This window comes from Paenibacillus sp. plas6, from assembly GCF_057221655.1.
Window position 1 is genome coordinate 1 of sequence record NZ_CM170151.1, and the last position, 115,343, is coordinate 115,343.

At 39.5% G+C, this 115,343-nt stretch carries 106 protein-coding genes (1 of these 106 running past the window's edge); 12 read left to right on the forward strand and 94 right to left on the reverse strand.

The genetic code is table 11. The annotated features are described in order from the left end of the window. Positions 1-28: 28 nt before the first annotated feature. The 24 genes from AC2TDL_RS00005 to leuC all read right to left on the reverse strand — a co-directional run bounded on the left by AC2TDL_RS00005 (position 29) and on the right by leuC (position 30,021). Positions 29-1,261 (reverse strand): MFS transporter, encoded by a 1,233-nt coding sequence (locus tag AC2TDL_RS00005; protein ID WP_484697856.1) that lies wholly within the window; start codon positions 1,259-1,261, stop codon positions 29-31. Positions 1,262-1,366: 105 nt separating this feature from the next. Continuing rightward, a complete protein-coding gene (locus AC2TDL_RS00010; protein ID WP_484697858.1) occupies positions 1,367-1,819 on the reverse strand; it encodes a MarR family winged helix-turn-helix transcriptional regulator in 453 nt (150 codons plus the stop codon). Between the two features lie 250 nt (positions 1,820-2,069). Beyond that, positions 2,070-4,532, reverse strand: coding sequence for a DNA gyrase subunit A (gyrA, locus tag AC2TDL_RS00015; RefSeq protein ID WP_484697859.1), 2,463 nt, complete (start codon positions 4,530-4,532; stop codon positions 2,070-2,072). A gap of 27 nt (positions 4,533-4,559) precedes the next feature. Then, positions 4,560-6,524, reverse strand: a complete 1,965-nt coding sequence (gene parE / locus AC2TDL_RS00020; RefSeq protein WP_484697860.1) for a DNA topoisomerase IV subunit B — start codon at positions 6,522-6,524, stop codon at positions 4,560-4,562. A 402-nt stretch (positions 6,525-6,926) separates the two neighbouring features. Further along, positions 6,927-8,123: a M14 family metallopeptidase gene (locus tag AC2TDL_RS00025; RefSeq protein WP_484697861.1), complete on the reverse strand. Its 1,197-nt coding sequence runs from the start codon at positions 8,121-8,123 to the stop codon at positions 6,927-6,929. Positions 8,124-8,300: 177 nt separating this feature from the next. After that, a complete protein-coding gene (locus AC2TDL_RS00030) occupies positions 8,301-8,591 on the reverse strand; it encodes a YqkE family protein (RefSeq protein WP_484697863.1) in 291 nt (96 codons plus the stop codon). Between the two features lie 32 nt (positions 8,592-8,623). Beyond that, entirely contained in the window at positions 8,624-9,799 is a 1,176-nt protein-coding gene (gene purT, locus AC2TDL_RS00035) for a phosphoribosylglycinamide formyltransferase 2 (protein WP_484697864.1), read from the reverse strand. 115 nt (positions 9,800-9,914) lie between these two features. After that, on the reverse strand, positions 9,915-11,747 hold the full coding sequence (locus AC2TDL_RS00040; protein WP_484697866.1) for an ABC transporter ATP-binding protein: 1,833 nt from the start codon (positions 11,745-11,747) through the stop codon (positions 9,915-9,917). Between the two features lie 70 nt (positions 11,748-11,817). Continuing rightward, the gene (locus AC2TDL_RS00045) at positions 11,818-13,584 is read right to left on the reverse strand and encodes an ABC transporter ATP-binding protein (RefSeq protein ID WP_484697867.1); all 1,767 of its coding nucleotides are present in this window, start codon (positions 13,582-13,584) and stop codon (positions 11,818-11,820) included. 311 nt (positions 13,585-13,895) lie between these two features. Then, entirely contained in the window at positions 13,896-17,522 is a 3,627-nt protein-coding gene (locus tag AC2TDL_RS00050) for a dynamin family protein (RefSeq protein WP_484697868.1), read from the reverse strand. 22 nt (positions 17,523-17,544) lie between these two features. Continuing rightward, positions 17,545-17,820: an NAD/NADP transhydrogenase alpha subunit gene (locus AC2TDL_RS00055; RefSeq protein ID WP_484697869.1), complete on the reverse strand. Its 276-nt coding sequence runs from the start codon at positions 17,818-17,820 to the stop codon at positions 17,545-17,547. 6 nt (positions 17,821-17,826) lie between these two features. Further along, positions 17,827-18,516, reverse strand: a complete 690-nt coding sequence (gene nth / locus AC2TDL_RS00060) for an endonuclease III (protein ID WP_484697870.1) — start codon at positions 18,514-18,516, stop codon at positions 17,827-17,829. 139 nt (positions 18,517-18,655) lie between these two features. Next, positions 18,656-20,749: an S-layer homology domain-containing protein gene (locus AC2TDL_RS00065; protein WP_484697871.1), complete on the reverse strand. Its 2,094-nt coding sequence runs from the start codon at positions 20,747-20,749 to the stop codon at positions 18,656-18,658. 195 nt (positions 20,750-20,944) lie between these two features. Continuing rightward, complete coding sequence (locus tag AC2TDL_RS00070; protein ID WP_484697873.1) at positions 20,945-22,474, reverse strand: N-acetylmuramoyl-L-alanine amidase; 1,530 nt, start codon at positions 22,472-22,474, stop codon at positions 20,945-20,947. A gap of 295 nt (positions 22,475-22,769) precedes the next feature. Next, a complete protein-coding gene (locus tag AC2TDL_RS00075) occupies positions 22,770-23,573 on the reverse strand; it encodes an HAD family hydrolase (protein WP_484697874.1) in 804 nt (267 codons plus the stop codon). Positions 23,574-23,680: 107 nt separating this feature from the next. Beyond that, on the reverse strand, positions 23,681-24,457 hold the full coding sequence (locus AC2TDL_RS00080) for a sulfite exporter TauE/SafE family protein (RefSeq protein WP_484697875.1): 777 nt from the start codon (positions 24,455-24,457) through the stop codon (positions 23,681-23,683). 28 nt (positions 24,458-24,485) lie between these two features. Next, positions 24,486-25,613, reverse strand: coding sequence for an MBL fold metallo-hydrolase (locus AC2TDL_RS00085; protein WP_484697876.1), 1,128 nt, complete (start codon positions 25,611-25,613; stop codon positions 24,486-24,488). An 87-nt stretch (positions 25,614-25,700) separates the two neighbouring features. Next, complete coding sequence (locus AC2TDL_RS00090; protein ID WP_484697877.1) at positions 25,701-26,096, reverse strand: DsrE/DsrF/DrsH-like family protein; 396 nt, start codon at positions 26,094-26,096, stop codon at positions 25,701-25,703. A gap of 49 nt (positions 26,097-26,145) precedes the next feature. Next, positions 26,146-26,709, reverse strand: coding sequence for a sulfurtransferase TusA family protein (locus AC2TDL_RS00095; protein ID WP_484697879.1), 564 nt, complete (start codon positions 26,707-26,709; stop codon positions 26,146-26,148). A 65-nt stretch (positions 26,710-26,774) separates the two neighbouring features. Then, positions 26,775-27,071 carry a rhodanese-like domain-containing protein gene (locus AC2TDL_RS00100; protein WP_484697881.1) on the reverse strand — a complete coding sequence of 99 codons (297 nt, stop codon included), beginning with the start codon at positions 27,069-27,071 and terminating at the stop codon, positions 26,775-26,777. A 21-nt stretch (positions 27,072-27,092) separates the two neighbouring features. Then, positions 27,093-27,440 carry a rhodanese-like domain-containing protein gene (locus tag AC2TDL_RS00105; protein WP_484697882.1) on the reverse strand — a complete coding sequence of 116 codons (348 nt, stop codon included), beginning with the start codon at positions 27,438-27,440 and terminating at the stop codon, positions 27,093-27,095. A gap of 70 nt (positions 27,441-27,510) precedes the next feature. Next, a complete protein-coding gene (locus AC2TDL_RS00110) occupies positions 27,511-27,774 on the reverse strand; it encodes a metal-sensitive transcriptional regulator (RefSeq protein WP_484697883.1) in 264 nt (87 codons plus the stop codon). A 190-nt stretch (positions 27,775-27,964) separates the two neighbouring features. Next, on the reverse strand, positions 27,965-28,573 hold the full coding sequence (gene leuD, locus AC2TDL_RS00115) for a 3-isopropylmalate dehydratase small subunit (RefSeq protein ID WP_484697885.1): 609 nt from the start codon (positions 28,571-28,573) through the stop codon (positions 27,965-27,967). 29 nt (positions 28,574-28,602) lie between these two features. Next, positions 28,603-30,021 carry a 3-isopropylmalate dehydratase large subunit gene (gene leuC / locus AC2TDL_RS00120; RefSeq protein WP_484697886.1) on the reverse strand — a complete coding sequence of 473 codons (1,419 nt, stop codon included), beginning with the start codon at positions 30,019-30,021 and terminating at the stop codon, positions 28,603-28,605. 233 nt (positions 30,022-30,254) lie between these two features. Between leuC and AC2TDL_RS00125 the strand changes: the two genes are divergently transcribed. Further along, on the forward strand, positions 30,255-31,163 hold the full coding sequence (locus AC2TDL_RS00125) for a LysR family transcriptional regulator (protein ID WP_484697889.1): 909 nt from the start codon (positions 30,255-30,257) through the stop codon (positions 31,161-31,163). A gap of 161 nt (positions 31,164-31,324) precedes the next feature. Here the strand turns inward: AC2TDL_RS00125 and AC2TDL_RS00130 are convergent, their stop codons facing one another. Beyond that, complete coding sequence (locus tag AC2TDL_RS00130) at positions 31,325-32,134, reverse strand: carbon-nitrogen family hydrolase (RefSeq protein WP_484697891.1); 810 nt, start codon at positions 32,132-32,134, stop codon at positions 31,325-31,327. A 172-nt stretch (positions 32,135-32,306) separates the two neighbouring features. On the opposite strand from AC2TDL_RS00130, the gene AC2TDL_RS00135 reads away from it, so the two are divergent. From AC2TDL_RS00135 to mtnB, 8 genes are all read left to right on the forward strand, one after another. Continuing rightward, positions 32,307-32,855: a hypothetical protein gene (locus AC2TDL_RS00135; RefSeq protein WP_484697892.1), complete on the forward strand. Its 549-nt coding sequence runs from the start codon at positions 32,307-32,309 to the stop codon at positions 32,853-32,855. 160 nt (positions 32,856-33,015) lie between these two features. Further along, complete coding sequence (locus tag AC2TDL_RS00140; protein WP_484697893.1) at positions 33,016-34,206, forward strand: aminotransferase class I/II-fold pyridoxal phosphate-dependent enzyme; 1,191 nt, start codon at positions 33,016-33,018, stop codon at positions 34,204-34,206. A 323-nt stretch (positions 34,207-34,529) separates the two neighbouring features. Then, complete coding sequence (gene proB, locus AC2TDL_RS00145; RefSeq protein WP_484697894.1) at positions 34,530-35,633, forward strand: glutamate 5-kinase; 1,104 nt, start codon at positions 34,530-34,532, stop codon at positions 35,631-35,633. A gap of 20 nt (positions 35,634-35,653) precedes the next feature. Then, positions 35,654-36,910 carry a glutamate-5-semialdehyde dehydrogenase gene (locus tag AC2TDL_RS00150; RefSeq protein ID WP_484697895.1) on the forward strand — a complete coding sequence of 419 codons (1,257 nt, stop codon included), beginning with the start codon at positions 35,654-35,656 and terminating at the stop codon, positions 36,908-36,910. A gap of 23 nt (positions 36,911-36,933) precedes the next feature. Then, entirely contained in the window at positions 36,934-37,797 is an 864-nt protein-coding gene (gene proC, locus AC2TDL_RS00155; RefSeq protein ID WP_484697898.1) for a pyrroline-5-carboxylate reductase, read from the forward strand. Between the two features lies 1 nt (position 37,798). Then, positions 37,799-39,025 carry a 2,3-diketo-5-methylthiopentyl-1-phosphate enolase gene (locus AC2TDL_RS00160; RefSeq protein WP_484697899.1) on the forward strand — a complete coding sequence of 409 codons (1,227 nt, stop codon included), beginning with the start codon at positions 37,799-37,801 and terminating at the stop codon, positions 39,023-39,025. Continuing rightward, positions 39,022-39,684 (forward strand): 2-hydroxy-3-keto-5-methylthiopentenyl-1-phosphate phosphatase, encoded by a 663-nt coding sequence (locus AC2TDL_RS00165; RefSeq protein WP_484697900.1) that lies wholly within the window; start codon positions 39,022-39,024, stop codon positions 39,682-39,684. The genes AC2TDL_RS00160 and AC2TDL_RS00165 overlap by 4 nt, the downstream gene beginning before the upstream one ends. A gap of 7 nt (positions 39,685-39,691) precedes the next feature. Then, positions 39,692-40,351 carry a methylthioribulose 1-phosphate dehydratase gene (gene mtnB / locus AC2TDL_RS00170; protein WP_484701320.1) on the forward strand — a complete coding sequence of 220 codons (660 nt, stop codon included), beginning with the start codon at positions 39,692-39,694 and terminating at the stop codon, positions 40,349-40,351. 237 nt (positions 40,352-40,588) lie between these two features. On the opposite strand, the gene lacZ is transcribed toward mtnB, so the two are convergent. The 27 genes from lacZ to AC2TDL_RS00305 all read right to left on the reverse strand — a co-directional run bounded on the left by lacZ (position 40,589) and on the right by AC2TDL_RS00305 (position 77,381). Continuing rightward, on the reverse strand, positions 40,589-43,612 hold the full coding sequence (lacZ, locus tag AC2TDL_RS00175) for a beta-galactosidase, LacZ type (RefSeq protein WP_484697901.1): 3,024 nt from the start codon (positions 43,610-43,612) through the stop codon (positions 40,589-40,591). Positions 43,613-43,757: 145 nt separating this feature from the next. Next, a complete protein-coding gene (locus AC2TDL_RS00180; RefSeq protein ID WP_484697902.1) occupies positions 43,758-44,582 on the reverse strand; it encodes a carbohydrate ABC transporter permease in 825 nt (274 codons plus the stop codon). Further along, positions 44,579-45,451, reverse strand: coding sequence for a carbohydrate ABC transporter permease (locus AC2TDL_RS00185; RefSeq protein WP_484701323.1), 873 nt, complete (start codon positions 45,449-45,451; stop codon positions 44,579-44,581). The genes AC2TDL_RS00180 and AC2TDL_RS00185 overlap by 4 nt, the downstream gene beginning before the upstream one ends. A 109-nt stretch (positions 45,452-45,560) precedes the next feature. Next, positions 45,561-46,871, reverse strand: a complete 1,311-nt coding sequence (locus AC2TDL_RS00190; RefSeq protein WP_484697903.1) for an ABC transporter substrate-binding protein — start codon at positions 46,869-46,871, stop codon at positions 45,561-45,563. Positions 46,872-47,055: 184 nt separating this feature from the next. Continuing rightward, the gene (locus AC2TDL_RS00195) at positions 47,056-48,858 is read right to left on the reverse strand and encodes a cache domain-containing sensor histidine kinase (RefSeq protein WP_484697905.1); all 1,803 of its coding nucleotides are present in this window, start codon (positions 48,856-48,858) and stop codon (positions 47,056-47,058) included. A gap of 21 nt (positions 48,859-48,879) precedes the next feature. Continuing rightward, the gene (locus AC2TDL_RS00200) at positions 48,880-50,433 is read right to left on the reverse strand and encodes a response regulator transcription factor (RefSeq protein WP_484697907.1); all 1,554 of its coding nucleotides are present in this window, start codon (positions 50,431-50,433) and stop codon (positions 48,880-48,882) included. A gap of 1,218 nt (positions 50,434-51,651) precedes the next feature. Then, positions 51,652-57,270 carry an S-layer homology domain-containing protein gene (locus AC2TDL_RS00205; protein ID WP_484697909.1) on the reverse strand — a complete coding sequence of 1,873 codons (5,619 nt, stop codon included), beginning with the start codon at positions 57,268-57,270 and terminating at the stop codon, positions 51,652-51,654. A gap of 247 nt (positions 57,271-57,517) precedes the next feature. Next, positions 57,518-58,198, reverse strand: a complete 681-nt coding sequence (locus AC2TDL_RS00210; protein WP_484697910.1) for a DnaD domain protein — start codon at positions 58,196-58,198, stop codon at positions 57,518-57,520. Positions 58,199-58,224: 26 nt separating this feature from the next. Next, a complete protein-coding gene (locus tag AC2TDL_RS00215; RefSeq protein ID WP_484697912.1) occupies positions 58,225-59,418 on the reverse strand; it encodes an acetate/propionate family kinase in 1,194 nt (397 codons plus the stop codon). Beyond that, positions 59,418-60,284 carry a 3-hydroxyacyl-CoA dehydrogenase family protein gene (locus AC2TDL_RS00220; RefSeq protein WP_484697914.1) on the reverse strand — a complete coding sequence of 289 codons (867 nt, stop codon included), beginning with the start codon at positions 60,282-60,284 and terminating at the stop codon, positions 59,418-59,420. The genes AC2TDL_RS00215 and AC2TDL_RS00220 overlap by 1 nt, the downstream gene beginning before the upstream one ends. 110 nt (positions 60,285-60,394) lie before the next feature. Continuing rightward, a complete protein-coding gene (locus tag AC2TDL_RS00225) occupies positions 60,395-61,882 on the reverse strand; it encodes an AAA family ATPase (protein WP_484697916.1) in 1,488 nt (495 codons plus the stop codon). Beyond that, a complete protein-coding gene (locus AC2TDL_RS00230) occupies positions 61,872-62,423 on the reverse strand; it encodes a hypothetical protein (RefSeq protein ID WP_484697917.1) in 552 nt (183 codons plus the stop codon). The genes AC2TDL_RS00225 and AC2TDL_RS00230 overlap by 11 nt, the downstream gene beginning before the upstream one ends. Positions 62,424-62,741: 318 nt before the next feature. Next, positions 62,742-63,290, reverse strand: a complete 549-nt coding sequence (locus tag AC2TDL_RS00235) for a hypothetical protein (RefSeq protein WP_484697919.1) — start codon at positions 63,288-63,290, stop codon at positions 62,742-62,744. A gap of 1 nt (position 63,291) precedes the next feature. Further along, positions 63,292-64,587: an amidohydrolase gene (locus AC2TDL_RS00240; RefSeq protein WP_484697922.1), complete on the reverse strand. Its 1,296-nt coding sequence runs from the start codon at positions 64,585-64,587 to the stop codon at positions 63,292-63,294. Continuing rightward, on the reverse strand, positions 64,580-65,224 hold the full coding sequence (locus tag AC2TDL_RS00245) for a redox-sensing transcriptional repressor Rex (RefSeq protein ID WP_484697925.1): 645 nt from the start codon (positions 65,222-65,224) through the stop codon (positions 64,580-64,582). Before AC2TDL_RS00245 ends, AC2TDL_RS00240 begins: the two co-directional genes overlap by 8 nt. A gap of 53 nt (positions 65,225-65,277) precedes the next feature. Next, a complete protein-coding gene (dinG, locus tag AC2TDL_RS00250) occupies positions 65,278-68,145 on the reverse strand; it encodes an ATP-dependent DNA helicase DinG (RefSeq protein WP_484697927.1) in 2,868 nt (955 codons plus the stop codon). Between the two features lie 16 nt (positions 68,146-68,161). Next, complete coding sequence (locus AC2TDL_RS00255) at positions 68,162-69,010, reverse strand: hypothetical protein (RefSeq protein WP_484697930.1); 849 nt, start codon at positions 69,008-69,010, stop codon at positions 68,162-68,164. A gap of 108 nt (positions 69,011-69,118) precedes the next feature. Beyond that, positions 69,119-69,502, reverse strand: coding sequence for an aspartate 1-decarboxylase (panD, locus tag AC2TDL_RS00260; RefSeq protein ID WP_484697932.1), 384 nt, complete (start codon positions 69,500-69,502; stop codon positions 69,119-69,121). Next, on the reverse strand, positions 69,495-70,385 hold the full coding sequence (gene panC, locus AC2TDL_RS00265; RefSeq protein WP_484697934.1) for a pantoate--beta-alanine ligase: 891 nt from the start codon (positions 70,383-70,385) through the stop codon (positions 69,495-69,497). The genes panD and panC overlap by 8 nt, the downstream gene beginning before the upstream one ends. Then, complete coding sequence (gene panB, locus AC2TDL_RS00270; RefSeq protein WP_484701324.1) at positions 70,382-71,257, reverse strand: 3-methyl-2-oxobutanoate hydroxymethyltransferase; 876 nt, start codon at positions 71,255-71,257, stop codon at positions 70,382-70,384. The genes panC and panB overlap by 4 nt, the downstream gene beginning before the upstream one ends. 306 nt (positions 71,258-71,563) lie before the next feature. Beyond that, entirely contained in the window at positions 71,564-72,538 is a 975-nt protein-coding gene (locus tag AC2TDL_RS00275) for a biotin--[acetyl-CoA-carboxylase] ligase (RefSeq protein WP_484697937.1), read from the reverse strand. Further along, positions 72,528-73,868 (reverse strand): CCA tRNA nucleotidyltransferase, encoded by a 1,341-nt coding sequence (locus tag AC2TDL_RS00280; RefSeq protein ID WP_484697939.1) that lies wholly within the window; start codon positions 73,866-73,868, stop codon positions 72,528-72,530. Before AC2TDL_RS00280 ends, AC2TDL_RS00275 begins: the two co-directional genes overlap by 11 nt. An 8-nt stretch (positions 73,869-73,876) precedes the next feature. Further along, positions 73,877-75,052, reverse strand: coding sequence for an N-acetyl-alpha-D-glucosaminyl L-malate synthase BshA (gene bshA, locus AC2TDL_RS00285; RefSeq protein ID WP_484701326.1), 1,176 nt, complete (start codon positions 75,050-75,052; stop codon positions 73,877-73,879). A 43-nt stretch (positions 75,053-75,095) separates the two neighbouring features. Further along, on the reverse strand, positions 75,096-75,788 hold the full coding sequence (gene bshB1 / locus AC2TDL_RS00290) for a bacillithiol biosynthesis deacetylase BshB1 (protein WP_484697940.1): 693 nt from the start codon (positions 75,786-75,788) through the stop codon (positions 75,096-75,098). Then, positions 75,788-76,207, reverse strand: coding sequence for a methylglyoxal synthase (gene mgsA, locus AC2TDL_RS00295; protein WP_484697943.1), 420 nt, complete (start codon positions 76,205-76,207; stop codon positions 75,788-75,790). The genes bshB1 and mgsA overlap by 1 nt, the downstream gene beginning before the upstream one ends. Positions 76,208-76,241: 34 nt before the next feature. Continuing rightward, positions 76,242-77,039, reverse strand: a complete 798-nt coding sequence (gene dapB / locus AC2TDL_RS00300; RefSeq protein WP_484697945.1) for a 4-hydroxy-tetrahydrodipicolinate reductase — start codon at positions 77,037-77,039, stop codon at positions 76,242-76,244. 9 nt (positions 77,040-77,048) lie between these two features. Next, the gene (locus tag AC2TDL_RS00305; RefSeq protein ID WP_484697947.1) at positions 77,049-77,381 is read right to left on the reverse strand and encodes a nucleotide pyrophosphohydrolase; all 333 of its coding nucleotides are present in this window, start codon (positions 77,379-77,381) and stop codon (positions 77,049-77,051) included. A gap of 129 nt (positions 77,382-77,510) precedes the next feature. Between AC2TDL_RS00305 and AC2TDL_RS00310 the strand changes: the two genes are divergently transcribed. Next, the gene (locus AC2TDL_RS00310) at positions 77,511-78,383 is read left to right on the forward strand and encodes a YitT family protein (protein ID WP_484697949.1); all 873 of its coding nucleotides are present in this window, start codon (positions 77,511-77,513) and stop codon (positions 78,381-78,383) included. A 26-nt stretch (positions 78,384-78,409) separates the two neighbouring features. Here the strand turns inward: AC2TDL_RS00310 and AC2TDL_RS00315 are convergent, their stop codons facing one another. The 32 genes from AC2TDL_RS00315 to AC2TDL_RS00470 all read right to left on the reverse strand — a co-directional run bounded on the left by AC2TDL_RS00315 (position 78,410) and on the right by AC2TDL_RS00470 (position 106,209). After that, positions 78,410-79,279 carry a sporulation protein YpjB gene (locus AC2TDL_RS00315; protein WP_484697952.1) on the reverse strand — a complete coding sequence of 290 codons (870 nt, stop codon included), beginning with the start codon at positions 79,277-79,279 and terminating at the stop codon, positions 78,410-78,412. Between the two features lie 143 nt (positions 79,280-79,422). Further along, positions 79,423-80,076, reverse strand: coding sequence for a DUF1405 domain-containing protein (locus AC2TDL_RS00320; protein ID WP_484697953.1), 654 nt, complete (start codon positions 80,074-80,076; stop codon positions 79,423-79,425). 69 nt (positions 80,077-80,145) lie between these two features. Next, positions 80,146-81,021 carry a c-type cytochrome gene (locus AC2TDL_RS00325; RefSeq protein WP_484697956.1) on the reverse strand — a complete coding sequence of 292 codons (876 nt, stop codon included), beginning with the start codon at positions 81,019-81,021 and terminating at the stop codon, positions 80,146-80,148. A gap of 19 nt (positions 81,022-81,040) precedes the next feature. Further along, the gene (qcrB, locus tag AC2TDL_RS00330) at positions 81,041-81,712 is read right to left on the reverse strand and encodes a menaquinol-cytochrome c reductase cytochrome b subunit (RefSeq protein WP_484697959.1); all 672 of its coding nucleotides are present in this window, start codon (positions 81,710-81,712) and stop codon (positions 81,041-81,043) included. Between the two features lie 15 nt (positions 81,713-81,727). Next, positions 81,728-82,258 carry a Rieske (2Fe-2S) protein gene (locus AC2TDL_RS00335; RefSeq protein WP_484697960.1) on the reverse strand — a complete coding sequence of 177 codons (531 nt, stop codon included), beginning with the start codon at positions 82,256-82,258 and terminating at the stop codon, positions 81,728-81,730. Between the two features lie 246 nt (positions 82,259-82,504). Then, positions 82,505-82,918 carry a DUF2487 family protein gene (locus AC2TDL_RS00340; protein ID WP_484697962.1) on the reverse strand — a complete coding sequence of 138 codons (414 nt, stop codon included), beginning with the start codon at positions 82,916-82,918 and terminating at the stop codon, positions 82,505-82,507. A 157-nt stretch (positions 82,919-83,075) separates the two neighbouring features. Further along, the gene (locus tag AC2TDL_RS00345; protein WP_484697964.1) at positions 83,076-83,273 is read right to left on the reverse strand and encodes an IDEAL domain-containing protein; all 198 of its coding nucleotides are present in this window, start codon (positions 83,271-83,273) and stop codon (positions 83,076-83,078) included. A 6-nt stretch (positions 83,274-83,279) separates the two neighbouring features. Further along, positions 83,280-83,786, reverse strand: a complete 507-nt coding sequence (locus AC2TDL_RS00350) for a gamma carbonic anhydrase family protein (RefSeq protein ID WP_484697965.1) — start codon at positions 83,784-83,786, stop codon at positions 83,280-83,282. A gap of 54 nt (positions 83,787-83,840) precedes the next feature. Next, on the reverse strand, positions 83,841-85,073 hold the full coding sequence (locus AC2TDL_RS00355) for a hypothetical protein (protein WP_484697966.1): 1,233 nt from the start codon (positions 85,071-85,073) through the stop codon (positions 83,841-83,843). Positions 85,074-85,331: 258 nt separating this feature from the next. Then, complete coding sequence (locus tag AC2TDL_RS00360) at positions 85,332-86,459, reverse strand: SEC-C domain-containing protein (RefSeq protein WP_484697968.1); 1,128 nt, start codon at positions 86,457-86,459, stop codon at positions 85,332-85,334. 78 nt (positions 86,460-86,537) lie between these two features. Then, positions 86,538-87,128, reverse strand: a complete 591-nt coding sequence (locus AC2TDL_RS00365; protein WP_484697969.1) for a histidine phosphatase family protein — start codon at positions 87,126-87,128, stop codon at positions 86,538-86,540. A 91-nt stretch (positions 87,129-87,219) separates the two neighbouring features. Then, positions 87,220-87,834 (reverse strand): anti-sigma factor family protein, encoded by a 615-nt coding sequence (locus AC2TDL_RS00370; RefSeq protein WP_484697970.1) that lies wholly within the window; start codon positions 87,832-87,834, stop codon positions 87,220-87,222. Next, complete coding sequence (locus AC2TDL_RS00375) at positions 87,831-88,427, reverse strand: RNA polymerase sigma factor (protein WP_484697972.1); 597 nt, start codon at positions 88,425-88,427, stop codon at positions 87,831-87,833. The genes AC2TDL_RS00370 and AC2TDL_RS00375 overlap by 4 nt, the downstream gene beginning before the upstream one ends. A 668-nt stretch (positions 88,428-89,095) precedes the next feature. Then, entirely contained in the window at positions 89,096-90,187 is a 1,092-nt protein-coding gene (locus AC2TDL_RS00380; RefSeq protein ID WP_484697974.1) for a prephenate dehydrogenase, read from the reverse strand. A gap of 3 nt (positions 90,188-90,190) precedes the next feature. Continuing rightward, positions 90,191-91,288: a histidinol-phosphate transaminase gene (gene hisC, locus AC2TDL_RS00385; RefSeq protein ID WP_484697975.1), complete on the reverse strand. Its 1,098-nt coding sequence runs from the start codon at positions 91,286-91,288 to the stop codon at positions 90,191-90,193. Between the two features lie 227 nt (positions 91,289-91,515). Then, on the reverse strand, positions 91,516-92,322 hold the full coding sequence (gene trpA, locus AC2TDL_RS00390) for a tryptophan synthase subunit alpha (RefSeq protein ID WP_484697977.1): 807 nt from the start codon (positions 92,320-92,322) through the stop codon (positions 91,516-91,518). Between the two features lies 1 nt (position 92,323). After that, complete coding sequence (gene trpB / locus AC2TDL_RS00395) at positions 92,324-93,514, reverse strand: tryptophan synthase subunit beta (RefSeq protein ID WP_484697978.1); 1,191 nt, start codon at positions 93,512-93,514, stop codon at positions 92,324-92,326. Continuing rightward, a complete protein-coding gene (locus AC2TDL_RS00400) occupies positions 93,511-94,224 on the reverse strand; it encodes a phosphoribosylanthranilate isomerase (RefSeq protein WP_484697979.1) in 714 nt (237 codons plus the stop codon). Before AC2TDL_RS00400 ends, trpB begins: the two co-directional genes overlap by 4 nt. Continuing rightward, positions 94,221-95,015: an indole-3-glycerol phosphate synthase TrpC gene (gene trpC / locus AC2TDL_RS00405; protein WP_484697980.1), complete on the reverse strand. Its 795-nt coding sequence runs from the start codon at positions 95,013-95,015 to the stop codon at positions 94,221-94,223. The genes AC2TDL_RS00400 and trpC overlap by 4 nt, the downstream gene beginning before the upstream one ends. Next, on the reverse strand, positions 95,005-96,048 hold the full coding sequence (trpD, locus tag AC2TDL_RS00410) for an anthranilate phosphoribosyltransferase (protein ID WP_484697983.1): 1,044 nt from the start codon (positions 96,046-96,048) through the stop codon (positions 95,005-95,007). Before trpD ends, trpC begins: the two co-directional genes overlap by 11 nt. A gap of 49 nt (positions 96,049-96,097) precedes the next feature. After that, on the reverse strand, positions 96,098-97,648 hold the full coding sequence (gene trpE / locus AC2TDL_RS00415) for an anthranilate synthase component I (RefSeq protein ID WP_484697985.1): 1,551 nt from the start codon (positions 97,646-97,648) through the stop codon (positions 96,098-96,100). 299 nt (positions 97,649-97,947) lie between these two features. Continuing rightward, positions 97,948-98,313 carry a chorismate mutase gene (aroH, locus tag AC2TDL_RS00420; RefSeq protein WP_484697986.1) on the reverse strand — a complete coding sequence of 122 codons (366 nt, stop codon included), beginning with the start codon at positions 98,311-98,313 and terminating at the stop codon, positions 97,948-97,950. Continuing rightward, positions 98,310-99,410 carry a 3-dehydroquinate synthase gene (gene aroB / locus AC2TDL_RS00425; RefSeq protein ID WP_484697987.1) on the reverse strand — a complete coding sequence of 367 codons (1,101 nt, stop codon included), beginning with the start codon at positions 99,408-99,410 and terminating at the stop codon, positions 98,310-98,312. The genes aroH and aroB overlap by 4 nt, the downstream gene beginning before the upstream one ends. A 1-nt stretch (position 99,411) precedes the next feature. Beyond that, the gene (gene aroC, locus AC2TDL_RS00430) at positions 99,412-100,581 is read right to left on the reverse strand and encodes a chorismate synthase (protein ID WP_484697989.1); all 1,170 of its coding nucleotides are present in this window, start codon (positions 100,579-100,581) and stop codon (positions 99,412-99,414) included. 259 nt (positions 100,582-100,840) lie between these two features. Continuing rightward, positions 100,841-101,620, reverse strand: a complete 780-nt coding sequence (locus tag AC2TDL_RS00435; protein WP_484697990.1) for a CheR family methyltransferase — start codon at positions 101,618-101,620, stop codon at positions 100,841-100,843. A 23-nt stretch (positions 101,621-101,643) separates the two neighbouring features. Continuing rightward, positions 101,644-102,087 (reverse strand): nucleoside-diphosphate kinase, encoded by a 444-nt coding sequence (gene ndk / locus AC2TDL_RS00440; protein ID WP_484697991.1) that lies wholly within the window; start codon positions 102,085-102,087, stop codon positions 101,644-101,646. A 34-nt stretch (positions 102,088-102,121) separates the two neighbouring features. Next, complete coding sequence (locus tag AC2TDL_RS00445; RefSeq protein WP_484701328.1) at positions 102,122-103,096, reverse strand: polyprenyl synthetase family protein; 975 nt, start codon at positions 103,094-103,096, stop codon at positions 102,122-102,124. 39 nt (positions 103,097-103,135) lie between these two features. Continuing rightward, a complete protein-coding gene (locus AC2TDL_RS00450; protein WP_484697993.1) occupies positions 103,136-103,855 on the reverse strand; it encodes a demethylmenaquinone methyltransferase in 720 nt (239 codons plus the stop codon). Next, the gene (locus tag AC2TDL_RS00455; RefSeq protein WP_484697994.1) at positions 103,852-104,709 is read right to left on the reverse strand and encodes a heptaprenyl diphosphate synthase component 1; all 858 of its coding nucleotides are present in this window, start codon (positions 104,707-104,709) and stop codon (positions 103,852-103,854) included. The genes AC2TDL_RS00450 and AC2TDL_RS00455 overlap by 4 nt, the downstream gene beginning before the upstream one ends. Before the next feature lie 110 nt (positions 104,710-104,819). Beyond that, positions 104,820-105,359 carry a hypothetical protein gene (locus AC2TDL_RS00460; protein ID WP_484697995.1) on the reverse strand — a complete coding sequence of 180 codons (540 nt, stop codon included), beginning with the start codon at positions 105,357-105,359 and terminating at the stop codon, positions 104,820-104,822. 233 nt (positions 105,360-105,592) lie between these two features. Then, complete coding sequence (gene mtrB, locus AC2TDL_RS00465; RefSeq protein WP_484697997.1) at positions 105,593-105,817, reverse strand: trp RNA-binding attenuation protein MtrB; 225 nt, start codon at positions 105,815-105,817, stop codon at positions 105,593-105,595. Between the two features lie 107 nt (positions 105,818-105,924). Next, positions 105,925-106,209 (reverse strand): HU family DNA-binding protein, encoded by a 285-nt coding sequence (locus tag AC2TDL_RS00470; RefSeq protein ID WP_484701331.1) that lies wholly within the window; start codon positions 106,207-106,209, stop codon positions 105,925-105,927. A gap of 324 nt (positions 106,210-106,533) precedes the next feature. On the opposite strand from AC2TDL_RS00470, the gene AC2TDL_RS00475 reads away from it, so the two are divergent. Both AC2TDL_RS00475 and AC2TDL_RS00480 read left to right on the forward strand, forming a co-directional pair. After that, positions 106,534-107,535, forward strand: coding sequence for a Gfo/Idh/MocA family protein (locus tag AC2TDL_RS00475; protein ID WP_484701333.1), 1,002 nt, complete (start codon positions 106,534-106,536; stop codon positions 107,533-107,535). Between the two features lie 22 nt (positions 107,536-107,557). After that, positions 107,558-108,487: an aldo/keto reductase gene (locus AC2TDL_RS00480; protein WP_484698000.1), complete on the forward strand. Its 930-nt coding sequence runs from the start codon at positions 107,558-107,560 to the stop codon at positions 108,485-108,487. Between the two features lie 136 nt (positions 108,488-108,623). Here AC2TDL_RS00480 and AC2TDL_RS00485 read toward each other — a convergent pair whose 3' ends face one another. The 10 genes from AC2TDL_RS00485 to der form a co-directional block, all read right to left on the reverse strand. After that, positions 108,624-109,169, reverse strand: coding sequence for a GNAT family N-acetyltransferase (locus AC2TDL_RS00485; RefSeq protein WP_484698002.1), 546 nt, complete (start codon positions 109,167-109,169; stop codon positions 108,624-108,626). 123 nt (positions 109,170-109,292) lie between these two features. After that, positions 109,293-110,771 carry a stage IV sporulation protein A gene (gene spoIVA, locus AC2TDL_RS00490; protein ID WP_484698003.1) on the reverse strand — a complete coding sequence of 493 codons (1,479 nt, stop codon included), beginning with the start codon at positions 110,769-110,771 and terminating at the stop codon, positions 109,293-109,295. Positions 110,772-111,036: 265 nt separating this feature from the next. Beyond that, a complete protein-coding gene (locus tag AC2TDL_RS00495) occupies positions 111,037-111,768 on the reverse strand; it encodes a hypothetical protein (RefSeq protein WP_484698005.1) in 732 nt (243 codons plus the stop codon). A gap of 11 nt (positions 111,769-111,779) precedes the next feature. Beyond that, complete coding sequence (locus AC2TDL_RS00500; RefSeq protein WP_484698007.1) at positions 111,780-112,127, reverse strand: 2Fe-2S iron-sulfur cluster-binding protein; 348 nt, start codon at positions 112,125-112,127, stop codon at positions 111,780-111,782. An 82-nt stretch (positions 112,128-112,209) separates the two neighbouring features. Then, a complete protein-coding gene (locus tag AC2TDL_RS00505) occupies positions 112,210-112,506 on the reverse strand; it encodes a 2Fe-2S iron-sulfur cluster-binding protein (protein WP_484698009.1) in 297 nt (98 codons plus the stop codon). A gap of 37 nt (positions 112,507-112,543) precedes the next feature. Next, positions 112,544-112,723 (reverse strand): DUF2768 family protein, encoded by a 180-nt coding sequence (locus AC2TDL_RS00510; protein WP_484698011.1) that lies wholly within the window; start codon positions 112,721-112,723, stop codon positions 112,544-112,546. Positions 112,724-112,922: 199 nt separating this feature from the next. Then, a complete protein-coding gene (locus tag AC2TDL_RS00515; protein WP_484698013.1) occupies positions 112,923-113,195 on the reverse strand; it encodes a stage VI sporulation protein F in 273 nt (90 codons plus the stop codon). A gap of 101 nt (positions 113,196-113,296) precedes the next feature. Next, positions 113,297-114,319 carry an NAD(P)H-dependent glycerol-3-phosphate dehydrogenase gene (locus tag AC2TDL_RS00520; protein WP_484698014.1) on the reverse strand — a complete coding sequence of 341 codons (1,023 nt, stop codon included), beginning with the start codon at positions 114,317-114,319 and terminating at the stop codon, positions 113,297-113,299. A 3-nt stretch (positions 114,320-114,322) separates the two neighbouring features. Continuing rightward, complete coding sequence (plsY, locus tag AC2TDL_RS00525; protein WP_484698015.1) at positions 114,323-114,919, reverse strand: glycerol-3-phosphate 1-O-acyltransferase PlsY; 597 nt, start codon at positions 114,917-114,919, stop codon at positions 114,323-114,325. A gap of 11 nt (positions 114,920-114,930) precedes the next feature. Then, on the reverse strand, positions 114,931-115,343 hold the 3' end of the coding sequence (gene der / locus AC2TDL_RS00530; RefSeq protein ID WP_484698017.1) for a ribosome biogenesis GTPase Der. It continues 910 nt past the right edge of the window; the window shows 413 of its 1,323 coding nt (coding positions 911-1,323); its start codon lies beyond the right edge, outside the window — the gene reads right to left on this strand; the stop codon is at positions 114,931-114,933.

Genomic DNA, 115,343 nt, shown 5'->3' on the forward strand with positions numbered 1-115,343 from the left:
TTTCATATTAATTTCTTATATTCAATCTCTATACAAGCTGCTTACGTTTTTTAAGATAAATATATAAAATAAGCGACAATCCAGCGCAAATCAGTGCACATAAGCCAATAAATATATATCCCGCTTGATAGCCTCGCATTATCGCAAGCTGGCTTTCTCCGCCGTAAAACTTTTTCCCTAATTCTACAATAAGTCCAATCAGATAGTTTCCGATCACAGTTCCTATTCCCATTACCGTAACAACGACACTAATAACGACATCGCTGTCATTCGCATAACGTTTAGAGATAAATGCCATTACGGTCGGATAAATCGGCGCTACTCCTGCCCCTGCCAGGGCAAAGAAAATCGCAAAATGTTCTCCGCCTAATACGGCAATAAATGTACAAATAGCTGCAAATAGCGATACGACAATAATTGATAGTGTATAGCCAATTCGATCGATAATAGGACCAAGCAATAATCTTGCTAAAGAGAACCCGATGAAAAATGAAGATAGCATACTTGAAGCGGATACCGTGCTCCATTGATATGTTTTCTCTAAATAGTTGACTAGCCAGCCACCTACAGACAGCTCAGAAACAACGCCAAATGTTAAAATTGCAATTAATAGCCATAAGCTTCGATCAGATAGCAGCGTACGAAAGGATTTGCGCTCCTCCTGATTCCCTTCATCTTCAGGAAACTTAGCTAGAAATGTTGGAATCATTGGGATTAAGGAGCCTGCCAGCACGATCATATACATAATTCCCCAATCAATCTGATGTCCAGCGATACTTATACTCATCAATCCCGTGGCTAATAATGGAGCGCCGATTGAGCTTAACCCATAAAAGAAATGAGCTAAATTCATCATCGTTCCTGTATTGCGCGTAAAAATTCGTGCTGCTAATATTGCTAAACCGATCTCTAGTATGCCATTACCAATATAGAGAAGAAAAGTTGAACCTATGAGCTGCGCATAATTGTGAGAAAGCCAAATTAACACGCCTGAAAGCAGCATTGACCCAAAAGCAATATTAGTCGTATGTTTAATCCCTATTTTTCGCACAAGCAGTGCCGTAAATGAACAAGCAAGCAAATAGCCTAATGAATTAAGCGATAGCAATGTTCCAATCTGTGATTCATTCAAATGAAATGAAAGCTGCATACGCGGTATTGCTGGTCCTTTAATATTTTCAGACAGACCAAACAAAATAAAACCCAAATAGACAGTTAGTAATTGCCAAATGTAATTATGCTTTGTACTTTTAGTCGTCATGTTGTTCTATCGTTCCCCTTATCATGTGTGCGAAAGCTGTAACGTAAGCAAAAAAAATGCTGCACGCCAATCAGTTTTGCCGATTAGCAGTCCAGCGGCATTCCGTTAAGCATTAGATATACGATCATTTTCTTTTTTATAAGATGAGGATTCAGGAGGGTTTGCAATTTTACTAAGTAAATATACAAGTAATTGTTGATTATGACTTGAAATGCGGTCAAGCGATTGCTCTATAACTGATTTTCGTATCATCGAGCCTCGAACAGCTTCAGCAAAACCCTTTTCGGTAACATTAATCCATACAACTCGACGATCGTGCTCATCTCGATCACGTGTAATTAATCCATTTCTCTCCATGCGGTCTAGTATCGTTGTAATTGCCGCTGGAGTTGTAGATAGATGTTGGACAAAATCAGAAGGCTTCATTGCGTTAGACTCGAGCAAAAGCTCTAAAATATGTAGTTGACTTTCGGTTAATGGTGCCAGTTCTTGTTCAAGCGCGAGCTTCCAATCTCGAGAAAGCTTATTCCACAATTTTGCGAAATCTTCAACGATCAAATTACCACCAACTTTCCGTCGTAGTCTCTATCTATTATTATACTAATTGAAAATGTCGAAAGAAAGATTAACGCTATTAATAATTTGCGCTAAAAAATGATAGATTGCGTAAACGTTTTTGCTATTCTTACAATCGTTTGTCGAGTTAGCTGCGAAATTTGACATAAAAGAAAACATCCCGCCGATGAACTGAACCTCTAACGTTTCTTAAACGTAAAACTTCAGTACATCAACAGGATGCTTTTATCGTTTAACTTTCGGTGCTTGGTTGATGTATGCGGTCAGTCAACGAAATGACTTGCAGCAATTGCTCATCTTTATCCAAATTAAATAACTGTTTACCAATAGACTTACGTTCCTCAATTGGCGTTTTATCTGTATTTATCGTTTGCTTGTTCCCCTTAGTCGAATATCCAGCAAGATCTAGCGCTTCACGACAATAGAAGGCAGCATATAATCGATCTCCGTTGCTGCGGACACGCTTACCTTCTTTAAATTCAAAGGTCTGCACACCTTTCCCACCGCGAGCTTGGATTGGGTAATCAAGCAGCAGTGTGCGTTTGCCATAGCCTAAATCAGAAACAACAAGCACTTCGCCTTCATCATTATCTACCCAAAGCGCAGCAATCACTTCATCCTCCGCCTTAAGCTGTATTCCTTTTACTCCACCTGCACTTCGTCCCATACTGTTAACTTCATTTTCATAGAAACGTATCGACATTCCTTGTGCAGTAATTAGCATTAATTGCTTAGATTGATCACTAAGTGCCACTTCAACGACCTCATCCCCAGCGGACAGCTTACAAGCTACAATTGCTGTTGATCTTGTCGTTGCATATTCCTTCAACTCGGTACGCTTCACTTGTCCCCGCTTCGTAACGAATACGAGAGACTGATCACGATTAAAGTCCTTCACTGGAATAATCGATACGATGCTATCGTCCTTCGGTAAAGGAATAACGTTAACAATCGCCGTTCCCGTATCCTTCCATTTAAACTCAGGAACCTGATGCACAGGAAGCAGGAAGTATTGACCGTTTTTCGTAAACAATAGTAAATTGTCTAACGTATTAACGGACAAGCAGTGGGTAATTACGTCTCCTTCCTTCACTCCTGCACTATCCAATTCACCGCCAGAACGAGTAAAGGAAAGCATGCTTGTACGTTTTACATATCCTTCATGACTGAACGTTAACAGCACATCCTCAGCATTTACTAGCACCTCAAGGTTCACTTTTAATTCTTCAACTTCAGATTGAATTTCAGAACGGCGCTCAATGCTGTACGTATTTTTAATTTCTGTTAACTCTTGTTCAATGACACTAAGCAGCTTTTTCTCGCTCTCTAAAATTGAGCGTAATTGCTTAATCTTTTTGAGCGTGTCTGCATGCTCTTTTTCTAGACCTGTAATCTCTAAATTGGTTAAGCGATAAAGCTGCAAAGTAAGGATCGCATCAGCTTGACGCTCTGTAAATTCAAATTTATTGATTAAGTTCGCACTAGCATCTGCACGGTTTTTCGAAGCTTTAATAGTAGCGATGACATCATCAAGTATATTTAGCGCCTTAACTAAGCCTTCAAGAACATGAGCGCGATCCTCTGCCTTTTCAAGATCATATTTAGTTCGTTCTGTTACAACTTCTTTTTGATGATCAACATAAGCAGCAATAATTCCAATTAATCCTAACTGCTGCGGCGCTTTATTAACAATCGCTACCATATTAAAGTTATATGTAACTTGCAAGTCAGTTTTTTTCAACAAATATGCAAGAATACCGTTTGCGTCTGCATCTTTTTTAAGCTCTACAACGATTCTTAGACCGTTACGTCCACTTTCATCACGAACTTCTGCAATACCTTCAACCTTTTTCTCAAGGCGAATATTTTCCATTGCTGTAACAAGACGCGACTTCACTACTTGATAAGGAATTTCGGTAATAACAATTTGCTGCTTTCCGCCACGCAATGTTTCGATACTCGTCTTAGAACGGATATAAATACGACCTTTACCTTTTTCATATGCCTCACGAATACCGTCGCCGCCCATAATGATGCCGCCTGTAGGAAAATCTGGTCCCTTTACAATCTGCATCATTTCATCAAGTGTAATGTTAGGATTTTTCATGTAAGCTATGCTCGCATCAATTACCTCTCCCAAATGATGCGGCGGAATCTCTGTAGCAAAGCCAGCGGAAATTCCACTGACACCGTTAACCAATAGGTTAGGGAAACGAGCTGGCAAGACAACTGGTTCCTTCGTTGTATTATCAAAGTTATCTTTAAATAAAACTGTTCGCTTTTCAATGTCGCGCAATAGCTCCATCGCTATTTTTGATAAACGCGCCTCTGTATAGCGCATTGCTGCTGCTGGATCGTCATCCTGTGATCCCCAGTTTCCGTGCCCATCAATTAGCGGATGTCCCATCTTCCATGGTTGAGCCATTCTGACCATCCCCTCGTAAATCGAGGAGTCGCCATGCGGATGATAATTCCCCATTACATCCCCTACCGTTTTAGCAGACTTGCGATATGGCTTGTCAGGGGTATTACCTGCATCATACATTGCATACAATATACGACGCTGTACAGGCTTTAAACCATCGCGTACATCGGGAATTGCACGATCTTGAATAATATATTTTGAATAGCGCCCAAAGCGGTCACCAACGACCTCCTCAAGAAACGCCGGTAAAAACTGTTCTAGTGCATCCATTTGCGTCTCTCCTTACAACAATTATCATTACTCCTCATATTCAGTAAAGTCGACATTTTCAATAATCCAGCGCTTACGCGGATCAACTTTATCGCCCATTAATGTAGATACACGGCGTTCGGCTTTTGCTGCATCTTCAATTTGCACTTGCAGAAGCGTTCTCGTTTCTGGATTCATTGTCGTTTCCCATAGCTGCTCAGGATTCATTTCGCCAAGACCTTTGTAGCGCTGCAATTCATAATTTTTCATTTCCTTAATATAATTTTGCAATTGTTCATCCGTCCAAGCATAGCGAACTGTATTTAGCTTGCCTGATTTTTTCGTAATTTTATATAGCGGCGGTTGAGCAATATATACTCGACCACTATCAATAAGCGGGCGCATATAACGATAGAAAAACGTAAGCAGCAGCACCTGAATATGTGCACCATCCGTATCGGCATCCGTCATAATAATAATTTTACTGTAGTTACTTTCTTCAACTTCAAATTCAGAGCCAACACCTGCGCCTATCGCATTGATAATCGCACGATACTCATCATTTTTCAAAATATCTGCTAGCTTTGCTTTTTCAGGATTCATCGGCTTACCTTTAAGCGGTAAGATCGCTTGATGCTTAGAATCACGGCCTTGCTTAGCTGAACCACCCGCTGAATCACCCTCAACAATAAAAAGCTCATTGCGACTAAAATCCTTTGATTGTGCTGGAGTAAGCTTACCACCTAAATTAGAGCCCTCACTACGTTTTTTGCCTGAACGAATTTCTTCACGCGCTTTTCGTGCAGCTTCGCGTGCTTTAGCCGCCTGTACCGCTTTTTTCAATAAAGCTTGCGCAGTTTGTGGATTTTCCTCCAGAAATACATTCATTCGTTCTGCGACAATTGTATCAACCGCACCACGAGCTGAGGAGCTGCCTAATTGATCTTTCGTTTGCCCAACAAACTCTACCTCTGCCATTTTTATATTAATAACAACAATCATACCTTCGCGCAAATCATTGCCATCAAGATTTTTATCCTTTTCCTTCAAAATTCCTACCTTGCGTGCGTAATCATTCATAACACGAGTATAGGCAGTTTTAAATCCAGTCTCATGCGTACCGCCACCGCGAGTTGGAATAGAGTTAACAAAGGATGCAATCGTCTCTGTATAGCCGTCATTATATTGGAAGGCAACTTCAACCTCAATATCATCTTTTTCGCCTGTAAAATGGATGACATCATGTAATACCGTTTTATTTTCATTAAGAAATTCAACAAATTGACTAGCGCCGCCTTCATAATGAAAAACATCGCTTGAACCTGTTCGCTCATCCTTAAGACTAACTTTTAAGCCTGAGTTTAGAAAGGCGATCTCCTGCAAGCGCTCTGCCAATGTATCATAGTTAAACGAAATTCCATTCTGGAACACTCGAATGTCAGGTTTAAAAGTTACCTTTGTCCCAGTTTTATTCGTATTTCCGATCACTTCTAGTCCTGTGACAGGCTCACCGACATGTTCTTTCCCTTGATCATCGACCCAATATTCAAAGCGTTGTTTAAAGATTTTGCCTTCACGATAAATTTCTACCTCTAAAAACTCGGAAAGCGCATTTGTTACCGATGCACCTACACCATGCAAGCCGCCAGATTTTTTATAGCCGCCACCGCCGAACTTGCCTCCAGCGTGTAGTATTGTAAATACAACCTGTGGTGTTGGAATACCGGATTTATGCATCCCCGTAGGAATACCCCGGCCATTATCGATAATGGTAATTGCGCCATTTTTATGTATCGTAACATCGATCGCAGTACAAAACTTCGCTAAATGCTCGTCCACTGCATTATCGACAATTTCCCATACTAAATGGTGCAAACCTGAATTGCCAGTACTGCCTATATACATACCAGGACGCTTACGTACTGCTGTTAAGCCCTCTAAAATTTGAATATCATCAGCACCGTATTGCTTTTCCTGTTCAGTAATATTAAAAAGATCCAATTGTTCCTTCATGATCTTCCCCCAATCAACAACCACGCTTTGTCATATCTTTTAGTATTTTAGTGTAAATAACGGTTCACGTAAAGCAACAATACTTTCAATATAAAACGAAAACCGATAAGATAGCAAACATTAACCTGCCATGTAATGTAAAAATAGTACTTTTGACCAATAAACCAACTAGCAGAATACGAACATATATTCTAAATTAATAAATCATTTTATGCAAGTAAGACGATTAGACGGATCATGCTTAATCTAAAACCATCGTCTAAAAATTTTCAAGCGTCCTCTTACTATTTACAGCGGATGCTTCCTTCATTATTTTACTTTAGATGTAAGCATCCGCTGCAAAGAAGAGCCCGTGCGTTCGACAGAAAGTTTCATGCACAGATAGCGTTTGGCTACACTGCATTAACTATACGCACTTTTCATCACTTCCAAAATAATACTCGTTGCTGCTTGTGCAATGCTCGGAAATTGTGAAAGCGGCAATGGATTTTGACCTAGCCCGAGCTCAATCGTAAAGCCTGGTCTGCGCCAATCTTGAATAAACCAATCTTTATATCCTGCAGTACTGTCTACTGAACGAACTGCTTTATATCCGCTCGCTGCGGCCATTCGAGCTGCATAAATTTCTGATTCAGGCGGCTCTAAGCCTTGGAAACCCCAATAAATTTCTTGACCTTGTGTATGGAGAGCTACAACTCGATTAAAGCTGCGCTCTCTCGTTAGCTCAGCAACTGCTTGCACCTCAGGTTCAGTTAATGGAGCTTCACCAGAATAATCACGCGGAGCTGGCTGCTGCGGTCCTTTTACCGCATCTACTTCCCATAGTGCAGGAAACTGCTTATTTAAATCGACACCGCGAATATTCGCCTTCCAGCCAGAGAAATCGCTTGATCCTCCGTTAATTTGCAGCACTTGTGAGCGATATGGCTCCTCCCACGGAGCACCATTTATAACAAGATTCACGCCGTCAGGATTTACCATTGGCACAAAGGACATTGTATTCATCGTGTAAAGCGGATAAACGTATTGTCCGCTTAATGGTTGGCTATTTGTAACAGCTAACAGAAAATCACTAATAAACTGCATTAGCGCTCCAGCCGTAATCCATTCATTTGCATGCATAGCAGCATTCACATGTATTTCAGATGGTCCGTTACCGACACGCAGTTCGATAATATCTTTACCCATTACACTTTTTCCGATGCTTCGCATCGTTAAGAATGGATATATTTGACGCAACCGCTCAATATCCTGCAATAATTGCTCATATGTGTAATTTTTGTTGCCACTGATTACACCTTCCGTTATTCGTTGTGGCAACATAATTTTTGTACCAATTTGAAGCTGTTCTGTTTCTAACGTTGGATTGCTTTGCAATAACAGATTTAATGGAATATTATTTCGCCGTGCAATTTGCCATAATGTATCTCCTGCTTGTACGGTGTACTCATGCCAAACGTAGCCGGGAATTTGAACGAGATCACCTACTTGCAAAGTATTTCCGATTGAAGGATTGCTGTCTATAATTAGCTGAAGCGGCACATCGAACATTACACTATAGCCCCAAAGCGTGTCGCCTGGTCGTACAGCAATTTGCATCTCCATCATCCCTCTCAAGTACATTCTTCACTAGCCTATGACAAATGCCTAGAAAGTGTTCCATATCTGCTGTCAAATTTTCATTCTTAAATAAAAAAAGCTGCACCTAATCGCGAGGAACAGCTCCTAGCGACTAGATGCAGCACATGCATGAAAGTCACTGCTTACAACAATTTGCTATTTGTATTTACTCCAGTTTGGATCAGAGTTTTCTAGTAAGTAGCTGAAATCATTTTCTAATCGTTCACGTTCAGCTCGCTCTTCTGCTGCTTTACGCTCAGCTTCAGCTTTTAATCTAGCTGTTTCTGCCTGTTTAACTTGTTCTGCTTGCGCTTTTAGCTTAGCAAGCGTATCACCGTCAAGCAAATCTTTTAAGCTTGCTCCGCTAGACTGAACTTCTTTTTCCTTCGCCTGATTTGAAAATGATCTCGCATGCTGACTGCTTTGTTTTTTTTGCTTCTTGCCCATTGTAATCACCTAGTACATCATAATAAACTTGCTTAGTATTGAATATTTAACGCTGCTGCTGCTTTACTTGCCAGGCTTCTTGCCTCCTTAACAGAATCAGCACTAGAAAGTGCAACCGCCATACGACGACCGACCTTCGTTTCTGGTTTGCCAAATACGCGAACTGAAGTATTTGGAATTGATAAGGCCTCCTCTATTCCGCCAATTTTAAATTCTTTAGCTTCTTCAGTTGCCTTTAATGTATGTGTTGCCGCTGGGGTTAACTGACGTATCGTTGGAATCGGAAAGCCTAAGATCGCCCGTACATGCAAAGCAAACTGTGATAAATCCTGTGAAGCCATCGTAACCATTCCAGTATCATGCGGACGCGGTGAGACCTCGCTGAACAAAACGCCATCCTTTGTTAAAAATAATTCAACACCGTAGATTCCGTAGCCGCCAAGGGCATCTGTAATCGTACGAGCAATTTGCTGTGCTTCATGTATTTGCGCTTCACTCATCGCATGAGGTTGCCACGATTCGATATAGTCACCGTCTCGCTGTACATGACCTATTGGATTACAGAAGCTAGTTCCAGATACTGAACGAACGGTAAGTAACGTAATTTCCGATTCAAATGAAATAAAGCCTTCGACAATTACTCGTCCCTTTTGGGTGCGACCACCTTCCATCGCATACGTCCAACATTGCTCAATCTCTGCTTCGCTGTGGCATACACTTTGTCCTTTACCAGACGAGCTCATTATCGGCTTAATAACACAAGGAAAGCCAAGCTCTAATGCAGCCGCTCTTAACTGCTCAAGTGAATCAGCAAAGCGATAAGGTGCAGTCGGCAGCTTTAGCTCCTCTGCAGCTAAGCGACGAATTCCTTCACGATCCATCGTCAGCTTAGCTGCACGTGCTGTTGGTACTACGTGATAACCTTCTGCCTCTAGCTCAACTAATGTATCTGTAGCAATTGCTTCGATTTCAGAAACAATGTAATCTGGCTTTTCCTTTTCAATAATTTCGCGAATCATAGCTCCGTCTTGCATATTAGTGACATAGTAACGATGTGCGACTTGCATAGCTGGTGCATGCGCATATCGATCTACAGCAATCGTTTCTACTCCTAATCGCTGAGCCTCTATAACAACTTCTTTTCCTAGCTCACCAGAACCTAACAGCAACATTTTTTTAGCCTGTGATGAATAAGGCGCTCCATACATTAACAATATTCCTCCTCAAACTTTCCGATTAATGTCAGTCATGAAAAAACGCTCACTATTTCTTCATTATTGAGGGAATTTGTCAAAAAAGCAACCTTATCAAGGTTAAAAAGTGTTAAACAAAACGATACTGAGCTTGAATAAGTCCATAATAAACGCCTTGTTTTTCCATTAACTGATCATGATTGCCTTGCTCAACAATTTTACCGTGATCAAGCACGATAATCTCATCGGCATTACGTATCGTTGAAAGTCGATGTGCAATCATAAACGAAGTTCTGCCTTTTAGCAATACTTTCAGCGCCTCTTGAATTTTTTGCTCGGTTTCCGTATCAATGCTAGCCGTTGCTTCATCCAAAATTAAAATTTTTGGATTAGACAAAAGTGCTCTTGCAAAGGAAAGCAATTGGCGCTGACCCATTGATAATACATTTCCCCGCTCCTCTACTTGTGTATCATAGCCATCAGGTAAATTCATAATGAAATCATGAGCATTAACCGCCTTAGCAACCTCTACAATTTCTTCATGCGTTGCATCTAATTTGCCGTAGCGAATATTATCGCGAATCGTACCTGAGAAAATAAATGTATCCTGCATAACTAAACCAACCTGCTTGCGCAAGCTTTCAAGGGTTACATCTCGAATGTCAATTCCATCAATTGTAATTCTTCCTTGAACAGGATCATAGAAACGACATAGTAAATTAATAATTGTACTTTTACCTGAGCCAGTGTGACCAACAAGCGCGATCGATTGCCCTGCTTTGACGTCAATTGAAATTCCCTTTAAGGCTGGACGATCAGAATCATACGCAAACACAATGTTTTCAAAGGAAACATTTCCTTTTATTTGCGATAACGGCTTTGCCTCTGCTTTTTCAGGTACATTTGGCTGCTCATCAATTAATTCAAAAATACGTTCAGATGAAGCCATGGCTACAAGCAACTGAGAATAAAGCTGCCCTAAACGGTTAATTGGCTCCCAGAAATGAGACATATACGTCGAATAAGCAACTAATAAGCCGACAGTAAACATATCATTTTTAATTAAATACGTACCGTACCAATAGAGAATACATGCACCAACCGCTGCTGTTATTTCAATAATAGGACCAAAGCTTTGGTTAAGAGCTGAAGCACGATTCCAAGATTTTAGATTTGAATCGTTCATTTGCTTAAAAAATTCAATATTATTCTTTTCCTGGACAAATGCTTGCGTAACTTTCATCCCTTGAATGCTCTCATTCAAATGTGAATTAATACGCGAGTTTTTCATGCGCACTTCTTGCCATGCGTAGCGAATTTTTTTCCGTAGCGATGTTGAAATAAAAAACATGATTGGCACTGTAACCATAACTGCAATGCCTAGTTTAAAGTTCATCACTAGCAAAATAACGATAATGCCGGCAAGCTGAATAATATCCATTAAAAGATTGACTACGCCATTCGTAAATAGATCCTGTAATGAGTTAACGTCGTTGGTCACACGTACTAATACCGAGCCAGCTGGTCTTTTATCAAAAAAGCGAAAGCTAAGCTTTTGAATATGGGTAAAAATATGACTGCGAATATCGTATAGCACCTTTTGACCAATCACATTAGTTTTTATAATGCGATAGCGTGTCGTTATCATTTGAATAATGTACATGCCAAGCATAAGCAATCCAAGCAGCCACAGGTGCACTTTATCTCCTGATCCTGTTTCTGGCAATATAATATGGTCGATTGCATAGTAAATTAAAAGCGGCACGCCTAATCGCGTAAGCGTTCCAATAATCATCATTATAATGACTGGGATAAGCTCAAGCTTATACGGTTTCATGTACGTATACAATCTTCGCATCTGCTCCCAGTTAAAACTTTTTTCAATTTCATTATCATCTGTATATACAAAGCGATCACGTTTAACAGACTCACTCGCATTTGCCTTATTAGCCAAGCTTCTCACCTCAAACCTTTTTTATCGTTCGTTTTCAATTCAAAAACAACTTAATACAAAAAGTTTACTTCCTCGTTAATTACGCCTTAAGATTCAAGGCTGTCTCCAGCTCACTTGGAAAATCTGCGTATTGAATCTGATAAGTATCACGATACGGTCCAGCTTGTTTAACTAGCTGATCATGCGTTCCGCGCTGAACGATTTGTCCTTCATTAAGTACGATAATTTCATCGGCAAAACGCAGTGATGAGATCCGATGTGCAATAATAAATGTTGTTCTGCCAGCCATAAGCTGCTTAAAGCCTGCTTGGATCTCATGCTCAGTTTCCATATCTACTGCACTCGTTGCATCATCTAAGATAAGAATTCTTGGATTTTTAATAAATGCTCGTGCAATCGCAATGCGCTGCTTTTGTCCGCCAGATAAGCCCATACCGCGCTCACCGACAACTGTGTCATAGCCTTCTGGCATCTCCATAATAAAGTCATGAGCTTTTGCAAGCTTCGCAGCCTCTATGATTTGCTCATCCGAAACATTACTTATTCCGTAAGCAATATTGTCACGAATAGTTGCCGAGAATAAAAACGTTTCTTGGAACACAGGCGCTATAATAGTGCGCAATGAAGCAACATCAAGGTCTCGAATATCTATTCCATCTACTGTAATCGAGCCCTTTTTCACATCATAAGCGCGCATTAACAGTTGAATAATCGTTGATTTACCTGAGCCTGTAGGTCCAAGCAAACCAATAACTGAACCAGCCGGTGCGTCGATAGTAATATTTTGAATCGCTGGCTTTTTGTCAGGGTAATTAAAGGTAACGTCATTAAATCTAACATCACCGCGTACTACTTTACCACTTAGCTTGATTGCGTTGTCCTTATTTTTAATTTGAATAGGCTCTCTTAAAAGTGCAAGCACTCGTTCACCAGATGCTTTAAATTGTGTAAAGTTATTAATATGAAAACCTAGTCCCCACATCGGTCCTATAATGTACCATATTAAACTAAAGAAAGCGACAAAGTTTCCTGGAGAAAAGCTTCCGTTAATGACCATAATCCCGCCAACAATAAACAAGATAATAACACACAGGTTAGCTATCCATTCGATGACTGGAAAATAGAATGCCCATTTGGATGAAGCTTCAATTTGATTACTGCGAAACTGCTCGTTGCGATCTGAAAACTTACGTACCTCATAGTCTTCTTGTGCATATGATTTTACAGTACGAACACCTGTAATATTTTCCTGCACTGCTGTAGTTAAGTTACTCATTGCTTTTCGCATTTCACGGAAAATGGGATGAATTTGCAACTCAAAACGAAATGCTAGGAAAAGTAACACAGGCACTGGCAAAAGTGTAATTAATGTCAGCTTCCAGTTAATTGCCAGCATCATTCCTCCGCCAAGTACAACCATAAAAAACACATTCAATAATTGAGCAAGACCAAATCCGATAAAGTTTCGAATTGCTTCTAAATCTGCAGTTAAGCGAGACATTAAATCTCCTGTTTTTGCCTTATCATAATACTGAGAAGATAATGTGTTCAATTTCTCATATAGTCTGTTTCTCATCTTCGTTGCAACACGGTTTCCAAGTCTGCCACCGCAAAAACCATGCAAAAATTGGTTTAGTGCCTTTAAGCAAACGACTCCTACAACAGACAGGGCAATTGGTGCTACCATTTCATAATTCGCTGGAATAATAATAGAGTCAATCAGATAACTTACTAGGTAAGGCTGAATAAGTCCAATACCTGTCGCAAGCACAAGAAAAAGTATTGCCCCAACAATCAGTTTTTTCTCTGCTGCATAGAATTCCTTGAGTTGCCTCAGTATTTCCAAGATGGTCACTCCTCACTTTTATTAAAGTATGAATGATATAGTAACAACTCCCATCTTGATCAGCAAACAGCAAACATCTGCATTAGTTCTCCTGTAGAGTGTTAATTTGGCAAATGTTTGAACATAATTATGATTTACTCTTAAATGATGGCTAACAATTGCTTTTATGTGCAAATTCCTTCATTTTTGCACATTTTCACACAAAAAGACGAAAAAAAAGCTTTCACTTTTCAATATGAAAAATGAAAGCTTCATCACAATATGAGAACAATTGCAATTATGTTTACTAAACACGTATTTTCATGATTTTACTAATGGATTAGCTGCTGCATTTTTTGATCCACTGATTCAAGCTTCGATACAAAGCTCTCATCTTCAAGTAAGCGGATTTGTTGCATTCCATACAAGTCAATGCTGCCTTTTAGACGTTCAAATTGAGCAGCTAATGCACTCTGCCATTCATGCTCATAATGCTCAATCCAAGCAGATTGCACAGTTTTCATCCAACCTTCAATGTTAGGGAAAATATAGGCCTCAAGTTCTCCTCTTAGCTTTGTTTTCCCGTCCCCTTCAAAAAACTGCTTTGCCGATTTTATACGGCTAGAAATCCATTTTGCAGAAATTTCATTTCCGCTCCAGTCGGCAGGTTGAATCGGTTGAGCTAACTCAATTTTTTGCTCACTTTGCATCTGATAACCTGAAAGCAGATTAACTGCATTTGCAGCGATATTACCGACAAGTTTATTGATCTCTAGATTAAGAGCACGTTCTACCCGCAGTGTAGTTGCAAGCAGCTCTTGCTGCAATTCTAATGCAAGAGTGCGCTCCAGCTCCCGCCATGCTGTCCATGCAGATTGCGCCAACGCTCTGCCATCTTCCTTCAGCAATGCTGGATTAAAGGCATAATTATAAAAATCACCAAACCTAAAGCTAATGCGCTGTACAATATAGTACATTAACTCCTCAATTTCTTGCTTCATTAAAGCTGGCAGAGTTGTCTCTTTGTGCATATGAATTTCTTGAGCAAGCTGCTCCAAATGCCGCTCGATATGAATTTTTTGACTTGCCGCATCCTGCTTCGCAGAGCGTGCTCCATCAAGCAGACGCGATACAATATTCGCTGCGCGCTCAAGCTCTTGTTTTGCAGATTGTACCGCAAGTGAACCAAGCTCATCATGAATAAACGAATGAAAAACAGCTTCAAAGCTTTTAATCCCTGATGCTTCTGTCATTGCATTATCATTTGCTAACTTGCCCTCAATTGCACGTAGGCTAGAAATCGGGAACATGCGAGGAGCAATAATTCCATGTCGATTCAAATTCCGCTCAACATGCTCCATCACTTCCTGCAATTCCTTCTCATCACTTGCCAAATCTGCTGCATTGACGATAAAGAACATTTTATCTAATTCAAATTGGTCTTTTACTCGTCCCAGCTGGTCAAGGAACTGACTATCAGCATGAGAGAACGCATGATTGTAATACGTAACAAATAAAATTGCATCCGTACTCTTAATATAATTAAAGGCAACCCCTGTATGACGAGCATTGACTGAATCAGCCCCTGGCGTATCTACCAACACAATGCCAGCTCGGGTCAAGGGGCAATCATAATAAAACTTAATTTCACTAACAAAGCATGAGCGCTGCTCCTCAGCAACATATGCTTGATAAAGCTGGCGATCTACACTTCTTTGCTTTCCGAGCCATTGCTCCTGTTCTGCCCAGCCTTGGGCTGCAGCTTTGACAAAGCTATAATGGGCTCTGCCTCCGCTGTGAACATCCTCTGGTTTAATCGAATGGATTATTTTAAATAAATATTTTTGGTCTCGGCATTGCTCGTCTATTAACTCATATCCAAGCAGCTTTAAAGAATAAGAAATATCATCAAGCATAATATCTAATGATTTCATATAGATCGTTGCCGTATCATGCCGATGCTCAGCATCTGGCGGCAATAAGCTATTAATCGCTGCCGTCGTAGGGTTAGGACTAACAGGCAATAACCGTTCTCCAATTAAAGCATTGGCTAATGATGATTTTCCAGCACTAAATGCACCAAATAAAGAAATCGTAAAGCTGCGCTGCTTCAAACGACGTGCCTTTTCTTGCAGCTCCTCACAAATCGATTCCATGCCGTCAATATCAGCAAGCCACTTAGCTCCTAGCTCTAGCGCTTCAACTAGTTGCTCTCTTTCGCCGTCTTGATTCCCTTTCATTGCTTTAGCATATTTCACTGCTGTTGAAAGTTCAGCTAAATTAAGCTGCTCCTTTTCCTCTACAAAACTAATTCCGTTGCTTACGCCTTCCTCTAGCTTTTCTGGATGAGGCAATTCAGGCATTGGCTGCTTAGGCAATAGCCATTGCTGCAGCTGTGCTGCATAGCGCTCATACTGTCGTTCTAGTTCACGGTACTGTGCAACGAATTTCAGCTTTTCAACATTTGCTGCATATTGCTCTTTTATATCGGCAAGCTGCTGTTCTTGCTTACTGCTTAAAGATTTTGACAACTGTTCTATAATCGACAATGCTGCTCTGCGATAACGACTTTTAATTGCAGCAGATAAATCTTTACTATAAGTCAACGTATATTCATTATTTATCGTCGCTCCAGAATGTATCGTATCGATTAGCATTTGCTCTGTTGGCGCTGCCGCCTGCAATTCACTAAGCAGTTGCTCAAGCTCCGCTTGATCAAACTGAATAGCTTCTGCTTCACGCCGCAGAAGTGCGTTCAAGTGCCAATGAATTCCTGCTTCGGTTAGCTTAATAAGCTCCTCATAAAAGCTTTGCAAGCGCTGAGCTTGGACTGCTGCGGTCTTTTGCTTTGAGGCTAAAAAGCCAGCTTTAAAACCAGATTTGCGACTTTCTAAAAACAACTGTGCAAGATCACGTAATGGCGCAGGAGTAATATTAGCATTATCTAACAGACTTTCGATCTCTTTTCGTTTCTCCATCGGATACTGTTCGATTTTTTCTGAGATAGCAGCAATTTGCTTCTCTACTTCTTGCTGCTGTTGCTCTAAGCTATGTAGCTGCTCCAAGCCACCGATATGCGATAACAACTCCTCTTTTTGCGGTTCAAGCGCTTCCAGTTGTCCTGCAAGATAATCTTGTGTTATATGCTCAAGTGAATTCCATACACTGTACTGGGTTAATTGTTGCTGTTGCTTCTGTAAATCATGAATTAGCTTGATTAAGCTTTCCCATTGATGATGAGGATGATCTGGCTGGCGCAGTGATAAATAGAGTATCCCCGCCGGCTCAAGATGCCAAGCTAAAAAAGCATCATGAACACTTTGTGCATACTGCTCAAAGCTCAGCTCTTCCTCGCGATGCTTATCGATTTGATTGACTATAAAATATAATGGCTTTCCCCACTCACGCAATTCTTTAGCAAATGAGAAATTAATTTCTGACTGAACATGGTTGTAATCCATCACATAAAATACGACATCTGCCATATGTAAAGCGGACTCCGTCGCCAGCTTATGCGCAGCATCTGTGGAATCAATTCCTGGTGTATCTAACAAAACTACACCATTTTTTAATAGCGGACTTGGGTATTGAAGTTGAACAGAAACATAGGTTTCCCCATCCTTGCAATACGTATCCAACTGCTCAATTGCTACTTCATCATATCGTATTTCACCATTGCTTAATACCTTAACAACTGCTTTACTTTCTTCGCCATAGCTAATCGTAACGACATTAGCACTAGTCGGAATCGGGCTAGACGGTAGCAGCTTCGCTCCGCAAAGCGTATTCAGCAGTGTTGATTTACCCGCAGAAAAATGTCCACATAAAGCAATAGTAAGCTGACTCTCGGTCAGCTTACTATTTAGCTCGTGAAGCTTTTGAGCATGGAGCATATCGTTATGTGAGGACATTTCACTGGAGATTTTATCAAGTTTCTCAAGCAAATTGTCAGTCACCATTATCTTATCTCCTCATTTAGAACTATTCGGCTGCCTCATCTTCAACAGAAGGTAAGCATATTTCAAAAACATTTCCATGCTGTAGAATCATAATATTACGAGCTTTCTCCTTCATTACAACAACCTCAGGTTTCTGTCTCATACGATCAATATATTGAACCGGTACATTTCCAGAGCCACAAACTGTAACTCCTTCAATCACGATGTCTTCATTTTCTTGTGGAGCTGCTTCTAATACCTGTTCATAAATATCAGAAAACTGCTCGAAATCATTAGTGTACACGGAAATGCATTTCATTTTTAATCATCCTTTATTTTTTGTTTGTTTTCTTTTTACTTTACCACTACCCGCAGACTTTAAACGTCTTTGCCCTTCTTTGCAAAGATCAATTAATGGACAGACAGGGCACTGTGGATTTTGAGCTTTACAATGATAGCGCCCAAAAAAGATTAATCTGTGATGAGTAATCGTCCACTCATCACGCGGGACAAGCTTCATCAGCTTTTCCTCAACCTCAAGTACACTATCATCTGGCTTAGCGAATGCGAGCCGCTTCGATACACGCTCTACATGCGTATCAACAGCTATAGCTGGAACACCAAATGCATTGGACATGACAACATTCGCTGTCTTTCGGCCAACACCTGGCAATTCCACTAGCCCCTCATGCGTATTAGGGACTTCCCCATTATACTTATCAATAACGATCCGACATAGCTTTTGGATATTTGCCGCTTTACTGCGAAATAGTCCAATTCGTCGAATATCGTTTTCCAATTCCTCTAACGGTACAGATAAATAGTCAGCTGGTGTTCGATACTTTTGAAATAAATTCGCAGTAACCTTGTTGACTGTCTCGTCAGTACATTGTGCAGAAAGCAACACAGCTATCGTTAATTCAAATGGATTACTATGATTTAGTTCACAATGTGCATCTGGAAACATTTCAGCAAGAACATCGAGAACATATCTCATTTTTTGCTTCGCATTCATCCATTAGCCTCCACTTCATTACCATCGTTCAAAGTTTAGCGAAAAACAAGCCAGTAGGCAAGTCACAATTGGATATATCAGAAAAAAAAACTACCCAAATGGGCAGTTTTCACAAAAAATTACTTAAAATCAAGTAAAATTATTGTAAAATAGCACGAACAATCCGTTTTCCATAGAAACTTACTATTACATTTGCATTTGTTTTTAGTTCGTTAAACAATACCTGTTTACCGCTACTATCTACAAACTGAGCTTCGTCATATAACACAGTATAAGTCTCTTTATCTTTCTTTAAAGTAACTGCTTTAGTCACCGTATTAATTGATGAAATGGTCATTTGATAATTTTCATTTACCCTGAAGCCCGTTATAGCTCGCTCATCTTTCGCAAGATCAAGCATAACTGTCACGCCTTCTTTAATATCCATCAATGTTAATTTAGAGTTACTTAAGCTTTCAACTGTTGGACTATTATAATCTAGCTCTGTTACTGTACCATCAGGAAGCTCTACTTTAGCTACCTTTTCATAATAATCTATGGATACTATAGTAGCCTCAATTTCAGAAAGGATGTCCACATATACGATCAGCTTTTTGCCGTTTGACTCAACGTAACGCAATAAAAGCGCACTTGATTCTAAAGGATCTTTTACATATTTTGAATCAACTGGAATACCATCTAACAAGTAACGAGTTGAATCTGTTAAGAAGAAGGTATCTGCCTTTAGTCCAGAAGCATCAAGCACAGTTATCTGATCTTTTTTCACATCATAATTTACGATTGTAGGTAAATAACTCAATTTAAAATCAGTTGACGGTACAACGACTTCCGTAACTTCACCCTTCTTATTTAATGTAAGGGTTACATTGTCCCCATTAATTAGATCTGTAATAGCTGCATTTTTTACATACGGTATTTTTATAATCGGCGTTTTAACAACAATTTTACTGATAAATGCTCCATTTTCATCTTTAAGTGTAATTAAATTTTTACTGCTATCGAAGCTAAAGAACGTCCCTTTTACAGTTGTTGTCTCTGGAATTTCTTCCTTAAACAACACAATTGAAATGATTTGCGGAGTAACTCGGAACGTATCACTTACAATCGTAATATTATCATTTTCCTTTAAGTCGCTAATTGCGATTTGCTTACCAGTTGAATCAACAAGCTTTACATTTTCATCGTACTTAATTTCAACAGGCTTATTATCTTCACGAATATAAATAGTTTTCTCATCACTATTAATTAGCAAAATCGGAGCAGTTGTTTCCTTAACATAACGATCAGATCCATGCGTTTCAATAAATTTAGCTTGTCCATTGACTTCGATAACCGCTACATCAGTATATAATTCAAACTTTGATTTATCTACGGCAAAATCGGAATCACTGCTATAGAACCCAGTAGATTTATCGATGCTGTACGTTTCTTCTTTTCCGTTCTCATAGATCGTAATGTAAGAATCATTTAACGCTGTAATAATCCCATAATGTTGACCATCTACTTTAATAGGAAAATCCTTTTGCGCACGACTTAAAATAGTTGCAAAACTAGCACGATTAATCGCTGCTTTTGGTGCAAATGTCGTTTCCGTATAACCTTTAACTAAACCAAGCTCTACTGCTGCATTAACATAGCCAATGTATTTACTGTCTATTTCATTATTGTCTGTAAAGCTAGTTTTTTGTGTGGAATATTCCTTTGCTTTTTCCTCCACACCTAACGTATTAATAATGAGCTTTGTTACCCACTCACGCGAAGCTGCCTTTGAACCCCATTTCGTATCTGGATCAGCTGCTGCGATACTATATTCCTCTTCTCGATCTAGTATGCCAGCTTCAAACGCAAGTTCTATGTACGGCTTATAGTCTTCCTTTACATAAAAATCTTCTGGGAAAATAATAAGTTGATCCTTTTGCACTTGACTTTCTAAACCTGCAAACCGCAATGCCATAATGACAGCTTCTTCTTGGCTAATCGTATTGTTATATTTAAACGTATATTCACCTGTCGATTTATTTTCATAACCTTTTACAATTTGTTGAAGCGATAAACGATAAATATGCTTTTCTGCATATAACCCTGCAGGAACATCAGTAAATGGAGTAATCCCAGCCTCTGCTGCATGTACAATTGGTGCAGTTTTTGAAAGAACTGGCAATGCAACACCACTAACTAATGTAAATGCAAGTGCCCCAGTCATAATTTTTTTCCAAGTTGTATGATTGAGCATAATTTGCCCCCTGTTCATATTATGAGTTAATTTAAGTTGTTACTTTATACTATAATGGGATACTGATTTTTTCTTAAAGATAAAGACCAGCTCTAAACTGTTATAGTAGATTTATACAATATAAATCTAGCAACTAATTCCATTATAACATTGATTGTTCAATCTGCTAGAGATTGAATATAAAATTCCAGCATCTTATTTACTTTGTAATTGTAAATAAGCGATAATTCCTGCTGCTGTCTGTTTAGCAAAGCTTTGTTGCACACTTTCATCAAAGATAGCTTCTGCATCTGAAGTATTGCTTAAATACCCCACCTCTAACAATACAGCGGGCATTGTTGTCTCACGAATAACTTTATAGGATGCTGTACGAACTTTACGATCTGGTAAGCCTACTCCATTTAAGATATAAGGATGAAGTGTTTCTGCTAGTAACTTACTATTTTCTCGGTAATAGTACGTTTCAGTTCCTCTTACGGCTGGATTTTGCGGAAAACTATTGGCATGAATTGAAATAAATATATCCGCTTTTTTGCCAACCCCAGGAATTTTTTCAGCAAAAGCTACACGCTCAGATAGCTCAGGATATGTATCACCCGAACGTGTTAAGTGAACATTGATGTTAGAATACTTTTCTAATTCGGTCTTCAATTTTAATGCAGCACTTAAAGTAAATGTTTTTTCAAGCAATCCTAAATCTTTATTGCTGGCTCCTGGATCTTTCCCGCCATGACCTGGATCTAAAACAATATGATATACCTTATTTCCAAAGTCTGGTGGCGTTGTTACTACAGGTAAATTGGAATCCGAATTATCGTTGCCTGTTGTTCCATCAGATGGATTTGCTGATTCCTCCGGCAATTCACTAGCATTTCCATTGAAGCTAATGATTACTTCGTTATTACTTTTGGTAACTTGATATGTTACGCCATCGTTTAATAGAATGACAAAACGAGCTGTTAACGGCTCTGTAGAAAATTGACTGTAACGATAGCCTGACATCGTCGCATAGCCGTCAACCGTAATTGAAGTTTGCACACCTTTAAAATTATGAGCCAGCTCAGTTGTATAACCTGTGTTGGATAAGTCTACGACTAGTCTGTCTGTTGCATTGCTTTGATCCTTTGGCAATAACATAACTTTAGGCTCAGCTAACTTGCCTGTATATGAAATATGAAAATTACCATTTTCCTCTAAATATACTGCTGTGACAGTCGCTTCCTGCAATGCTGCTCCTGGCGTAGCTGTTGGCGTCGGCGTTGGCGTCGGCGTCGGTGTTGGTTCTGGCGCAATAACTGGACTTGTTAAAATTACTTCTGACGTTTTTTGGCTCCAATCTACCTTCAAACCTAATACCTCTGAAACAAAACGGACAGGCACCATTGTTCTTTGCTTTTCAAGAACTGGTGCTTGCGGCATATCGTAGCTCGCTTCATTTACTAACGCTTGCTTCTCACCAATGGTGAGCTTAATCGTTACTTTTTTATCAAGTACCGTAACTTGCTTTGCTGTCTGATTCCACTTTACCTCATACCCAAGTCCAGTGGAAATAACCGAAAGTGGCACTAGTGTCGTTCCATTTTTTATAATCGGGTCAACATCAGTAGCAAGCAGCTTTCCATCCAAAATAAGCTTGGGTGTGGTTGAAGCGCTGACAGCGCCAGCAAAGCCTAACAAAACAAATAAACCTGCGATAATTATTAAACTACTTACAATTTTCTTCATAGCCCACCCCGAGTTTCAATTCTATTATACTATCATTAATTGAGACGCAAAATATCGGCAAAAGTTGCTCTTACTCAACATTTTATTATTTTTTTTAGCTTTACCAACAGTTTACCAAATCGAAACTAGTAAGTTCTATAGTAATTTAGATGTAAAAATAAAAGTTATCAATAAAAAAAGCTGCTTCAATTTGAAGCAGCCACATTTTAATCATTATAATGAATGTTTATTAACACACATCTTCTGTTACATTCTACGTGATTGTCTGGCAGCAGCAATTTCATCATTGCTAATATTATTTGCTATTAATCTGCTGTAGACAGTAATCGATCGCCTCAGCGACTGAATCTACGATGTAATTAGCTTGTTCGAGAATAGGCTCATCACTATGACGCATTGCAAAGCTATGTCCAGCTACTTTAAACATTGATAAGTCATTATAAGAATCGCCTATACAAGCTACTTCATGCGCTTCCAGCTTAAGCTGTTCCATTAAAAGCTGAACTGCTTTTCCTTTACTAACTCCTTTAGGCGTTACATCCATACAATCAAAATCAGATATTGCGATTTCAACACTATCTCCTAGTTGCTCATGTAATTGTGCCTTTAATTGCTCAATTAATTTCATATTGCCTAAAAATGTTACTTTACTGCAATGCAGCGCCCCGCTGCTCAGTTGCTCCTCAATATTAGGAAGCTCTTTTATCGCAGCAATGATACGTGGTTCATACTGTTTTGTCCGTTCATTGCGTTCTATAACAAATGAATCATCATAGATTGAATTTACAAAAATAACTAGCTCCTTCATCTGCATACCTAATTGAAATAATAAATGGGCATGCTCTGGCAAGTGCTGATCCGCTTGTAAAAGTTGATGCTCTTTAGAATATACCGTTGCACCATTTTGTCCGATGGCATAGCTGCCTTGTGGAAAATCAGCCATTAGACTGCGAATTTCTGATGACATACGTCCAGAGGCGATAGCAATATGAATATCTTGCTCCATTGCACGAATGATCGCTAACTTATTGTCCATTTCAATATCAATGTTACGACTTAATAATGTTCCATCCAAATCACTTACAAATAGCTTAATCATGCTTGCCTCCTAAATAAATCCACACATTTTCTGTAATAAACTAAAACGTAAACATAGTTTAGTCATTATACAATGTTGATATCATTTAGTAAATTAGAAAAATAAGTTTACAATATATCGAGCCATATTTTTATCGCTGTTCCTAAAATTAATATTGATAATATTCCCTGCAACAACGTTGTACTTATTTTTCTACTAATTTTTGTACCAAGTGGAGCAGCAATCAAGCCAGCAATAATTACGATAACTGCCGATCCATAATCAACTTGTCCTGTTGAAATTTTTCCAATTGAACCTGCTATGGATGAAATAAACGTTATTGCTAAACTCGAGGCAATTGTCATCCGTGTTGGAATCCGCAATACTTTTAGCATGATTGGAATTAATAAAAATCCACCTCCAGCTCCAACAATACCTGAACTAATTCCGATTACTAATGCAAAGCTTGCTGCAAGCGGTTTGTTAAATGTGATTTTTTCTAAAGCAATATCTTCTATTTTCTTTTTAGGAATGAACATCAAGACGGATGCTAGCAACGCTAAAATAGCATATACAACATTAACTTGGGCTTCCGTAAAATATTTCGATCCGAAACTTCCTAATAATGTACCAAACAGGGCGGTTATCCCCATCACCATAATTAATGATTTATTTAAATAGCCAGCTTTACGATAGCTTAATACCCCTGCGAGCGAAACAAATAATACATCTAAGGCACTTATACCGGAAACTTCATGTGCTGTTAGAGCTTGAAATCCAAACAAAGGCGGAATCATTAACAACATAGGATATTTTACAACCGCCCCGCCAATCCCAAACATTCCGGATAAAATTGAGCCTATAAAACCAATCACGAAAATAAGGAGCGTATATGTTATATCCATGTTGTTTCCTTCTTCTTTCTAGGAATGATCATCGAACTGCACAGCGGTTTGGACCGATTTCCATTTCAGTTTGCTCCTCATACTCTGGCGTAATTTTCCCCATATTTACTTGACGAATTTGAACATATGAATTCGGTTGCGGTGGTAAGTTATCCGTTACAGTGCGACGAAACTCTTGTTCGTTTTCAATATTAAGCCCATGGTTTTCTGCAAATAAATCTCCTAAACGTCTTGCTACCGTTCCATTTTCATTTAACTCTTCAATCATCATAAAATGAGCTGGTAAAACAATTAAATCTTCCGCTAATTGTCGGTAACGTCGATATAGCGTTTCGCGCAGATCCCCTACCCAGTCTTCTGCAAGACCTGCTAAATCAGGACGGCCAATTGAATCGATAAATAAAATATCACCTGTTAATAAATATTGCTTATCTATAATAAATGAAGTAGAGCCAATCGTATGTCCCGGCGAATAAAGTGTATCTATTTCAATGCGGGAAGCCCCAATTTTAATCGTTAGTCCGTCTTCAAGAGGAGTATATTCAAATACTACTTCTTCAGCATCTTTTGCTGATAAATAGTACGTTGCCCCTGTTGCTTCTGCAATATGCCGACCACCCGAAATATGATCAGCATGTAAATGGGTATCAAAGACATGTTTAATTTCAGCGTTCTTTTCTTTAGCAAAATTGATAAATCCTTCAGTGAAACGAACAGCATCAATTATTGCGGCTTCTCCTTCAGAGATGATCATATAGGACAGGCAACCTTTACCTAAACGAACAAACTGATATAATTCTCCGCCACCAGTTAAATCTGCTATTTTAATAGGCTCAATATATGAACTCCAAGCTTTCATCCCGCCTTCAAGATAAAATGTATCACGACCTGCATCTGATAACATTTCCGCTATCATGACAGAGGAACCTTCCTTTGCACAAACAACAAGTATATCTTTGTCGATGGGAAGTTTTTCTGCAATTTCATCTACTCCGTCCAGCAATTCAAAATAAGGAATATTTAAGTATTCAAATCTTTTCCCTTCAATTCGCCAATCATGATAAGTCTCTCGGTTACGTACATCTAAAATAAACAGTGGTTCATTTTCAATAACTTTGCGAGCAACTTCCACTGCCTTCATTTTATTAATCGCCATTCTTTTTACCCCCATAGGTATATTTTTGTGCTGATAAAGTGGAAGGAAAATTCCTTCCACTTACAATTGGTAGAGCATATTTTTTACTTAAAATGACAATGTTGGTGCTGCATCTTTTGCGAACTCAAGGAATGTTACTGCTCCCCCTACTTCAATCCCATCAATAAAATCTTCTTTAGATAAATTCATTACATCCATCGTCATTTGACAACCGATAAATTTAACACCTAACTCTTGCGCCATTTCTATAAGTTGCGGAATTGTTGGAACATTAGCTTTAGCAAACCCCTCTGCTAAATGTTCACGACCTTCTGGCATTGGTAGTTGATGCATAGCTTGCTTATGAATTAAATTCAAACCTTCGAATGTAAAGAAGATCGCAACCTCTTTTTCAGTTGCAGCTGCTGCCGTCGCAATATTAAATACTTTATAAGCATCAAATAGACCACCGTTACTTGCGATAATTGCTACTTTGTTAGACATAAAATAACCTCCAGAATGTATAAATTCAGTAATATATAAATTAAATAAATTAAATTTCTTTCGTTAAATTACCACACCAAGCATTTATGCCTGGTAACACGTTAAATACTTTAGTAAAGCCATTGTCCACTAATTTTTGTGCAGCTAAATCACTGCGAGTTCCTGTTCGACAAATGACATAGATCTCTTTCGTTTTATCAAGCTCATCTAAGCGATTATCTAGTTCCCCCATCGGAATAGATTTAGAGCCTTCAATATGACCAAATGCAAATTCTGCTTGTTCACGAACATCTAAAATTATCCCTCCATTATAAGCACGCTCGATAAGCTCATCGATCATCATTGTTTTTTCATATGCTCTTTCTTTAAGATGGTCGTCACTAATTTTACGAATGTAATGTAAAATGACCTCCCCTTCTTGCTTCGTGCCGATATATTGATGCCCAACACTCTCAGACCATGCTTTTAAATCTGCAATTGAACCTTTGTCAGTAGCTTGTACTTCCAATACTTGACCATCTGTTAAGCTACCCATTGCTTTTTTTGCTTTCACAATTGGCATTGGACAAGCTAACCCTTTGGCATCTAGCCGTAAATCCACATAAATTGACATATCTTATAACTCCTTTATACCCAGCAGGGTATTATTATGTTTAAAAAAATAATCGACTTCAACTATTATTCAACTTGCCCTTTCCAAGCAAGCATTCCGCCTGTCATGTTTGTTACATCATAACCTTGGTAGGATAAAAATTCAGTTGCTTTGCCGCTGCGACCTCCAGAGCGACAAACGACAATGTACGGTTTATTTTTATCAAGTTCATGCATGCGAAATTCAAGCAGTCCAAGCGGAATATGAACTATCCCTGGTATGTGACCTTCTTTAACTTCATCCACTTCACGAACATCGATAATGTTTAGTTGTTCGCCGCTTTCTAATCGTTGTTGAACTTGTTCTGGTGTAATTTCTTTCATTTTACTATCTCCTTTTTTAGTTTAATCTCGCCAAGCACTCATTCCTCCACGGACATTTGTTACTTTTTTATAACCCAATTTCTTTAACTGTCTACATGCTTGCACGCTTCGCATACCACTTTGGCAAATGACTACAATTTCTTTGTCTTTCAGTAGCGTAGAAAAATCAGTGCCTAATGGAACATTTTTAAATTGTCGAATATTACGATTTCTATACTCCGTAGGTGTGCGAACATCAATAAAAATTTTATCTGAATCATTTACAATATCCTTTAATGTATCAGTTGAAATCGTGTTTATTCCTTTTAATGGTTTTATGCGCCACAAAATGATTAGAACCAGCAAAATCATAATCATTGGAGTTAGCATTATATCCCTATCCCTCCTCCCATACCTATAGGGGTATATTACAAGACAAAATTAAAAGTCGATTACTTTTTTATCGACTTTTTACAAATAAGTTTACTGCTTCTTGTATTGATGCATTTAATGCTTCTTCATCCCCGTTAGCATTCTGAACGCATTCAAGAAGATTTTGACTTACAATCAAACCAATGGCTCGATCCACGCCAGAGCGAACGGCAGCAAGCTGAGTAACTACTTCTTTACAGTCCTTTCCTTCATCCATCATTTTTATAATTCCGCGAAGTTGGCCTTCCATCCGTCTTACTCGATTTCTTACTTTATCGTCATATGCATTCAAAATTATCAGCTCCTTAGCAAAACGTTCAGGTGTTAAAAGCGATACATATATAATATACCCCGTACGGTATATTGTCAACAACCAAACCATATTTCACATAGTTGTATGCATAATTTATTGTACAAAAAAGAAAGCTAACGACTAGAAATCCTTCTAGTTGTCAGCTTTCATTAAATATCTGCTATTCAAATTAAATAATATTAGTTACTTGAGCATCACGTTTTGCTTCATATGCTGAAATCAAATCTTCATGCTGCAATGTTAAGCCGATATCGTCCAAACCTTGCAATAGAAATTGACGACGATGCTCATCAAGATCAAAGTTGATATTTAAGCCGTAATCATCAGTGATTGTTTTATTTTCCAAATCAACATGAAGTTTATAGCCTTCATTTTTCGCAGTACGTTGGAATAGCTCCTCTACTTGCTCTTCGCTTAGTTTGATTGGCAAAATACCGTTTTTGAAGCAGTTATTATAGAAAATATCTGCAAAAGACGGAGCAATAACTACTTTAAATCCGTAGTCTAGAATTGCCCATGGCGCATGTTCACGAGAAGAACCGCAACCAAAGTTAGCACGAGAAATTAGTACGGATGCACCTTGATAACGAGGCTTGTTAGGCTCGAAATCTGGATTTACATTACCTTCCTCGTCAAAGCGCCATTCATAGAACAAAAATTGTCCGAAACCACTGCGCTCAATACGTTTCAAAAATTGTTTTGGAATAATTGCATCTGTATCTACGTTAACACGGTCGACTGGAGCGACGATGCCTGAATGTTTGATAAAAGCTTCCATTTATACTTACCCCTTCCCATCATTAGCAATTAATTAGCTACTGGTTGTTTAATATCCCATTTACGAACGTCATAGAAATGACCTTTAATCGCTGCTGCTGCTGCCATAGCTGGAGACACTAGATGTGTTCTGCCGCCACGACCTTGACGACCTTCAAAGTTACGGTTTGAAGTTGATGCACAACGTTGACCTGGTTTCAATACGTCTGGGTTCATCGCAAGACACATTGAGCAACCAGCATCGCGCCATTCAAAGCCTGCTTCTTTAAAGATTTTATCCAAACCTTCTTTTTCAGCTTGTAATTTTACGCGACCAGAACCTGGTACGACGATTGCTGTAACGCCCTCTGCAACTTTGTAGCCGCGAGCAATTTCTGCTGCTGCACGAAGGTCTTCGATACGACCGTTTGTACAAGAACCGATAAACACATAGTCGATTTTAATATCAGTCATTGGAGTGCCTGGTTTTAAGTCCATATATTCAAGCGCTTTTTCTGCAGCTTTACGTTCATTTTCAGTAGGGAAATCTGCTGGATTAGGAACGCAAGATTCAATGTCAGTACCCATACCTGGGCTAGTACCCCAAGTTACTTGTGGAATTAGAGAATCAACATCAAATTCTACTACTGCATCGTATGTTGCACCTTCATCAGTAGGCAACTGTTTCCAAACTTCAACTGCTGCATCAAAGTCTTTTGGTGCATATTGACGACCGCGAAGGAATTCAAAAGTAGTTTCGTCTGGAGCGATAAGACCAGCACGAGCACCCGCTTCGATAGACATGTTACAAATAGTCATACGTTCTTCCATAGAAAGAGCGCGGATTGCTTCACCAGTATATTCAAGTACATAACCAGTTGCAAAGTCAGTACCGTATTTTGCAATTAGACCAAGAATCATGTCTTTTGCTGTTACGCCAGGTTTACGTTTACCTACGAAACGAACTTCCATTGTTTTAGGTTTTGCTTGTTGCAAACATTGAGTTGCTAGTACGTGCTCAACTTCAGATGTACCGATACCAAATGCTAGCGCACCAAAAGCACCGTGTGTAGAAGTATGAGAGTCACCGCACACAATTGTTTTACCTGGAGCAGTTAAGCCTAGCTCAGGTCCCATAACGTGAACGACACCTTGGTCAAGTGTATTAAGGTCAAATAATGTTACTCCGAAGTCTTGACAGTTTTTAGTAAGAGTGTCAATTTGTTGTTTGGAAATTGGGTCTTTAATATTGAAACGATCAAACGTTGGAACGTTGTGATCCATTGTTGCAAATGTTAGGTCTGGACGACGAACTTTACGACCTGACATACGAAGTCCTTCAAATGCTTGTGGAGAAGTAACCTCGTGAACTAGATGTAAATCAATGTATAAAATGCTTGGTTTACCTTCTTCAGCATGAATGACGTGATTATCCCAAATTTTTTCGAACATCGTTCTTTTCTTCGCCATTAAACTCACCTCTATGAAAAATATCATTGCGCTGTGCAATGCGTTCTTTTTGTTAATGCTATGATAACATGTCTTTTTTCATAATTCTAAGATATAATAACTATAGGTGTTATAGGAAAAACCTATTAGTATTAAATGCTTTATTGATTTTGATAATCTTTCTCAATGAGTTTATTGATAATCCCCTATTCTTTTGCCGACAAATCTACTTTATATTAAGGAGTAATGACCAAATGGAACTTCGTCAGTTAAACTATGCGATTCAAATCGCTAAAGACAAAAATTTTTCCAGAGCCGCCGAAAAACTGCATATAGCTCAGCCTTCACTTAGTCAGCAGCTCTCTAAACTAGAGCAAGAGCTTAATGTAATGCTGTTCCGTCGCACGACAAACAGTGTCGAGCCTACTGAAGCTGGTGCAATCTTTGTTGAGAAAGCACAGCAAATTTTAGATGCGGTTGAGCAGTTAAAGCAAGAAATGGACGATATGGCGCAAATGCGCAAAGGTAAGCTCGTAGTCGGAACGCTTCCTATTACAGGAGCCCATATTTTACCGCTTGTTCTGCCGCGCTTTGGAGCACAATATCCGCAAATCGAGGTTGTGCTTGTTGAGGAAACTACGGCTAAGTTAGAGCAGCTTACCGCTAACGGGGGAACCGATGTTAGTTTGCTTACACTGCCGTTGATTGATGCCAACTTAAGTTGTGAGCCTTATCTAGAAGAAGAAATTTGTCTTGCTGTGCCGCAAAACCATTATTTAGCTAAGGAAACTGAGCCGATTGACTTAAGCCAACTTAAAAACGAGCCATTTATTGCCTTAAAGCGCGGGCAAGGCTTTCGTAAAATTACAGTTGATATATGCGAAAAAGCTGGCTTTTCTCCAAACATCGTATTTGAAAGCACGAATATTGATACGGTGCAGGCACTCGTTGCTGCTGAAATGGGCATCGCCTTTGTGCCAAAGATGCTGACTCGTTCCTCAATAAGTAATTACACGCCAAAATATTTGCAAATTAAGTCTCAGCCAACACGAACGCTCGTGATTGCTTCTCGTAAAGGAAGATATTTATCGAAGGCAGCACAAGCCTTTATTACAACTTTGAAGGAAACGATACATGAGCATAAATTAGCTGGCGAGCTGTAAAAGACGCTCCTCTATTTGAACCGATTCGATGTAATAAAAAGACCGCTCCCTTAGCCTAACTGCACCTAATTGTTAGATATGTCTAACCTTTTAGGGGCGCTTCGCTTCAGAGGGATGCGGTCTATTTTTCTATAAATCTTTTTATTACTTTTAGTTTTCTGTTACTTAGTCACCGTTGTATAAAAGCTTGGACGGCGATCCTCAAAAATTGGAATCGTTGAACGAACTTTTTGTACAAGTCCAAGATCTATTTGCGCATGCAGGATAGTGTCCTCATCGCCTGCCTCAACAATGATTTCCCCCCAAGGATCAATAATCATCGAATGACCAAAAAATTCGGATTCACCGCTTACCCCCATACGATTGCAAGCAACAACATACATTTGATTTTCAATCGCGCGAGCGGTAAGCAATGTGCGCCAATGATTAAGTCGCGGCTTAGGCCATTGTGCCGGAACAAATATAATTTGCGCTCCTTGAAGTGCTAAGGAACGAGTAAGCTCTGGGAAACGAATATCATAACAAATTAGCATTCCTGCCTGCACGCCGTCTATATTAAGCAAGCCTAGTTTATCGCCAGCTCGCAAATACTTCTCCTCGTCCATTAAACGAAACAGATGCAGCTTAGAATAATCGTTAATCAATTCTCCGTTTCGATTAAAGGCGAAAATCGTATTATATACCCCGTCCTCTTTCTTTTGCGCAACTGAGCCGCCAACAATATTTACTCCATGCTGCTTAGCAAAGCTAGAAAGCAAAGCAATCGTTTGTTTTCCATCTTCATCAGCCAATGTTTCTATTTTCGTTAAGGCATAGCCTGTATTCCACATTTCAGGAAAAATAATAACGTCTGGTTTAGTTTCTGTGGAAATTGCTTCTGTTAATTTTTGCTGCAATATATGTGTATTATGTGCGACATCCCCGACTTTAACATTCATTTGAATAATCGCAATATTTAAAAGTTGAGTCATTATGAATAGCCTCCTAAGCTTATTTGAACAAATTACCATGAAGTTAAACTATTTCCCTAATCATACCTCCTCATGACAACATGTCAAGATGGGTACACTAATTCATGTCAAGTTGCAAAGAGCTTACTCAGCGATAACAAGACGAAACATTTGACATAAAGGAGTGACCATTGTGTATCCAACAAAGAAAACTTATTTATTTTTATGTGCGACTATGTTCATATTTGGGACATTGTTAGCGTATCCACAAAATGTACATGCTGACATAAACAATCATCAGCCTTATTCCGACCAATATCAATTACCAGAAAATTTCGATTGGTCTAGTTTGCCAGCCCAATTTATGGGTGAACAGGATAAGCCAGTAAACAATAAAATTCAAGTGTTTGATGTTAAAAAAGGAAGAGTAGTGCTATCTGTAGAAAATAATGAATCATTTCAAACAGAAGCAAAAAAATGGTTATCAGATATTACTAGCTTAGCTCCTGAAGTTCAACCCGATATGGGTGCAACCTATATTATTCGTGTTCCGCTCACTCCGCCACAAAACGTAAATGTCGGTGATGTTAAGCTAAATGCTAAGGAAGTATTTCTCTTCTATTATAGCGACACGGATGATGAACCGTTATTGCTTGTGTTTGATGAAAATAAAAAGCCGTTTTTCTTCCATATTCATGAGGATGTAACCCCATTCCTAAAAAAACTTGATCTTCCTCATTAATGCAAATTAAACCGGAAACGAACTAATGCTCAGTAAATCAATGCTTAGTAAATTACTCAGATTTTCTTTATCAAATACTTCATTTCTCCTGCCATTCATGCTAAATTAGTTCTATTGATTACATTTCAAGCAATTATATTAGTGTGGATGGTGGAGATAAATGGCAACTGAGCAACAAATTAAAATTGAGCCTGCAGTACGCATGACAGAGCTGCCAACTCAATTTTTTTCGTCGCTTGTCGCTAAAGCTAATAAGCAAATTGCGATGGGCAAAGACATTATCAACTTAGGACAAGGCAATCCCGATCAGCCAACGCCTGCACATATTGTAGAAGCGCTGCAAAAAGCGGCTGCAAATCCGCTTTATCATAAATATCCCCCGTTTAGCGGATACCCTTTTTTGAAAGAAGCTGTAGCTAAACGTTATAAAGAAGATTATGGTGTTGACCTGGATCCAACTACTGAAGTAGCGATTTTGTTTGGCGGTAAAACAGGACTTGTAGAAATTAGCCAATGTTTTTTAAATCCTGGCGATATTTGCCTTGTTCCTGATCCAGGTTATCCTGATTATTGGTCTGGAGTAGCTCTTGCAGGTGCTCAGATGCACTTTATGCCTTTGACCGCACAGCATCAATATTTACCGCAGCTTTCGGCAATTGATTCTGCAGTTGCAGACAAAGCAAAGCTTATGTTTTTAAATTATCCTAATAACCCTACAGGAGCTACTGCAAGCATTGAATTTTACGATGAGGTTATTGCCTTCGCTCGTAAACATAATATTATTGTAACGAGTGATTTTGCATATGGAACGATTGGCTATGATGGGAAACGTCCTGTCAGCTTCCTTGAAGCAAAAGGTGCAAAAGATGTTGGTATTGAGTTTTACACACTTTCAAAAAGCTACAATATGGCTGGCTGGCGTGTAGGCTTTGCACTTGGCAATGCGCAAGTTATTGAGCAGATCAACTTAATTCAAGATCATTATTATTGCTCGCTATTCGGAGGAATCCAAGAAGCTGCAGCTCTTGCTTTAACTGGACCTCAACAATGCGTGGCAGAGTTGACCGCTACGTACGAGCGACGCCGTAATGCCTTATTCCAAGCTTTAGATGAAATTGGCTGGAAAGCTGAAAAGCCAAGCGGCTCCTTCTTCTGCTGGTTACCAGTGCCTGAAGGATTTACTTCTGCTGAATTTGCAGATCTAGTGCTAGAGCAAGCAGGAGTAGTTGTTGCTCCAGGTCATGGTTTTGGTGCAACGGGCGAAGGCTATGTTCGCTTGGGCTTACTTACAAGTGAAGAACGTCTGCAGGAAGCAATTTATCGGATTGGCAAGCTATCCTTATTTAGGTAGATGCTTTCTTTACAGAGGCAGTTAGTTCATGATATTCTATAAATAACTGTATATTAAACGTGTTGAAGAGACCAGTAGGAAGACTCGCTTTGCCCAGAGAGTAAATTCCATAGGCTGTAAGAATTTACCGTAAGCATCTTACCGAATCCTATCTCTAAGCGGCCGAGTAATCGGACAGTGCCCCTGTTATCGGGCTTTGAGTTGGGCATTTTTATGTCAACAAAGGTGGTACCGCGGAGGTTTAACGACTTTCGTCCTTTATTTTAGGGACGGAAGTCGTTTTTATTATTGTTAATCATATATAGAAGAATTAGGTGAGTTAGATGGAACGTATTGTAGTGAAAATAGGCAGCAGCTCGTTAACTTCAGAGCAAGGAGGATTAAATAAAGAGAGAATTCAATTTTTTGCCTCTGAGCTAGCGAAACTGCATCAAGCGAATAAACAGGTGATACTTGTAACCTCTGGTGCTGTTGCTGCAGGCTTTCGCGAAATCGGCTACGAAAGTAAGCCTAAGCTTGTGCACCAGAAGCAAGCTGCGGCTGCCGTCGGTCAAGCGCTGCTTATGCAGGCTTATCAGGAGGCCTTCTCTACGTTCGGTATTGTCACCGCGCAAATTTTGCTTACACGAAATGACTTTTCAAATCGCAAGCGAATTAATAATGCGTTAATGACAATTGAAGAGCTATTATCTCAACGTATTATACCGATTATTAATGAAAATGATACGGTATCAACTGCAGAAATTGTATTGAAGTTCGGCGACAATGATCATTTATCTTCGCTTGTTGCTACGATGACGAAAGCAAATCAGCTTGTTATTATTACAGATATGGATGGGCTATATACAGCCGATCCGCGTAAAGATCCCGATGCAACAAAAATTGATCGCGTAGAAAAGATCTCTGAGGAGTTAGTTCAACTAGCTGGTGATGCCGGCAGTGCAGTAGGTACAGGCGGTATGCGTTCAAAAATAAGCGCTGCACGCATCGCAATGCGCGGCGGCGTTCCGACTTTTATCGGCCGCGTGCAATATGACGGAGAGTTACTACTAGCTGTTGAAGGTAAAGGTCGCGGTACTTATTTTGATACTTCTGAACAATCGTTATCCATGAAAAAGCAATGGCTTGGCTTCCATTCTAACCCAGTTGGTATAATCACTGTAGATAAAGGTGCGGTAACTGCCCTTCTCGAAAATCATAAAAGCTTATTGCCTGCTGGAGTGATAAGCTGTGAAGGCGACTTTCATCCAGGAGATGTAGTTGAGGTCGTTGACCCAGAAGGCAAACTCATCGGTAGAGGTGTTGTAAATTACGCCCACTGGCAATTGCAAGCGACAGCAGGCCTCTCTTCTGAGGAAATAGAACGCCGTGTCGATGTGCCTAGAATTGAAGTTATTCACCGAGATGAATGGATTACACTTGGCTAAAATATTTAGGAGGTAAATGTATGTCTAATGTATCTGAAGTTAAACAAAAGGCTTTATTAGCAAAGCAAGCTGCAGTCATTACAAGTCAGCTTACTACTGAGCAAAAAAATGAAGCTTTACTTGCAATGGCTGATGCACTTATCGCTCAAGCAAGTGACATCATTGCTGCCAATCAAATCGATCTGGACAATGGACGTGCAAATGGAACGAGTGAATCTTTACTTGATCGTCTTGCCTTAAATGAGGCAAGGATTGCTGGAATTGCCGAAGGACTGCGACAAATTGTCGATCTTGAAGATCCGGTTGGCGAGCAAATTACCCAATTTACGCGTCCTAACGGTCTAAACATTATGCAAATTCGCGTACCGCTTGGTGTCATTGGTATGATTTATGAAGCTCGTCCAAATGTTACGGTTGATGCAACAGGACTTTGCTTAAAAACTGGTAATACTGTTGTATTAAGAGGCGGTTCTGCAGCACTTGCTTCTAATCGGAAAATTGTCGAGATTATGCGTCAAGCACTTCAAAAAACAGCCATTCCAGTAGATGCAATTCAATTAATTGAAGACTCTGATCGTGCATCTGTTAACGAAATATTAAAAGGAAAAGGTTTGTTTGATGTTGTTATTCCTCGTGGTGGAGCATCACTCATTCGTACAGTAGTAGAAAATGCAAATGTGCCAGTTATTGAAACTGGAGCAGGCATTTGTCATACGTATGTGGATGAAAGTGCGCAGCTTGAAATGGCAAAGGAAATAGCATTTAATGCAAAGGTTCAACGTCCATCCGTATGTAACGCTATGGAAACATTATTAGTCCATAAAAGCTTTGCTAAGCAGCATCTTGCAGAGCTGCTTGAACCAATGATAAAAGCAAATGTAGAAATTCGTGGCTGTCAACTAACAACAAGTTTAATCGCTTCTGCAGTAGCTGCTACGGAAGAAGATTATGCAACAGAGTACAACGACTATATCTTAAATGTGCGTGTAGTAGATAATGTCCAACAAGCATTAGAGCATATTGCTAAATTCGGTACACAACATTCAGAATGTATCGTAACTGAGGATAAGCAAAATGCTGCGCTATTTTTAAGCAGTGTCGATGCTGCTGCAGTTTATCACAACGCCTCTACCCGCTTCACAGACGGCTTTGAATTTGGCTTTGGAGCGGAAATTGGCATTAGTACACAAAAACTCCATGCTCGTGGACCAATGGGGCTGCCAGCGTTAACAAGTACAAAATATATCATTAGCGGCAACGGTCAAATTCGAAAATAAGTTGCCTTAAGGAGGAATAGCCAATGAGTGCTGACTACAATAGTAATTTGGAAGGAAAACATCTATGTTTTTATGGTGCGGGCTCTATGGCAGAAGCTATCGTAAGAGGACTACTAGATAAAGAGCTTGTAGTCAGTAAGCAGATTGCTATGCTAAACCGTGCAAACAAAGAGCGCCAGCAGCAATTGCATATGCAATATGGTGTTCAAACGACGATGCAAGGAAAAAGCAATGAGCAATATTTGCAAGAAGCCGATATTATTTTTCTTGCTATGAAGCCGAAAGATGCTGTTGCTGCACTTCGTGAGCTAAAGCCATTGCTTAATCCCTCTCAACTCATTATTTCCGTTATTGCGGGTTTAAGCATTTCGGCAATTCAGAAGCTGCTAGGTACTGAAATGGCGATTGTACGCACTATGCCAAATACGTCTAGCACTATTGGTCTTGGTGTTACCGGCATCAGCTACTCTCCTGCAGTAACTGAGCAACAACGCTTTATCACTGAAATGATGTTTGAAGCAGTTGGGGCAAGTGTTGTAGTAGAAGAGAATATGATCGATGCAGTAACGAGTATTTCAGGCAGCGGTCCTGCCTACTTCTATTACATGATGGAGATTATGATCACTGGCGCAATGCAAGCAGGCTTCACACGTGAGCAAGCTGAACTTCTTGTAACGCAAACTGCACTGGGTGCAGCAACAATGGTCCACAAAACGAAGGAAGATCCTGCTGAATTGCGCCGCAAAGTAACTTCTCCGAACGGAACAACACAAGCAGCAATTGAAACAATGCAAGCAGGCGGCTTGCAAGAAATTATCCTTGCTGGCATTAAACGTTGTGAGGAACGCGCTGCTGAAATCGGGAGAGCTATTGAGGAGGACATCTAGTATGAGTATGTGTGTTGCAACCTATCGTGCCTATGATGACAAGGCCGATTTTCATAAAAAAGCAATGTCTATTGCTGTTGGCTTAACGGTCGGCAGCTGGACTGAGCTTCCTGAAGCGCAAAAAGCATCGATGGAAAAGCACCTTGGTAAGGTGCTATCCATTGAAGTTTATGAGCCAGATAACGCTGCACCTGGTGAGCGATACGCTGATATTACGATCGGTTATCCAGATATTAATTTTAGTCGTGATATTCCTGCGTTACTCGTTACTATTTTCGGAAAACTATCGATGGACGGAAAAATTAAGCTAATTGATATAGATTTTTCTGAGCAATTTGCTTCAGCATTCCCTGGTCCTAAATTCGGTTTGCAAGGTGTTCGTGATTTAGTAGGCGTGTATGATCGCCCGCTATTAATGAGTATTTTCAAATCTGTCGTTGGCTACGACCTTCCTGCCTTGCGTGAGCAATTTTATCAGCAAGCTCTTGGTGGAGTCGATCTAATAAAAGATGACGAAATTCTTTTTGAAAATCCTCTTACACCGATTGAGAAACGTGTTGAGGTGTGTATGGAAGCAGCACGCAAGGCGCAAGAGATTACAGGACAAAAGCTTCTATATGCTGTTAACTTAACTGGTCCAACTAGCAAGCTAGCAGAGCAAGCGAAAAAAGCGATTGCTGCAGGAGCAAATGCACTGCTCTTTAACACGCTTTCCTATGGCTTTGATGTTTTACATGAATTAAGCAGCGATCCAGAAATTAATGTTCCAATCGCTTCTCATCCTGCACTGGCTGGAGCAATTTATCCTTCTCCTTATTATGGTATCAGTCCAGCAGTGCTATTAGGTAAACTAAATCGTCTAGCCGGTGCTGATCTTGTCCTCTTCCCTTCTCCTTACGGATCAGTTGTAATGCCGAAGGAAGAGAATTTGGCGATTGATGCTGCATTGAAGCAACCGTTACATCATCTAAAAGCAAGTATGCCTGTGCCTTCTGCTGGCATTCATCCTGGCATTGTCCCATTAATTATAAAAGACTTTGGTATGGATGTTGTCGTAAACGCAGGCGGTGGAATTCATGGTCATCCAATGGGAACAGCTGCTGGTGGACGAGCATTCCATCAAGCAATAACAGCATGTCTAAACGGTACTCCGCTTGCCGAAGCTGCACAGCAAGCTGGCAATGAGGAGCTAGCTAAAGCAATTCAAGCTTGGGGGATCAAGCAATGACAACAGCTAAGAAAAAAATCATCTTTTGTGATTTCGATGGAACAATTACCGTCAACGATAATATTATCGCGATTATTAAACATTTTAAGCCTGAAGGCTGGGAAGAGCTTGTACAAAAAACGTTATCCACTGAAATATCTGTGAGAGAAGGTGTCGGCGCGCTCTTCCGCCTCCTCCCTACCTCCCTTCAAAAAGAAGTAGTGGAGTTTGGGGTTAATAATGCAAAAATTCGTGAAGGTTTTGCCGAGTTTGTTGACTATTGTAAGCGGGAAAATATTGATTTTTACGTAACTAGCGGCGGTATTGACTTTTTTGTTTACCCGATTTTGGAGAAATTCAATATTGATCGAGATCATATTTACTGTAATGGCAGTGATTTTTCTGGTGAACGCATCGAAATTTTATGGCCTAACAGCTGTGATGAGCAATGTCAAAATGATTGCGGCATGTGTAAGCCTACGGTAATGCGTAAATTTAACCCAGAGCAATATGAACGGATTATTATTGGCGATAGTGTTACTGATTTTGAAGGTGCAAAGCTCGCTGATTCGGTCTACTCACGCTCTCACCTAACTACAAAATGTCGTGAGCTCGGAATCGCACATACCGAATTTGAAACCTTTTACGATATTATTGAGGCAATGAAACAGAAAGGATAGTTTAATGATGAGCTTTGAGCAAATTTCACAGCAACAAAAACAAGAAGTTCTTGAGCAGTTACGAGAAATTAAAAATACATTCGCAGCTCGTAATTGGTTTCCTGGAACAGCAGGCAATCTTTCTATTCGTGTTGGTGACTATAAACCGGATGAATTTTATTTTGGAATTACAGCTAGCGGTAAAGATAAATATGTAAATACTCCTGAAGATTTTTTATTTGTCGATCAAACTGGACAACCTGTAGAAGCTTTTAATAACCGCCCTTCTGCTGAAACGTTGATTCATTGTGAAATCTATCGCCTAACAGAAGCAGGCGCAATCTTCCATATTCATTCTGTTTTCAGTAATGTCATTTCAGAATATTTCTGGGAACGCCGCTCTGTGCCTGTTGATGGTGTAGAGCTAATTAAAGGATTAAACATTTGGGACGAGGAATATCATTTAGAAATTCCTATCGTAAGTAACTTTGCCCATATTCCTTCAATCATTCCTGAAATTACAGAGTCGCTTAACCCAATCGTTCCAGGAATTATTTTGCGTAAACACGGCGTATATGCTTGGGGCGCAAATGCCTTTGAAGCTAAACGCCATTTAGAATCATTTGAATTTATTTTCGAGTATGTTTACCGCTTGGAAATGCTCAAAAAAGGGCTTCCGACTGTGTAATATAAAATAGTAAGTATATAACGAATAAGCCAGCTTTCATCAGCTCCTTCTCTTCGGTACACACGCACCAACTATAAGAAAGAGAACCGTTGAAGCTGGCTTTTTACTATTACTTATGCGGAAATTGAATTTTTTTGCAAATAACACTTTAATCGAATAAAAAGTGGTCTCAGCCCTTTATCTTTCCGGACTGAGACCATATAGACCATTTTTTATGAAATCATCAACTTAAGGAAATTAAGCACGCTTAATTGTAAATGTAAAGCTTAGCTGTCCATCACTTGGAATATGATATTCAGGATGAACTGGCGCGCCCCAGCTATCGTCGCCGCCAACACCCATTTGCTTCGCAGCAACTGTAACAACCGTGTAATGAACATTAGGCAGCTCATAATGATGCAAAGCATTTTCTAACTCAAATGCAGTGTACGGTGAAATGCGGCATTCCACTGGATTTTCTGCAGGAGAAGTAATGACAATGCCTTGGTTTAGTACATTTTTAATCGCTACTTCTCTTACACCTGTATGGTTGCCAGATTCTTGCGGCACCACATATGGAGCAACATGATCTTTCGCACGAGTTTGGAATCTAGTAAGGCGAGCACCATGTACGCGATCGATATAATTATCTTCTGGTCCCATCGCATACCAATCCAAATAATCATAATCTGCATCCATTTTAAATGACAGTGCGAAAGTTGGCATTGTCGGTAAGCCCTCAGCACCAAAATACGTAGCATTTACCGTAATTTCTCCGCCTTCAGTAACTTTGTAAGCTACTTTCACTTCAATATCATTGTTAATGCTAAATTTATACGTATAAGTCACTGTTACGCTATATTCATCCTCTTGCAAATCAAAGCCGACGCATTTACGAGCAAGGCTTGCTGCAAACCATAAGCCGCGATCAAAGCCTTGACCAAAACCTTTATCATTATCTGTCATTGCACGCCAGAACTGAACTTGCGGTGATTGTGCAATCATCTCTTTGCCACTGTATTGGACAGACAGCAATGTTCCAGCTTGTTTTGAGAAAATAATGCTAAAGTCTTTACCGTGTACACCGACATTAACATCACCGACTGCAACACGGAATGTTTTTGCAACAGGCGCTATTTCTTGCTTACTAGCAATAAAGATATGCTGACCGAAAGCAATTTCATGTCCTTGTTCTGCCCATAAAGTAGACTCTCTTAGCACGAAGGAAGCTGTTATCGTGTACTCCCCTGCTCCGATTGGACTAGTCCAATCAATTGGCAGCTTCGCTGTTTGTCCAGCAGGAACATTAATAGCCAGCTTTTGACGTTCAATCTCCACACCTTCATGTGCCAGTACAACAATTAAATCATATTGCTCTGTACCAATAAATAAATTCGTATTACGAACTTCTATAGTATCTCTTGAAACATTCAGCTTAATATTTTGATATAAATGCTTCACTTCTTGCATTTTTGACGTTACAGTGCGATCTGCAAATACGATACCGTTACCACAGAAGTTATTATCGTTTGGACGATCATCAAAATCTCCGCCATACGCTAAAAACTCCTTGCCGTAGCGATCCTTTTTCACTAGCATTTGGTCAATATAATCCCAAATAAATCCGCCTTGATACAGTTCATATTTATCTTCAAGCTCTGTATATTTATGAAGTCCGCCAACGGAGTTCCCCATCGCATGCATATATTCGCAGCTAATATACGGCTTAGTAGGATTATCGTTAAGATAAGCTTCAATATCAGCAGGTTTTGCATACATACGAGATTCCATATCCGTACAATCTGAGAAAGTGCGATCGTAAACGCAGCCTTCATAATGGACTAGACGAGATGGATCCGCAGAGCGGAAGTAGTTCGCAACATTTAACAGAACTTCACCAACATACGATTCATTACCTAGTGACCAAATAAGCACTGAAGGATGGTTTTTATCTCGCTCCAACATTGAAATTGCGCGATCTAAAACAATATCCTGCCATTCCTTATGGTGCAACGGAATGTTCCAGGAAGGCTCTACAGCGCCCATTTTTTGCCATGAACCATGAGTTTCCAAGTTCATTTCATCGATTAAGTAAATTCCGTATTCATCACATAGCTCATACCAAAGTGATTGGTTAGGATAATGGGAAGTACGAACAGCATTCATATTGTTTTGCTTAATCGTCTTAATATCCCATAACATATCTTCCTTCGTAATGGCACGGCCGCGACGAGGATTAAATTCATGACGGTTTACACCTTTGAAAATAATACGTTTTCCGTTCAAATGCATTACTTTATTAATCATTTCAAAGCGACGGAAGCCAATACGCTCATGCAGCACCTCTACAACCTTGCCTTCAGCGTTACGCACATAAATATATAGGCTGTATAGATTAGGTGCTTCTGCACTCCATGGCTGCACTTTGCCAGGCTCCACTGTAATCGTTGCGGAACCGTTTACTTGCAGTGACTGGCTTGCAAGCTGTTCACCATTTGCAGATTGTAAGACAAGCTCTAGTTCAGCTTGTGCGTCATTTAGAAGTGCAACATCTACAGAAAGTGTACCGTATGTGTACGTATCATCTAGTCCAGCATGAACGAATAAATCTTGTACATGCAGCTCAGGTACAGTATAAAGATAGACATCACGGAAAATACCTGAAAAACGCCAGAAATCTTGGTCTTCCAGCCAGCTGCCTGTGCTGCGTTGATAAACTTCAACAGCCAGTTTATTTTCCCCAGGTTGAAGATATGGTGTTAAATCAAATTCTGAAGGAGTAAAACTATCTTCACTATAACCTACAAAATTACCGTTCAACCATACATAGAAGGCTGATTCAACCCCTTGGAAGGAGATATATACTGGTCTATTGATCATATTTTGCGGTAAAGTAAAGGTTTTCACATAACTGCCGACTGGATTATCTTCCATATTTACTTGCGGCGGTCTAAGCTCATGAATTCCATCCCATGGATACATTGTGTTCACATATTGCGGTTTGCCAAAGCCCTGTAATTGAATATGTCCAGGAACCTGTATATAATCCCAACTGCTTACATCGTATTGCGTATGATAAAATTCAACGGGACGATCCTCTGGTTTATTGCTATAACGAAACTTCCAGGAGCCATTTAAGCTAAATCTTAGCTTCATATCTCCTCTTGCTTGTGCTTCTTCAACTGTTTCATAATAACGATGATCTGAATGCGCTTTAATGCGATTAACAGCGAAAACTGCAGGGTTCGCTAGCCAATCTAATGTAGGTTGATTACTAGTCATTGAGCTACTACCTCCAATTGAAATTACATTTTTGTAAATCACTAAATTAATACATTACTCTATAAATACTATAAAAGCCAAGCATTGTCCACTACTTTTGCAGCAATGCCTGGCCTTGCAACTAAAACTTTTATAGTACAGAAAATTATTTTACGGAACCTGTCATACCTGCAACGAAATGCTTCTGCATAAAGAAGAACACCAATGCAGTTGGAATTGTTGAGATAACAATCGCAGTCATAATCATACCGTAATCTGGCGTATATGCCGAACCAAGTGTTGAAATTAATAGCGGTACAGTTTGATTTTCAGGCGATTGTAGAACAATTAACGGCCATAAATAATTGTTCCAGCTTGACATAAATGTAATAATCCCTGCTGCCGCATAAGTTGTTTTCATTGTTGGAATGAAAATTCTAAAGAACAAGCCAATCTCTGATAGTCCATCAATACGTCCTGCTTCCAATAAATCTTTCGGAAACATTTTCGCATTTTGACGGAAAAAGAAAATTAGAAATGCTGTTACAACTGTAGGCAATACAACACCTGACAATGTATCAATCCCAACAAATGGAATTACATTAGAAATTTTGCCGAACATTTGGAACAACGGAATCATAATCGCTGCAAAAGGAATCATCATAGAAAGCAACAAAATTGAGAATACTCTGTCTCTTGCTTTGCTGCGATAAATCTCAAAGCCAAATCCAGCAAGCGAAGCGATTAGCAACGACAAAAGTGTTGTTGAGATTGAAACCTTTGCTGAATTTAATAATGCATTAGCAATATCAATTGATTCAAACAAGTTTTTTACATTTTCAAAGAGATGTGTGCCTGGTAAGATTTTCCCTTTTGTAACATCCGCGGATACGTTAGTTGAACTTGTAATCATCCAAAGGAATGGGAAAATCGAGATAAACGCACATACTGCTAAGAACAAATACATCCAAAACTTTTTAACTGTACTCATTTATCATCACCCGCCAATTTAAATTGTAAGAATGAAAGGATAATGATAATGATTACTATCGAATAGGAGACAGTAGCCGCATATCCAAAGTCAGATGAATATTTAAAGGATAGGTTATAAATATATTGAGAAATCGACAAGGTTGCGTTACCTGGTCCACCCTTCGTAATGTTCATTACCTCATCAAATAGTTGCAGTGTACCAATTGTCGATGTTATTGACGTAAATAATATAATCGGCTTAAGCAACGGAATTGTAATTCCAAAAAATTGTCTAGTTGCAGATGCACCGTCAATACGTGCCGCCTCATAGATCGAATGATCGATGTTTTGTAATGAAGATAGATAGAATATCATATTATAGCCAGTCCATCTCCAAGTAATTGCGATAATAATTGTAACTTTAGCCCAGAACGGATCAGTAATCCAGTGAATCGGATTTTGAATTAAATGAATGTTCATAAGTAGCTTATTTACTAAGCCATCAGTTGCAAATAAATATTTGAAAATTACGGAATACGCTACAAGCGAAGTTACCGCTGGCAAGAAAATTGCCGTACGGAAAAAGCCTTTAAATCTTAATTGACTGTTGTTTAATAAGACAGAAATAAATAATGCAAGAATAATCATAATCGGCACTTGAATAATTAAGTAAATAAAAGTATTGCCAAGTGCTGTAATAAATGTTGAATCGCTAAATAAACGTTTATAATTGTCAAAACCAACGTACTGCAAATTCATCCCAGTACCGGATTTGAAGGAAAGCAGTAATGCTTGCAGCATCGGATAAAAATAAAATACAAATATCATGATAACTGCTAAGCTAACAAACAACCATCCAGTCAAGTTAATTTTACGCTGAATACTCATGGCCTTTCTCGCTGTTCCCACTGTTATTGCTCCTTTCTGTACCAACAAAACAGTGGGCTCCAGTTGAGCAGGAGCCCACATTTGTTAGAATGTGACTAGCAAACTGCTATTAACGAATTTGTGTTTCGGCTTGAGTTTGAGCGTTTTGAAGAATTGTTTGAAGATCTGTACCGTTCATATAGTTTTGAACTTCAACAACCATAATATCTTCAATCGCATAAGTGTGCATACCGTAGTTTACGTTAGGAATTTGCTCAGTCCAAGCTGCGAAATCAGAAATCGTTTTTTGACCTCCGAAGAACTCATCAGCCGCAGCATATGCTTCACCAGTTGATGCAGCTTTCAATGTACCGATAGCACCGATGTCTTTTACAAGTGTTTGATAAAGCTCAACGTTAGAACCAAATGTTTCTTTTAAGAACTCAGCTGCCGCTTCTTTACCATCAACATTTAATACATACCAAGAGCTACCGCCAAGGTTAGATGCGTGTACAGAATTTGGTGTGTTAGGCAATGTTGGGAATGGAACTACTGCCCATTTACCAGCTTGGTCTGCTTCTGCTTTTACGGAAGCTGTAATCCAGTTACCTGTTGGGATAGTAGCAACGTCGCCGCTGTTAAATGCACCAACGAATTGGCTCCAGTCAGAAGTAATTTTTACAATGTTAGCATCCATTAGTTTTTTGTAAGTTTGCAAAGCATCTTCAAGTGCCGCGTTTCCTGCTAGGTTAGGAGTTGTACCGTCTTCTTTCAAGTACCAAGAACCAGCAGTTTGAATCATCATACGAATTAAACCTAGATCGTTAGGATCTTGTGTTAGCATATCTTTACCTGTTTTTTCTTTAACAGCTTTACCGATTTCAATGTATTCGTCCCAAGTAATATCTTGAAGATCATCTACTGTGTAACCAGCTTCTTGTAAGTAATCTGTACGAACATAAAGACCTGCTACACCAGAGTCGAATGGTACGCCATATTGCTTACCATCAAAGCTTGTTGGTCCAATTTTGTAATCTGCAAAATCATCTGCATTAATGTAATCGTCTAGAGGGAAAAATGCATCTGGATAAGCTTGCAGGAAGCTTTGTGCACGATAGTCTTCAATTAGCACAATGTTTGGCAAGCTCTTAGTTGTACCAGAGTTAAGACCAGCATTTAGCTTTTGGATAATATCCGCTTGAGCATTTTCTACAAGATTTACAGTTAAATCAGCATTTTTCTCAGCGTAAACTGCTTTTGCTTTTTCCATTGCTGCAATGTTAAACGCTTTGTCCCAAGCCCATACTGTAATTTCTTGTTTTGTGCCTGAAGAATTTGAAGAAGTATCTGTATTTGCTCCTTCCTTGTCAGCACTGTTACCGTTTGAACATGCTGTTAGCAACATAAAGCTCGCTAGTAAAACGGTTAGTAATTTTTTCACATCATTCAGCCCCTTTTCTTTTTTACGCAAATTTGAAAGCTACATTGAAAACGTTTGCTAGCTAACGACTTCATTATAGCAAGGAAAAATTATTGCTCGTTAGCAATATCTTTATCCCGATTGGTGTTTTCTATGCTTTCTCAGGGGGCAAAACTTATTCGGAAAATTATTACTATTACTTTTTTTATATTTTTGTAATTTTATTAGGTATCGTGATCGGTATTTTTAATTTAACTCGTGTCCCTTCTCCTTTTGCACTATGAATTTCAACACCATATCCTTCTCCATAAAGCAGCTCTAATCTATCATTAACGTTACGAATACCAATTCCTGTGAAAAATTGGCTTCGCTTATTACTTTTCGGAATAGGTTCATTCCAGTCGTACTCAAAGCCCACACCATTATCGACAATTTCACAAACCAAATTACTTCCTTCACGAGAAATCATCACGTAAATATAGCCTTCATTGACGCCGTGAAAGCCATGGAAAAAGGCATTTTCAATAAATGGCTGAATAATTAACTTCGGCAATGTATATTTCGAGCACTGCTCGTCAACGAAATAATTGACATTAATATGCTCACCATAGCGCACATGATTAATAAACACATAATTCTTCAAATTAATTAGCTCTTGCTCAACGGTAATCATTTCACTTGCATTGCCTATTGTATTTTGCAATAGCTCGATCATAGCATTAATCGTTGAAGTAGCTTTTTCTTTATTTCCTTGCTGAACCAATATTTTAATTGAGGCCAAGGTATTGTATAGAAAATGAGGATTGATCTGCATTTGCAGAGCTGACAACTCTGCATGCCGCTGCTCTTTTTGCGATTTGATCAGCTCGGCAATATATTCATTTAGCTCGTCCAACATTAAGTTATACGCTTTACTTACCTCTCTTATCTCATAGCTACCTGAAACAGTAATGTAATTGCCAAAATTTCGTTTTGTTACGCGCGAAAGCTGACGCGCTAGCAAGGATAAGGAACGAGTAATACGTCTTGTAACAATAAAAACAATAATTAATGAGACTAACACAATCGCAGCAATTAAAAGAGAAAGCATTTTAAAATCAAGCATTTGTGATAAAGCAACACGCTTGTCAATTGTATTCACCAAATATAGATCGTAGGTAGGCAAATAGGTGGATAAAATTAAATATTGCTTGCCTTGCCATTGTACATTTAGTGATTCTTTTCCTTGTGCTTCGATTTCTTGAGCATATTGAAGCAACTCAAGCTCATCTGTACCTAGCTTATTTGCAATATTTGAAGATACAACTGTACCGCTGCTATTAATAAGCAGCACATCATTGCCTTCACTCGTAAAGCCTACATAATTTTCTTTAAATTCCGTTTCCTTCATTGCGAAATATAATACACCATATTGCATCCCAGTCACTTGATCGTAAAGTGCTTTAGAAGCAACGATTACCGCCTGCTCATTCGTACTGCCATTTAATGTTGCTTTGTCGATATGATAATGTAATTTACGTGGTTGACTAAGTGTCTGAACCGTAATCAAATTCTCTTCTAATCCATCGTAAGTAGGCGGCCAAAATGTCGTATCCGTAGCATGCCGATTGCCATTATTGCCAACAATAATTAATGCTACTGGATAAGATACAAGCGTTGATTGAATTCGCTCAATTTCTTTTGTTACTTTGTAATAATTCGTTAATGCCTCAATCGAATTGTTATATTTATGCGTTAAAAACCGCTTAATTTCCCCGTTAGTCATTGCATCGCTTGCAGTCATTGAGACTGCATAATTCATCGCTTCTGCACTTGTCTGAATTTGGGTCATTATTTTTCCATTGGTAATGCTAAATGTATCAATAAATAATCGTTCTGATATCGAAACCATCACTATCCAGGTAAGCACTGCAACAGTAATAATACTTATTAGCGTAATCGAAAACATTTTGATAAATAAATTATTATACTTAAATGTGTATTTTAGCTTGTCACTAATCCATTTCATCCTGCACTCTCCTCTACTGCATCAAAACATGAAGCTTTTGCGATATTGACTAGGAGACACTCCTTTAAGTTTTTTAAATACTTTTGTAAAGTAGCTATGGTCGGAATAGCCTACTTGAACACTAATATCAGCAATTGCTTGATCGGTTGTCTGCAATAACTCTGCTGCCTTTTCAACTCGCACTCGGTTTAAATATTCATTAAACCCTTCCGCATGATGTGAGGAAAAGAAGCTGGACAAATAAGACGGATTAAAATGAAAATGCTGTGCCACGTCACTTAGCGTAATTGGCTCCATATAATGCTGATGTATATAGTCCACAATCATTGTTAAATTAGCATTATAATACGGTTGTTTAGTTTTATTTACAGCCTCTCTGACTGACTCAATAAAGCTTTGCAACTGCTCAATTACATCGAGGATATGCGACGATTCATTAATGCTGCGGAAGTATTGATATTTATTAGTTTCTAATTCCTTCGTATTCACCTCGAGCTTATTTAACATAACAATCATATTAAAAATCATGTTACCTACAAGCGACTTAAATGCAAATACATCTAACGCATAATATGACTCTGCCGCTGCAACGTATTGATGAATCATATCAATCGCTTCATTTACTTTTCGCTGCTGCAGTAATTCCATATACTGACTCATATTAAAGCTTGGTTCAGCTCCATTTAACTTAGGAAGCTCTTCAACCATAATAAATCTTCGATCTTGCGGTAAGAAATAACGATAAGCAAGTATTTTACTAAATTGTTGATATTGCTCATGTAATTTGCTTATGCTAGAAAAGCTATTCCCTAATGACCATATTAATTTTTCCTCACTCCAGCGTGCAGAATTCGCTAAGGCCCGAATTGCAGGAATAATACTAGCCCAAAATTGCTCATTACTATTCAGCAATACAGCTACAGTATTTGCTTCTGTTGGCAGAACGTAGTAACTCAATTGCTCTTTAAACGGTATAAATATATCCTCTAGCTTCTGCAGCAGTTGCTCCTTTTTTGTTTGATTTAGCCCCCCGCTTCTAATTTCAGTGCCAAAAATGCGAAATCCGGCAAACGGAATTAAGCTCAATGAATCTTTTTCGGCTTCGTTTAATTCATAGCCTGCTAATAAACGATCTAATAACATGCTAATGTTTGGCTGATGGCCGTCATTTTTCCCTTCAAACTGTAATGATGGAATTCGTTTTGCTGTCCGTTTCAAGAGCGCAAGTAATTGATCAGCATCTAATCTAGGTTTTAAGATATAATCTGCTGCACCCTTTTGAAATGTATCTCGAACGTAGTTAAATTCACTAAAACTGCTTAGTACGATAACTTCAATTAAAGGATAATGTTCTTTTATTAAACTAGTTAATTCGATGCCATCCATTTGTGGCATTACGATGTCGGTAATCACGATATGTGGCTGTACTTCTGCAATAAGTTTGAGTGCCTCTTGCCCGTTTGCAGCCTCACCAACAATAGTGAAGCCTTCTTGCTCCCATTGCAGTAAATGCTTAATCCCTTGCCGAACAAGTACTTCATCGTCGACAATGATTACCTTACATACAGTTTCCATTTATATCCTCCTAACTTGAACCATCATTTAGAGAAACTAAAAAAAATATAGTAAACGTTTTCTAGTTATTCGTCAATATCTTCCTTTCTAACGAATTCATTCTAAATCATTTTACTGAAAAATGCGAAAGTTTATATTTTACAGTAGTTTCATTTAATTGAAAACGAGGATGTTCGCTCAGCAAAAAGCTGATCTTTGAACATCCTCGTCGGTTGCGCTACGGATAATTCGCCTTGTTTGACGCGCTTTTGCTGCGCTTCGGAACAGTTTGCTCTTACTTATCGACGCTTTTGCAACGCTCCGGAACAGTTTGCTCTTACGGACGCTTTTGCAGCGCTCCGGAACAGTTTGCTCTTACGGACGCTTTTGCAGCGCTCCGGAACAGTTTGCTCTTACGGACGCTTTTGCAGCGCTCCGGAACAGTTTGCTCTTACGGACGCTTTTGCAACGCTCCGGAACAGTTTGCTCTTACGGACGCTTTTGCAACGCTCCGGAACAGTTTGCTCTTACGGACGCTTTTTAAACCTGATGCTTTTTATGATTAATAAATTGTTAGCATGAGGTTTAAAGGCGTCACACTTCGTTCTCCAGAGCTAACTTTCCTTCGCTGTGGTCATTTCAGTACCGCTCCGTTCTCCAGTGCTAACTTTCCTTCGCTGTAGTCATTTCAGTACCGCTCCGTTCTCCAGTGCTAACTTTCCTTCGCTGTAGTCATTTCAGTTTCAATCCGTTCTCCAGAGCTAACTTTCCTTCGCTGTAGTCATTTCAGTACCGCTCCGTTCTCCAGTGCTAACTTTCCTTCGCTGTGGTCATTTCAGTTCCAATCCGTTCTCCAGTGCTATCTTTCCTTCGCTGTGGTCATTTCAGTACCGCTCCGTTCTCCAGTGCTATCTTTCCTTCGCTGTAGTCATTTCAGTACCGCTCCGTTCTCCAGTGCTAACTTTCCTTCGCTGTAGTCATTTCAGTTTCAATCCGTTCTCCAGAGCTATCTTTCCTTCGCTGTAGTCATTTCAGTACCGCTCCGTTCTCCAGTACTAACTTTCCTACGCTGTGGTCATTTTAGTACCGCTCCGTTCTCCAGTGCTAACTTTCCTTCGCTGTAGTCATTTCAGTACCGCTCCGTTCTCCAGTGCTAACTTTCCTCCGCTGGTAGCAGCTTACTTTTCAAGTTAACATTGTAGTTTTATGCCCGCTGCCTTATTATAGCTATTTCCTAGTTCATTTTAGCAACTCTAGCATACGCAGCAGCATTATTACTGCTTCAGCTCTTGTTGCTGTTGTATTTGGATCAAAGGTGTTGTTTACTTTACCAGTAACGATTCCTTGCTCTGCAGCAAGTTTTATATAGGATTTTGCCCATTTCGGAATGTGTTGATCATCTGAGAAGTTTGTTTGCGCTACTTCTGGAACAGATAGTTTAAGTGCTTTAATGATAAGTGTGACCATTTCCGCACGTGTTATTTCTGCTTTTGGTCTAAAGCTGCCATCTGTATAACCATTCACTATTCCATTTTGCGCTGCAAAAGCTATTGCTTCTTTCGCCCAATTGCTAATTTGCTCTGCATCGGTAAAGTTAAATGTTTCTGCGATTTGCTCCTTAGGCTGTAATACTCGTACTAAGAGCACGATAAATTCTTCACGATTTACAAATGCGTTCGGTCTAAATGTTTGATCTTCATAACCATTAATTATACCTTTAATTGCTGCTTGTTTAATCGCATGTTCTGCCCAATGTCCGCTTATATCGCTAAAGTTAATTACTGGTTGCTCTGTTGGTTCAACTGGACTTGATGTATCTAAATTTTCTTCTGGCTCTGGATTTGCATCAGGTATACTTGGCGCAGTACCCGGTGTTGCTCCAGTATTATCTCCAGCTTGACCATCTCCGCTGCTGCTGCTTAATTGACCATTAATTCTAATTTCTATGCTTGCAGATACACCTGAACCATCTTTGGCAGTCGCTACAACTTTAACGACACCGTTCTTTTCCGCTGCAAGCAAACCGCTTGAACTAATCTTAGCTCTATCGGTCCACTTAACCCCATCTTTTTCATAAACTGCCCATGTCACTTCCTTATTATTTGCATTGTCTGGCAATACTATAGCGCCTAATTGCAGCTTTCCGCCTTTCACATTAATTTCAAAAAGATGACTTTCGCTTGTGATTGTTATTGACTCAACTTTCACAATTTCAGGTTCTGCTTCCTCTTCTGCTTGATTGCTAATCGTAATAAGTCTGCTGCCACTAACGCCAGAGCTATCTGTTGCAGTTGCAACTACTAGAACTTTGCCATCCTTAACAGCAGTTAGCAGGCCTTCTTCATCAATCGTTGCTTTATCTGTTTCTGTAACACCATCTTCTTCATAAACTGCCCATGTCACTGCTTTATTTGTTGCTTGTTCAGGCAGTACATTAGCCTTTAACTGCAATGTTCCGCCTTTTTCCGTAATTTCATAAATATGATTAGCAGACTCTACTTCAATATTTTCAACTAAAACTTCTTCCTCAGCTCCAAATTCTGCTGCGAAAGTCCATTCTTCAGACCAGCTCATACTAATTTGGGCAGTCTCGTTATCTAGATGTAATGGAAGCCAAATATATCTCGAATCTTTTAAATTATTTGGCACCCAGCGATCCGCCATAAAGATAAACTTATCTTTTACTAATTCTCCGTCTCCGTTACGATAAGGCAAAATGAAAGTGCTTTGGCTATCATGGGTAGTTCCATTTACATCATCGATAAATGGATCTCCTTGAGATACCCATGGACCAAACATTGTAGGTGCTGTAAAGTACTCCGCTCGATTAGGATTCCAGCCAGTTAATCCTGAAGTAATCATATAATAAGTACCATCTTGCTTAAATACAGCTGGTGCCTCTCTCCATGCTTTAAACGCTTTAACCCAATGAACTCCCTCAATCGAATTTCCGTTTTCATCAGTTGCAGGTCCAGTATAATCCTCATTCAGCATTAGAATAATCATCGTGCTGTTTTCCTCAGAGGAATAAATTAAATAAGCAGGATCATATGTGCTCGGATCACCATCATCATCAACAAATAATGTCATATCACGCAACATACCGTCATTGTCATCGTTCCAGCCATCATTCGGCAATCTCATTGTACCAATATATTTGAACGGACCATTCGGTGAGTCACTAACTGCTACTCCTCCTTCCGCCGTCCAATAGGATCCAGCTTTAGGTCCATCGTGATGCCACCACATCACATAGTTATCATTTTTCTGATTATAGATAACCTTTGGACGTTCAACGACTTTATCCCAGTTAAAGTTACGATACATCTCCTGCTTCTGCTCATTCGTATATCCTTCGTAAAGCGCATTGAGCTCAGCAATTCTTTCTGGTGAATTATGCTTTATCAATGTATTGTATGGTGATTTCAATGTACCTGTATAGTAACCTTTGCGATCGGTTATTGCAGGCATTGCCTCGTATTTGTCATAACTAAATGATTCACCAAAATTTTGATACTCCTCTGAATCCTCTGATAAATATAATGGTTGATCCTCTTCTGGCAGTTCATCGGCACCAAATCGCACGTTATTGAATACAGGCAATACGATTCCTTCATTTTTCCAATTGTACAAATCTGTCGATGAATATGCATGAATTCCTGTTGCGACGACTGATCCATCTTTAAAGTTATTTTCTGTCTTATCCTCGCCATACCAATAATACGTTTTACTTTTTTCATCGTATAAAATTCCGCCGCCATGTGCTTGAATTGGTACGCCATCTGTATCAACCCAAATTTCGCCATTTCGAATCGATTGAATATTTCCGTAATTTGCATAAGATTCATAAATGCCAGTAATCTTCTTTGCATAGTAATTATACGATTCTCTCGTGATAAGATTAATTTCATTTACTGCTGGCAATTCACTAAGCGCTTCATCAATTAACGATTTTACATAATCGCTTCTTGTATCGCGTAATTGCAGCAGCTTGTTATACGCCTCTGACAAATCAGTTATTTCTGGCTCATTTACTTCCATCTCGTAAACTGCTATTTCTGCAATTGAAAGTGTCGTTGCATTGCCGCCGGTTGTGAACGTTTGCAAAGCAACATATCTTGCGTCCTTAGAAGTAAATGTTGCTGTCTGATCTTCCAAACTATTCTGATCAAAGAATCCTATGCCTGCGAGTTCAAAATATTGATCAAGCTCTTCTTCTGTTCCTGTTAATGCTACATTGCTTAAATCCTCGTTACTTGTATAAATTCTAAATTTACCAATGCGCCCGTTGCTCATATCTTGTCTAGGTGTATATAAAATTCTGCCTATATGTTCTCTAGGTTTTTGCAAATCTAGTACGATAAAATCACCTGGCACATAACGATGACCTACATTAGTCCAATTTGTCTCAAAAAAAGTACTGCGATTGCCATCAAGCATATTTGTCGCCGGCGTTGTTGAATGTTCCAAAGGTGTAAATTTAATGCCAATATCTCTAATTCGAATGCTGTCTTGTTGCAATAAGTTCATTTCTTCTACTATTCTCGCAGTTAAAGAATCGATCGTTTCCTGCGTTACTGTATTGTATGATAATAACTCTTTTGCTTGTTCGATTAAATTGTTAAGCTCTTGTAAGTACTCTGCATCCTTTGTATATTGCTCCATAAATTGCTCTGCATTGCTTATCACCTCTTCAAGCTGAGCTTTGCTGACAACGAATTGTGTGTTACGGAATAACGTAATTTCAGCTGCAGAGCCGAATTGATATCCAGCATCACTTAGCGAAGCTAATGCAGTAAAGCGAATATGCGTTGCATCTACAGCAGTAAAGGAGGCTGTTTTTATTTGCTTGTCAGCAGCCCATGTACCCTCTGCAACTTTCTCATAATTAATGCCATCCTGACTTGCCTCGATCATAAATTCCGTTACAATTCCGTTCCAATCTCTATCTTGTCTTGGCACATATTCCAGTTTATACACTCCTTTATATAGCTGCCCTAAATCATAGGTGAGCGAATGAGGCAATGGTGTATAGTCATTACTCCAGCTTGTGTGCCACATTGTGCTAGTTGATCCGTCAATCGTCATTTCTGGACCTTCGCCTGTATGTGAGCTAGTCGCTGTTGCTATGATTCCTGCTTTAGGAATTTCTCCTGATGAATATTGAGCAAACTGCTTGCTAATAGAAACGAATGCCTCAGTTATTGTAAAATTATCGCCCTGTAAAGCATTATCTGCTTCCGCAATTAATGCTGTAACTTCAGAAAATTCCCCATCACTGTTATCAATTTTCTGTAAATAATTTTCCATATCCGATTTTAATTTCAATAATAATTCTGATGGTTTAGCATCCTTAATAACAAAGGTAGTAATCGAGCGAGCTTCAACCTCTGTCGTTAATTTATTGTTTTCTGTTGTTGCAGTTGAAAGCAATAAATTTTTCGTAGATGAGGTTGTATAGACATCTACTTCTGAGCTAATTCCTGTAAATTGGAACAAATCAAATTCCAGTAATCGAGCAGAGCTGTCCGGATTACGATAAACGATAATAACTTCCTCATCTGCAGGGTTAAATGCGGTTAACGTACGTCCTTCATCATCACTGTTTTCAAAGAAACGTGAGCCTTGCGGAATAAATTTACTGAAATTAGCCATTGCGTAATATTTCTTTGTATACCACCATTGCTCCGTATCAAAATCAGCATGGATAAGTCCCCAGTTCATATTTTCTTGGTCTGGCAGCATATTTTTCTCGCTTTCAATTGCTTGCCATAGTACCCAGGCTTGCGGTTCAAACCATTTAATATCAACCATAATTTGATCTGCTAGTGCCAAGGCAGGGGTAATATTAGAGTGATCGTGGGCAACTCCGCTTGGTCCTAAGTCAACCTCTGACATCCATAGCTTTTTATTTTCTTGTTCAGCAAGCTGTCGAACTTCAACTCGCTTACTCCCTCCATAAGCATGTACATTCATCTGATCAATCGCATTTTTCGTATCTTCTGGATATTGACTCCAGTTTACAAGGAACGTATCAATAACCGACTCTTCCATTGCAGAGATTTTCACTTCATCCCGCAAGTCCAGCCGCTTAAGAGCCTCACTTGTTTCCCAAATAATCCATGCTTGTTTGTCAGGATCCCAATGAGAGCCTTCTTGTCTGCCGCCTGCCCGCCAATAATTCGTATTTGGTTCATTAATCGGTGATAATGTATCGAACGTAATACCATGTACGTCTTTATAATATTTAACAACTTCCGCTAAATAATTAGCAAAATCAGTATAATGCTCATCCTTTAGGTTCGTTTTGTTTGCATCAAAGTGACCAGAGGTGTACCCACTATATGTCATGTAGTATGGAGGTGAGTTAGAAAAAGCTTCAGATATGAATTTATCCCCTCTCTCATCTAATCTCTTTTTTGCTTCTAATAACCACCAGCGCTGATTTGCATCAGGCTCCTCGTCAAAATTAAAAATAATGTTACCGCTTTCATCAAATCCCGAAGAAAAACCTGGCATCGCACCGCCTTGCCGCATATAAGGTTCATGATTTGGATCATCGCCGCCGCCTATGTTGTAACGAACAATGTTATAATTAAGTCCTTCTTCACTGTACAGTGCATCGACTAAACTGCTTTTTGCTTCTTCATTGGACCAGCCGCCTGTTACGTTTCCGAACCAAGCTAGCGCTGTTCCCCAGCCATCCCATTCTTTTTTCATTTTTTCAGCATCAAGTAAAATTACCTTTGGAGCAGAAGCAGCACTTATTGGCTGCGACAAACTAGCAAACATTGACCCTATCAATGATAGAGTAAGACCAGAGATGGTCATCTTTTTCATTATGTTTCGCTTAATCATGTCCTTCCTCCTTATTCGGTAAATTGGTAAAACTTGACTGTGGATAACGCCCTTATTTTATCAGGACTGTAAATTTTACTTCTATAACAATATTTACCTCTATTCGCATTTTTATCACTTTATCAAAATAAGATCCATTGGAAGATATATTCAATATTTGTAAATATTTTTGTTTTGGTAAATTTCTTAGATAAAAAAACCTTTAAGGCTATAGCAGCGTCAATTATAAAAGCTGCTACTATAGTCCTTAAAGGTTTTTGTTGTAAAACTGATTACGATAGTGCTTTAACTCTTCCGCATTTGTAACGCGATGTCTTGCCCAATCAATTAAGATTCGATCTACATAGCGGAAGCTTAGCTTGCCTGCAAAGACCGCTTCCTTTAAGGCAAGCGTAATGATTTCCTCTGAATAGTTATCCTTATAAAACCAAGCATGTATCGTTTCATATTCCATTGGTGAAAGAGGTCTACCAAATTCCTGCTCAAATTTTCGAAATAAGCTAGTAATATCATCCTGCTGCTTGATAGCCTCGAGCTTGCGGCGATCAGCTTGTTTACTTTCTCTACGCTGCTCGGCATACCAAGCAGTCGCTTTAATCATCCAACCAGACCAATTGTAACGTTCGACGATAACTCCATTGACCGTTTCATGATCAATGCTCAAAAAGCCGTTGTTTAACAATTGCTGAAGCCACTCTGTCACTTCATCCAGCTCGGCTCTCATTGAATCTGCAATTTGCTCTGGAGTTGGAAATGGTTGCTGCTCGGCAGTTGAAAATAACATAATTTGCAGCATTAACATCGCTTGAGCATGAGATAAGCCAAGTGCGCGATAGCTTTTTAGCAATAAGGAAGGTACATATATACCACCTTCACTTAGCATCACCTGCATGCCATGAGCATATGCTTTCCAAATATGATCGCTCAATCAAGCCCCCCCTTTTGAAGTTGTCATTACTTCACAAGACGATAGGTATCACGCGCAATAACTAATTCTTCATTTGTAGGTACAACCATAACTGTTACTTTAGAATTGTCTGTAGAGATAATTCTAGGCTCTTTGCTGCGAATTTTGTTACGCTCAGGGTCAAGCTCAATACCGAAGTATGTTAGACCTTCGCAAACTGCTTGACGAAGTACAATAGAGTTTTCGCCAACGCCTGCTGTGAATACAATAACATCTAGTCCATTCATCGCAGCAGCATAGCTACCGATATATTTTCTAATACGATATACATACATATCAAAAGCAAGTTTTGCATTTTCATTGCTATCCATTGCATCAGTAATTTCACGCATATCTGAACTTAAACCAGATACAGCAAGCAAACCACTGTGCTTGTTAAGCATTGAGTTAACCTCATTCAATGTAAGGTCTTCTTTATTCATTACATAAGGAACAATCGCTGGGTCTAAGTCACCAGAGCGTGTACCCATCATTAAACCTTCAAGCGGTGTCATACCCATACTAGTATCAAACGATTTACCGTCTAGAATTGCTGTTAAGCTGCCACCATTACCGATATGACAAGTAATCATTTTTAATGATTTTAGATCCTTACCTAATGTTTTCGCAGCTGTTTCACTTACATAAGCATGAGATGTGCCGTGGAAACCATAGCGACGAACTTTATGTTTGTTATATAGTGTTTTAGGAATTGCATATAGGTAAGAAGTTTTTGGCATTGTTTGATGGAACGCAGTATCAAACGTAACGACTTGCGGTACATTTGGCAAATTGGCTTCTACCGCTAAAATCCCCATCATATGAGCTGGGTTATGCAATGGTGCAAGGTCAAACAAACGACGAATTTCATTTTTTACTTCGTTAGTGACGATTGCTGAACCTTTGAATGACTCACCACCATGGACAATACGATGACCAACCGCTTCAATTTCATCCATTGATTTAACAACACCATATTGCTCATGTGTCAGCTTTTCGATAACGACTTTAACACCAGCAACATGATCCAAAATTTCTTTAACCTCTACAATTTCGTCCATACCTTTTGGCTCATGTACGATGATTGAAGAATCCATTCCAATACGTTCTACACGGCCGCTAGCTAGTACACTCTCATCAGTCATATCAAAAAGCTGGTATTTAATCGAAGAGCTACCAGCATTAATAACAAGTATTTTCATTAAATTCGATCTCCATCCGTATCATATTTGAAAAAGCCTTGTCCTGTTTTCACACCTAGATGTCCTGCACGGACCATTTTCTTAAGGACAAAAGAAGGACGATATTTCAATTCGCCATACTCACGGAACATATTTTCCAATGCAGATTGAACAGAATCTAAGCCAAAATGATCTGCCATTTGGAAAGGTCCATATTTAAAGGAATATCCGTTACGCATCGCCAAATCAATATCCTCTACAGTTGCTACCCCTTCTTCTAATACATGGAGTGCTTCATTAATGAATAGACAAATCAGTCTAGTTGTAACAAAGCCTGGTGATTCAAACACCATAACAGCTTTTTTCTGAATGGCATCAGCAAACTCTTTCATTGCTTCAACAGTTGCTTCAGAAGTTTTCAATCCGCGAACAACTTCAACAATGTTAATTGTTGCAACTGGATGAACAAAGTGCATTCCAATTACACGTTCAGGAGAACGTGTTGCACTTGCAATTTCAGTTAAGCTTAAAGATGAGGTATTACTTGCCAAAATCGTTTCAGCGGAAGTAATTTGATCCAATTGCTTGAAAAGCTCTTTTTTCGCTTCAAGATCTTCAGAAATGGATTCAATAATTAATTCACACTGAGATAACTGTTCAAGTTCAGTTACTGCATGGATACGAGAAAGTATCAATTTTTTTTCAGAAGTAGTAATAGCCCATTTTTCTATTTGTTTATCTAGGCTTACTTCGATCATATGCTGTGCATGTTCAAGACGATCAGCAGATTTCTCCATAATGTAGACATCAAGACTATTTTTTGCAAGCATTTCTGCTATGCCTTGACCCATTGTGCCTACTCCAACAACTCCAACTTTCTTTATCATAGGTATTAGTTTCTCCTTAGTGTTTTGTCAATATTATTATACCTGTTTTAAAGATATTTTGTAGTGAAAGTAAGCGCTATTCTGCAAATTGTTACAAAAATATCTTATTTTCAAACGTTTTCTTGCATAAGATTTCGAAATTTGTCACCATTTATGAATTCTTCTTCTAACAATATTGGTAACGTTTGTTCAAAAACATTCGCATGCTTGATAAGGTATTGTTTTGTTTTTTCTAAGCATTCATTTAGTACTTTGTTACTAATAGCACTCCAGCGATCAGCGGTCATCATTTCCGCATTAATGATCCCTTCATCTGTTAATCCGCATTCAACCATCGTTTTCACAATGTTTAACGCTTGATCAAAATCTCCCTTTGATCCAGTGCTGCGTTCACCGTAATAAATTTCCTCTGCAACCGCTCCACCAAGTGTGACCATTATTTTATGCTCAAGCTCTGTCTTTGTATACAGATATTTATCCGCAAGCGGCGTATGCCTAACAAAGCCTAGTGCTCCTCCACGTGGAGAAAGTACGACTTGTGCTACCGATCCGGGAGTCGTTACTTCTGCCATAATCGCATGACCAAGTTCATGACGAGCAACTCGAATTTTATCTTCAGTTGTTGCTTCACGATTATTTTTCTCACCTAACAGCACTTTATCAATTGCATTTTGAATATGCTCCTGCAAGATGGCTTCATCGCCCGCTCGCATCGCATATATTGCCGCTTCATTCATTACTGCTTCTAATTGTGCTCCAGAGAATTGGTACGTATCTTTTGCTAATTCATCAAAATCGATGTTATCAGCTAGTGTTTTGTTGGCAGCATGAAGTTGTAAAATATGCTTTCTTGACCGCTTATCAGGCAATGCTACTTCAATATGGCGATCGAATCGCCCTGGACGAAGTAAAGCATCATCAAGCATATCTTTACGGTTTGTCGCTGCGATTAATAAAATATGAACTTCAGCGTCATGATAAATCCCATCTAACTCCGTTAATAGCTGATTGAGCGTCTGATCGTACTCACGCAGCTGTCCACCGTCACGTTTACCGCCAATCACATCGATTTCATCAATAAAGATAATTGCACTTTTTTTCCCCATTGCTCTAGCCTGCTTGCGTGCCTTCGTAAATAATTCACGTACGCGATTGGCGCCTGTACCTACGTACTTTTCGACAAATTCACTGCCTGATGCTGCGACAAACGCACTGTCTGTATAATTTGCTGCTGCCTTCGCTAACAATGTCTTACCTGTTCCAGGAGGACCCGTTAAAAGTATCCCTTTTAAAATTCGTATGCCTCGTTTAGCAATTTGCTCACGATTAACAAGAAAATCAAGCGCTTCTTGAAGCTCATGCTTTACATGCTCTTGCCCGCCAACATGATCAAATGTAATAGGCGGAATAACTTGCTCCTTTTTATTTTTTAAGCTCGCTAAACCTAGAGAGCCTTTACTATTAAATTGCATGACATATAAGAAAGCAATAAGCAGCAATATTAATACCGCTGCACCAAAATGTACGAAATAACCTATCGCAAACACGAGCAGAGCTAGTGCAGTTCCGATCAAGATTTCTAATATATTATTTCGCATTATTCCATACCTCCATTTTACCGCCATCAAGTGGAAGCAATTGATCTAAACGCAGTCCATCCTTAAGCAATGTAATGTAAACATATTGCTCGTCCATATCGGCTATTGCCTCTACACCTTCATTTTGCTGTTCAATCAATTGCATAAGCTCAGGTAATTTTGAATATTGCCCGTTAGCCATTATCTCTGCTATTGCAAACAACTGCTTCTGCCAAATGGCTTTTAGCTCTGCACTTTCAGTATCATTGTGAACTAATGAAAGGGTGTAGTCAGTTTCATTTAACTTTTGCTTAGCCATCACTTCTTTAAGCTCATCGAATGCTTGCTGAAGCTTGTAGTTCTCTTCTACTTGCATGGAGATATTATATTTCCCATCTTGCTTTTTAAGCGGTAATGTAATCTGTGAATATTGCATGCTTGCAAGCTGTTCTTGCAACGGTTTTTCCTGTGCAATATAACGATATCCAAGACTTCCTGCTGCTAATAGCAGAACAACAACTAGGAATGAAACAATAACTGGTTTAAACTTCAAATCTTTCATAGCAGCATCTCCTCTATCTAATAAAATTTTATATAATAAAACATAATAATTAGTATATATAAATGTATATAACTAGAGTATATCAATAAGTATATCACTTATTTACACTTGATGTATTATATAAATAAAGGAAGCTTTTTTTAATGAGGAGATTATGCATGAAATTGATTAAAAAGTTGAAATATACAAATCGATAGCAAAAAAACCTTTAAGGAAAATTAACAGCAATAAAATTAGTTATTCTAATCTTGCAGTTATAATCCTTAAAGGTTTTAATTGATTTATACAATTATTTAATTTTCATGTTGCCTTATTCAGTTACGAATCGCTAATCGGCATACTGCCCTTAGGAATCGTATATTCATCAATTAAGGCTCCAGTGGTCATATTATAGAAAGCAATTTTCATATGCGAAGTATCGCGATCACGATATTTAACTTCCCATACAAATTGATTAAATGCATAACCCGCTTGCAAGCTGATGTTCGTCGCATTACTTTTGCTTTTTGTAACGATATTCTGCATATCCTCTTTCGTTATTGCCACGTTATAATTAAGCTCAGCAATGAAATTTGTATTATCCCACACTGAATATGTTAATGCACCGTTCTCAACCTTGTTAGCCAGCAATATCCAATAAGCAGATTCCCATACATATTTTTCTAAGCTCTCGATGCTTTCTAAATCATAGGCTGCTCTCTGCTCGATTATTTTTTTAATATCGCTTTCTTGCTGCCAAACCTCGCTCTGAATGGAACGGTAAAAAAGTGCAATCAATGTAATGATTGCGACAAGCAACAACAAGATTAAAATAGTCCAGCGTCGTTTGGTCATTAACGGCGGTCGTTTTTTTTCAATTGCTCTCATTTTATTTCAATAGGCGCTGATAAGCTGCCTCTGCCTCATAACGAATTTTTTCCTCATCAAGTGTAAGCAGCTGTCTGTTTTTCACAAGTTGTTTACCAGCTACCCAAACATGCTGAACATCTCGTCCATTTGCAGCATATACAAGATGCGAAACAAGATCGGTACGCGGGAAGAAATGAGGCTGATCAATATTAATCGCAATAAAGTCAGCAGCTTTTCCAGCCTCTAAAATACCGATATGATTATGCCATATCGCTTGCGCACCAAGCGATGTGCCAAGTTGCAATGCTGTGTATGCAGGCACCGCAGTTGGATCACCATATACTCCTTTATGCAATAATGCAACTGCACGAATTTCCTGGAACAAATCTAAATTGTTATTACTTGCCACGCTATCTGTACCTAAAGACAGCTTTACCCCTTTTGCTAATAAGTCAGGCACACGAGCAACACCGCTGGCTAGCTTAAGATTGCTAATCGGATTATGAGATATGGAAGCGCCGCGAGTTGCTAATAAATCAATTTCTTCATCAGTCAAATGCACAGCATGAGCCAGCAATGCAGGACGACTAAAAAAGCCAAGCGCATCTAAGTGTGCTACAGGACGTTTTCCGTACTGATCAACATTTTGCTGAACTTCTGCTTTTGTTTCTGACATATGCGTATGTAGCGGCAAATCAAGCTCATGTGCAGCGGCAATAATACGCTCAATATAGTCAGGCGGGCAAGTATATGGGCTATGCGGAGATAGCATTGTTCGAATTCGTCCATCCCCCGCTCCGTTCCATTGCTTTGCAAAGCTAATCGCATCTTCAAGCTTAGCTGTTTGCTCCTCAGGAGAACATAAACCGATAACACCGCGAGTTAAAAACGCACGAATACCAGCTTCCACTGCGGCTCCTGCTACTTGATCCATACGATCATACATATCAACAAACGTTGTTGTTCCGCTTAATAGCATTTCCGCAATCGCCAAGTTGCTGCCGGCTCTTGTGTCCGCATCAACATATTTAGCCTCCATTGGCCACATTTTTTCTTGAAGCCATACTTGCAGTTGCTGATCATCTGAATAACCGCGCAGCAACGACATCGCAGCATGTCCATGCGTATTTACAAGTCCAGGCATAAACAATAAGCCTTTGCCATCAACTACTTCTGCCCCTTCGCAAGCAGCAGGCTCTTGTTCACCAACATATGAAATAACTCCGTTTTCTACTAACATATGTCCATGAAACACCTGCGGCTTGTCAGTTGCCATTGTAATGAAGGCACCATTTTTTACCCATATTTTACTCATTATTTTCCTCCTCTTTATGATTTAAGTAGTAGGCAAGACTTAATAATTCCTTTGTAAAATCAGCGTGTTGTACCCGTACCTCCTCAGGAGCACGTAAAATAGTTGGAGCGAAATTAAGAATCCCTTCAATTCCCCCTTCAATTAACTGATTGGCAACTGTTTGTGCTTCCTGAGCAGGAACGGTAATAATTCCGATGCGGATATTCATTTTCTTAATCGTTTCTGAAAGCTCTGACATCGGTTGAACAATTAAATTATTTATTTTTGTCCCGATTTTACCTTCGTATGAGTCAAATACCGCAACGATTTGCATATTATCCTTGCTATACTTATTATAGTTGCATAAAGCATGCCCCAAATTTCCTGCACCGATAAGTGCTACATTAATCGTTTGATTAATCTTTAGAATTTGCCGAATTTTATCAATTAAATAATCAACTTCATAGCCAATGCCCTTGCGACCAAAATCACCAAAGTATGCTAAATCCTTGCGTATTTGCGCAGGATTAAAATCTAATAAATGTCCAAGCTCTTGTGAAGATACTGTCTTAACCTCACGAACCTTTAACTCATTTAATACTTGCAAATACAAGGGTAATCGCTTGACGACAGCATCAGATATTTTTTCTTGTTTCAATTGATGCCCCTCCCTTTCTTTTACAACCAATCTTTCCTAGTACTATGAAGGATCTATGAAGGATTAAGCCATTGATCCATTCGTTGTACCATCTGGTCTGCAAACATTGTCTCAATTTTCGGACCTGGCAATGAATATAGAAAATGTTTGCCATAATAAGCTTCGATTACGCGTGTATCATAAATGATAACAATTCCTTTATCGGTTGCTGTGCGTACTAAACGCCCAAAACCTTGCTTAAAGCGAATAACCGCCTGCGGAATAGAAAGCTTCATAAACGGATTTTTCTTTTCGCGTAAAAGTAACTCTGACTTCGCTTCAACTAGCGGATGATTAGGCGGCTGGAATGGTAAGCGAACGATCGCTAAGCATTGCAATGCTTCTCCTGGGATGTCAACACCTTCCCAAAAACTGCTTGTACCTAGCAAAACAGATTGCTGTTGCTGTAAAAATCTTCTCGTCAGCTTCGTCCGGTTATTACTATCAATTCCTTGACCTAAAACGGTAATATTTTGAGGTTCAAGCAATTCCTTTAACGGATCATACACCTGCTTAAGCATTCTATAGGAAGTGAACAAAATAAGCATTTTGCCACCAAGCCCAACAGCGCAATCAAATAATGAGCTTACTAATTTATCTAAATACGACTGAGGTACGTTAGAACCCTTCAATACTGGAAAATCTCTTGGAATAATAACTAACGCCTGCTCACGATAACGAAACGGGGAATCAAGAATTACTTCATTGACTCGGTCCTCTAGCTCAAAATTGAGACCTAGCTGTTCTTTCACATAAGTGAAATTTTTTTGGATAGATAACGTCGCAGAGGTCATAATAACGCTATCTTTAACATTAAACAGATATTTTTTTAGCAATGGCGATACGTCTATTGGCGATGCTAATAATTGAACAGAACGAAACTTATAGTTCTGAGTTCCTTCCACCCAGTATACATAATCGTCCATTTTAAACCCAATAAATTGACGCAACTCATCCTTAATACGATTTAGCTCACGCACAACCCCATTTAAATCCGTTAATAATCCAGACAGTACAAGATCTTCATCTAATCGCTCTTTAATATCTGCAGCTAGCTTTTCTAATGACTTCGTAAAGCGATTGAGTCCAACATATACTTCATTTTCAGTTTCGACGATATTGCTCCAACGGCTCGGCAGATTGTTTTGATCTAGGCGCAGCACAAAACCTCCAGCCTGCTCTGTAGCATCATTGCCAGAAGTTTCTGCTTCAGCTGTTAAAATTTCATATAAATATTCAAACAGCTTGTCCCAATGCTCTTTAATATCTTGTAGCGTAGGGAAGGAAGTGTCGATTGCTTCTTGCCATGCTGCCAGATGATCATCTCCCTCCTGAGCAATTTTAACTCGCAGAGAAGGAAGTAAGCCGCTTCTACTGTCTTTAAACAAAGTGGTCATTGCATGAATATACGAAAAATAATTAATTTGGTTACCAAGATGTTTGCTTGCAACTTCTTCTAAATGATGCGCCTCGTCTAAAATTAAATTGTTATAGCTAGGCAACAGCCTATGATCGGCTTGAATATCAGTAAATACCATCGAATGATTCGTAATGCATACATCAGCGATATTCGCTTCATGCTTCGCACGATGATAGTAGCAACGTTTAAACCAAGGACAAGCTCGATTCAAACATGAGTCTGCATCACTAGCTACGGTATCCCAAAAGTCTTGACCACGTAAACCTAAATTTAGCTCTTCTTGATCGCCTGTTTCCGTTTCAGTTAACCAAATTACCATCTGTGATGCTGTAATTGGATCATCTACAGGTGTTGCAAAATCAAGTAAATTGAGCTTATGTTCAAATTTGCGCATACATAAATAATTGCTTCTCCCTTTTAACAAAGAAGCACGAAAAGGAAATGGCAAAACCTCATTCAAGAGAGGAATATCTCGATGACGCAGCTGTTCCTGCAAATTAATGGTATGGGTACTAACAACGATCTTTTGCTCCGCTTGGATGCCATAATATAAGGAAGGTATAAGGTAACCTAATGATTTTCCTGTTCCTGTCCCAGCCTCAATTAACAAATGCTTTTGTTTGCTAAGTGCATCAAAAACTTCGGAAAACATTTGCATTTGCGGCTCACGCCGTTCGTAGTTTTCATATAATGACTGAAAACGCTGTTGAACATCATCAATATATTGCTCGAAGCTGACATTGCCCTCGAAGTAACTGTTGGCATCCTCCATTTCACGTACAGAAGTTTCCTCTTGCCAAGGCTTCGCCTTCAAGGCAAATTGTCTGTAGTAATCATAATCCGCTGAGTCAAAAACTGCTCCTTGCTCAACAAGCTGCTCATTGTATTTAATAAACCAGCCCAAATCACGACTCTCATCAAAAAATGAAGATAGCCGCTGCAACGTAAGCAGCGGCAGGGAACGAAGCTTTTGAACACATTGAATGAATATTTGCGCTGTCGCCATAGCATCAGCATCGGCTTGGTGATGATGATTATGAACTATTCCAAGCTGTTCAGCTGCCGTTCCTAACTGATAAGACGTAATCGACGGAAATAAAATTCGCAATAAGTCCATTGTGTCTAATCTTCTTCCAACAAAAGGAAGGTACCCGCTATTTTCAAGTGCGTGATTTAAGAAATTAGCATCAAATCCAACATTATGCGCAACAAGAACAGCATCATCAATGTATGGGATAAGTTGTAACAATGCTTCGCTAATATCAGGAGCATCTTGAACATCAGTAATGCTGATTCCAGTTAAATTCGTAATAAAGGGAGGAATTTCAACTGTCGGTTTTACAAATGTGCTGAATGTATCAACTATTTCTAATTCATCAGATACAACGACAAGCCCAATTTGTATAATTTGGTCCAACACACTATGTCCTGTTGTCTCCAAATCCAAAATGGCGTATTTCATTTTTTAACCGTTCCTCTCACGTATAGCACAGCTCGGTGCTTCCTAAATATAATGACAATTTATGAGGAGATTCCAAGCAGTTTTGAATATTTTTTAATGGATCCTCAAACTTAGGATATAAACCATATGCTTTTTTAAATAACAATATTGCCTGATTTAAATTAAGCTTAATTGCATGGATACAACCAAGTGCGTTGTAGCTTAATGCTAGCCATTTCGGAAAATCACTTAATACAGTCATTAGTTGGAATTGTCGTTGTGCTTCATTCCAATTTCGTAAATGCATTAAGCTCATTCCATAATAAATGCGAGCAATATTACACTCCGGTTTCTCGGCAAGAATTGACTGCAAAATATGAGCTGCTTCCGCAAACATAAATAGCTTATAGTAGCCCTGTGCATACTCTAAAGCCTGTTCATGCTCTGGTGAAACAAAAAGATCACATTCATTGCAGGTCATTTGATTATCGTTATTTAATGAAATCATGTCTGCTTGACTAGCCTGTGCTACCATAACTTGCTGACTTTCTTTTGCAGCAGATAAGGCAGACTGACGCGAACGCACTGCGTTGAAAGACTGAGCCTCAGCAAAGCTAAGCTCATCCTTTGAACTAAGCTGCTTGTCCGCATGTGCAGTCACATTACTTTGATCCTCGGTTTGCTCCTCAAGTTCACGATAAAGCTCAAAAAATTGAGAAAGCTTTTCCTCTAAAGTAACATATTGATCTAATAACTCGTCTATGCTCGTCTTAATCTCACCTACAGCAGAGCAATATTGCTCTCTTTGCTGCTCATCAGCTTCACAATAATGCTCAATAATGTAGTCAAGAAGTTCATGCATGGATGAAAACAGCTTGTTGATCATACCGCATCCCGCCTTCTCTTTGTTAGTTGGAGTGTATGGTCATTTTTTGTTGAAAGCTCGTTTTTCATTCAGCATGGTATTCGTTACATAAACAAGGGATTAACTTGATTATAGTATGGTTGAATGAATTTCACCATTCATAAACTGAATTGGCTTATTGTTCGCATCCAGCACAACAACTGTTGGCTTATATGATCGAGCCTGTTCTTCAGTCATTAAGCTGTATGAAATAATAATAACATTATCTCCTGGCTGAACCAAGCGCGCAGCTGCACCGTTCAAACAAATTACACCGCTGCCACGAGCACCTTTAATAACATAAGTTTCCAATCTGGCACCGTTGTTGTTATTTACAATTTGAACTTTTTCATTTTCTAATAAATCAGCTGCATCCATTAAGTCCTCGTCAATCGTAATACTGCCAACATAATTCAAATTCGCTTCTGTTACTGTCGCACGGTGTAGCTTCGATTTCATCATCGTTCTATACACGTTCGATCACCTCTTCTACTTGGAATAACGCATTGTCAATTAATCTTGTGCTTCCAAAACGTACTGCAAGTGCCACAATAAACTTGCCGCTGGTTACTGCCCGAGACAATGGCAGCTTGCGCGGAACTGTGGATAAAGAAGGATATTCAAGTAGCTCTACATAATCAATTTGTCCAGAGGTTTCTTGGATACGGTTTGTAATTAGATTGATACATTGCTCTGCTGTCATATCGGCCCGAGATAATAATTCATTGGTTAGTTCATTTAATGATTGACTTAAAACAGTTGCTTCACTACGCTCACGTGCAGTTAAATAAACGTTACGCGAACTTAATGCAAGACCATCAGGTTCACGCACAATTGGACAAGGTACAATTTTTACGTTCATATCTAAATCATGTACCATTTGCTGAATAACAGCAACTTGCTGTGCATCCTTTAATCCGAAATACGCTCGATCAGGCTCAACTAAGTGAAATAACTTGCTTACAACTAAACCTACGCCGTCGAAATGGCCAGGACGAGAAGCACCGCATAGACATTCAGTTATCGTTGCAACTTTAACCGTTGTAAGTGGTTTAGTCGGATACATCTCCTCAACAGAAGGAATAAAAACAATATCTACTTTACATTGAGCAGCAAGTGCCAAGTCTCGCTCTTCATCTCTAGGATATTTATCCAAATCCTCATTTGGTCCAAATTGCATTGGATTAAGGAAAATACTTAATACAACAACACCATTTTCTTCACGAGCTGCACGCATCAAGCTGCCATGACCTTCATGTAAATATCCCATCGTTGGTACAAACCCAATGCTTTTCCCTTGCTTTTTTGCTTCTTTAATCGCTAGCTTTAATTGTGCTTTTGTGCGACAAATATTCATGCTTTATCTTCTCCTTCCAGCTTAGCTGTACCATACAACGATTGATAATTTTCTGCGTCGCCATGGAAAACATGCTCTTGGGCTGGGAATTGTTTGTTTTTCACTTCATACACATATGAACTTATTGCATCCTTAATGATTGCTCCGACATTAGCATAAGTTTTCACCATTTTTTTAGGAACATACGAGGCATCATATTGTAAAATATCGTGATAAACTAATACTTGACCGTCACAGCCGCGTCCTGCACCAATACCAATTGTCGGTATAGTCAACTGCTGGCTAATGTATTCAGCAATTTCTTCAGTTACAAGCTCAAGCACAACGGCAAATGCTCCTGCCTCTTGCAGTGCTTTTGCATCATCAAGCAGCTTCTTTGCTTCCTTTTCCAGCTTACCTTGAACTTTATAGCCGCTTAGCTGGTGAACAGCTTGTGGGGTTAAACCAATATGCCCCATAACAGGAATTCCTGCATTGACGAGCGCTCGAACGTGATCGCATATGTTCGCCCCACCCTCTAGCTTTACTGCTTGAATTCCAGCTTGCTGCATAAGACGCGCTGCATTTTTCAAGGTATCCTCTATACTAACGCCATAGGTCATAAATGGCATGTCTGCAACAATAAATGTATGTTGAGCACCGCGAGTTACTGCTCGTGCATGGTGGATCATATCATCTAGTGTAACGGGAATCGTCGTATCATAGCCTAATACAACATTACCCAAGGAATCTCCAACAAGTATAACATCAATTTCTGCTTCCTCCGCAAGTCTTGCCGAGGGATAATCATAAGCCGTAATGACAGTAATTGGATTTTTCTCCGTCTTCATCTTTGCCATAGCAGAAATCGTCAATCTCTTTTTCATTAAAATTCAGCTCCTTTAGTTGATGTGCAACACAAAAAAACCTTTTAGCCATCGCTAAAAAGGTCCTCGAACGTAAAGGAAACGATTGCTAGTAATGCTTCCTTCTGTCTCGGTCCCTTCGGCTCTGAGCAGAGTGTGCATTCTAAAATATCATTTGAAAAATACACAAAATAAACAGTATGGCGCTGACAAATCAATTGCGCAAGACCATCTCAATTAGCAGTGCAGTGCAGTTTCAACCGAATACTGCCTGGTAGACATAGTTTAACAGAAAATATCGAACACGTAAATTACTGCTTTAGCTTTCCAATATTACTGTCGCACTTCTCCCATTTCTGCTGAATAAATTTCACGTTGCGAGCCATCATCTAACCGCACTCTAATAGCCCCGTTTTCTGTTAAAGCGATTGGTGTAGCTATAAACTGCTCATGTGCTGTTGTCAGCATCATTTTTTTACCGAGTGAAAGAGCATAGCTTTCCCATAACGACGCAATTGGTGCAAACCCCTCTTGTTCATACCGGTGAAATAGCGTTTCCCATTCCAATAAGAAGGCTTTAACTAGTTCTTCGCGAGATAAAGTTTGACCACATTGGATACGGAGAGAAGTAGCTTTCGCAGCCAGCTCTTCTTCATAATCTTGTGCACTAAGATTTGCATCTATACCGATTCCTGCTATTACATATTTCAAGCGCTGTTCCTCAGCAGCAGACTCTAATAATATTCCGCACAGCTTTTTTCCTTGGTACAAAATATCATTGGGCCATTTAATCCCAACTTCTAAACCTGTCACCTTGCGAATCGCTTGTGTTAAGGAAACAGCAGTTAATAACGTAAGCTGAGGCGCTAATTGGATAGGGGTATGCGGACGCAAAACGATGCTCATCCATATCCCTTTCCCGTACGGAGAATGCCAGTTGCGGCCCATCCTTCCCTTGCCACTTAGTTGCTGCTCTGCTAGCACAACTTCGCCTTCCGTAGCTCCTTGTTCTGCAAGCTCACGTGCTATTAATTGAGTAGACGCAACTGACTTATAGTAATGAATTTTGTGACCAAAGCGATGCCCATATAGAGCCCTTTCCACTTCTTCAGCAACAAATGCTTTAGGTGCAAATTGCAAACGATAGCCATGCTTCGTTACAGCCTCTATTTCATATCCTAGACTTTCCAGCTTCTTAATTTGCTTCCAAACAGCAGTTCTTGATATTCCTAGCTCCTCGCTTATTCTTTCACCCGAAACATAGTCATTAGAGCTAGATAACAGCTCAATCAGACGTTCATTGCTCATCACTACATTCCCCTTCATTGTTTGCTAATACAAAAGCTTGAATAGCTTCCTTAGAATTTTGCAGCTTGCCACTTGCCACTTTAATAAATAGCTGTTGCAGCAACTCCTTTATCCAGGCTCCAGATGGTCTGTCATACCACTTAAGCAAATGCTTACCATTCACTTCTAATTGCTTAATGCTATTGATCGGCAACTTTTCATGAAATTCCCTTAAACTGCTCATTAGCTGAGGCGACAGCCACTGAAAATCGTCCAACCATCGTTCTAATTGTTCCGGCGAGTAGTTAAGCAAATGATGCAGCCATTGTTGCTTAAGTTCAATTGGCAGATGGCAGGCAGCACTTAGCTTTTGTTCACGAGCTTCTTTAGGTGGAGTACTAATATTAGCAATGGCTATTTTCACCTGATTAATCCACTCATTTAACTGAAGTATCGTACGAACTTCCGCCGATAGTTGATTGCTGAAGCGCAATGCCCGCATATCCTGCTGTGCCTGCTCGCTGTTAATGCCAAAACAAAGAAAAAGCAAACCCCAATTACTAGCTTCGCTCTCCTTAGCAGCTTGCGGCAACCGGCTTTGCAGCTCTGCTGACATCGGTAAAGAAACATCTCCAAGGAATAACTTTTCCTTTGTATGTTGAAGCAATTTGCTATGCTGCAATAATTGAAAAACATCGTTGCATGGAGCTGTTTGCAGCATTCGTGAAAGCTCATAAAAAACTCGCTCCATTGCGATGTGCTTCAGCAGCTTCCCGCATTTCATGATCGCTTGCTCACAACTTTCCGCCATACGCAGCTTATATGTTAAAGCAAAGCGTAACGCGCGAAGCATGCGCAATGCATCTTCCTGAAATCGTTCCTCGCTTATTCCAACTGTAGCTAAAACTCCATTGCGCAAGTCAGCTTGTCCGCCAAATGGATCATAAAGTTTCCACTCCCGATCAATCGCCATTGCATTCATCGTAAAATCTCTGCGCTGCAAATCAAGCTCTAAATTATTGACAAAGGCAACATCCGTTGGACGACGGTAATCAGCATAACCCGACTCTGAGCGAAATGTAGTCACCTCATACGCTTCCTTATCATGCAACACAGTTACAGTACCATGCTGCAAACCAGTAGGAATACTATGAGGAAACAATTTTAAAACATCTTCAGGCAATGCATTGGTTGCAATATCTATATCGTGGATTGGTTTACAGAGCAATGTATCGCGAACTGCTCCACCAACGAAATAAGCAGAAAAGCCTGCACGAAGCAGGATGTCCAGTACGGAGCAAGCCTTCTTCATAGCAGGCTGAATGAGCTGTGGATTCAATTGCTGAATCATATCATCACCTACTGAGAACGACATAAATTATATTGGGGTGGTTCAATTTCTGATTCTAGCCCTAGAACCTTATAATAAATGCTCTCATATTGATAAGTAATGCGATCATTGCAAAACTCTGTCTGCGCACGTTCAATACAAGCAGCTACGAAAGATTGATACAATGATTCGTTACTAAGCAGCTTAATTGCGTGATCAGCCATTCCTTGCACATCGCCAACTGGTGAAAGAAACCCTGTTTCTCCATGGGTAACAAGCTCTGGTATTCCTCCTGCAGTCGAACCAATGGTTGGTACACCGCAAGCCATTGCCTCTAAGGCAACTAAGCCAAAGCTTTCTTTTTCCGATGGCAATAGCAATGCATCTGCAAGGGAAATAATTTGCGCAACATCTTCTTGCTTGCCTAAAAACATCACTTTGTGCTCCAAGCCAAGCGATTTAATTTTACATTGGATTTTAGACAGTTCAGGTCCTTCGCCGACAAGCAACAGCTTTGCTGGCAATTTTTGCTGAACTTTATCAAAGATATCAATAACATCTGATACGCGTTTTACAGGTCTAAAATTAGAAATATGCATTAAGATCTTTTCGTTCGGTGCTGCATAATCTTGGCGTAAATTTGTAATGTCGCGCGGATAATATACTCGTTTATCAACAAAGTTATAGGTAAGCTCTATTGGCGTTGTAATATCAAGTAACTGTCTTGTTTCACGGATTAAGTCCTGTGATACTGCTGTTACAGCATCACTTTGATGAATCGCAAGGCGAATCAAATCCTTTAAGGACTCATCCTGTGCCAAAACAGTAATATCAGTACCATGCAGCGTTGTCACAGTTTTCAAACCATTTCCAAGCATTTGCTTTGCCAAATATGCACAAACAGCATGTGGAATCGCATAATGCACATGGATTAGGTCTAGATTTTGCATTTGTGCAACCTGCGCCATTTTACTTGCTAAACTTAGATCATATGGCGGGTAACGGAACACATAATAATCGTTTACCTCAACCTCATGAAAATATATATTTTTATGAAATTTTCCAAGTCGGAAAGGAACACTGTGTGTAATGAAATGAATTTCATGGCCACGTTCTGCAAGCAGTTTACCAAGCTCAGTTGCAACAACGCCTGACCCCCCGAGTGTTGGATAACATGTAATCCCTATTTTTAGTTTTCGCGCCAGAGTGACGCACCTCCTGAATCCAAAAAGTTACTAAAGTGATCCACTATAGCATTTCAATAGGAAAGGGTCCTTTTACAGCAAAGCCTTCGGCATACTGCCAGCCTTTTGCTTGTCCAAATAAGTAGTCTCTTGCCGTCACTCGTTCAATATAACCGTTAGTAAGCGGAGTTGCAACACCATCTGCTGTTGCTGCTGTATTAAACTGTGACGCATAAGCACGCAATGCTTGTTCCTTCTTCTGTTGCACTTCACTTATATTGATCATTAGCGAAACCTGATGGACATCATTAATAAAGTAATAAATAGTTTGCTCCACTTGCCAAGCTGGTAAGTGAGGCATATAACGACGCAATTTAGCGTTAAATATTGCTTCATCAACCAGTTTGCTGCACATAATATGATCAGGATGACGGTCTTCCCAATAAGGAGCAAATACGATTCGCGGACGATGCAATCGTATTGTTTCTACAATTGGATCAATACATGCAGCTTCCAGACGTAAGCCGCGATCAGGTAACTTCAGGCAACTTCTTGTTGATAAACCAAGCACCGCAGATGCTTGCGCAGCTTCTCGCTGCCTAAGCTCTACGGTGCCATTGGAGGACATTTCAGCCTCAGTTAAATCACAAATGCCGATTTTATAGCCTGCTTCTGCATGTTTAATAATTGTCCCGCCCATGCCAATTTCAGCATCATCAGGATGTGCACCAAACACTAAAATGTCTAACTGCTCCATTATTCTACTCCTGGTTTATATTTATGAACTAGCTCGCGCCATGAAAAATCACCACGATCGAGCGCTTTAACTAAGATTTCTGCAGTAGCAATATTGGTTGCAACTGGAATTCCTTGTACATCGCATAAGCGAAGTAAAGCAGTAATATCAGGTTCATGCGGCTGTGCCATTAATGGATCACGTAAGAAAATAATAAGATCCATTTCATTTTCAGCAACAAGCGCTCCAATTTGTTGGTCCCCGCCTAGCGGTCCTGAGCAAAAACGATTAATTTTCAATTTCGTTTGCTCCATAATTCTTGTCCCAGTCGTTCCTGTTGAATACAGTGTATGAGGAACAAACACATGCTCATATGCGATAACAAAGTTGACCATTTCCTCTTTTTTTCTATCATGTGCAATAAATGCAATCTTCAACATGTTCATTCTCCTCTGCTACTCGATCTGTGATAGATTAATCCATAATATGCTCAAAACCGTAAACTAGCCCTGTATAACCAATGACTTTTTTTACTGCATGATTTACACCCGGCATATAACCAGCTCGATCATAAGAATCATGTCTTATTTTCAATGTTTGTCCATTGCCTCCGAAGATTACTTCTTGTTGAGCAAAAACACCAGGCAAGCGTACACTATGTATACGGAAGCCTTCGTAATAGCCGCCACGCGCACCTTCAATCGTTTCCTTCTCTGCAGGATTACCTTGACGCAGCTCTTGACGAGTTTGGGCAATTAATTCTGCTGTTTTAATGGATGTACCTGAAGGAGCATCTAACTTTTGATCACCATGATACTCAATAATTTCAACATGTGGCATATATTTTGCTGCTTCTTGCGCAAATTTCATCATTAAAATTGCACCAATTGAAAAGTTTGGTGCTATTAATCCGCCAAGTTCATGTTTTTTGCATAGTTCATCTAGTTCAGTGATTTGCTCTGGGGTAAAGCCAGTCGTCCCCATAATAGGACGAATCCCATTTTCAATAGCAATTTTAGCATGTTCATATGCAAGGTGCGGTACTGTAAAATCAACCATAACATCTGCTGTCGTCTGGTTAATTGCTTCTTGTAATGAAGCTGCTACTGTAACCCCAGTTTTTCCAGCACCAACTAATTCACCTGCATCTATGCCAGCCCGTGATGGTGAAACAGCGGCAACGAGTTGCAACGCTTCGTCAGCTAACACCATCTTTACGACTTCTTTACCCATTCTTCCACTTGCACCAATTACTGCAACTTTAATTGTCATAATTTCACCTTATTCTTGTTCTTTTTTTGTCCAACGATTAGCGTCACGAGTATTGAATTTTTCCATTACTTTATCGTGAGCCGCTGTTAAGTCGATATTTAAAGAGTTGGCAAAACAGTTAAGGATAAATAAAATATCACCAAGCTCCAATTCAATCGAATTTTCAGCTTCATCTGGTTTTTTGGGTTTTTCTCCATAAGTATGATTTACTTCTCGAGCTAGTTCGCCAACTTCTTCAGCTAATCTTGCAACTAAAGCAAGCGGACTAAAATAGCCTTCTTTGAATTGAGATATGTATTGATCAACCTCACGCTGGATTTGCGCAAGTGATTTTTCACTCATGTCATTACTTCCTTTCATAAAACACGATTCATTTATATGTTACCGTAACAGTATTAAGAAAACAATGTTTTTTGCATTGAAAAATTACGTATACTATCAATACTTTATATGAAAAAAAGGAATGATACTATGTTAAATAAAAGCGCATTGTTCTTTAGGCAGCTTATCCCAATTACACTTGGAGCTGCGCTTTATGCCTTTGGCTTACAATGCTTTGTAATCCCAAACCAACTGATGGAGGGTGGAGTTACAGGGGTTGCTGTGCTATTAAATTATATTTTTAAGCTGCCGATGTCGATCACAACTTTAGCTATTAATATTCCTCTATTTTTGCTTGGCTGGAAAATACTCGGCAGCAAAAAAATGGTGTTTACGATTTATGGCTCTGTCGCTTTATCTGCATTTTTAGCGTTGTTTGAAAAAAACAAAGAGCTGATACGCATCATTTCTTTTGAACAAGGCAATGATTCTATGCTTATTGTACTTTATGCAGGAATTACATTAGGGGCTGGCCTAGGCATTGTGTTTCGCTATGGAGGGACTACTGGCGGGATTGATATTGTTGCACGAATATTATCACGCTGGCGCGGTTATAGCATGGGACAAATCATTCTTGTTGCTGATACGATCATTATTGGTGTTTCTGTTTTTTATATTTCACTGGACAAAATTTTATATACTCTTGTAATGGTCTTTATTGCCTCGAAAATGATTGATTTTATGCAAAATGGAGCATATACAGCAAAAGCATTTTCTATAATTACCGACCATGGAGAACCAATTGCCGATAAAATTACTGCTGAAATGGATCGCGGAGTAACGATTATGCCAGCTAAGGGAGCATTTTCTGGAACAACAAAAAAGGTCGTATACTGTGTCGTACAGCGCTCAGAGACACATCGTCTGAAGCAGCTTGTTCGCAGTATAGACCCTAAAGCATTTATCGTTATTCATGAAGTGCAAGAAGTGCTGGGTGAAGGCTTTAAGGAAGATGAGGATTAATCCTGCCTCAACTGCCAATTTTGTTGTTATAACCGCCAATTTTTCACCCCATAAGGCTCTTGCTTATATTTGCGATAACCTATAAACGTTAAAACTGCAGAAATTAAGCTTCCAATAAATAATGCAATGCTTGTCATATTAATTCCCGATGGAACAGTAACGACTGGTACGCTAATTGTCTCATCTGCTTGAGCAAACAATGCATGAATGGAAAGCTCAATATTATCCACAATGGTAATCAGTCGCTTTTGCTGTTCACTGTCCCAGCCATCTAAATGGGCGTCCATAAAATTTTTCAATAACTCAGCTCGTTTAAATAAATGATTCAACTGTTCTTCATCCCCAACCATTAATGCAGCGATTTGCATTCGATTCATTCGTTCGAACAGCTTATCCACGTAAATAGATGTTAAAGCAGGTGCTCTATCCTTACTGCTGCGACTAGCACGACGAATCGATTGTAAATCATCTAACATTAATGATTCATACTGCAGCCATGGTCCTTGCTCTGCCTGCAGCAGAGCATCAACGGCTAGGCGCAAACGATTCACTGGCTCTCTCCACACAATTCCCGGCTGCTCAGCAATTAGCGCTTTTTCCGCTTGCAAAAGATCTGCCTTCATCATCTTCCAGCCATTGACCGTGCCATATTGCAGCAGCTGCGGTTCTTCTAACTGATGTTTTAAACTTTGCAATAAGCGATAGACCTCTTGCTTATGTGAAGCGTTGCTTTGCTCATAAAGCTCTGCAATTGTTTCTTCTAGCAATAGTAATTTTTTTTCAGAGGAGCTATATTGATACGATATTGGCTGGAAAGGACTGCCAAAAACCGTAAGTGTCGTTCCTATCATGCAAACAATGCTAATACATGCCATAATCCATATTCGAAATTTCATCGTATTCCTCCTTACGCTTTTCATAGCTTTATAGCTTCTCAGAGAAAAAGCTGCTACGGTTGATATAACCATCATATGGAGGAATCGGACAAGTTATGACTATCTGTATGAAAGGATTGCGACTATAACCTTACTTTTTTAGCCTACAAAAATTTACTTGTGTTGCTTTTAGCAGCAAATAGCTTCCAGCTCATAAAACCTAGTAAAAAGCTTGCAAGAGAAAGACTGTATGTAAATATTTTGACGGCATTAACATCATCATGCAAAGCCGTTGGCAGCCATGGATAAATGTCAAAGGTGTAATCCATCGTATCGTTTAACAGAAGCCAAGCTGTTGCCAATAGAAAGCTAACAGTATGAAGTTTCATAAATCTTGCGTAAAGCATAACTTCTACTGCCATAGCGATATGAGATGCCATTAACATATAGCTTTGCCAATTTAAAGTTTCACCCTGAGCCGCACCAGCTATAATAATCACTGTTGCCCATACCCCATACTTGATCGAGCATACGACTGCTAGTGCATTAATTATTTTCTGTGACCAGCGAACAAATGCTGTTTTTCCTTGCGGAGTAAATAATAAGTATAAAAGCGACAACGTAAAAAATAAGCTAGCAGTCGGTGAATCTGGTACAAATGGCAGCATCCAGCTCCCTTTTTCCTCAATTGTCCAAATAAGCTGATTTTCATACCACATATAACCATAAACTGTACCTGCTAAATTAACGAAAAAAAGTAACCATAAAACATTACGGTCAAGCAAAAAACGTGAACTAAAGAAAAATGAAAGTTTCATCACAAGTTCCCTTCTTTTAAAAAAGACCCGATCGCTATAAGCGAAAGGGTCTTAATCTGTTTAAGAATATTAAGATTGAGTTTGCTTAGCTAACCATTCTGCGATTTGATTGATTTCTTCTGGAGAAAGCACCGACTCAAATGCTGGCATATTTCCGCCGCCTGCACCATGAGTAATGATTTCCGCAATTTCCTCAGAAGTTTTACGGTTACCTATTCCAAGTAAGGAAGGTGCCATATTAGAACCATTCAAATCCGTTGCATGACAGCTAATACAATTTGCTTGTACAATTTCAAATGCAGGGTCGTCTGCCTCAATGATTGCAGGCACTTCTGCATCTGCTGTTTTTACGAAGCTAGGACGTTCCTCGCCACGTTCTAACGCTTCACGAACCTTTTCTTCACGTTCAATATGCTCTGGAATAATCCCTTTGTCTTCAAGTTCATGTTGGTAATGTGTCCAAGATACAACAGTTAAGTACACTACCGCAACAAGCGAAAGCAGCATTAACGATGAAGCGATTGGTCGACGATAGAAGCGACGCTCTTTCCCTGTATCAAGGAATGGAGCAAGGAACAAAGCACCAAACATAATGAGTGGAAAAACGATACTTCCAAGAAGTACATAATCTCCAGAAACATACGGGTATTTCAAAAATTGATATAAAAATAAGAAATACCAGTCTGGCATCGGAATAAACGAAGCATTGTTAGGATCGGCTGGATATCCAAGCGGAGCAGCCTCAGCCATTACCCAAACTAAAAATCCAACTAATACAACGCATCCTACCATCCACTCTTTAAGAAGGAAGTTTGGAATGAAGGCTTCCGATTTTCCAGGGAAAGCAGTGTAATCTGGAGGTGTACTGTTAATACGTCCCGATTTTTTCACACGAGAATCGCCTACATATACAACTTTTTCATCTGATTTATGACCGTGTGCCATTCTTGCAGCCTCCCTTCTATTATAGTGGACCAGAAATACCTTGTCTTCTAATCATAATAAAGTGCACTGCAAGCATTGCAATTAATGCACCTGGCAAGAAAAATACGTGGATTGCAAAGAATCTTGTCAGTGTTTGTGCACCTACAATGTCACCGCCATATAAGAAGTCGGCAATATACGGACCAATATAAGGAACTTTAGCAGCAATTTCAACCCCTACTTTAGTTGCAAAGTAGGCCTTGTTATCCCAAGGAAGTAAGTAACCCGTAAAGCCTAAACCTAACATTATAAAGAAAATTAGCATCCCTACTATCCAGTTCATTTCACGCGGAGCTTTATAAGATCCTGTGAAGAAAACGCGTAGAGTATGTAAAAACATCATTACGATAACTAAGCTCGCTCCGAAGTGATGCATACCACGAACAATTTTACCAAATGGAATTTGGTGTTGCAGGTAGTCAACACTTGCATAAGCGTTCATAATATCCGGAACATAATACATCGTTAAGAACATTCCAGACAAAATTTGAATTACAGTGATGAAAAACGTCAAGCCACCGAAGCAGTATACGAATGCTGAGAAATGATGTGCCGGGTTAACATGCTCAGGCACTTCATGATCCGCAACATCTCTCCAAAGCGGCGTAATATCAAGACGTTCATCAATCCAATTGTAAATAGCTTTAAACATCTAATTTACGCCCTCCTATACTCGCGTGTTCGGTATAATGCCGCCTAAATACACATAGCCATCTTGTACTTGCACTTCATATTCATCAAGCGGTGCATTTGCTATGGATAAATTTTTACCGTCGATTGAATAGCGTGCATTGTGACACGGGCAATCATACTCGTTATTCCCAAGTGAGTTCCAAAAGACTGTACAACCTAAATGCTTACAAATTGGAGAAAGCGCAAACACTTTTCCGTTTGCATCCTTGGCGATCCAGGCCACTTTCTCGGCTTTGCTTTTGTACCAACCATCTACTTGATTGATTGTGAATTTTACTTCTTGAGGTTCATTCGTAACTTTACTTTCTTCGATTACCTTTACTAGATCAATTGCGCTGCCTTGAGCTAGTATTGGATCTACTGCAAAGCGAACCATCGGCAACACCGCACCGCCTACCATAAAAGCTGTTGTGCCGCCAAGCGTATAAGATAAAAATTGACGACGCGTCATCTCATTACGTTGGGCAGGTTGATGCTTCGATTCATGATGTTCATGGTTACTCATAATCTGTTCTAACCCCCTTTGCCAACCAATTCTTCTGTCTTGCCATAGGCAAAACTATATGACGAACTTGGACATAAATATAATAGCTTAGCTACCAAATACCGTCAAGAATGTGACAAGACATTTGCGACATTATGGAAAGTCGTTCATTAATTTGTTATCAATTTGTCACAATTGCCACAGTATTGCAATTGTTTTCCCCTTTTTCCAGTCAAATTATTCATATAATCAATAAATTATGTCATTTTACGATTGCCATAACTGCCTTATCTTTGCCTGAATGTCACTATCCTGTGGTAAACTGCCATCTTCATTCGGAGTTATCCAAAGATCAGCAGCCGCTATTTCAAAGCTTAGCTTCACTTTTGCTGTAATCAAAATAATATACTTGAAACCTTGTTTCTTTAAATTCATGCAGTAGTTATTAATTGCGTCAGCAGTATAATCATGCTTGTCCAAATAATGAAGTGCCGGATACGTCACAACTCTGCCGCGATAAGGAATTTCAATAAGATCCATAATGTCTCTTAAATCCTCTAAGCATTTTGTCGCCTCAATCGGAGATTCTTCTCCCGTCATCCCAGTAATAGGAAGCAAACAAGTGTCCAAATAAGGCTTTAATTCTTCCCACTGCTCCTGTTCAATTTCACTAAATTTCAAGTTGCTCCCCCCTACAACTTTAAGATTTCATAACTAACATCACATTTAGGCCGTTGTTATAACTTCCGTAAATGCATTCCTATGACTTTCCATAGCTCCATCATACAAAACAATGCCGTCAAAAACTATAGTCTTTATTTGACGGCATTACATTTATTTATAGTTCTAGCGCTTGAAGTTCCTCAGTCAACTTATAAAACAATTGCTCGTCCCCTGCAGCCAGAGCCTCATCAATTTGTTTTTGTAATTGATCTCGCTTATAGCTGCGCACTGCATCATCTAGGATTAGCTCTGCAGTCAGACCAAGAATTGCTTCATATTTAATATTCATCTTATCGATACGAAACACCTCCATGCGGTGCTATTGATTCCTATACTCGTATCCTTTGATTACATAGCTTTCCATTGTTCTTTTCATACGCTCGAGGTCAGAATCATTTAGCTCACGAACAACCTTAGCTGGCGTTCCTAATGATAAAGTATAGGGCGGAATTTTACTATTTTCCGTAACGACAGCACCTGCTCCTATTAACGCATATTCTCCTATTTCCGCTTTGTCTAAGACAATTGCACCCATTCCAATTAAACTGCCTTTACCAATCGTGCAGGCATGAATAATTGCACTATGGCCAACGGAAACTTCTTCAGCAACAATAAGCGGTTGATTGGCATTCATATGTGCTACGACAGAATCTTGGATATTGCAGCGGTTGCCAATCATAATTGGCGCTAAATCTCCACGTAAAACAGCATTAAACCAAATGGTGCTTTCATCTCCAATATGTACATCACCAATTATTTTGGCTCCATCAGCAACGAAAACGTTAGAACCTAGCTTTGGATACTTTCCTTTATATGGAATCAACATGGAATCAGCTCCTTGTAAAATGTAGAGAGATTTTACCAGTGAGCTTAAGCCTTGTCAACAATCCATATATAGCTCAGCCATCATTTGCTTTCCATAATTGGTTGCTTGCAATACACAACCAAACTGCTCATGTTGTCCAAGCTGCAGCATTCCAAAATGCTTAAGCGGCTTAATAATTCGCTTATGCAGCACACTTGTCGCAGAATCAAAGTAATAAGGTTTAATTAACGGTAGCAGCAACTGTTCTAGAGATTGCAATGAGCACCAACTGCTAGATAAAGTAACTACCCAATAGACTAAGGCTCGAATGTTCGGAATCGGAGTGCGATAGCTTTTCAACCAATGGAGTATCATATTCCGAAGCTCATTTATTTGCAGATTATTGTTCTTTGCAAACTGTGCTTCATTAATCGTAATGCGATCATTGGCAAGTGTAATCCATCTTTTACACCACATATAGTCATACATCATTGTCATTCGATCAGGCAGCTCTCCAAAGCCTTTTCCATAACCGAATCGCCAAGCACCTTTGCTCGGAAGCACATCTTTTATAGTACATAGCTCATTAATCTGCTGTATGGCCCGTCTATGGATTACCCCGTCGGCTGCTGCACTTGGCTCATATTTTGCAATATAGTCAAGCATAATCCCCATGTCTGTAAGCAGTTTTCCACTTTCATCTTCAATTCGCAATGGAGCTTCACAATAAGTAACCGCTTTGCTCAGTTTAGTCAGCAGCATTTGCCGATAGCGTATGCGAAAATCAGATGGTACATGAAACATATACCGATCATGTGCCTGATGACCATTAAATAACCATCCGTGATTTTTGAAACGTACGATCATTTCACGCGGTGAGATCACTTTAGCTAAATCATCTGATTTTTTTCGCGATTTCCTTTGCTTTGCTTTAGCTTGAGTGCTAGTATTCGACAACGCTGTGAGAGTAATACCATTACTATCACTTAACAGAGAGCTTCGCTGTGACTGCACCTCAGTAGAACTCTTATTTATCCCGCTATCAAATCTGCATTGCTGAACTCGCGCAAGCAAATCCTCTAGACTATAAGCTTCTACAGGTTCAAATAATAAAAAGTTAAGAAATCTTAACTCTTCAAGCTCTAGCTGATCGAGTGAGTGTGCGATCACTTCTTTGCGCTGTACATTGGACAGAATAGCCTGAATAAGATCATGCTTGGAATGACCATTGCATTCACAGCCATATTGCTTAGCAATAGAGGAAAGCTGTGAAATATCGGCATAGCTAAGCATCTCTGATAGTATCATCTGCTCTTCTCCTCCAATCTTTGTCGTCGTAGCTGCTTATTGTTACTGCATCTGAACTCTAAGCTGACTTATTTAATCTTGTAGTTTTAGTATTGGTAATTTTTATACTTTCATACCATTAGACATATATTTCCTTTGACCATTTAAAAGAAAAAGCACGAAGCCACTTTCTTAGCAGCTTCATGCTTCCAATCATCAATTAGATTTATTAAGTAAAGTCGTTATATTCTTGTATTTCTAATAGTTAGCTATATTTTATTAGCGGTTCATGCAACATTTTTTATACTTTTTGCCGCTACCACAATAACATAAGTCGTTACGTCCAAGTTCAATTTTTTCTTTTACAATTTGCGGTGATTGGTTAGCTTCCCCGTCTTTTGCTAGTTGGGCAGAGCTATAACCTTTCAAGCACCATTGTGGTGTATTGTTATACATCAAAATTAGACGAGGGACAATTAACTGCAGTGTCGCTTCATCTACCTGCAGCTCCCGGCGAATATATTCGAGCAAATCCTGCAATTGTAAACCTGCTCTTACACCAAATTCGGATTGATTAGCAACAAGATTCGCCTCAAAATGCGGCAATTTAAATTGCTTCATTAAAAAGTCAACGAATAAGCGATGTGCTTCCGTACGATCTACATAATCAAGTTCACCTGCTTGCTGCAATTGAAGCAACGTAAAGCTTGCAAAGCGTAGTTCTTCACGCTTATTTTGCTCACGGATTATTAAAGTTGGATCAGGAATAGCAAAATGATACACCAATTGATCATTTAAACTAATATCCGTCCGATAATGACGATAATTAATAATTAGATGCATATATGGTGCAGTCAAATCAGCAAACATTGGATAGCGCTCTGTAATTTCACCGACCTGCTCATGAGTTAACGCACCGTAGTAATACATCATTCCTTTAACAACTTGTAAATAGGTTGTATTTAACGTAATCATTTTGCGATTAAGTTCGGCCAGCGCTTGCTTAACAACATCAATTAGCTCACTTGGCATAGCCATGACATCTTGACCTTCATATTTCGTTTTGAACAAAAGGCCTAGCTCCTGCCAATACTGCGTCATTAAGTCAGTCCAACCTTCACCGATCGCGACAAAGCCATGTTTCGCTGTGACTTGTTCTAACAAAGTAATTCTTTCTTCATCAAACAGCTTAAATGTTTCAGGGAGCTCGTTTGCTACACTGCTTGGCAATTGCTCGATTAGTGCAGCAACTAGCTGCTCACGGTTTAATTTACTTACATTTTTAACAGAATTATTTTTACGTATTATTGTAAGTGCATCCTTGGAAAGCTCACTTAACGCTTGACGTAAATCAATAATTCCTCTTTTTTTCACAGTTTGTTCTGGCTCAATTATACTAACAGACATTTTAAATCCTCATTTCTAACTACATTATTCGTCTCTTCATATTCAGCAATCAATAAACAATCATATCGCAATCATCGATTATTGTAAATCAACTGCTGACAAATGCTTGGTGCAATTATGCAACATCAAATGCCAGCCTTGCTCGTTACGACTTAAAATCGAATAGGAAAGGTTATGTATTCGTAAATCTTCAATTTGCGGGAAAAGTGCTAGCAAGAGCTGAGCGATAAAGCTGCCATGAGTGACGCAAAGAATATTTGTTGTTGGGTAGCGTAAATAAAGTTCTTCTAATAATTGCACGCCCCTCGCACGAACGAGTTCATCAGATTCAGCTCCCAAATCGAGCTCCCTCCAGTTTTCTCCCCAACGTTCAATTCGCTCTTCAAGCGTTGTTCCTTCCACTTCACCAAAATACCGTTCACGTAATCGTTTTTCGGGTGGAAGCATGTTAATATTCAATGCTTCTGCAATGATTTGACCCGTTGCTGCAGCACGCTGCAAATCACTTGTTAGCACATAGTCCCAAATTTTTTCATCACTTACTAATCTAGAAGCTAGAAGTTTTGCCTGCTGGATTCCATTTTCATTAAGCGGAATATCTGTCTGACCTTGAATTCGGTTGACAGCATTCCAGCTCGTTTCTCCATGACGTACTAAACCGATCAACATGTATAATCCATCCTATCGTTTTAATAATTATCTTTCTTATCTTTTATTTAGTGTTACAAGCTTATTTATATTATTCTTAGTAAATTTTCCATTAACGCTTCGTTCGCGTAAACCAGCTCATCATTAGCAATGTCAGCACAATTCCAATAAAAGAAAGTGCAACATAATACTGCGGAAACGTCGGCACTACCTGCAAAACGATCGGCTCACTAATACTAGCAACAGGAATAGAGCTTGTGTAAATCGACGTATGAGTCGGAGTAACGGCTGCATTCGCCACATCAACTAAACCGGAGATCGTTGTCGAAGAAGCATTTGAAGAAGTTTGATAATAATCGTAAATAAATACAAATAATGCCAGTGAGAACATTGCTAAACAACTTGCAATAATAATAAAAACATTACGGCGAAAAGATTTTGAAAATTGGTATCGCTTCGTAGCGATTGGCATAAACCATGACTCTTCTTCATAAATCCGCTTCATTACGTTATTGCTAATATTGCTCTCTGAATAAGCTGGCATCTCATCATCGAGAGTTGCCAATTCGTCATAAAAAACAGCTGGAAATGAATTTGTATCCAAATCTAATTTAGCTGCACAATGCTCACATTCAAACAAATGTGCTTCTATTTCAATTCGCAGTGGATTCTCTTCATCTAGCTGCCAAAAATTTGGAAGAAGTTCATCTACTTGCTTACAATTCATTTCCGATTCATCCTTTCTAAGTCATGACTATCTGTGTCTTGAACAATATAAGGTTCCAATTGTCCCTTAATACTCGCTCTTGCTCTAAACAGTAATGACTTTACCGAGCTGACTGACTGTCCAAGTATATTTGCAATTTCTTGATAATCTAACTGTTCATATTCTCGTAAAATAATGGCTGAACGCTGTTTTTCAGGTAATTGATCAATTGCTCTGCGCACAAGATTCATACGTTCATTAAGCAGCAGTTGCTGCTCTGGTGTTGCTTCTTGTGAAACTATTGGTTCAATATTGACTTCCTCGATTGATACGGTAGCTGCTTTACGTCTGCGAAGCTCACTTAGCACTGTATTTCGTGCAATAGTATATAACCAAGTTGAAAAGGTTGCATCTAGCTCACGAAAAGAATGAAGACCTTTATACGCTTTATAAAACGTCTCTGATGTAAGATCCTCCGCTATAGACTCAAGCTTAGCACTTTTTAACATATGATATATGAAAGATAATATCCGTCGTTGATAGCGATTCATAAGCTCTGAATAAAGCTCAACATTACCTTCTTTTATTTCTCGTATAATCTGGGAATCATTCATGACAGGCGAACCTCCTCCACCTGCAATTTATCCCAAGAAAGTATGCTTATAAGCATATACTTCACTTGGAGCTAAAAGTTGCGATTTCTATAAGGTTATATGCTTAGCCAAATTAACCCAATCAAAGCTAATCGGCTAATACACACAAAATAATATAAAGCTTAAAATCTATTAAGCTCTACTTTTTTTCTATAAATAGAGCAGCAGACAAATGAACACATATGTATAGAATAACATATCGACAAAATTTGTGGCAAAAATAAGTGTTTTTTCATAAGTTTGCGAGTCTATAACAGAAAAAAGACAAAAAAAAACCACTTCAACATTCGTTAAAGTGGTTAGCATTACTAAATGAATGCTACAGTTATTGGATAGGAGTGGAGAGAAACCATACTGTATCTTTATTATATGTATACGCTTCCAAAATGTCAATAAGCGTTTTCATTTTATTTTGCTATGAAATTAGATTGACTTTTCCGGTAGTTTTGCAGTGCTTCGGAATCCGTTTACCTTCTCGTTGCCTTGCAGTGTTTGGAATCCGTTTACCCTTTCTGTCGCTTTTTAAAGCTGACGCTTTTTACTTATATGATGTTAGCATCAGCTTTAAAGGCGACCCACTTTACTTATCCAGGGTAAACGATCCCTTCGCTCTTTCCAGTAGCCCTCTCTTATTGCTCAACATGAAAGCCTTTATTATTTAGCACGGCAATTGCTTCGTCAAGCTGCTCCTGCGTACGGAAACTTAGCTTAAGAACTCCTGGAATTTCTTCACGGCTTTCGATGATTTGGATATTACTTATGCTAATACCTGCATTACCAAGCTCAGATGCAATAGCACCGATAATACCTGGATGGTCTGGAACATCAACATAACATTCAAAAACAGCATGCAATATCCCTTTGCGACGCTCTGGCATTTTTCCGCGAAAATCTCCAGCTTGCTGAAATTCACGGGCAATACCCTCTCCATCATTATTTTCAATCATTTTTTGGAACTGTAAGATCTGCTCCTGCCAATCACCTAGCAACTTTAACATTACTTTTTTATTATCTAATAATATATCACGCCAAAGTGTAGGATCACCTGAGGCAATTCTTGTAATGTCGCGGAAGCCACCAGCAGCAAGCAGTTCATACAGCCCATTACTTTCATTATATTTACGCACTTGATTAACAAGTGCAACCGCAATAATATGCGGTAAATGGCTAATTGCCCCGACAATTGCATCATGCTGCTCAGCATCTACTTTTACAATATGAGCGCGTGTATACGATAACAGCTGCTCTAGATCTTGAACCGCACCATCTGGTGTATTAGAATCCACAGTTAATACGTAAAATGCATTTTCTAGCAGTCTGCTGGAAGCAGCCTCAACACCTGAACGCTCGGAGCCTGCCATTGGATGACCGCCAATAAAAATTGCATTCGTATCAGCTAACGCTTTAGCGGATTCCATTACCGATGCCTTTGTACTGCCGACATCTGTTACAATGCAGCCTTTTTTTAGCGGCAGCTTGCATAGCTCAGCAATATACTTATCCATTAAACCGACAGGCATGCAGAGAAAAATGAAATCTGCGTCTATTGCTGCCTCTTCAATTGAGGTTGTTGCAAAATCGACCACACCACGCTGAACATATTTTAAAGCAGAGGATTCCCGATTAGAATATCCAACAACTGTAATGTCTGGCTGCCCTTTAAGACATAATGCAATCGAGCCGCCAATTAGCCCGACACCAAAAATCGCAACTTTTTTCATTGTTTATTGAAGCACCGCCAATTCTGTAAGCACCTGCTCGAGAGCTGCAATAAATTTCGCATTTTGCTCCTCTACTCCAACGGATACACGAATCCATGTTGGATAGTGCTTCCAACCAGCGCGCACAATAATTCCTTTGCGTAGCAACAAATCAAAAATTTGCATTGATGGTGTACGCACATCAACCATGATAAAGTTCCCGTGACCTTTATAGTATGTTAAGCCTAAACGGTCAAATTCTGCATGCAAATAATCTAAGCCTGCAGCATTAACTGCTTTACTGCGAGCCAAAAATTCATCGTCGAGGAGCGATGCTTTTGCCGCTACTTGCGCTAGGCGACCCGTATTAAATGGTTCTCGTACTTGATTAATTGTGCGAATTACATCAGCGTTACCAACTCCATAGCCAATGCGGTTTGCTGCAAGGCCATATACTTTAGAGAATGTACGCAATACTACAAGATTAGGGAATTGATTTATTAATTTAATACCGTCTGTAAAGTTTTCATCACGTACATATTCACAGTAAGCTTCATCAAGCACAACAAGCACATGCTTTGGAACTTTTGTTAAGAAGTCCACTAAATCATTATGTTTAACAATCGTGCCTGTTGGGTTATTAGGGTTACAAATCCACAGTACTTTTGTTTTATCCGTAACAGCAGCTAACATTGCTGATAAATCATGTACGCCATCCTTAAGCGGAACTTCAACGATTTTCGCATTCTCGATTTCACAATTATGCTTATACTGTGAAAAAGTCTCATCCGCCATTACAGTTTCGTCTTCAGCTGTTAAATATGCACGGCAAATCATAAGTATAATATCGCTGGAGCCTGTTCCAAAAATAATTTGCCCTTCTTCTACACCAAGCTTTTTAGCTAGTTCTGCTGTTAATTCAACACTGGCTCCATCTGGATATAAATTCAACTGCTCTATTTCTTCAAGCATCGCAGCTTTAGCTTTTGGAGAATAACCAATTGGATTTTCATTGGAAGCAAGTTTAATGACTTCTTCCAAGCCCAATTCACGCTTTACATCTTCTATTGGCTTACCTGGTTGATATACTGGTAAGTGCATAATGTTCTTTTTAGGCTGCATGAGCCGTTCACCTCTTATCATAGTTACTAGTAATTGCTTTAAAGCGTTAATTAACGACTGCTTTATTTATTTTCTCACAACTATCTCATCATTTAAAGTATATCTTTGTATAAATAAAACGCACAAGCAATGGAATGCCACGCCTGTGCGTAAAAAGATATACATTCTATTAAATTAATTAAGAATGAATATGATTGCAGCCATATTAAATCAAAAACAATATTAGCCTATCCTTTTAGTTCAGCAATAAAATCTGCAATATTTTGCAAGCCTTGCTGCTTCGTTTCAGGCTTCGTCAACAGCTCAATGTTGTTTTCAATTTTACGGACAATCGCACTACCGACAATGACTCCATCACATTTTTCAGAGAAACGCGCTACCTGTTCTCTTGAAGAAATCCCGAAACCAATCGCAATTGGCACATTGCTTGAGCTGCGTACTAGCTCTAAAAACTGATCTACTTGCTCATGGAAATCTGAACGTTCACCAGTTACGCCTAGCGAAGATACGCAATAAATAAAACCTTGTGCAGATGCTGCAATGCGTGCAACTCGTTCATTCGACGTTGGTGCAACTAATGGAATTAGATACACGTTATGCTGTGCAGCTAATCCACGCAGCTCAGCATCCTCCTCAATTGGAAGGTCAGGAACAAGCAATCCGCTTATATCGTTTTCCTTAATTAAATCGATAAACCGCTGAATGCCGTATTGGAATATAGGATTATAATAAGAGAAAATAATTAGTGGAATGCGCACTCCCGCTTCACGCAGCTTTCCTCCAAGCTTTACACAATCCTCAAGCGTAACTGCATTTTGCAAAGCGCGTTCAGATGCACGCTGAATAACAGGACCATCCGCTAACGGATCGGAATAAGGAACACCTAGCTCAATCATATCCGCTCCCGCAGCTTCCATAGCTTTAATAATTTCAATTGTATTATCTAGTGTTGGATCTCCGCATGTCAAAAACGGAATTAATGCTGTCTTATTCTGCGCTTTTAACTCTGCAAATTTTTGATCTATTAAATTCATGCTAGTTCCCTCCAAGGTATCCCATAATCGCTTCGACGTCTTTATCGCCTCGACCAGAAAGACTAACGACGATAACTTGTTCTTTATTAAGCGTTGGAGCTAGCTTAATTGTTTGAGCAATTGCATGGGCAGACTCCAATGCTGGAAGAATTCCTTCTGTACGCGATAACTCCTGCAATGCATCTAGCGCCTCTTGGTCAGTAATCGGCACATAATTTGCGCGACCTGAATCTTTTAAATAGGAATGTTCTGGTCCAATACCAGGATAATCAAGTCCGGCTGAAATTGAGTGAGCTGGTAAAACCTGACCATGTTCATCCTGCAGAACATAACTCATCGAGCCTTGGAATACCCCTTTACGACCTTTTGTCATCGTTGCTGCATGCTCAGCAGTGTCCACACCACGACCTGCAGCTTCAACGCCAAGCAGCTTAACCCCTTCGTCCTCGATAAATGGATAGAACATGCCGATTGCGTTACTGCCGCCGCCAACTGCTGCCACTACATAATCAGGCAATTTTCCTTCGTATTCTAAGATTTGCTTGCGCGCTTCATCTCCAATAATACGTTGGAAATCACGCACCATCATTGGATATGGATGTGGTCCAGTTGCTGAGCCAAGAATATAGTACGTATCATCTACATGACTTACCCAATAACGCAACGTTTCATTACAAGCGTCCTTTAGCGTACGTGTACCGCTTGTTACAGGCACGACTTCCGCACCTAGCAATTGCATACGGAATACGTTTAATTGCTGACGCTTCATATCTTCCTCGCCCATAAATACTTTACATTCTAAACCAAGCAAAGCAGCAATTGTAGCTGATGCTACACCGTGCTGACCAGCACCTGTCTCAGCAATAACTTTAGTTTTACCCATGCGCTTAGCGAGTACACCTTGTCCAATTGTATTATTAATTTTGTGAGCACCGGTATGGTTCAAGTCCTCACGTTTTAAGTAAATTTTTGCCCCGCCAAGCTTTTCGCTCAAATTTTTAGCATAGTAAAGAGAAGTTGGTCTGCCAGAATAGCGATATAACAGATCAAGCACCTCTGCTTTAAACTCTGGGTCCTTACTATAGTGAAGATACGCTTCCTCAAGCTCAAGTAAAGCGTTCATTAATGTTTCAGGTACGTATCTGCCTCCAAATGGTCCAAAGCGTCCATTGGAATCCGGTATTTGTGTCATGCTTCTATCACCTTTCTAACGAATCGTTTAATCTTATTAATGTCTTTTATCCCATTACTTTCTACTCCACTGGAAACATCTACGCCATCTACTGCATATTGATTAAGCAATTCGCCTACATTATCCTCATGTAAGCCACCAGCAACAATAAGCTGCTTCCCCAGCTTAGCAAGTGCTTGCTGATAAGCATCAATTGCCTTCCAGTTAAACGGCTTGCCAGTTCCACCACCAGGCGCATCTAGCAAAACAGCATCAATATACGGAGCGAATAATTTCAATTCGTCAATGATTTGAAATGCAAGCTGCTTACTTAAAGAAGGTTGTTCAAGCTCCTGCTCCGGCTTTATCGAGACTACCTTCCAAATTTTCAGTTGCGAATACAGCTGCTTTAGCTCCTGAACATATGCTATCGACTCTTGTCCGTGAAGCTGAACAATATCTAGAGGGACAATCGATAACAATTGCTTCATTTCCACTAGTTCATAGTTGACGAATACACCGGTAGCTTGTGGAGCCTTTCCATCTCGCCCGCGAAGCTTTTTGATTGCCTCTGCAAGCTTTGCTCCTTGCTCAATAGTAACTTGTCGCTTACTAGGAGCAAAAACGAGTCCAACCTCAGTAATCGGTAATCCGTCCATAGCAGCTATCGTTGCTTCGTCACGTAAACCACAAATTTTTATATGTGGATGGGAACGAACATTTCTCATCATAGCACCGCACCCATCAAATCTTCAATTGCTTTACCAACATTACCTTGCCGCATAAAGTGTTCCCCAATTAATAAACCTTCTGCCCCAACAGAACGAACATATTCATAGTCTTCAGAGCTTAATATTCCACTTTCACTAATTTTTAGCACATGCGGCGGCATTAGCTTAATAAGCTCTGCTGTCGTCTGCAAGCTTGTTTCAAACGTGTGCAAGTTTCGGTTGTTAATTCCAATTAACGTTGCTTTGTCCAGTGCTAGCACCCGCTTCAGCTCAACCTCATCATGCACTTCAACTAACACGTCCATCCCTAACGATTTCGCTAAGTCATGATAATCGCTAATTTGTTTATCTGTTAAAATCGCTACGATAAGTAAGATGCAATCCGCTCCGATTAAGCGTGCTTCATAAATTTGACGTTCATCAATAATAAAATCTTTACGTAAAAGCGGCAGTTTAACTGCTCTAGCGATATCACTTAAATATTGATTGCTGCCTTGAAAATATTGTTCGTCCGTTAGCACCGAAATACAATCTGCGCCTGCTGCTTCATAGGCACGTGCCAGCTCAACGGGATGAAAATCTTCACGAATTAATCCTTTAGAAGGAGACGCTTTTTTTACCTCGGCAATTAATCCAAGAGCACGATGCCGCTTACCTTGACGCAGTGCTTGCTCAAATCCACGACATGGTGCAAGCTCCGCAATTTTCTTCTCTGCTTCTTGAAGATTAAAGGTTTCTGCTAGTCTAGCAACCTCTTGTTTTTTTGTTTCAACAATACGATTAAGAAACATGAACGCATTCACCTGTCTTCTGTATAAGTTGGGTTAATTTATTTAACGCCTTACCTGAGTCTATAATATCCGCTGCATATTGTACACCCTCGCGCAGACTATTTGCCAAGCCTCCTAAATAAATACAAGCGCCGGAACCTGCTAACACAATTTCACGATAGCCATCTCTGCGTTTACCTTCAAAGATTTCTCTAATAAGCTGGGCATTATAACTTGGTTCACCGCCGTATAACTCTTCCAGTGGATAACGTGTTAATCCTAATTCCTCTGGAGTTATCGTATAAGTAATGACTTTTCCATCCTTTAGCTCAGATACTTTCGTAGGAGCAGAAATGCTAATTTCATCGAGTCCGTCCTCGCTGCTTACAACAAGCGCTCGTACAATGCCAAGCTCGTGCAATACTTCAGCGATAACTTCTGTTTTACTAGCGTCATACAAACCTAGCAATTGACGATCTGCATTTGCTGGATTCGTTAACGGACCAAGCATATTAAAGATCGTGCGTGTACCAATTTCTCTCCGAGGTTGTGCTGCATGTTTTAGAGATGGATGATAGATTTGCGCAAACATAAAGCAAATGCCAACTTCATCAAGACATTCTTCTGCTTGGCGAGGGGTAATATTAATGTTTACTCCTAACGCCTCGAGCACATCCGCGCTGCCTGATTTTCCTGACATCGCACGATTACCATGCTTAGCAACGGGAATGCCTGCTGCTGCAGCAATAATCGAAGAAGCAGTAGATATATTGAACTTGCTAATCCCAGATCCTCCTGTGCCGCAAGTATCAAGCAATCCTTGCTTGTTAGATTGCACATGTGAGGCAGCAGCGCGCATCGCACGCGCTAAACCGGCAATTTCGTCTCGAGTTTCACCCTTCATGCGAAGCGCTATCGCTATCGCACTAATTTGTGAAGGGGTTGCTTCACCTCGCATAATTTGTCCCATTACTGCTTCAGCTTCTGTTCTTGTTAAACTAATTCCATTGACTAGCTTATTAATTGCTCCTTGAATGCTTAACTGCTCTACCATCTCATCATACCTCCTAAAAATTCATTCACAACTTAAACCGAACGTTTCATTAATTGTTCATTAGCTCATAGTCAGAATTGACTGTATCTCTGTCAACGTATTTATCTTTAGCGAACAGCAGCTCGGCCGCACGTATCGCCTTTAAGCTAGCTTTCGCTTTATTAACAGTTTCCATATACTCGCTTTCTGGGTTGGAATCCCATACGATGCCGGCACCGCTTTGTACATAAGCTTTATTGTTTTTGAAAATAATAGTCCGAATCGTAATACATGCATCCATTGAGCCTGCAAAGCCAAGATAACCAATCGCTCCCGCATACGCTCCACGCGCTTCATTTTCTAGTTCTGCAATAATTTCCATTGCTCTAAGCTTTGGGGCTCCAGAGACTGTACCAGCAGGCAAGCAAGAGATAAATGCATCAAAGAAGTCTTTATCTTCTCTTAGTTCGCCAGATACATTGGAAACTATGTGCATAACATGCGAATATCGTTCAATTTCCATAAATGAATCACAGCGAACTGTCCCGTATTTTGCCACACGTCCGATATCGTTTCGTCCTAAATCAACAAGCATTAAATGTTCAGCTTTTTCTTTCTCATCAGCTAACAAATCTTGTTCTAAACGTTTATCTTCCTCTATTGTTTTTCCACGCGGTCTAGTTCCTGCGATCGGACGAGTCTCAACTTTGCCGTTATTTACTTTTACAAGCGCCTCTGGCGAAGTACCTACAATGACTTGATCCCCCATTTTCAAATAGTACATATACGGAGACGGATTCATGACGCGCAGTACACGATACACATGTAATGGATCAACCGTAGTCTCTATCGTAAAGCGTTGGGATAACACCACTTGAAAAATGTCGCCAGCCCGAATATATTCCTTCGCTCGATTAACGTTATCAATAAATTGTTCCTTAGTTAAATTAGACTTCACTTCTCCAAGCTCAGGATCTATCTCAAATGAACCGTGTGGAATGTCTAGTACAACATTTGCTTGACGAATTTCTTTAATGACAGCATCAATTTTTGCCACGGTCTTATTATAGGAAGCTTCAATTTCTGTATCTGTTGCTCCTTCTGCAATATGCACATTACTAACAATTAGCAGTTGCTGTTTCAAATGGTCAAATACAATAACTTGATCACAGAACATAAATTGAATGTCATTCATCGCAATGTCATCGTTTCGATGTGCTGGCAATTTCTCATAATATTGCAATAAATCGTAGCCAAAAAAACCAATTGCTCCGCCCGTAAAAGGAGGCATATCATCAAGAGAAGGGGTGCGGAACGCTCTTAGCTTCGCTTTAAGCAATTCCAAAGGTTTTTCGTGAAGTACTTGCTTTTCCCCTTGCTGCTCTAATACCATTTCACCGTTTTTGCCATATAGCATTAGGAAAGGATCCGTACCAATAAAGGAGTATCGTGCCCATTTTGCACCGCCCTCAACACTTTCAAGTAAAAATGCATGTTCACGCTTTGCAAAATGTTTAAATAAACGAATCGGGGTTTCCGTATCAGCCATTAATCGACGTACGATTGGGATTAAATTATATTTGCTGGCTTGTAATATAACTTGCTTTAATTCTGTCGTCATTAGCAACACTCTCACTTTCTTGGCAATGCCATATCATTAACGTCCTGAGCAGGTTTATGTAAACTAAAAAAGGCCCCCGCTAAATGAGCGGGAGCCGTTAAATTATAAGATCGATTTATAGAATATAAGCATATAATTATAACAACACCAACCACATGCTATAAAAATACAGCACTGGCAAGTGAAACGACTATACTTAATCCTCTAATCTCATCTCATAAACCTATCTCATCTAACTTCACTCTACTCATCTGCTATTTACTATACGATAATATAGCAGGTTCTGTCAATGGAAAACCTTACTTCGCTAAATCTGGGCGCAATACTTTAGCCCCACCTAAATAAATGTGCTTAATCTCTTGCTGTGATTTTTCCGTATTTACTAGCACCATTAAACGAACACATTTTTGCAAGCTGCCTTGCACTGGAACCTCTAGCGCACACATAAGAGGAACTAGCTCCCAACCAGGCAATTGACGAATTGCTTGAGCAGGAAACGCTTGGTCTAAATCATTTGTCACTGTAATAAAAATACTTGCTACATCTTCTGGTTTCACTTCATTTTCTTGTACCAGCTTTGTAATCATTTCTAAGGTTACTTCTTTAATCTCTTTTGAATCGTTTGCTGTCACAGTAGCCGCTGCTCTAATTCCTCGAACTGTCATTTTCCTTCCCCCTGCTTTAGCTCCTCTATTATTTCCCTTACCCATTCTAAAGGCACATCTGATCTAAGTGTTACCTTACCAATTTCCACTGGTACAACGAATGAAACCTGACCTTCCGTAAACTTCTTATCGTGCATCATCGCTGCGATAATATCATCCGTTTTATAATGTGCTGGAATACGTGTTGGCAGACCACAGCTTTCCAGCGCTAAAGTAGTTATGCGTAAAAGTTCCTCTGAGGCACCAAAACGCACCCCTAGCTTTGCAGAACCAATCATCCCGATCGAGATAGCTTCACCATGCAACAGCTCGTTATAGCCTGCTACAGCTTCAAGCGCATGACCAATGGTATGTCCAAGATTGAGAATTGCTCGCAGACTAGATTCCTTCTCATCCTGGGAAACAACTTGTGCTTTTACACCACAGCCTTTATATAAGGCATAGCCTAACGCATCAGGCTCTAGACTTAGCATTTTATTTGCATTGGCGATACACCAGTCTACAAATTCTTTATCCCAAATTAATCCATGCTTCACAACTTCAGATAAACCGGCTTTTACTTCGCGCTCCGGCAAGCTTTGTAATGTATTCAAGTCATACAATACAAACTCAGGCTGATGAAAAGCACCGATAATATTTTTAGCCAGTGGATGGTTTACGGCAACCTTGCCGCCAACACTGCTATCATGAGCTAAAATTGTTGTAGGAATTTGTATAAACTTCACACCGCGCATATACGATGCAGCAACAAAACCAGCTAAATCACCAACTACTCCGCCGCCAAGTGCAACTATCGTCGACTTGCGATCAAGTCCGCCTTCCAGCGCTTTCGTTACAAGTGACTCTAAAACTGTTAAAGACTTAGACTGTTCGCCAGCAGCAACAACTGCAGTGACAACCTGAAATCCGCCTTGCTCCAGCTTGCTTGAAACTTGCTCAAGATAATGCGGAGCAACCTTTTCATCGGTAATAATCATTAGTGGAGATTTTTGACTAATCCGATGCTTAATAAAATAAGAGGAGACCTCATTTAAGAGGCCCTCCCCGATATAGATTGGGTAAGATCGTTCGCCTAGTTCAACCGTTAACTCACGCATCTTAGTATCTCTCCAACTGTTCTTTATAGTTTTTAAGATTTGCGTGAATTTCCTCGATTGAATCTCCACCAAATTTTTCAAGGAATGCACGAGCAACTTCAAATGCTACAACATGTTCCATTACTACGCTTGCAGCTGGTACTGCACAGCTGTCAGAACGCTCTACCTGAGCTGTAAATTCTTCTTTTGTATCAATATCAACACTGCGAAGCGGTTTATATAATGTTGGAATTGGCTTCATTACGCCACGCACAACGATTTGTTCACCATTTGTCATACCGCCTTCAAAGCCGCCAAGACGGTTTGTTGCACGATGGTAGCCTTTTTCAGGAGTATAAAGAATTTCATCATGAACTTGTGAGCCGCGAAGCTTCGCTGCTTCAAAGCCAATGCCGATTTCTACACCTTTAAATGCATTAATCGACATCACTGCTCCAGCAATGCGACCATCTAACTTGCGATCCCATTGCACATGGCTGCCTAGTCCAACTGGCACTCCCTCGATAATGCATTCTACGATACCGCCGATAGAGTCGCCCTCTTGCTTAATTTGATCGATATAAGCCGTCATTTTTTCTTCGGTTTCTTTATCGACAACGCGAACAGATGATTCTTCTGTACGGGCAATAATTTCATCAATTGGCAAATTATGCGGCGGAGCTTCAATCTCGCCAATTCGAATAACTTGACCTGCTACCTTAATGCCAAATTCCGCAAGCAATTGTCTAGCAATCGCACCGACTGCTACACGAGCAGCAGTTTCACGAGCGGAAGAACGCTCAAGCACGTTACGAAGATCCTTTAGATTGTATTTCAAACCGCCGTTTAAGTCTGCATGACCTGGACGTGGACGATGAACACGACGTTTTGTTTCATCTGTGCCTTCAATTGGTTCAATATTCATTACTTTTGTCCAATGTTTCCAGTCATTGTTTTCAACAACGAGTGCTACTGGAGCGCCAGTAGTTTTTCCATGACGTACGCCGCCAACAATTTTTGCAGTATCCTTTTCAATTTGCATACGTCTGCCGCGTCCATGTCCTTTTTGACGGCGCTGCAATTGGAAATTCAATTCCTCAAAATCAATAGTTAAATTACTTGGCAATCCTTCTATAATTGCGGTCAATTGAGGACCGTGGGTTTCCCCTGCTGTCAAATAACGTAAACTCAAGACTAGCTCCTCCTTAAAATAAGCAGATTAATAGCTCTGCGATAAAATTCTTAATTATTCTAATGTAAATCCGTTCAAGCTGTCGTATCACGACCATTACTCTTATAGTAAACTTTCAGCTTTAAACGACGTATAACCGTGAATATCTTTGCTCATTATAGTATACCCCTGCTAGTTTGACAAGAAATACAACCGAAAACAAAGAAGGTGAGCAAAGCAGACTCCGCTACGATGCTCACCTTAAACAGATAGAATAGATTTACATTTTTCGGTAAAAAAATGTTTCTGCCGTCTCAAAGCCATATTGTGAAGGTGAAAAAATTTGCTCTGTGCTGCCTACAAATAATATGCCACCTTTTTTTAATGCTCTTGAGAACTTATGATATAATTCATGCTTTGCTTCTTCTGTAAAATAAATCATAACATTACGGCAAACGATTAAATCAAACTCTGAGTCAAAAGGATCATTTAGCAGATTTTGCTGTTTAAAGGTTACAGATTTCTTTAAGGAGTCTACAACGGAATAAACGCCTTCTTCTTCATGAAAGTACTTTTTAAGAAATTTCTCAGGAACATCGCGTATTGAGCGGTCCAAATAAAAGCCTTGATTCGCTTTTGCTAACACGCCTTGGTCGAGATCAGTTGCTAGTAAATATGTTTTATTTAATGCTCCAAGCTCATCAAGAATCATTGCTAACGTATATGGTTCCTCACCAGTTGAACACGCTGCACTCCAAATTTTCAGTTTGCTGTTATCAGCAACCATCTGCGGCAGAAACTTGGTACGCAATACTTCCCAGCGCTGTGGATTTCGCCAAAATTCTGATACATTAATCGTCATACGATCAAGGAATTCGTCCATCATTTTTTGATTTGAAATAAGTGCTTGGAAATATGTATCAAACGTAGAATAGCCGTGCTTTAGCCTAAGCGTCGTTAATCTGCGCTTCATTTGCGCTTCCTTATATAAGGATAAATCAATCGCTGTTTTTTTCTTAATACTTTCTATAAATCTAGAAAAATCTAAATCATCTGACATCACTGTGCCTCCGTATTCGATCTCTATACCCAGCGCTGTATAAGATATTCGTATTGAATTAGTTCTTCGTCACTGAAAAAATTAGAAATCTCTCTCGCTGCGTTTTCAGGAGAATCCGAACCGTGAATTAAATTGTAATTTGTATGTACCGCGTAATCTGAACGAATAGTACCTGGTGCCGCTTCAAGTGCATTAGTTTTTCCAATCATCGCTCGGGTAAGAGCGATAACGTTATCCCCTTCCCACACCATTGCAAACACAGGACCAGATGTAATAAAGGCAACAAGTGGCTCGTAGAATGGTTTGCCCTCGTGCTCAGCATAATGAAGTTTAGCCAGCTCTGGTGAAACCTTCATAAATTTAGCTGCAACTAGCTTTAAGCCTTTTTTCTCAAAGCGTGATACTAGCTCTCCAATTAATCCACGCTGAACACCATCAGGCTTAATCATTAAAAAAGTTCTTTCCATTAACTTTTGCCCCTTCCCCATGTGTCCATTACATTTAATAATTACGTTTCCCCACAAAATGAGCTATATCAACAAGATTTTTACGAGCCGTTATATTAGGTAGTTGTTGCAAATTCGCCAGCGCTTTTGCAATATAACGATTCGCAAGCTCCTCTGCAAGCTGACTTCCTTCACTAGCTCGAATATATTTGATTGCTAGACTAGTATCTGCACGATCGCCCTCGCGATGAATTTTTTGAATTTCATTCAATAATGGCTGACGAACAGACTTATCCTGCAATGCTAAAATAACAGGCAATGTAATATTGCCTTGACGTATATCGGAACCTGGCGGCTTGCCAATTTGCTTTTCTGTTCCGTATAAATCTAATAAATCATCACGAATTTGAAAGGCCATGCCTACATTATAGCCATAGCGGTATAAAGCATTGTATTGCTCTGGAGTGCAGCCAGCTACAATAGCACCTAATTGAGTGCTAATCGCAAGCAGCAACGCAGTTTTTCTTCTTATTCGCAGCAAATAATTACGAACGCTTTGTTCCGTATTAAAGAAATCTCTTATTTGCTCCATCTCGCCGATGCACATCTCAACCAATGCTTTAGAAAGTCTTTGATGAACGATAGGGTTGCTTATCTCAGCAATTTGAGATAACGCTTGTCCATGTATATAATCCCCAGTGTACATCGCAATTCGGTTATCCCATTTCGATTTAACCGTCAACTGTCCTCGGCGAGTTTGAGCATCATCAATAACGTCATCATGTACAAGGGATGCCATATGAATCAATTCAAGTGTCACTGCAACCTTTTTTAGCTCATCTAACTTATATTGACCGAACTTGCCGCCAAGCAAAACAAAAACTGGGCGAATGCGCTTACCGCCAGCTTTTAACAAATGCAGGGCCGCTTCGGACAATAGCGGTTGCTCGTCCATCACGACTCGCTCGAGCTCAGTCTCGATTTTATTAATATCGCCCTTCATTTTGGCGTAAATTTCCATTAATTTCATTTCATCACCCTTACTTCTGCGACTACTCATTGCCAACATCTACTGCTTCTTTACGCCAATATGCAAAGCAGCAATTCCGAGGAAAAAGTTTTTTACGAATACTTCTCTTGCTCCAGTTTCCTCAAACAGCTCCTTCAGTTCCTTCGCATCTAAATAAAGTTTTAAAGAATCTGGAAGCCATTTATATGCAGCAAACTGTTTGGCAAATAATTTCCCAAGCATCGGAACAATCTTTTCGAAGTAAAAGTAATAAATACTTTTAAATGGTTGCACCTGTGGCTTTGACATATCAAGACATACAATTTTACCGCCCGGCTTAACAACGCGCAGCATTTCAGAGACAACCTGCTTATAATCTGGCACGTTCCGCAAACCAAAACCAATTGTCACGAAATCAAAGGAATTATCAGCAAAAGGCAGTTCCATTGCGTTGCCTTGAACAAGCTCAATTTGTTTGTCCAAGCCCGCTTCTTTTACTTTTCGCTTGCCGACTGCCAACATTTGCTCGCTGAAATCAAGCCCAATAATTTTACCTGTTTTGCTTGCTTTTGCGAGATCAATCGTCCAGTCGCATGTGCCGCAACATAAATCTAATGCTGTTTGTCCTGGTTGGACGTTCATAATCTGCATCGTTTTTTTACGCCATACTTTATGCTGCTTAAAGCTCATAATGTCATTCATTTTATCGTACTTTGGAGCTATATTTTCAAACAAATCATGAACATGACTTTTGGAATTATGCATTGAATTAAAACTCATTGTGCCTCCACTCGTTTCATTGAATATTTAGCTACTTTTATATTTAGCTCTTCCATCAGAGAATGGAGCTCTTTTTTCAGTTCTGTCAAATGCTCACTTTCTAATAGCTGACGCACTGACTCATATGCTGCATGAAGTCCATCAAGCAAATATCCTCGAACATTGTACTTTTCCATTAAATGCTCATGATTGCCAGACTTCAGCATATTTTTTTCTTCCGCACTGCTAATTGTGCCAAGTAGCGACCAATACGTAAAGCTTCGTGCATAGCCGCCAGCAGACTCCATATCTTTAAGTTCTTCATTTATCACTTCAAAACGGGAAATGCTGCTAAGCAAATCTCGCCAAATGTTAGCTACAGGCTCATCAAGAAAAGTAGCAAATGGTAAAAACATTTCGCTTTTCAAATTGACTCTATTTTTTAAATATTCTTCTGCAGTTAATGCAGCAGCCTGTACACTTTGATAAAATGAAACCTTTAATCTATTGACGCTCGCAACCGCTTTACTTAGCATACCGATCAATTCCACTTCACCGCTAGCTGCCAATAGCTGATAAAATTTTGCGCTAAAAAAATCGCCTGCTAAAATTTTTAATTGTCTGGAGCGCATTTGTTTCTCCGTCCGTTGACCTGTTTCTGTATCAATCAGATCATGTGTATCCATGCCAAGCTGCACTAATGCAGTCACCAAATTAAATAACTCTGCTCGCTCGCTGCTTATTTTTGAACTTCTAAGTGCACCGAGTAGTAGCTGTAATCTTGGCTCAGCGTAATTAGGAAGCTCTGTATGTAATTGAATCATGTCGTATTGTACATAAGGTGCGGCAGCATCAGCTACACGGTATTTTTTCATTGATGAAGCCTCCGAACAAAATAGGTAAATTATCCTCTTTACAATAAAAATTATTATAACATAATTTCATTGCTATTCATAGAAAGGTTATGACAACCTATAGACAACTGTTAAATTTCATAATTGGTTTGCCAAAATACGGTTTTTTCAATCCGCAGCACCTTTATCCAATAAGGATCATCAAGCCACGCATATTCCTTTAATTGCTGCACCCCTTCCTTTAACCATCCGTCCTCACGGTTAATCATTAGCTTCAATAGCTGAATATGCTCAAATGCATGCTTACCTTGACGCATTACTTTGATCGTTAAATGTTCTACATTATTGCTGTAATGAAAGGCTAATGCAACATAAAGCGGAACTACATTATAGATCTGCTCCTCTGTTGCTTGCTTAGCATCAAGCAATAATTCAACCTCTAACAAATCATGCTTTAAATGAATGGCATGAAGGTTTCTTGTATCTACATGCTCTGTCAGTACATCAACGAGATTTTCATTTGTTAATGGGACTTGCTTATGATATGTCATTGCTGTTAAATGCTCATCATGCACTTGCGGTAAATTCATATGACGCGTAACCGCGGAAAACATCAGGACAATAAGCAGAGTAACTAAACTGCTTTTAAGGAGGGCGAGTAATGTTTTCACAAGATCCCCTTCTCTCTTAGAAATAAGTAGTTCAATATCATGTTTCAATATTTTCCTACTTACAGTTTACGCCTACTTGTTCACATTATTCGTTAAAGCCTGTACCGCACATGATAAATTATAAAAAAACAAGCATCCTGCTCAACTTTAATAAGCTGAGTAGAATGCTTCTATGTTTTTCCTTCTGCAAAAACTAATTATGCAATTAGTTTCTCGAGCTTCCTGTTTCGATATTAATCCTCATCGGTGTGTACAACACCGTAACGCGTTATAATTTGCGCTTTGCCACGAACTTTTATTGCAGAGGTGTGATCAGTAAACTGGCAAATTAACACTTCGTTTTTGTCTAATTTTTCAGTATGATGGAATCTTGTATCCTGCCCTCTAGTTAAGCCCATAACAGTAACGCCCGAATCCTTTGCTTTGATTACGACATAATCACCTGTCAGTGGATCCATCTTTATCCCTCGCTTTCTGTAAACAAGCTTTCTCAAAGCATTATATTTGATAATTGAAAAAAAAGCTACAAGAAGCGAATCGCTTTCCTGTAGCTTTTCTCTTAATACTATTGAGCAACTAAATCTTTAAGTTGTTTACCTGGTTTAAAAGCAGGAATTTTACTAGCTGCAATATCGATTTCCTCACCAGTTTGAGGGTTACGACCTTTACGAGCTTGACGTTCACGAACTTCAAAGTTTCCAAAACCTACTAGCTGAACTTTATCACCTTTTTGCAAAGCCTCACCAATTGCGCCAAATACAGCGTCAACCGCTTTACCTGCATCTTTTTTAGAAAGACCAGAAAGCTCTGCTACTTGGTTAATTAAATCCGTTTTATTCATTTCTTTCACCTCCTTAACGTACACTGCTATCACTCATATTGACCTTTTTATAGAAATATATACCTATTAACAATAAAACTATAGTAATACAAGCAAGATGCAAATACAAGTATTGACATAACTTTATCACACTATTTTAAATATCCCTTTGATAACCGTGCAAAATCAGCTATTTAGCCTATTTTATAACCTTTTAAGTGCTAGTAAATGGCTTTAATTAACCGATAGATTTACTAAAAACTATTTTCTTAGCAAAATAGCTTCCGATGCAATGATGGCTTATAATGACAATATAATATTGCAAAAATTTGTATTAGGAGGCAAGCAACGATGATGCAAACACCGTTACGCTGGGGGATTTTAGGCTGTGCAAATATAGCTAAACATGCGGTCATTCCTGGTATACAGCAATCGCAAAATAATGAAGTAGTTGCAATCGCTAGCCGTTCATTAGCGACAGCTCAGCTAACTGCTGCACAATTAAACATTGCTACTGCCTATGGCAGCTATGAGGAGTTATTACAGGACAACAATATTGATGCTGTATATATCCCATTGCCCAATCATCTACATAAGGAATGGACAATTAAAGCAGCTAATGCAGGGAAACATGTATTATGTGAAAAACCGATTGCGCTTACAGCAGATGAATCTTTGGAAATGATTACAGCCTGTAAAGCTGCTGACGTGCATTTAGCAGAAGCTTTTATGTATCGTCACCATCCGCGATACCAGCTACTGAAGCAAATGATTGCGGAAGGAGTAATCGGTGAAATTCGTGCGATCCGGGGCAGTTTCACATTTAATAATTCTGCTGATCTTGAAAATGTACGATACAAACAAGCATGGGGCGGTGGATCGGTTTATGATGTGGGCTGTTATCCAATTACCGCTGCGCGATTAATATTAGAACAAGAGCCAGAAGCTGTAACAGCACATGCTTTCTTCTCGTCTGAGCATGATAATGTCGATATGATGACTAGCGGATTAATCGAATTTCCTAATGGGGTAGCGTTAAGCTTCGATTGCGGAATGTGGGCTGGAGAGCGAAACACACTAGAAATAGTTGGTTCAACCGGTTATATAACTGTGCCTAATGCTTTTATCTGCAGTCGTGACGATGGCTGGTCCTTTTACGTTCATTCTAAGGACGATGTGCAAAAAATCTCCGTTCCGCTTATTAACCAATATGCCAAGCAAGTAGACGATTTTGCCGCTGTTGTCTATAAGCAAGCTTCACCGCTCGTAGCTAGCGATGATCCATACAAAAACATGAAAATAATTGATGCTGTTCTTCGTTCAGCCCGTACGCGCACTCGCGTTGAACTGCTATAGAATCATAAAGGAGCCAAATAACATGGAATACATTCATATTCAAGGGGTCAGCAAACCGATTTCCAGATTAATTAAAGGAAGCGATTACTTTTTTCACGATAAATACGAGCTAGTCGCAGACAATCTAGATGCTTACTTTGCAATTGGCGGTAATACAATCGATACTGCACATATTTACAGCAACGGTGAAAGTGAAGAAGTGATCGGAAAATACATTAAAGAACGTGGTAATCGGGATAAATGGGTTATTTTGACCAAAGGTGCCCATCCGAGCAATGGCCAATCAAAAGTCAATCAGAAAGATATCGAGGCTGACCTTGCCAGCAGTTTTCAGCGCCTACAAACGGATTATATTGATATGTTTGCGTTACATCGTGATGACACGTCCGTACCAGTAAGTGAAATTATTGATTGCCTGAATAAATATATTGCTGCTGGTCGTATTGGAGCGATTGGCGTATCAAACTGGTCGATTGCTAGAATTATTGAAGCTAATCAGTATGCAGCGCAGAACGGATTAGTCGGCTTTACGTTCAATAGTCCTAATTTAAGTCTTGCCAAGCCAAATGAGCCTTTCTGGCCTGATTGCGTCTCTATTGATAAGGAGTCTAGCAAATGGCATGAACAAACGCAAATGCCTGTACTTTCTTGGTCATCACAAGCGAGAGGATTTTTTTCTGGCCGCTATTCACCAGAAGTTACAGACAATCTAGATATGGTACGAGTATTTTATAGTGAGGAAAATTGGGAGAGATTTAGACGTGCTGAACAGCTTGCTCAAGAAAAAGGCTTTACTACAATTCAAATAGCTCTTGCCTATGTTTTAAATCAACCATATCCAACCTGTGCAATTATTGGGGCGCAAAAGCGCTCGAATCTGCTGTCATGCGATGAAGGCGCTCGTATTAAATTAACTGCAGAAGAAATTGATTGGCTTAATTTAACGACTTAAGCAGCGAATTAGAGCGCTTTTATTGTCGCTAATAAAGAGTTTGCATCCTCATAGAATTATTGTTGCAATTTCTTTATTAGCGACTCATTTACTTGAACGTTCTAGTTCTTGCTCTTTTACAGCTACCTTATTAAATTTAATCCTGATGTCTAGCCATAATGATTGTATTATAGTACTTGCCATCTGCGTGCAATCTATCTTTTCTTAAAATCCCTTCAATTTCAAACCTATGTTTTTTGTACAGCTCAATCGCTTTTTTATTTGTTTCTACGACAGTAAGCGTTATTTTCTTTATTCCGTTGCAATCTGCCCACTGGATACATTGCTCTAAAAGATTACTGCCTATTCGATAGCCCCAGTAGTCTTTAAGTATACATACACCAAATTCAACCTTATGTAAAAATCTCCGTAAGTCGCTTCCTTGGCATCTGGCGAAACCTACTAACCTGCCTTCCACCTCTGCGACTAAAAAAAGATGATTAACCTTTTCAGTATCCGTTTTAATAAGCTGTACAAAACCAGCTTCATCTATATATCCTTCCCCTTGTACTCTATCCAAAAACTCGGTTTCTCCATCAATGGTACAGCGCAATTTTGGTAATTGTTTAGCATCATTTACTATCGCATTTCTAATCGTATAATTTAATCCTTTAACCGTATAGCTTTGAGCAATTGATTGCAAATTGATTTCCCTTCCCTCTTGTGAACTGGTTTTGATAATACAATAGCAATTGTTTTCTTACATGACAAATAAAAAAGTTAGGTGAGAACTCACCTAACTTTCATTTACCTACAGTTCATTTACCTATAGAATGATTGCAATTAATCCGCCTGAGCCTTCATTAATGATACGTCCTAATGTTTCTTGCAGTTTGTAGCGAGCAGTGTCTGGCATCATCGCAATTTTGCCTTGAATGCCTTCGCGTACGATATTATGCAACGATCTTCCAAAAATATCGGATTCCCAAATTTTTATCGGATCGTTTTCAAAATCTTGCATTAAGTATCGAACAAGCTCCTCACTTTGTTTCTCAGTACCAATAATTGGCGCAAACTCAGACTCAACATCGACTCTAATCATATGAATAGATGGTGCAGTCGCCTTTAATCGTACACCAAAGCGCGAGCCTTGACGGATTAGCTCTGGTTCATCTAGAGCCATTTCAGCAAGCGTTGGAGCAGCAATACCATAACCGGTTGTTTTCACCATTTCTAGCGCCTCAGCAAAGCGATCATATTCTTTCTTCGCATGGGCAAATTCCTGCATTAATGACAACAAATGATCCTTGCCGCGAATTTCAACTCCAACAACTTCCATTAAAATTTGATCATATAATTCGTCTGGAGCATATAGATCTATTTCCGCGACACCTTGACCAAGATCCATACCGCTTAAGCCAGCACGACTAATAAAATCATATTGCATAAATTGTTGTACAACATGATCTACATCGCGCAATCTGCGGATGTCTTTTACTGTGTCGCGCACACTATTTTCAAAGTTAGTACGCAGCCAGTGTCCTTCTTTAAGTACCATTACCCAGCTAGGAAGATTTACATTCACTTCATGTACTGGGAATTCATACAATACTTCACGTAAGACAGCTAGACCTTCTTCTTCATTCATTGTTGCTACGCTTAAAGCAATTACAGGAATATCATATTTTTCTTGTAACTCTTGACGAAGTGCTTGAGTTTCTTCACTGCGAGGCTTAGTAGAGTTCACGATAAGCACGAAAGGCTTACCAACCTCTTTAAGCTCTGCAACGACTCGCTCCTCTGCCTCGATATAAGAGCTACGCGGAATTTCAGCGATTGTACCATCAGTAGTTACTACAACCCCTAATGTGGAATGCTCTTGAATTACTTTTCGTGTACCGATCTCTGCTGCTTCTTGGAATGGAATCGCCTCATCAAACCAAGGCGTAGTAATCATACGTGGTCCATTCTCATCCTCATAGCCCTTTGCCCCATCGACTGCATAGCCAACGCAATCTACTAATCTGACATTGACCTCCAAGCCTTCAGATACACGAAGTTGTACTGCTTGATTTGGAACAAATTTAGGCTCGGTTGTCATAATTGTCTTACCAGCAGCGCTTTGTGGCAATTCGTCAATTGCTCGGACTCTTTCTGACTCTACTGGAATGTTGGGAAGTACGACAGTCTCCATAAATTTTTTTATGAAGGTTGATTTTCCTGTACGGACTGCACCGACGACTCCGAGGTAAATATCCCCGCCAGTTCTTTCGGCAATGTCCTTAAAAATATCTACTTTATTCACTGAATATCCCCTCCCAATTGATTTTCCGGTTCGCCGCTATCCACCGGACAAAAGGGCAGGCCAGCGACGCAACTCGTACATACTTATTGGACTTGTAATATCTTATGTCCACTTTGTCCAAATATTCCGATAGCTTTGTATTTTTATTTTTTAAGCTAATCTTCAAGTCTGAACGATATGTACCACTCTAAGGATATATTCATTGAGAGGAGATATTATGATAGGTTGCAGTAAAAAAGTGATAAAAAATCTAATATATTTAACGTTATTCGTAAGGTACAGGTTCTCCGTTTTCAAATTTATATTTTGGAGATTTTACAGGCACATATTCACTCTTTAACACTAATACATGGCGCCAATCATCATAAGCATCCTCAGCCAGCTCAGGTAAAGCCAGCTTCGCCTGATAAATATCGCTTGCATGGTCGATATAAACTGTTCCATTTTCGCTAATCATAATTTGAGCAATACTTCCGGAATAGAGGCTATGCAGCTCTGGTGTCTTCATCTTAAGCGCTTTGTAGTCAATTCCATAAAAACCATCATAAAGCTGATCAGCAAACGGAAACTTACCAGTATTAGCTTTATATTCATCAACTGTGCGCTGAATATCTATAATTTTTTGCGATAAATAAATACTTTGTGCTTTAACAACTGGCTCTGTCTCCTCATTTAATATTAGGAAATAAAAATTTCCTCCCCCTTCAAATGAAGAGCTAGGCAACATTTCGAGATAACCTTCCCTTTTCAGCAAATCAAAATTAACACGAAACTTTTCAAAGCGATCAACTGAATCATCACTATTAATAATTGGCAATATAGATTTATCCTCCATATATTGGTCAATTGCACCTTGCACGTTGCGAATCGCCTCTTTGGAAACAAAGTCGCGCGGCGAAGAATCGGTTTGCGGATATAAACAACCCGATAAAACAACAAGCAGCATAGCGGTTAATGTTACTTTATATAGTTGAAATATTTTTTTCTTCTCTTTCATTTCGATTTCTCCTACCATAAAGAATCCTCGTCTTGCTGACGCGCTAATTGCTTTGCTATAGCAGCGCGAAAAGGGTCAGGAGGAAGCTGAACAATTGTTTTTCCGTGCTGTAAAATAGTTTGACAAGCTAATCTAGTCCCATTACACTCCAAGCCTGCAAGCTTGCGGCGCTCATTATCTTTCATTGGTGCGAGATTGCTCCAATCTTCGATAATTACTTTACACATAAAGCAAGCTGCATTTCCACCGCAACGAGTTACAATTGCTACTCCTGCTTTGCGTGCTGCTTGTAGCACAGTTGTACCTGCTCGAACCTTTGTGGAACGATCGATCGGTAAAAAAGTAACTTCAGCGTCCATTGGCAGCCCCCTCACATTATGTACTTGACAATCATTTTGTGTTTCTCTCTTGTTCTAAAGTTTTCGCACTTACTATAAACAATTAAAAATACGTTTTATTTTTTGCAACAATCACTGCATCGTCACTAATAACTACTGCCTGGCAGCCTAAACGATATCCTTGCTCAAACTCCTCCGGCTCCAAGCGATCCCATTCCACATCAGTAATATCATCTAAATACTCTGCGCCTTCAGTAATAAGACAACGACATCTAGCACATGTTCCTCTAGTGCAAGAAAAACTCCAATCCACCTTGTGCTTTATCGCATGATCGAGCAGGGTTAACCCTTTCTCCGCTTCAACTTTTTTTGTTATGCTACGTCCAATTAATTCAATCAATGTTAATCTTCACCGCTTTCTATAACGGATGTTGTAATTAAATAATAGAAATAACGCCAAGAATAAATCCGATTATCAAACTTATGAATGCAAAAAACGATAGGATAAATTTAATAACTCCTTTTGTTTTGTAACGCGCAAAAGTAATTAAAAACGCAGCAATTGCCATCAAGCCGATGCCAATTAATGATACCCACATTTTTGTCATTGAATCCATGAATTCTTATTCCCCTATTCTATTATGTAATAATTACACGACTATTATAGCATCAGCTTTCTATTGTGACAAAGAATGCTGTTAATAGCTTGCGAGTTCTTCGTAAGTAGCTTCTTTATTGTCACTGCAAAAAAAAGGGATGTATAGAGTGCTAGCTTGATTGCTAGTCCCTATACATCCCCGTATTACAGTAATAGACTTACTTCATCATTAACTTCATTAAATTTTCTAGGTTGGACGTACTTACACCGCTTGATTGAATCGTTTTTGTTATTTCATTTAACTTTGCATCAGATAGCTTTATATTTGCCATATCAGCTACACGTTTAATTAATTTTTTTAATTCCGCCTCATTTTCTAACGTGTTTGGCTGAACCGTGCTAGCTATTTTTCCAACCGAAGTAGCCGAAATGTTCTTTCCTGTTTTTCGCTTAATGGCGCCTAGTACATCTTTGGACAAATCCTTCGACATGCTCTTACCTCCCAACTCTGTTTATCATGCGCACAATAATGGCGACGCATAGTTCTGTACATCATATGTGGAGATAAGCTTTATCGTTACATATCTACTGCCTAACGATTCATCTCATTCGTTCTTGTACGACCCATTAATACTTCGATCGCTCGTTCAAGTGGTTGCTTATTAAACAGCACTTCATATAACTGCTCTGTTATCGGCATCTCAATGCCATACTGATTAGCGAGCTCATGTGCAGCACGTGTTGTTTTTACTCCTTCAACAACCATTCCCATACGCTCGAGTACAATATCAAGCGGAGTGCCGTCTGCAAGCATATATCCTGCACGCCAATTTCGGCTATGCTGACTTGTCGCTGTAACAACCAAATCGCCAACCCCTGCTAAACCAATAAAGGTTAAAGGATTTGCCCCCATAGCTACACCTAAACGCGAAATTTCAGCTAATCCTCTTGTAAGTAATGCTGCTCTAGCGTTATCACCAAGTTGAAGTCCGCTAATCAATCCTGCAGCAAGTGCAATTATGTTTTTCAAAGCACCAGCAACTTCGATGCCTACGACATCATTATTGGTATATACGCGAAAAGCGTTGTTCATAAAGATCTCCTGGACTTTTTCTGCTATATCAGCCTGCTCCGCTGCCACAACTACTGTAGTTGGCAGCTTAAGAATAACTTCTTCAGCATGTGAAGGTCCAGAAATAACTGCAATTTCGGATTGCGCTCGGCCTAATTCCTCAGCTAAGACGACTGACATCCGCTTTAAAGTTTGCGGTTCAAAGCCCTTAGTCGCATGAACAACGATACTATCTTTGCTAAGATAAGGAGCTGCTGCCTGGGCAACCTGTCTCATCGCACTTGACGGTGCAACAAATAAAGTCAGCTTTGCTCCATGCAACGCTTCCTTCATATCTGTTGTCGCAGTAATATTAGGTGGCAATACACGTCCAGGCAAATATTTTTCATTATGATGCTGCGTACTAATCTCCTTAGCTTGCGCTTCAGTACGTGTCCACATCGTTACCTCATAGTGATTACATGCGAGTACATAAGCAAGTGCAGTTCCCCAGCTACCAGCTACAATTACTGCAACTTTACCTTTTTCGTGTGGCTTCTGCATGCACTAAGCTCCTTTCTTGCTACCTATCTTATTCTCTGTCCCATTCCACAATTTTACAATATTTGAACGATGACGAATAAAGGCAAAGATGCAGATAATAACTGTACCGATAAAATTCGCCCAATTAAATTGCAGAATAAGTACAAAGATTGGAGTCAAGAATGTAAACAGCAAAGATCCAAGTGAAACATAACGAGTAAAAACAATGCTTAAAATCGCAATAATCCCTGCAATAAGCGCAGGAATGAAGACAAGGATAGAGAGCACTCCAATTGCGGTTGCAATCCCTTTACCACCTTTAAATTTAAACCAAATCGGCCAATTATGACCAATAATAGCTGCTAAACCACATAATACCGGCATCCAGTCGCCATCAGAAACAGCCCAAGCTAACGCTACACTTCCCATTCCTTTCAGTAGATCTAGTGCAAGAACAAGAATCGCAGGACCTAATCCAAGCACACGTAAAGTGTTCGTTGCTCCAGCATTGCCGCTTCCATGATTACGTATGTCAATTCCTTTAAATAGTTTTGCAATCACGATACTAAAAGAAATTGATCCAACGAGATAACTAACGATTATCGCAACAATTGATAACAATGTGCTCTCCCCTAATCTTGATCAGATTTTTTACGTGAAAAGATGCGCACCGGCGTACCTTCAAAATCAAAGGCTGCTCGTATTTTATTTTCCAGATAGCGTTCATAGGAGAAATGCATCAATTCAGGATCATTTACAAAACATACAATAGTTGGTGGTTTTGTTGCCACCTGCGTTACGTAATTAATCCGTAGACGTTTACCTTTATCAGTAGGAGCAGGATTCATCGCTACAGCATCAGATACAACGTCATTTAGCAGATGAGTTGGAATACGTATCGCATGCTGCTCAGATACATGGTTAATAACAGGAAGCAGTTTATGTAATCTAAGTTTTGTTTTGGCAGATAAAAATACGACAGGTGCATATGTCATAAACAAAAACTGCTCACGAATACTGTTTGTGAAATGCTGCATTGTTTTAT

Bases quoted from the DNA above. Each gene is read 5' to 3' on its own strand.
- AC2TDL_RS00475 (WP_484701333.1), top strand. From the start codon at position 106,534: ATGCAAACACCGTTACGCTGGGGGATTTTAGGCTGTGCAAATATAGCT.
- AC2TDL_RS00280 (WP_484697939.1), bottom strand. From the start codon at position 73,868: ATGATTCAGCAATTGAATCCACAGCTCATTCAGCCTGCTATGAAGAAG.
- aroH (WP_484697986.1), bottom strand. From the start codon at position 98,313: ATGACAGTTCGAGGAATTAGAGCAGCGGCTACTGTGACAGCAAACGAT.
- AC2TDL_RS00365 (WP_484697969.1), bottom strand. From the start codon at position 87,128: ATGTTGATCGGTTTAGTACGTCATGGAGAAACGAGCTGGAATGCTGTC.
- mgsA (WP_484697943.1), bottom strand. From the start codon at position 76,207: ATGTTGAAGATTGCATTTATTGCACATGATAGAAAAAAAGAGGAAATG.
- AC2TDL_RS00025 (WP_484697861.1), bottom strand. From the start codon at position 8,123: ATGCAAATTGCTGTACGACCAGGCGACACGCTTTGGGGCTATAGTGTA.
- trpD (WP_484697983.1), bottom strand. From the start codon at position 96,048: ATGGTAGAGCAGTTAAGCATTCAAGGAGCAATTAATAAGCTAGTCAAT.
- AC2TDL_RS00185 (WP_484701323.1), bottom strand. From the start codon at position 45,451: ATGAGTATTCAGCGTAAAATTAACTTGACTGGATGGTTGTTTGTTAGC.
- AC2TDL_RS00380 (WP_484697974.1), bottom strand. From the start codon at position 90,187: ATGAAAAAAGTTGCGATTTTTGGTGTCGGGCTAATTGGCGGCTCGATT.
- AC2TDL_RS00310 (WP_484697949.1), top strand. From the start codon at position 77,511: ATGTTAAATAAAAGCGCATTGTTCTTTAGGCAGCTTATCCCAATTACA.
- mtnB (WP_484701320.1), top strand. From the start codon at position 39,692: ATGAGCTTTGAGCAAATTTCACAGCAACAAAAACAAGAAGTTCTTGAG.
- AC2TDL_RS00070 (WP_484697873.1), bottom strand. From the start codon at position 22,474: ATGAAGAAAATTGTAAGTAGTTTAATAATTATCGCAGGTTTATTTGTT.
- AC2TDL_RS00435 (WP_484697990.1), bottom strand. From the start codon at position 101,620: ATGTCAGATGATTTAGATTTTTCTAGATTTATAGAAAGTATTAAGAAA.
- AC2TDL_RS00335 (WP_484697960.1), bottom strand. From the start codon at position 82,258: ATGAGTAACCATGAACATCATGAATCGAAGCATCAACCTGCCCAACGT.
- AC2TDL_RS00075 (WP_484697874.1), bottom strand. From the start codon at position 23,573: ATGATTAAGCTATTTGTAAGTGATTTGGATGGAACATTATTAAGTCGT.
- AC2TDL_RS00370 (WP_484697970.1), bottom strand. From the start codon at position 87,834: ATGAATTGTAAGCAAGTAGATGAACTTCTTCCAAATTTTTGGCAGCTA.
- AC2TDL_RS00180 (WP_484697902.1), bottom strand. From the start codon at position 44,582: ATGAGTACAGTTAAAAAGTTTTGGATGTATTTGTTCTTAGCAGTATGT.
- leuC (WP_484697886.1), bottom strand. From the start codon at position 30,021: ATGGCGAAGAAAAGAACGATGTTCGAAAAAATTTGGGATAATCACGTC.
- AC2TDL_RS00500 (WP_484698007.1), bottom strand. From the start codon at position 112,127: ATGGACGCTGAAGTTACTTTTTTACCGATCGATCGTTCCACAAAGGTT.
- nth (WP_484697870.1), bottom strand. From the start codon at position 18,516: ATGAATGCGAAGCAAAAAATGAGATATGTTCTCGATGTTCTTGCTGAA.
- AC2TDL_RS00150 (WP_484697895.1), top strand. From the start codon at position 35,654: ATGTCTAATGTATCTGAAGTTAAACAAAAGGCTTTATTAGCAAAGCAA.
- AC2TDL_RS00215 (WP_484697912.1), bottom strand. From the start codon at position 59,418: ATGAAAATACTTGTTATTAATGCTGGTAGCTCTTCGATTAAATACCAG.
- AC2TDL_RS00360 (WP_484697968.1), bottom strand. From the start codon at position 86,459: ATGTCTGTTAGTATAATTGAGCCAGAACAAACTGTGAAAAAAAGAGGA.
- AC2TDL_RS00140 (WP_484697893.1), top strand. From the start codon at position 33,016: ATGGCAACTGAGCAACAAATTAAAATTGAGCCTGCAGTACGCATGACA.
- AC2TDL_RS00510 (WP_484698011.1), bottom strand. From the start codon at position 112,723: ATGGATTCAATGACAAAAATGTGGGTATCATTAATTGGCATCGGCTTG.
- panC (WP_484697934.1), bottom strand. From the start codon at position 70,385: ATGAATATTTGTCGCACAAAAGCACAATTAAAGCTAGCGATTAAAGAA.
- proB (WP_484697894.1), top strand. From the start codon at position 34,530: ATGGAACGTATTGTAGTGAAAATAGGCAGCAGCTCGTTAACTTCAGAG.
- AC2TDL_RS00090 (WP_484697877.1), bottom strand. From the start codon at position 26,096: ATGTCTAACAAAGTAGCAATTATCGCAAGTAACGGTGGTCTATTTGAT.
- AC2TDL_RS00305 (WP_484697947.1), bottom strand. From the start codon at position 77,381: ATGAGTGAAAAATCACTTGCGCAAATCCAGCGTGAGGTTGATCAATAC.
- dapB (WP_484697945.1), bottom strand. From the start codon at position 77,039: ATGACAATTAAAGTTGCAGTAATTGGTGCAAGTGGAAGAATGGGTAAA.
- AC2TDL_RS00325 (WP_484697956.1), bottom strand. From the start codon at position 81,021: ATGGCACACGGTCATAAATCAGATGAAAAAGTTGTATATGTAGGCGAT.
- bshB1 (WP_484697940.1), bottom strand. From the start codon at position 75,788: ATGGAGCAGTTAGACATTTTAGTGTTTGGTGCACATCCTGATGATGCT.
- AC2TDL_RS00195 (WP_484697905.1), bottom strand. From the start codon at position 48,858: ATGAAATGGATTAGTGACAAGCTAAAATACACATTTAAGTATAATAAT.
- aroB (WP_484697987.1), bottom strand. From the start codon at position 99,410: ATGCGTGAGTTAACGGTTGAACTAGGCGAACGATCTTACCCAATCTAT.
- AC2TDL_RS00200 (WP_484697907.1), bottom strand. From the start codon at position 50,433: ATGGAAACTGTATGTAAGGTAATCATTGTCGACGATGAAGTACTTGTT.
- AC2TDL_RS00225 (WP_484697916.1), bottom strand. From the start codon at position 61,882: ATGCGAAATAATATATTAGAAATCTTGATCGGAACTGCACTAGCTCTG.
- AC2TDL_RS00065 (WP_484697871.1), bottom strand. From the start codon at position 20,749: ATGCTCAATCATACAACTTGGAAAAAAATTATGACTGGGGCACTTGCA.
- AC2TDL_RS00230 (WP_484697917.1), bottom strand. From the start codon at position 62,423: ATGAAAGATTTGAAGTTTAAACCAGTTATTGTTTCATTCCTAGTTGTT.
- AC2TDL_RS00480 (WP_484698000.1), top strand. From the start codon at position 107,558: ATGGAATACATTCATATTCAAGGGGTCAGCAAACCGATTTCCAGATTA.
- AC2TDL_RS00125 (WP_484697889.1), top strand. From the start codon at position 30,255: ATGGAACTTCGTCAGTTAAACTATGCGATTCAAATCGCTAAAGACAAA.
- AC2TDL_RS00315 (WP_484697952.1), bottom strand. From the start codon at position 79,279: ATGAAATTTCGAATATGGATTATGGCATGTATTAGCATTGTTTGCATG.
- AC2TDL_RS00095 (WP_484697879.1), bottom strand. From the start codon at position 26,709: ATGTCAATTTATGTGGATTTACGGCTAGATGCCAAAGGGTTAGCTTGT.
- AC2TDL_RS00050 (WP_484697868.1), bottom strand. From the start codon at position 17,522: ATGGTGACTGACAATTTGCTTGAGAAACTTGATAAAATCTCCAGTGAA.
- AC2TDL_RS00055 (WP_484697869.1), bottom strand. From the start codon at position 17,820: ATGAAATGCATTTCCGTGTACACTAATGATTTCGAGCAGTTTTCTGAT.
- trpE (WP_484697985.1), bottom strand. From the start codon at position 97,648: ATGACGACAGAATTAAAGCAAGTTATATTACAAGCCAGCAAATATAAT.
- mtrB (WP_484697997.1), bottom strand. From the start codon at position 105,817: ATGGATCCACTGACAGGTGATTATGTCGTAATCAAAGCAAAGGATTCG.
- AC2TDL_RS00445 (WP_484701328.1), bottom strand. From the start codon at position 103,096: ATGAAATTAATGGAAATTTACGCCAAAATGAAGGGCGATATTAATAAA.
- AC2TDL_RS00165 (WP_484697900.1), top strand. From the start codon at position 39,022: ATGACAACAGCTAAGAAAAAAATCATCTTTTGTGATTTCGATGGAACA.
- AC2TDL_RS00495 (WP_484698005.1), bottom strand. From the start codon at position 111,768: ATGAAAGAGAAGAAAAAAATATTTCAACTATATAAAGTAACATTAACC.
- lacZ (WP_484697901.1), bottom strand. From the start codon at position 43,612: ATGACTAGTAATCAACCTACATTAGATTGGCTAGCGAACCCTGCAGTT.
- AC2TDL_RS00030 (WP_484697863.1), bottom strand. From the start codon at position 8,591: ATGGGCAAGAAGCAAAAAAAACAAAGCAGTCAGCATGCGAGATCATTT.
- trpC (WP_484697980.1), bottom strand. From the start codon at position 95,015: ATGTTTCTTAATCGTATTGTTGAAACAAAAAAACAAGAGGTTGCTAGA.
- ndk (WP_484697991.1), bottom strand. From the start codon at position 102,087: ATGGAAAGAACTTTTTTAATGATTAAGCCTGATGGTGTTCAGCGTGGA.
- AC2TDL_RS00515 (WP_484698013.1), bottom strand. From the start codon at position 113,195: ATGTCGAAGGATTTGTCCAAAGATGTACTAGGCGCCATTAAGCGAAAA.
- purT (WP_484697864.1), bottom strand. From the start codon at position 9,799: ATGTATGGAGCGCCTTATTCATCACAGGCTAAAAAAATGTTGCTGTTA.
- AC2TDL_RS00345 (WP_484697964.1), bottom strand. From the start codon at position 83,273: ATGGAGGTGTTTCGTATCGATAAGATGAATATTAAATATGAAGCAATT.
- AC2TDL_RS00085 (WP_484697876.1), bottom strand. From the start codon at position 25,613: ATGGCGATTAATAAAATGAAGGCAGTGGAAGTTGCTCGCAAAGTTATT.
- leuD (WP_484697885.1), bottom strand. From the start codon at position 28,573: ATGGAAGCTTTTATCAAACATTCAGGCATCGTCGCTCCAGTCGACCGT.
- AC2TDL_RS00205 (WP_484697909.1), bottom strand. From the start codon at position 57,270: ATGATTAAGCGAAACATAATGAAAAAGATGACCATCTCTGGTCTTACT.
- qcrB (WP_484697959.1), bottom strand. From the start codon at position 81,712: ATGTTTAAAGCTATTTACAATTGGATTGATGAACGTCTTGATATTACG.
- AC2TDL_RS00105 (WP_484697882.1), bottom strand. From the start codon at position 27,440: ATGCTAACTCCAATGATTATGATTTTGCTGGTTCTAATCATTTTGTGG.
- AC2TDL_RS00005 (WP_484697856.1), bottom strand. From the start codon at position 1,261: ATGACGACTAAAAGTACAAAGCATAATTACATTTGGCAATTACTAACT.
- AC2TDL_RS00520 (WP_484698014.1), bottom strand. From the start codon at position 114,319: ATGCAGAAGCCACACGAAAAAGGTAAAGTTGCAGTAATTGTAGCTGGT.
- AC2TDL_RS00450 (WP_484697993.1), bottom strand. From the start codon at position 103,855: ATGAGTTTTAATTCAATGCATAATTCCAAAAGTCATGTTCATGATTTG.
- AC2TDL_RS00100 (WP_484697881.1), bottom strand. From the start codon at position 27,071: ATGAAAGAAATTACACCAGAACAAGTTCAACAACGATTAGAAAGCGGC.
- AC2TDL_RS00355 (WP_484697966.1), bottom strand. From the start codon at position 85,073: ATGATACTATCAGAGATGCTTAGCTATGCCGATATTTCACAGCTTTCC.
- AC2TDL_RS00400 (WP_484697979.1), bottom strand. From the start codon at position 94,224: ATGATGAGAAATGTTCGTTCCCATCCACATATAAAAATTTGTGGTTTA.
- AC2TDL_RS00350 (WP_484697965.1), bottom strand. From the start codon at position 83,786: ATGTTGATTCCATATAAAGGAAAGTATCCAAAGCTAGGTTCTAACGTT.
- AC2TDL_RS00455 (WP_484697994.1), bottom strand. From the start codon at position 104,709: ATGAAAAAATACCGTGTAGCTGATGCTGCCGCACCTTATGTACAATAC.
- AC2TDL_RS00235 (WP_484697919.1), bottom strand. From the start codon at position 63,290: ATGAGAGCAATTGAAAAAAAACGACCGCCGTTAATGACCAAACGACGC.
- AC2TDL_RS00080 (WP_484697875.1), bottom strand. From the start codon at position 24,457: ATGGATATAACATATACGCTCCTTATTTTCGTGATTGGTTTTATAGGC.
- AC2TDL_RS00275 (WP_484697937.1), bottom strand. From the start codon at position 72,538: ATGAGCAATGAACGTCTGATTGAGCTGTTATCTAGCTCTAATGACTAT.
- trpB (WP_484697978.1), bottom strand. From the start codon at position 93,514: ATGACACAAATACCGGATTCCAATGGACGCTTTGGACCATTTGGAGGC.
- AC2TDL_RS00375 (WP_484697972.1), bottom strand. From the start codon at position 88,427: ATGAATGATTCCCAGATTATACGAGAAATAAAAGAAGGTAATGTTGAG.
- AC2TDL_RS00130 (WP_484697891.1), bottom strand. From the start codon at position 32,134: ATGACTCAACTTTTAAATATTGCGATTATTCAAATGAATGTTAAAGTC.
- trpA (WP_484697977.1), bottom strand. From the start codon at position 92,322: ATGAATTTAATAGATCAAAAATTTGCAGAGTTAAAAGCGCAGAATAAG.
- AC2TDL_RS00240 (WP_484697922.1), bottom strand. From the start codon at position 64,587: ATGAGTAAAATATGGGTAAAAAATGGTGCCTTCATTACAATGGCAACT.
- proC (WP_484697898.1), top strand. From the start codon at position 36,934: ATGAGTGCTGACTACAATAGTAATTTGGAAGGAAAACATCTATGTTTT.
- AC2TDL_RS00320 (WP_484697953.1), bottom strand. From the start codon at position 80,076: ATGAAACTTTCATTTTTCTTTAGTTCACGTTTTTTGCTTGACCGTAAT.
- AC2TDL_RS00160 (WP_484697899.1), top strand. From the start codon at position 37,799: ATGAGTATGTGTGTTGCAACCTATCGTGCCTATGATGACAAGGCCGAT.
- hisC (WP_484697975.1), bottom strand. From the start codon at position 91,288: ATGCAGCCTAAAAAGAACATTATGCACTTACCAGTATATCAACCAGGT.
- AC2TDL_RS00220 (WP_484697914.1), bottom strand. From the start codon at position 60,284: ATGATAAAGAAAGTTGGAGTTGTTGGAGTAGGCACAATGGGTCAAGGC.
- parE (WP_484697860.1), bottom strand. From the start codon at position 6,524: ATGAAGGAACAATTGGATCTTTTTAATATTACTGAACAGGAAAAGCAA.
- dinG (WP_484697927.1), bottom strand. From the start codon at position 68,145: ATGAAATACGCCATTTTGGATTTGGAGACAACAGGACATAGTGTGTTG.
- AC2TDL_RS00255 (WP_484697930.1), bottom strand. From the start codon at position 69,010: ATGATCAACAAGCTGTTTTCATCCATGCATGAACTTCTTGACTACATT.
- gyrA (WP_484697859.1), bottom strand. From the start codon at position 4,532: ATGGATGCACTAGAACAGTTTTTACCGGCGTTTCTTGAGGAGGTCGTT.